Raw genomic sequence first — 110,921 nt, 5'->3', positions numbered from 1 at the left:
CTTCTCGAAGCTCTTCTTCCATTCGCGCATGGCGGCGACGAAGATCGCGCTCATGCCGGTCGTCTTGCGGTCGGCGAGCGTGCGGTAAAGCTCTTCCAGCGACTGCCCCGACCAGAACACCTGTTCGAAGCGGTTGAGCGCCAGCCGCATGCGGGCATAGGCGACGAGCTTGTCGACGATGATCGCCCAGGTCCAGATCGAGGCACCAAGCAGCCCGATCATGACCAGCTTGACCACCCAACCGGCCTGCATGAACAAGGCCCAAATCGATAAATGCGCGCCCGGTTCGGCGAGAGCGATGTTTTCCATGTTACGTCCTTAAAGATTTTCGGGGCGTGGCTGGCGGCTGGCCCATGGGCATCCCTTGTGGTCCGTTCGCGTTAAGCTTGCGGAATAACCCCAAATGCACCGTTGGCGGCCTTTTCGGGGCAAATATTGGTGAAAGGAAGGCGCTTGGATTCTTCCAATCTTAACCAATCCCTTCATGGACCGTTATGGTTAAGGATGGGTTAGGACGTACAGCGCGGCGCATTGCCGCGCCCCGACGACCAGCCCGGCGATCCTCGCCTCGACCGGGAGCTCCGGATCTTCCGCCTCTGAACTCTTATTTGCGCGTTCCGGGCATGAAGGCTGCCACCCAATCCTTGGGAAAGCGCCGCGGCCGGCCGTTCTCGCCGACGATCGCCGCTTCGACCCGCGCCTCGACCAGCACTTCGCTGCCGCGCTTCAATTGCTGCGCCATGACGATGCGCGCGCCGGAAATCTCGTCGGTGCGCGTATCGATGGTCAGGATGTCATCCATGCGGGCCGAACCGCGGAAGTCGATCTCCATGCGCCGCACCACCCAGACTATTTTCTCGCCATGCTTGCCGTCGGCAAGCTCGGTGTGGTGGACGCCAGCCAGCCGCAGATAGTCGGACCGGCCGCGCTCGAAGAATTCGAGATAGCGCGCGTGGTAGACGACGCCGGAAAAATCGGTGTCGGCATAATAGACCCGCGCCATCAGTCGATGGCCGAATTCCGTCAGCGCGCCGGAAAGTCCGGCGGACAATGCCGATTCACCGTGATCGTCCATTGCGCTGTCCTTTTGGCCCGACAGGCCCTGTTTCAAGCAACACCTGTTTTGCGCATAGACCGGCGATGATCAAGACCTGGAGGGCTGGGCCGGGGACTGCCAGCACCGAAGCCATAAGCAGCGGAACCTAGGGTTCTTCCTGGAACAGGCTGATCTGCTGCTGCGCCAGGTCCTTTGGCGCGTCGAGGCCGAGATGCCGCCAGGCATTGGCCGCCAGCACGCGGCCGCGCGGGGTACGCATGATGAAGCCTTGCTGGATCAGAAAGGGTTCGATGATGTCCTCGATGGCATCGCGTGGCTCGGAAAGCCCGGCCGCGATGGTCTCGATGCCGACCGGCCCGCCGCCGAAATTCCGGGCGATCATCGACAGATAACGGCGGTCGAGCGCGTCGAGGCCGAGCCCGTCGACCTCCAGCCGCGTCAGCGCCTCGTCGGCGATCTTGCGGTCGACATGGCCGTCGCCGGCAACGCTGGCGAAGTCGCGCACCCGGCGCAACAGCCGGCCGGCGATGCGCGGCGTGCCGCGCGCCCGCCGGGCGATCTCCAAAGCACCGTCGTCGCCGAGCGGCATGGCAAGGATGCGGGCGCCGCGCCGCACGATCTGCTCGAGTTCCTCGACCGAGTAGAAATTGAGCCGCACCGGAATGCCGAAGCGGTCGCGCAGCGGGTTGGTCAACAGGCCGAGCCGGGTGGTGGCGGCGACAAGCGTGAAGCGGGCAAGGTCGATCTTGACCGAGCGCGCCGCCGGCCCCTCGCCGATGATCAGGTCGAGCTGGAAATCCTCCATCGCCGGATAGAGGATTTCCTCGACCGCCGGGTTGAGCCGGTGGATCTCGTCGATGAACAGCACGTCGCGGTCTTCGAGGTTGGTGAGCAGCGCCGCGAGATCACCGGCCTTGGCGATGACCGGACCCGAGGTCGAGCGGAAATTGACGCCAAGCTCGCGCGCCATGATCTGCGCCAGCGTCGTTTTGCCGAGGCCAGGCGGGCCAACGAACAGCACATGGTCGAGCGCTTCGCTGCGCCCCTTGGCGGCTTCGATGAAGACTTTGAGATTGGCCCGCACCGCCGCCTGGCCGACAAAGTCGCCAAGCGTCTGCGGCCGCAAGGTCTGCTCGGCGTCCTCGCCGCGTCTGTCGGGAGCAATGAGGCGTGGCGAAAGGCTCATGCCGCCTTCCTTGCATATGGCAAGGGACCGGACAAGCAACGTCTCACCGTGCCAGCTCCTTCAGCCCGAAGCGGATCAGCTTCGAGGCGTCCGCCTCCTCGCCTGCCGTCTTCAGCGCTGCCGCCACCGCATTGGCCGCGGTGTCGCGCGAATAGCCGAGATTGACCAGCGCCGAGACGGCGTCGGTGATCGGCGCCGAGGCGACGCCCTCGCCGAGCTCCTGCTTCAGGCCGATGGTGCCGGAGGCAGTGCCCGCATAGGCCGGCGCCTTGTTCTTCAATTCGGTGACGATGCGCTCGGCCACCTTCTTGCCGACGCCGGGAGCACGGCTGACCATGGCGATATCGCGCAGCGCAATCGCATTGGCGAGGTCGGCCGGCGCCAGCGTCGACAGGATGGCCAGCGCCACCTTGGCGCCGACGCCTTGCACATTGTTCATCAACAGCCGGAACCATTCGCGCTCCAGCACCGACTGGAACCCATAGAGCCGCAGCATGTCCTCGCGCACATAGGTCTCGATGAACAGCACCACCGCCTCGCCGGGCGGCGGCAATGCCGCCAGCGTGCGCGCCGAGCAATAGGCAATGTAGCCGACGCCATGTACGTCGACGATGCAGAAATCCTCGTCGATCTCGTCCAGCGTGCCTTTTAGCTTGCCGATCATTTGAGCGTGCCGATCATGCCGGGTGGGTTTCCGGAGAGATGATATCGAGGTCCGGGAAATAGCTGCGATAGCGCGCGGCATCGCGCGTCAGCAGGCGATGCCCGGCGACAACCGCATGGGCTCCAATAAAGAAATCCGGCAGCGTTCGTTCGCTGAGGCCGCCGGCGCGGCGATAGCGCGAGTGCGTTACACCGGCGAGGAAGGCTGCTTCCCACGGCAGGAATTCGCGATCCATCTTGAGCATGTCGACTGCTTGGCGAAGGGCCTGTTCGGTCGCAATCAACGGCGCGAGCTCGGACCAGACGATTGCATTGATTACGAGTGCGCCGTCGCGCCGGCATGCGGCAATCGCGGATGCCGACCATTTCGTCTCCCGTCCGGCAGGACCCCAAACGTCGATCAGGACATTTGTGTCAATCAATGTCGAGATCTTCACGCGGGCCCCTCAGCCATTCCATATATTCGTCCGTCGTCATGCCCCCCAGATCCAGCGTACCGGCCATACGGCCGAGCATCTGGCTGAATCTGCGCGAGGCTTCCTCCTCCGACATGTTTTCGTCGACGGCTATGACACGAGCCCCGTCCTCGGTGGGGACGAACTCCACCTCCGAGCCCGGGCCGATACCCAGATGATCCCGTATTTCCTTCGGGATGGTCACTTGGCCCTTGGTGGTAACGCGCATGGTAATACCTCGTTGGTATTACTTATTGCCAACCGGAGAACAAGTCAAGAACAAACTTATCCGGCAAGCGCCGCCATCCTGTAGGCGATGCTCTGCCGGTGATGCGCGTGACAGATGGCGATGGCCAGCGCATCGGCGGCATCATCGCTGTCGAAAGTCGCCTTCGGCATCAGCACCTTGACCATCATGTGGATCTGCTTCTTGTCGCCATGGCCGACACCGATCACCGCCTTCTTGACGGCGTTTGGCGCATATTCGGCAACGACAAGGCCGGCGCGCGCCGGCACCAGCATCGCGATGCCGCGCGCCTGGCCGAGCTTGAGCGTCGCCGCGGCATCCTTGTTGACGAAGGTTTGCTCGACCGCCGCCTCCTGCGGCATCGCGGCATGCAGGACCTCGGCGAGCCCGTCATGCAACTGGCAAAGACGCACCGCCAGGGCGGCCTTGTCGTCGGACCGCACCGTGCCGGAAGCGACGAAGCGCAGCGAATTGCCGAGGCTCTCGACGATGCCCCAGCCGGTGCGCCTCAGCCCCGGATCGATGCCGATGATGCGAATCGCTTCCCCCATCCGTCAAGTCTACCTTCGGGGGACAGCGATGCCAGCGAAATGTGAACAAACCAGAAACAGCAAGCCGAGTCTGTTTAGAGAATGTTTGAGAGTCGCTCTGGCGAGACAGATGGCTTGGTTTTCGAGAACCGGAGCGGAGCGTACATAAGTACGCGAGCACCGGAAGCGCAGAAAGCGGCGCTAGCCTAGTCGTTTGAATAACTGTTGGCGCGAGCGACAGACGGTCCTCTGATCCTTTGGCGGATGTGACAGCCATCTCGGTTTCAACCGCGCAATGCTGCCGCAACGACGCTCTCCAGTGGCGTTGTCGGTCGACCGATCAGCCGGCTCATGGCGCCGCCGTCATCGAACAACGCTCCGCGTGAGGCTGCAATGTCGGCATCGGCCAGGATAGCGGCGAGATCGGCGGGCAGCCCGGCGCCTGTCAACACGCCCTCATAGGCCACCCCGGCAAGATCGTTGTAGGCGATCGCCTTGCCCGATTGCCGCGAGACCTTCGCCGCAAGCTCGGCGAGCGTGAAGGCTTGGTCCGCCGCGAGCTCGTAAATCCTCCCTGCTTGATCCTCGCTTGTCAGCACCACGGCCGCGGCCTCGGCATAATCCTGCCGCGCCGCGGACGAGAAGCGCCCCTCATTTGCGGCGCCGATGAAGGCGCCGTGCTCCAGAGCCGCCGGGAGCGCCATCAGATGGTTCTCGGTGTACCAGCCGTTGCGCAGGATGACGGCGGGTAGGCCGGAGGCCGCGATGACCTCCTCCGTCTGCCGATGTTCGACCGCGAGCCTCGCGGGAGACGTGTCCGCATGCAGCATGCTTGTGTAAGCGATCAGCGAAACCCCCACCCGTTGGGCGGCCTTGATCACTGACCGATGCTGCGGCAAGCGGCCGCTGACTTCGGTCGAGGAAATCAGCAGCAGTCTATCGACGCCGGCCAGCGCCATCGGGAGCGTGTCGGGACGATCATAGTCCGCCTCCCGCACGACTACGCCGCGTTGGACAAGATCGCTGGCCTTTGCCGGATCACGAACCGCCGCAACGATCCGGCTGGCCGGAACTGTCTTCAGCAGCGCGTCGATCACGAGACGGCCAAGCTGTCCTGTTGCTCCAGTTATTGCGTACATCGTTCTGTCCATTTCGTGGTTGGATGGATTGAGAGCCTCAGATAGCGGCTCTCATTACCATCGGAAACCACGTATCTTGTAGTTACCATCATTTTCCGGTAACCAACTGGAAACTCTCATGGAAGATGCGCCATGGTCCTCAGGATGCGAACGAAGGTGAAGGCGCTTCCCGGCTGCCCCATGTCGAGGTGCATGGCGCTGCTTGGCGGGTGCTGGACACCCGAGGTGCTCTGGTCCTTGAGCGACGGCCCGCGCCGGTTCTCCGAATTGCGCCGCGATATCCCAGCCATTTCGGCGAAGGTGCTGACCGGCAGGTTGCGCGATCTCGAGGAGCGTGGCGTCCTCGCACGCCACGTGATGCCGACATCGCCGCCGACCGTGGAGTATGAGCTGACGTCATTGGGGCAGGAGCTGCTCCCAGCGATCAGGTCTATCGTGGAGGTCGGATCGCGCCTGCTGCTGCGTGATTCTCCCCGCCTGATGATCGCGGGCCCATCCCTTCGCGGTTAGTCTAGATGGCCGCCGGAGTAGAATTATGAAACGGTCTCTCAGCCGCGGGCGAAAGCCGTGTTGAGCAGCGTGATCTGGTCGGAGACCGGATTGAGGCGACGGCTCGACGGCGGCACCTCGGCGAGGCCGCCATAGATCTCCTCGTCCATGCGGCGCACCAGCGCCTGCAGCCGCAGCGAGCGGTTGACGAGGTCGATGAAATCCGTCGGCAGCTCGGCCCAGCCGGGCGCCTCCTCATGCGCGGAGGCGGTATCGAGACGCACCTTGGATTTTTCTGAGGCCACCTGATCGCGGGTCATCTCGCCGGAATTCGCCGCCCGCTGCAAAAGCAGCCACGAGGCGACCTGCATCAGCCTGGTGGTCAGTCGCATCGATTCGGCCGCATAAAGCGTCGCCGCCAGCCTCGACAGCTTCTTGGCCTCGGCGCGGCCCTTGCCGTCGAGATATTCGGCCGCCTGCTCGACCAGGCCCATGCCTTCCTGATAGAGCGGCTTGAAGGATTGGGAGAAAACCCGGCGCTCCGCCAGCTTGATGGTTTTCGCGCTCGCCTTCGAAGGCTCGTTCATCGCTACGCCCCTGCACTTGCCTGACAGCCGGCCGATTCGGCTCTTGGCCGCCATATCCGGCAGCCTAAACGACTGAAGCTTGAAAATGCGCTTCGCTGCCAGCGAAGGCAAGCACATGTTTAACAAACGGTTAACGGCCGCATTTAGCCGGAAGGACGCCCATGCCGGCGGACAAAAAAAGAGCCGCGGATAAGGCGGCTCTCAGGAGTTTAACAGGGAGGCGTCAAACAAAGTGGCTCCAACCACTCGGTAAGAATCCAGATCACTGGATGGACATAGTAAACGCCTGTAAAGCTTAACGAAGCCTTAACGCAGGGCATATTTTTTGATCAAGCGCCCAGCATCTGTGCCGTAACAGCACAGCTGACCGGCCACGGCACCCGTTCACACCACCGGCTGGAAAGTCGGGGCGACGCGCTTGCGCCATGTTTCCTCCAGATCGTGACCGACATACCGAAACAGATCCGCTCGCCGCGCGACATCGTTCCGAAACAGGCGCCGCGGTAAACGCCCGCTCCTCGCAACGAGGCGGAGCAAACCTTGCGCTCCGGCAAATCATCAAATCTCTCAAGGAGCGAATAATGGACTGGTACTCGGCCGTTAAATTTCTGCATATCGTCTCGGCGATCCTCTGGGTCGGCGGCGGCTTCACGCTGATGCTGCTCGCGGTACGCGCCGACCGCGCCGGGAACGTCGAAGGCATGCTGCAGGCGATGCGCGCCACCGGCGAGCTCGGCAACCGGTTCTTCGCGCCGATGTCGATGCTGACATTGCTTTTCGGCCTCATCATGTGCGGCTTCTGGGTCGGCTTTTCCGATCTGTGGGTGCTGATCGGCCTTGCCGGTTATGCGACGACCTTCTGCATCGGCATGTTCATCTTCAAGCCGACTGCCGACCGCATGGCAGGCATGATCGCCAAGGATGGCGTGACGCCGGCAGTGCTTGCCCAGGGCCAGCGCGTCCTCAGCGCCGCGCGCTTCGACTATTCGGTGATGCTGGTGATCATCGCGGACATGGTGCTGAAGCCGACGCTGCACGACATCACCATTCTGGGCTGCATGGCGCTCGTACTCGCAACCGGCATTGCCCTGGCGCTTGGCAGGACGCGGCAGCTGCTGCCGAGTGCCGCCTGAGGTGTAAGGAATCCGGCGGCGGCCGAATGGGGCCGCCGTCTTACAGGAGGCCGGCGATGCCGTCCCACAGAAGCTTGACCGCGACGACCGCCACGGTCGCATAGGTGAAGGGATAGAACAGCTCCGGCCGCATCCGCCGCACCAGCCAGGCGCCGGCGATGGTCGACAGCGGCGCCAGCGGCATCAGCACCGCCGACGCGGTCAAATTGGTGGTGTCGAACTGGCCGAGCGCGAAATAAGGGATGAGCTTCAGCGCGTTGGTGACGGCGAAGAAGATCGCCGCGGTGCCCGACAGCACCTTCGGATCGAGCCTGATCGGCAGCGCATAGACCTGAAAAGGCGGGCCGCCGACATGGGCGACGAAGCTGGTGAACCCGGCAACAGTACCCCAGAAGCCGGCGGCGACGCGGTTGGGCTCCGCCGCGTGGCCGGCACCGTGGCGGAGTTGCAAATAGAGCCAGCGCAGCACGAAGATCAGGGCAACCGCGCCGACGATCAGCCGCACCATCTCTTCGGTTACAAGTGCCGCCGTCAGCCAGCCAAGGGCGATGCCGATCACGGCGCCCGGCATCATGTCGGCCAGCATCTTGCGGTCGAAGATGCCCCACCACGTCCATACCGAGACAATGTCCATCAGGCACAGAATTGGCAGAAGAATTGCGGCAGCCTGAACCGGCGGCATGGTCAGCGCCATCAACGGCACGCCGACAAAGCCGACGGCGCCGCCGAAGCCGCCTTTCGACAGGCCGACGAGGATGACGGCCGGAATGGCCGCGGCATAGAACCAGGGATCGACGAGCAGGCCTGACATGGGGAAGGGACGCTGGAGGGAAAGTTGAGCTCTGGAATAGACCAGAAATGGCCAGACCGCGACCGCAAATATGTGGGCCACGCCACCGAAACCCGTCACATGTTTGGCATGTCGAGCGGCGGCGGGCGTCTCCGGATCGGCTGCGCCTTGATGATGGCGGTGCTGGTTTCGGCCTTGTCGGCAATGCGGTCGAGAATCCCGTCGAGCTCGCCGATCGAGCGGACGAACAGCCGGGCAACGAAGCAGTCATCGCCCGTCACCTTGTCGCATTCGCCGAATTCCGGGATTTCCTCGATCAGCTTCTGGACGATGTGCAGCTTGCCCGGCAATGGCCGGATGCGAACGATCGCCTGCAAGGCGTAGCCGAGCGCCTGCGGATCGATGTCAATGGTGAACGCGCGGATGACGCCGCGATCCTCAAGCCGCCGAAGCCGCTCCGAAACGCTTGGCGACGACAACCCGACCTGCAGCGCCAGTTCCTTCAGCGAGGTCCGTGAATCCTTGACCAGGATATCGAGGAGCTTTCTGTCGAGTTCGTCCAGCATTTTACAATTCCAAGAAAAAGCCGATGTCTACCTAATTAAATGAGGTTCGTCCTGCATATCACCAGCTGCAAGTCATGGAAATACCCGATCCGCCGTGGGATTATAAAATCTCAACGGGTTTCAGGAGCATCCATGGACAACACGGTACGCGGCACGATCGAAATGACGGCGGCGATGGCGATCCTCGGCACGATCGGCTGGTTCGTCGTCCTTTCCGGCCAGCCCATCATGGACGTGGTGTTCTGGCGCTGTGCTTTCGGGGCGGTAACGCTGCTGATCATCTGCGCGGCGCTGGGACTGCTGCGTGGCAGGCTGTCGCTTCGCATCGTCGCGATCGCGGCTCTTGGCGGTGCTGCCATCGTTATCAACTGGCTGTTGCTGTTCAGCGCGTTTTCCCGCGCGTCGATCTCGATCGCCACGGCCGTTTACAACACGCAGCCCTTCATGCTGGTGGGTTTTGGCGCGCTCTTCTTCTCCGAACGGCTGACGGTGACCAAGCTGACCTGGCTCGGCATCGCCTTCGCCGGCATGCTGCTGATCGTGCAAGCCGCGCCCGATGCAGGCGATCATGGTACGGATTACTTTACCGGCATTGCGATGGCGCTGGCCGCGGCTTTCTTCTGGGCCGTTGCGGCTATCGTCACCAAGAAGCTCAAAGGCACGCCGCCGCACCTGATCGCCCTGATCCAGGTCTGCGTCGGCGTTCTCATGCTGGCACCCTTCGCCAATCTCACCCACCTTCCCGCCGATGCGCGAAGCTGGGTCATGCTGGCGACGCTCGGCATCGTCCATACCGGCCTGATGTACATCCTCATGTACGGCGCCATCCAGAAGCTGCCGACGCATCTGCAGGGATCGCTGTCCTTCATCTATCCCGTCGTCGCCATCCTCGTCGATGTCGTCGCCTTCGGCCATCGGCTGCATCCGGCGCAGATCGTCGGCGCCGCCGCCATCCTGGTCGCCGCCGCCGGCATGAATCTCGGCTGGTCGCTGTGGAAATCGAAGGTGCCTGCGTAGGGCCGCAAGCGACCAGGCGAGGAGAATTTCGGCCAACGGCAGTCATGCGCCGAGCCCTATGGAATCGTTGACGGCAATCGTGATCCCCCTGCCGCCTGTTCAATCCCCGCACTTTGCTCTATGCCGCAATGCAACCATCTTCGCCCGGCATAGGCGATAACCGGGATCGAACACCAATGAATGACGCAACGCCGCCCAACCGCTGCCGTATCGTGCTGATCGCGCCGCCGAACGTGCCGGCCGAGCGCATCGCCGCGGCCTTCGACGGCGGTGACGTCGCCTCGCTTATCCTGCCGGAAAACGGTATGGACGAGGCCTCTTTCCAAGCCTTTGCCGAGCAGATCGTGCCGGTGGCGCAAGCGGCCGGCATTGCCGTCATCATTGCCGGCGACACCCGCATCGCCGGCCGCGTCCAGGCCGACGGCATTCATGTCGAGGTCGGCAAGGACGAGCTCGCCGATACGATCGAACATTTCCAGGCCAGGATGATGGTCGGCACCGGCGGCGCCAAGACCCGCGACGATGCGCTGGAACTCGGCGAGGTCAGGCCTGATTACATTTTCTTCGGCCGTTTCGGCTACGACAACAAGCCTGAGCCGCACCCGCGCAACCTGTCGCTCGGGCAATGGTGGGCGGACGTCATCCAGATCCCCTGCATCGTCATGGCCGGATCCGATCTTGCCTCGGTGGAAGCGGTCGCCGCCACCGGCGCTGAATTCGTGGCGCTGTCCAGCGCCGTTTTTGCCGACGGCGTCGATCCGAAGATGGCGGTTGCCGCCGCCAACGCGCTGCTCGACGAAACCGCGCCGCGCTTCGAGGACTGACGTGCTCTCGCGGAAAATCCTTTTCAGCGCCTTTCTCGCAACGGCCGTGACGCAGGCGATAGCGGCGGAACCCGTTCCGCTGCCGCAGCCCAGGCCGGATTCCAGCGAACCTGCCGACAAGCCGATCGCCGCACAATTGCCGCAGCCCGCCACCACCGCCCCGTTGCCGTCGGCCGACACCATCAACCCCGACCGCTTCGGCGCAAAGCCGTCCGATGCTGCCTACGGCGCCTTTCAGCGCGGGCTCTACAAGACGGCCTACAACCTTGCGCTTTCGCGCGCTCAAAACGGCGATCCGGCGGCACAGACGCTGGTGGCCGAGATATTGTCGCGCGGCCTCGGCGTGCCGGTCGACGCGGCAGGGGCGGCGAAGTGGTATGCGCTTGCCGCCGAGCAGGGCGTCCCGGAATCGCAATTCCAGTATGCACTGATGCTGCTCGACGGCCGCTACGTCAAAAAGGACGAGAAGGAGGCCTATGCGCTGATGCAGGCCGCCGCCGAGGCCGGCAACCGCCTGGCGCAGTTCAATTTTGCGCAGCTGATGGTCGAACAGGAGCCCGGCGATGCCGGTATTGCCAAAGCCGTATCCTATTACGAGCGCGCTGCCGCGACCGGGCTTGCCGACGCACAATATGCGATGGCACAGGTCTACGCCAATGGCGCCGGCGGCAAGCCGCGCGACGATGTCCGCGCCCGCAGCCTGCTGGCACAGGCCGCGCGGCAGAACTACGACACGGCACAGATCGATCTCGCAACCTGGATGATCGAGGGGCGCGGCGGCGCCCGCGACCTGAAATCCGGCTTCAACTGGATGAAGCAGGCCGCCGAGGGCGGCAATGTCGCCGCCCAGAACCGTCTCGCCAAGCTCTACATGAACGGCATCGGCACCGACCCGGATCTGATCCTCGCTGGCGCCTGGTATGTTGTCGCCCGCCGCGCCGGGCTCATCGACCAAGAGATGGACGATTTCCTGCAGGGCCTGACCGACGACCAGACGCAGCAGGCGCTGCAACGGGCCAACCGCCTGCCCTGACCGCGGTCTCGAGACTCATCGCACCGGGCTCGTCAGGCGGGCTCATTGCGTATGATCGAGCACGACCTTGCCGAAGGGCGAGCCGTGTTCAAGGTACCGAAAGGCTTCGGCGGCCCGGCTCCATGGCACGACCCGGTCGATCACCGGTCTCAACCGGTTGACGACAATGGCTCGGTTCATCGCCTCGAAGGATTCGCGTGAGCCCACCGGTATGCCTCGCGCCCGGACCTGCCGGCGGAAGATGTCGAGCGGGTTGATGGCGCCGTCACTGCCGCCGAGATAGCCGATGACGTTGATCTGGGCGCCGCGCGCCGTTGCCCTCAGCGATTGTGCAAAACTCTGCGGTCCGCCAACCTCGATGATATGGTCGGCGCCGCGGCCATCCGTCAATCCCAGCACGGCCGATGCCCAATCGGGGACGCTGCGATAGTTCACGCCATCCTGCGCGCCAAGTTGCTTTGCCCGCGCAAGCTTCTCATCGCTGCTCGACGTCACGATGACGCGCGCCCCGGCAGCGGCGGCGAACTGCACCGCAAACAGCGAAACGCCGCCGGTGCCGAGGCAAAGCACGGTGTCGCCGGGTTTGACGCTGCCTTCCGTAAACAGCGCGTGCCATGCCGTCACGCCGGCGCATGGCAGCGTCGCCGCCTCGAGGTCGCTCAGATTGGCCGGCGCCAGCACCGCCGCCTGTTCGTCGAGCCGGGCAAATTCGCTGAGCAGCCCGTCGATCGGGCCGCCACGTTGATAGGAGGGCTCGGCCATCGCGAAACTGCCGCCGACCCAGCGTTGCCAGAACGTGCCGCAGACCCGGTCGCCGATCTTGAACCGGCTGACCTCGGCGCCGATGGCAACGACTTCGCCGACGCCGTCCGACAGCGGCACCAGCGGCAATGCAAACTTCGTGTGATAGCTGCCGCGGACGATCTCGGCATCGCGGTAGTTCAGCGCCGTCGCCTTGACCTTCACAATCATCTCCTGGCGCCCCGGTTCAGGCATCGGCCGCTCGACCATTCTGAGGCTCTTGAGGCCGCCCGGGCTCTGCAATTCGATCGCTTTCATCGTCGTTCCTTTTCAGCTGGGTCCTGCCAGAGGAAAATCGCTTGCCATCCACCGGATTTCAAATTCATAATGTTCAGCATAATTATGCTTCTATGACATGTTCGGGTGTGTCGTGCTTGAAGAACTGAAAACACTGGCCCTCTTTGCCGAGGAGGGTTCGATTCAGAAGGTGGCTCGACGCCTGCCGTTGACGCAGCCGGCCGTCACCCGCCAGATCCAGCGGCTGGAGGAGATGCTCGGCACGGAATTGCTCGACCGCCGGCTAAAGCCGTCGCGACTGACCCCGGCCGGCGTAGAGGTGCTGGCACGCGGCAAGGACATTCTCGCCGCCGTCGACGCGCTGAGATCATTCGCCAAGGGCAACGAGCCGGAGGGCCTGCTGCGGCTCGGCCTCGCGCATGGACTTTGCGACAAAGCCGTGGCCGCCGCCATTGCTGATGCCGTGGCGCGGTTTCCGAAGGTTTCGCTGCGTCTGAAGAGCGGCTGGAGTCTTGAGCTGGCCGACCAGCACAAGCGCGGACAGCTCGACCTCGCCTTCATCCTGGACGGCAGCAATTCCAAAACTGGAGACGGCGTTGTCGGAACCGAGCCCCTCGGCATCATCGCTGCCGAAAACACCAGCCGGCAAGCCGACGTCAAGACCACGCCCTGGGTCCTCAGCCCTGAACCCTGCGACGCGCGCCGGCGGCTGGCGGCTGCCCTGGCCGAGGACGGCCACAGGTTGATGGTTGGCGCCGAGATTCAGGACAGCGCGCTGCAGATCGACTGGGTTCGTCGAGGCCAAGGCCTTGGCCTGCTGCCCAGGCGGCTGCTGCGGGAAAAGCTGCCGCAGGGCATTGCCCTGGTCGACGCTCCCGGCCTCGAGCTGTCGCTGCGAATTGTCGTCCTGCGTTCGCCGCACCTGCATCTTTTGAGAGAGGTCGCCGACGCAGTGACCGAGGCCGTCACCGCGACTGTCAGGACGGACTGAGGCCGCCACGCCGCGCTGCCGGGCCAGCTTCGTTCCCGCTTCATCGGAAGGCGCTCCTTGCCTCTGCTGGCGATTTGTGGTCTTGGAGGCGCCAAATTGCCCTTTGCGGCGATCATCTCATTTCCGGATCACCTCACCATGGCCAAGATCAATGGCAACGAAATCCGTCCCGGCAACGTCATCGAGCACGATGGCGGCCTTTGGGTGGCGGTCAGGACCAACACCGTCAAGCCCGGCAAGGGCGGCGCCTACAACCAGGTCGAACTCAAGAACCTGATCAACGGCACCAAGCTCAACGAGCGCTTCCGTTCGGCCGAGACGGTCGAGCAGATCCGGCTCGATCTGAAGGATTTTTCTTTCCTCTACGAGCAGGGCGACGCGCTGGTGTTCATGGACACCGAAAGCTACGAGCAGCTCGAATTGCAAAAGGAGTTCGTCGGCGATCGCGCCGCCTTCCTGCAGGACGGCATGATGGTGACGGTCCAGCTCTATGACGAAAGGCCGATCGGTATTTCGCTGCCCGACCAGGTGACGCTGACCATCACCGAGGCCGACCCGGTGGTGAGGGGCCAGACGGCAGCCTCGTCCTACAAGCCGGCGATACTCGAAAACGGCATCCGCGTGCTGGTGCCGCCGTTCATCGGCTCGGGCGAGCGCATCATCGTCGATACCAACGAAATCACTTACGTGCGCCGCGCCGACTGAGGCGTGATCCCAAAGAGTTGCAGACTCTTTGGATAAGATCATGCGTCAAGGCAGATAGGCGCAGCGACAGGAAGAACAGCAATGGCGCGTTCCGCGATCCTCAATGTCATGGTCCAGGCCGCAATGAAGGCCGGCCGCTCGCTGTCGCGTGACTTCGGCGAAGTGCAGAACCTGCAGGTCTCGATGAAGGGGCCGGGCGACTATGTCAGCCAGGCCGACCGCAAGGCCGAAGACATCGTCTTTGCCGAACTCTCCAAGGCGCGGCCCGGCTACGCCTTCCTGATGGAGGAACGCGGCGTGATCGAGGGCGACGACGGCCAGCACCGCTGGATCGTCGACCCGCTCGACGGCACCACCAATTTCCTGCACGGCATTCCGCTCTTTGCCGTTTCGATCGCGCTGGAGCGCCAGGGCCAGATCGTCGCCGGCGTTGTCTACAATCCGGCGATGGATGAGCTCTATACCGCCGAGCGCGGCGGCGGCGCTTTCATGAACGACCGCCGGCTGCGCGTCGCCGGCCGCACCAAGCTGGTCGATGCGGTGATCGGCTGCGGCATGCCGCATCTCGGGCGTGGCCAGCACGGCAATTTCCTCATCGAGTTGCGCAATGTCATGGCCGAGGTCTCTGGCGTCCGCCGTCTCGGCTCCGCCTCGCTCGATCTCGCCTACGTCGCCGCTGGCCGCATGGACGGGTTCTGGGAAACCGGCCTGTCGGCCTGGGATGTCGCCGCCGGCATTTTGCTGATCCGCGAGGCGGGCGGGTTCGTCTCCGATTTCGCCGGGGGACAGGATGTGCTGAACGCCGGTTCACTCGTCGCCGGCAACGAACTCATCCAGCGCGCGCTGTTGAAGACTATCAAAAGGCCACTCTCAGCCGGCTGATAGAGGCACACCGCGCTGAACCGCCGCAGTCGCAAAACCGCAACCAAAGCTTGAAATACTGTCCCGCGGCCGCCCAGATAAGGTGGCGCAGGACCATCGATGACGAACAGCCGGCCCCAACCCCAGCGCGAACTCTCCCAGCTCGACATTCCCTTCATGGGGCGCTGGCATTACTCGCGCGCCGAGATCATCGCCGACGGCATTGTCCACGCCGTGGGCATCGTGCTGGCGATCGCTGCCGGCTCGACGCTGCTGGCACTGGCCGCCTATCGAACCGGCCCCGGCGAATACGTCGCCGCCGCCTTCTATGTAGTCTCGCTGCTCACCGTGCTGTCGGTTTCGCTGGCCTACAATGTCTGGCCGGTGTCGTCGCCGGCAAAATGGATATTGCGGCGCTTCGACCATGCCGCGATCTATCTGCTGATCGCTGCCACCTACACGCCTTTCCTGGCGCAGCTCGGCGGCTCGCCGCTGGCCGTTTCCATGATCGTCCTGGTCTGGACCGCCGCGGCGGTCGGCATCGCCATCAAGGTCTTTCTTCCCGGCCGTTTCGACCGGCTGGCGATCGTCTTCTACCTTGCCATCGGCTGGAGCGGCATCGTTCTGGTGGAGCCGCTCGTGCGGACGCTGCCGGCGACATCGATCGCGCTCATCGTTGCCGGCGGCATCGTCTACTCCTGTGGCGTGATCTTCTTCGCCTGGAAGGGCCTGCGTTTCCACAATGCGCTGTGGCATGGCTTTGTCGTCATCGGCGCCGGCCTGCATCTGGCCGCCATGGTCGACTGCCTGGTCATCAACCGGCTTTGACCTCCGGTCGCGGACAGTGGCAATATTGCCAAGCGCCATTCAATTTCGTCACAATTCCGTTTAGAGTCGCAAACACAAATTGATCGGCGGCGACGGCATCGGAAACGGGGCACGGATGACTCTTCTCAGATCCTTCGGCATGGGCAGGCGCTCCGACGTTCTGATCTACGACCCGCACAAATTGTCGAGCCCGCAGGTGTTTCTGCTGACCATGGTGATCTTCCTGTTCATCGTGGCCTTCATAGCCGCCATCCTGACCCGCCAGATCTCGACCGCCTTCGTCACCAATCCCGGCCTCAACGGCCTGATCATCGGCGTGCTGGCGGTCGGCATCCTGCTGGCCTTCGTCCAGGTCGGCCGGCTGTTCCGCGAGGTGCGCTGGGTCAACTCGTTCCGCGCCGGCTCCGAAACCACCGAACCGGTGCTGCTGGCGCCGATGAAGGCGATGATCGGCCGCTCCTCGACGATTGCCTTCTCGACCAGTTCGATGCGCACCATGCTGGATTCGATCGCCACCCGGCTCGACGAAAGCCGCGACACGTCGCGCTATCTTGTCGGACTGCTGGTGTTCCTCGGCCTGCTCGGCACCTTCTGGGGCCTGCTCAACACGATCGGCTCGATCCGCGAAACCATCGAGTCGCTCGATCCCGGCACCGGCGATGCCGCGGCCGTGCTCGAATCCCTGAAGCAGGGGCTTTCCGCTCCGTTGGCCGGCATGGGCACCGCCTTCTCGTCCTCTCTGTTCGGCCTCTCCGGCTCGCTGGTGCTCGGCTTCCTCGACCTGCAGGCCGGCCGCGCCCAGACGCGCTTCTATACCGAACTCGAAAACTGGCTGTCCTCGGTCACCGACCTGTCCTCCGACATCGTCGTTGCCGACACGGCCAAGACCGAACCCTCCGAGGAAATCCGGCTGTTGTCGGAAAAGCTGCGCACTCTGCAGGAGAATGGCGGCGGCTCCAATCCGCGCGTCGCCACCGCCATGGCCAATCTCGCCGACGGCATTTCCGGCCTGGTCAAGAACATGCGCTCGGAACAGCAGATCATGCGCGACTGGGTCGAGGCCCAGTCGGACGAGCAGAAGGCGATGCGCAACACCCTGGAGAAGATCGCCGACGCCTTGAAGAAGCCTGGAGTGCATTGACGTGGCGTTGGCACGAGGCCGGCGCTCCGACCGCCGCATCGATTACTGGCCGGGGTTCGTCGATGCGCTGTCGACGCTGCTGTTGGCGATCATGTTCCTGCTGACTGTTTTCGTGCTGGCGCAGTTCCTGCTCGGCCGCGAGATCTCCGGCAAGGACACGGTGCTCAACCGCCTCAATTCGCAGATCAACGAGTTGACCCAGCTTCTGGCGCTGGAGCGCTCGACGACGCAGGACAAGGAGGACACCCTTGCCAATTTGCAGGCATCGCTGTCTGCATCGGAGGCGGAAAAGAGCCGGCTCGAGCAATTGCTGGCGCAAGGCGCCGGTGCCGGCGATGCCGCCAACCAGCGCGCGACGGCACTTTCCGGCGAGCTCGACAGCCAGCGCCAGATCAGCCAGCAGGCGCTGAGCCAGGTCGAGATCCTCAACCAGCAGATTTCGGCGCTGCGCAGGCAGATCGCAGCGCTCGAACAAGCGCTCGACGTGTCCGAAACGCGCGACCGCGAATCCAACACCAAGATCGCCGATCTCGGCCGCCGCCTCAATGTCGCACTGGCGCAACGCGTGCAGGAGCTAAACCGCTACCGCTCCGATTTCTTCGGCCGCTTGCGTGAAATTCTTGCCGACCGCGAGAACATCCGCATCGTCGGCGACCGCTTCGTCTTCCAGTCGGAAGTGCTTTTCCCGACCGGCTCCGAGGTGATCAACGATGCCGGCAAGCTCGAGATGAAGAAGCTGGCCGATGCCATCATCGAATTGCAAAAGGAAATCCCGCCGGAGATCAACTGGGTGCTGCGCGTCGATGGCCACACCGACAACAAGCCGCTCTCCGGCACCGGCCGCTACCGCGACAATTGGGAATTGTCGACGGCGCGCTCGACATCGGTGGTCAAGTTCCTGATCGAGAACGGTGTGCCGGCCAACCGGCTGGTCGCGGCCGGCTTCGGCGAATTCCAGCCGCTCGACCCCGCCGATACCGAAGAGGCGCGCAACAAGAACCGCCGTATCGAGTTGAAGCTGACCGAGCGGTGATCTGCAAGCCTTTGGCTTGTATCATGCGCCAGGTCGAGCCGGCTCAAGTCGGCGGCATTTAGGGCACTGGTGCGGCAGCGGCAAGAGCTGAAAAAATTACCTTTTTTTAATTACACTATGCCGCCGTGGCCTTTTAGCCTTGGTCATGGGCCGAGAACCGCCGGCGGTGGAACCGCTCATCGCGACGCGACGGAACCTGACGGCCCGCGGCCGGAAGGCAGAACCCTCCCAACCACCGCCTTCCCCAGTAACGGAGACGCAACCATGCGCTTCTTCGCTCCCAGGAATCTCAGGACTGCTACGCTCGCCACACTTCTCCTCGCCGTTCCGTTTGCTGGCGCTTACGCCGGCCCGCGTGAGACGGCCTTGATCAATCAGATCCAGAGTGTGGAGACCGGTATCCAGGGCGCCATCCGGGCGAACAAGCTCGAGCCGGGCGAGGCGCGCGACTTGCGCACGCAGGTCGCTCAACTCGATCGGGCCGCCCAGAGGGCCGCTCGCCGTGGAACGATGCCGAGCACGCAATATCAGCAGTTGCTGGCGCAGCTCGACGATGTCAGCCAAAAGCTGCGCGCTGACACCGGCAGTGCCTTCCTCATCGGCAACGGCGCCGATGGCGGATACTATCCCAACGGCTATGGCCCAACTTATCCAGGCGGCTGAAATCGGTCGCAGCGCCCGGCGCTGTGGCAATGGATTTTGCGCATGATCCTTTTCCAGCTTTCGGTTCGGGGATCATGCGCTAGCCCAACGCCAGCGCAATCAGCGCCAGTACTGCCGGCACTGTCTCGATGAACAGGATTTTGCGGCCCGCCGTTGCCGCGCCGTAAAGGCCGGCGACGGCGACGCAGAGCAGGAAGAAGACTTTGAACGGGAAACCGGCTTCGCCGAGGTAAAGCCCCAGATCAGCCCGGCTGCGAGAAAGCCGTTGTAAAGCCCTTGATTGTCAGCAAGCACTTTCGAGGCCCTGGCGAATTCCGGCGTCAGCCTGAACACCATGTGGCCGCGCGGCGTGTCCCACAGCACCATCTCCAGATAGGCGATGCAGAGGTGGATCACGGCCACCAGCCCGACCAGCACATTGGCGATCACGTTTCGTCTCCCCCATCGCGGTCTGCCGCCGCCGGACGACATTGATCACGCACGCCACCGCTTCCGCGAGGTGCCTTTCGACCGTTGCGGCCGGCAGTCGATGCATCGGTCGCGGACGGTCTTCAGGGGTTGCCAACAGTTTTGCATTGGTATCTTTTCCCGCCGTCAAATCAGCGGAACCCACAATGTCCTTTCAGAAACTCGACGACCTCGGCCACAAGCTCGAAGCGCTGGAACACGCCCTCGCCATCCTCGGCGCCGACGAGGCGACCCATATGGCGGTCGGCGGCGGCGAGAAGCGCGCAGAGGCAATGTCGGCGCTTGCCGGCATGCACCATGCCCGGGCGACTGCGCCGGAGATTGCCGACTGGATCGCGGCGGCCGAGCAGGAAGCGCTGAACGAAGAGCAGCAGGCCGCGGTCAGGGAATTCCGCCGGCAATACACCAACCTGACCTGCCTGCCGGTCGAGTTCGTCGAGCGCCAGACGACCGCGCGCATGCGCTCCGAGCAGCTCTGGCGCGACCTGCGCGCCAAGAACGACTGGGCCGGCTTCCTGCCGGCGCTGGAAGGCGTCGTGGCGCTGGTCCGCGAGGAGGCGGCCCTTCGCGCCGAGGTGCTCGGGCTCGAGCCTTACGACGCGCTGATGGAGCAATATGATCCGGGCAATCGCGCCGCCGACATCACGCCTGTGTTTGTCGAGTTGAAGACCTTCCTGAAAGGCTTCGTGCCGGAGGCACTGGCCGTGCAGGAAGAGCGGCTGGCGAAACATCCGCTGAAGCCGCTTTCCGGCAGCTACCCCTTGGACAAACAGCGCGAGCTCGGCCTCGCCATGATGGCGGCAGTCGGCTTCGACCTCACCCACGGCTCGCTGTCGGTTTCGCACCATCCGTTCTGCGGCGGCGTGCCGAGCGACGTGCGCATCACCACCCGCTACAAGACCTCGGATTTCCTGTCGGCGCTGATGGGCGTGCTGCACGAGACCGGCCATGCGCTGTACGAGCAGAATCTGCCGAAGGCGTGGGCGCACTGGCCGCTCGGCAGAGCGCGCGGCATGGCGGTGCATGAAAGCCAGAGCCTGTTCGTCGAAAAGCAGATCGGCCGCAATCCAGAATTCTGGCGCTGGGCGCTGCCGGTGGTCGAAAGACACCTCGGCGAGCGCTGGAGGATCGACGACATCCTGCCGCATGTGCACCGGGTCGAGCGCGGCCTGATCCGCGTCGATGCCGACGAGGTCACCTATCCGCTGCACGTCATCCTGCGTTACGAGCTGGAGCAGGAGCTTGTCTCGGGACGGCTGGAAGCAGCCGACCTGCCCGAAGCCTGGGATGCCAAGATGCGCGATTATCTCGGCCTGTCGACATCAGACAATCCGGCTGATGGTCCGATGCAGGACGTCCACTGGCCGGGTGCCGCCTTCGGCTATTTCCCCTCCTACACGCTGGGCGCCATGATGGCGGCGCAGCAATGGGCGGCGCTGACCAGGGATCATCCTTCAGCCGACGAAGACCTCGCCAAGGGAGATTTCGCCGCGATCAACGACTGGCGCCGCAAAAGGATCTGGTCGCAAGGCTCGCGCTGGTCGACGCCAGAACTGCTCGAACGCGCTACCGGCGAAAAGCTCAATGCCGTGCATTTCACCGATCACCTGAAGAAGCGGTACGGGAACTGAGCCGCTTCGTCTATTCCAGGTTCTTGCCGCGGTGACTGCAGAAATCCGCGAAACTGGCCTTTACTTTGGTGGGAAAGCCTCTGAAAAAGGAGTTCTTCCAAGTTGGGCGAGCGTAGATGTCTGTCTGTTACAGTTTTCATAGGATGAAGTCTTTCTGGCCCCGCTTGGTATTTTTCATCTTATTGATCGGCCTGAGTTCTCCGGCCATGGCCGACGACATGGTTCTCAAGGGTCCGGCAGAAAGCTGGGTAAAGCAGCTTGATATTCCGGCTGCCGATCCCACCCGATCGGATCAAATCAAGAATGGCGTTTCATGGCTGCTCTCGGACGACCAGATCAAGCATCGCGCCGGCGGCTATGTCGAGTACTCGCGCACCGTCTATAAGATCGTCGACCGTCCCGGCCTAGATCGTGGCGCGAGTATCGATCTGCAGTTCGATCCGTCCCGGCACAAGGTCACGCTCAACCATCTTCACATCATCCGCGATGGTGCCGTTCTGGACCGGCTGGAAGGCGTCGAATTCGACATCTTCCGCAGGGAAAGAGACGCCGAGAAGGGTGTCTTCGACGGCTGGCTGACTGCACATGTCAACATCGATGATGTGCGCACCGGCGACATCGTCGACTACGGGTCGACCTATGAGATAACGCCGCTGGTCGGCAAGGACCTTTTCTTCAAGAATTTCTCCACCGAATGGGAAGAGCCGGTAGCGCTTATCCGCACAAGCATCATTTGGCCTTCGGACCAGCCGCTCCAGATCAAGACACGGGGAACCCGACTCAAGCCCTCAATCTCCCCGACTGGGCCGGACACCACCTATCTATGGGAAGTTCCAAACCCGAAACCGGTCAATGTCGAAGACAACCTGCCCGTGACCTATCCAGGCTGGGGCTCCATCGATGTCGCGTCTACCGCGAATTGGCAAGGTGTGGTCGATGCCGTTGCGCCCTATTACAAGCCAGCGACCGTTTTTCCCCCGGCTTTTGCCGCAAAGCTCGACGACATCGCTCTGCGGCATCCGGTGCCCGAAGACCGCATGGTCGAGGCAATGCGGTTGGTGCAGGACCAGATCCGCTATGTAAGCCTGTCGATGGGTGCCGGTTCCTACGTTCCGCGTGATCCCGCGACGGTCATCCTGAGCGGGTTTGGTGACTGCAAGGACAAGGCCCTGCTGCTGGTTTCATCGCTTGTGCGGCTTGGCATTGCTGCCGAGGTCGCCTTGGCCGATCTCGACGAGGGACGGGCCCTGGACCAGCATCTGCCGGCGCTCCGCGATTTCGACCATGCCATCGTCAAGGCAAGGATCGGAGCAAAGACATATTGGCTGGACGCCACGAACTATCTTCAGGGCGGCAGGGCTCACAATCTCGCACAGCCCGACTACGGCTTCGCGCTGCCGCTTTCCAGCACCGGCGGGTTGGAGAAGATGCCGAGCCCTGTGCTTACCAGCCCATCGATCCAGATCGCCGAGGAATTCGACTTTCCGCGGAAACCGGGCGATCCCCTCGTGCTGACGGTCTTCTCGACATATGAGGACGCCGATGCCGATTGGATGCGCGGCAATTTCGCCAGCCGGTCGCTGAGCGAGGTGTCGGACGCCTACCTGAAATACTACAACAAGCAATATCCGGGCATCCAAACCATCGCCAAGCCGGAAATCGTGGATCGCCGCGACGGCAACATAGTGAGCGTGAAGGAAAGTTATCGCTTGCCGGCGGAAGCGCTGACGGCCAACGATCTGGCAAAGAATTTCCCGATCCGCGCGGCCGATCTCGGCAACAACTCTCTTCCAACCCCGACAATCGTCGACCGAACCGGGCCCGTCTCCCTCGGCCCCCAGTTCTACCGCCGCCACAAGGTGACCGTGCGCAACCTCAAGGCGAGGTTTTCCGGCGAGTCGATGAAAAACGTCGTGACGCCCTATCTGTCTCTCAAGGCATCCTGGTCCAACACGCCCACCGAATTTCAAGTTGAATGGAACTTTCAGACGCTGGCGACTGAAGTACCGGCCAAGGCGATTGCCGATTATCTGAAAACCGTCGATGACCTCGCAGACCAGGTTCGCTGGCAGTACGATTTTACCTATGAAGAGCCGCCTGCCGATGTGCAGCTCAGCGATCCGGCAAAGGAGCAGCGACAGACCGTCGCCAGCATGCTTTTGTTGTCGTTGCTTGTCGGCGTTCCCCTGTTCATCGCCTATCGACGCGGCAAACGCCGAGCTTTCGGTAGCTGAAGAATCTCGGCCGCCGCGGGGCACCATGATCCCGAAAAGTGGATGCCGGTTTTCGGAAAAGATCATGGTCAAACAAGAAGATGGAGCCTTATCCCGATTTCATCGGGATGGAGCGATGCTACTCGGCCGCGCCCCTGAAAGCACTCGCCCCGGTGTCGAACTGCAGCTTGGCCAGCCGCGCATAGATGCCGCCCTTGGCGACCAGGCTCTGATGCGTGCCTTCCTCGACGATGCGGCCGCCATCCATGACCAGGATGCGATCGGCCTTCAGCACGGTTGCCAGCCGATGGGCGATGACGATCGTGGTGCGGCCCTTCATCAGCCGGTCCAGCGCCGTCTGCACCAGCGTCTCGCTTTCGGCATCTAGCGCCGAGGTCGCCTCGTCGAGCAGCAGGATGGGCGCATCGCGCAAAATGGCGCGGGCGATCGCCACGCGCTGGCGCTGGCCGCCCGACAGCGTCACGCCGCGCTCGCCGACCTGGCTGTCATAGCCCTTTTCGAGTTTCAGGATGAACTCGTCGGCAAGCGCGTCCTTCGCCGCCGCCTCGATCTCGGCCTGGCTGGCGCCAGGCCGGCCAAAGCCGATATTGTCGCGCGCGCTTGCGGCAAAGATGGTGACGTCCTGCGGCACGATGGCGATGCGCGCGCGGATCGCCGCCGGATCGGCCTCGCGCAGATCGACCCCGTCGATGATGATCCCGCCGGACTCCGGATCGTAGAAGCGCAGAAGCAGCGAAAACACGGTGCTCTTGCCGGCGCCCGAGGGTCCGACGATCGCGACCGTCTCGCCGGGTTTGACCTGAAAGCTCAGGCCATGGACGGCGGCGCGGTCGGGCCGGGCCGGATAGGAGAAGGAGACATCGTCGAAGCTGATCGCACCTCTCGCCTTTGCCGGCAGCGGCTTCGGATCGGCGGGCGCCTGGATCGCGGGTTTCTCGGCCAGGATCTCGGTCAGCCGTTCGGCAGCGCCCGCTGCCTGGGAAAGTTCGCCCCAGACCTCCGACAGGGCGCCGAGCGCGCCGGCGGCGAACACCGAATAGAGCAGGAATTGACCGAGCGTGCCCGGCGACAGGGTGCCGTCGAGCACGTCGCGCGAACCGAACCACAGCACCGCCACGACTGACGAAAAGATCATGAAGATGGCGAAGAAGGTGAGAAAGGAGCGGGCAAAGATCGAGGCCCGCGCCGCTTCGAACGCTGCTTCCACGGCGGACGAAAAATATCTGGTTACAAGCTTCTCGTTGGTGAAGGCCTGCAGGGTGCGCACCGCGCCGATCTGCTCGCTGGCATAGGCGGTGGCATTGGCAAGCGTATCCTGCGCCAGTCGTGACTTGCGCCGCACCGAGCGGCCGAAGGCGACCAGCGGCAGCACGATTAGCGGAATGGCCGCGATGACCAGGCCGGACAGTTTTGGGCTGGTGAAGACCATCATCGCCACGGCGCCAAGGCCGAGGATGACGTTGCGCAAAGCCACCGAGGCGGTAGCACCGACGGCCGATTTGACCTGTGTCGTGTCGGCGGCGAGCCGCGAGACGATCTCGCCCGACTGGGCTGTATCGAAGAACGAGGGCGACAGCGTGGTGACGTGGGCAAAGACATCGCGGCGGATATCGGCAACGACGCGCTCGCCGAGCGTGATGACGAAATAGTAGCGGCTGGCCGATGCCGCCGCCAGCACGGCGGCCATCACCACCAGCATGGCGAAATATTCGGCAATGAAGCTGGAATCGGAAGCGGAAAAGCCGTGATCTATCATCCGCCGCACGGCCAGCGGCAGCGCCAGCGTCGTCGCCGCCGCGACGGCCAGTGAGACGATCGCGCCGATGACCATTTTGCGGTAATGGGTGATGTAGGGAAACAGGCGCTGCAGCGGCTTCAGCGAGCGCCTGCGCTCGTCTGCATCGCCGCTGATGTTCGCCATGACCGTTTCCTTTGGCCCTTTGAGGTTTGCGCCATCAATATGCGCTTGCCACGGCCTTGTGATTCAATTCCGGCTGATGTATAGGCTCGCCGACCGTTTTAGAAGCCGTGGCTCCTCAATAGCTGCGGCTTCGAGTTTTAAAAAGGGGCGCATCGACGCAGGCTTCAGCCCGTCGGCAGCACCCGGCAAGCCAGGAACAGACCCATGAAGACCGATATCCATCCCGACTACCACACCATCAAGGTCGTCATGACCGACGGCACCGAATACATGACCCGTTCGACCTGGGGCAAGGAAGGCGATACGATGAATCTCGATATCGACCCGACCACCCATCCGGCCTGGACCGGCGGCCAGCAGACCCTGCTCGACCGCGGTGGCCGCCTGTCGAAGTTCAAGAAGCGTTTCGAAGGCTTCGGCCTCTAAGCCGCATTGGCGTTTCGCAGATCGAGAAACCCGCCTTCGTGGCGGGTTTTTTGTTGGGAAAATACGGCCCTACTCGCCGAGCAACTCGCGCAGGGCCATCCGCTTGTAGGCAGCAACCAGCCGGTCGCCTTCTTGCCGCCCGACCGAGATCGCCAGCCGCATTGCGGCCTCGCCCATCTGCCAGATGAGAAACGCCGTCGTTTCGAGCGCTTCCGGATCGGCGGACGGCCGCAGCCGTTTCAGCACGGCTGTAAGGAATTCGGCGTTGGCCCGGCTGTCGGCAAGCTCGAGTTCGCGGAGCGCCTTGTCGGCCTGCGTGCCCGACCAGATGTCGCGCATCACCGGCTCCGCCAGGAACATTCCGTAGTAGATATCCACCAGTTCCGAAAATGCCCGGCGCAGGCCTTCGGCGTCATTGACCTCGGCTAGCGCTGCCGCAATGCAGGCCTGGCTTTCGGCGGTGTAGCGTTCGGCCAGCGCCCAGATGATCGCCCTCTTGTCGGGGAAGAACTGGTAGAGCGAGCCAATCGACACGCCGGCCCTCTCGGCCACCTCGCCCATGCGCATGGCGTCGCTGCCTTGCTCGGCGATCAACGCCGAGGCGGCGGCCAGCATGCGCTCGACCCGCTCGCGGCTGCGCTGCTGGCTCGGCGCCCGGCGCGGCGATGCGATCTGGCCGTTCTGTGAATCCGATACGGCAGAGCCTCCCATCACTGTCTCCAGACGAACAATCAACAAATTGCCTTGACTCGCAAAATACGAGGGTTTATCACGTTTTGCAAACATGAGGATTATTCACATTTGGTGGGCGTGCCAATCAAATTGCTCGAACCCCGAAACCGGAGGAACTGACATGATCATGAAACTGCTTCCCACCCTCACCTTCGTCGCTGCCATTGGCTCAGGCGTTGCCGGCGGCGTTTTCTTCGCCTTCTCCAACTTTATCATGCCGGCGCTCGCCCGCTTGCCTGCCGGAGGCGGCATCGCCGCCATGAATTCGATCAACATCACCGTGATTACGCCGGCATTCATGACCGCGCTTTTCGGCACCGGGCTGGTCTGTCTTGTCCTTGCCGCCGGCGCTCTTATCGGCTGGAGCCAACCGGGTGCATTCTGGCTCCTCGCCGGCGCCCTGATCTACCTCGTCGGCAACCCGATCGTGACGATGATGTTCAACGTGCCGCTTAACAACGCCCTGGCCGCGGTCGATCCGGCAAGCGCCAACGGCGCCGCGGTATGGGCCACCTATCTCAGGGACTGGGTGATGTGGAACCATGTCCGCACCATCACCGCCATCGTGGCGCTGGGCTGCTTCATCTTCGCATGGCGGTGAATGCAGGACGGAAGTCCTAAAAGGCCGTCAGGCAGGGTCTTTTGACTTATGGCCCTTGCGGTCGGCATGGCCCAGATCGCGATCCGGATCGATGACGTCGCGAACCAGTTGCTTGAGCTTTGCGGCGTCGGGAAAACCGCCGTCACGCTTGCGGTCCCAGACCAGCGTGTCATTGCAGGAAATGGTGAAGATGCCGCCGGTGCCGGGCACCAGCGTCACTTCGCCCAGATCGGTGCCGAAGGTGGACAGCAGCTCCTGCGCCATCCAGCCGGCCCTGAGCAGCCACTGGCACTGGATGCAATAGGTGATGCGGACGGTGGGCGCCTGTTCGCTCATGTCTCGGTCTCATCTGCGCGGACTGTGGTTACGGCAAATCGATCGTGTATCGGGTCGTTGCCAAGGGCTATGGATATTGCAATCCAGATCGGCCAGACCATAACCAAGACCAACGCGGCGTATGCACCGACAATCTCCAGCTGGGAGAAGTCCTGCGCGACCCAGGAGCGCTGCCCCAAGCCTGAAAAGCATACCACCCTCCTGTGAGCATTATAGGCAAAGCGCCGAGAAATTTCATTCCCTGCCGCCGAACAGCCTTTCGTACGGGTAGTCCGATTCTGTTTTTGTCATCCTGGTCATGCACTATGAGCGCCGCGAAGCGCTTGCCGATTGGCTGGCCGGAGGTCAACTCCATGACAAGGAGATAAGACGCGAGAACGATCAGCTCGAGGAAACCCAAATCCAACGCTGCCGGTCGGAAATTGCCCTGCGAATCCAAATCAAATGAGATGGAAGGATTTCCTTCAGACTGTGAGACCGAAGCCGTTCCCAGGGCCCATTCGGCGACCGTCAAACCGAACAGCGACGTTCTGCATACCTGCCAATCGTAACGGGCAAGTGATGGATCACTTGCTCCGTTTAACGAAGCCGCCTGACATATTCTCCAGTTCAACCAAAAGCTGCCTTTGACTCCGCCGTCAGTCAGCAGAAACAAACCCGCTACCAGTGCGTAAAGAGGTATCAGGACGATAAGATAGTCGATGATCGAAGCGAACAGCCGGAGCCATATGCCACCCTGGCGAGGCCAGGACATCGCGTCAGCAAAACGAGCCTCATCAGTGTCAGTCATCCGTCCCCCATCAGTAACTGACAGCTCTAGAAGAAAGGTTCGTAATCGGTGCGCGGCGTTCTGAACTTACGCCGCGCTGAGCTTTGCCAAGGTCTCCTCGTCGACCTCGAAATTGGCGTAGACGCTCTGCACGTCGTCGTCGTCCTCGAGCGTCGCGACCAGCTTCATCAGTGATTGTGCCCGCTCCTCGTCGACCGCGATATTGGTCTGCGGCTTCCAGATCGGCTTCACCGATTCAGCCTCGCCAAGCACGCCTTCCAGTGCCTTCGACACTTCGCCGAGATTCTCGAAGGCGCAATAGATCGTGTGGCCTTCCTCGTCCGACTGGACATCGTCGGCGCCGGCCTCGATCGCCGCGTCCATCACCTTCTCGGCGCTGCCGGCCGATGCCGGATAGTAGATCTCGCCGACGCGGTCCCACATGAACGATACCGAGCCGGTCTCGCCCATCGCCCCGCCCGCCTTGGTGAAGGCAGCGCGCACATTCGACGCCGAGCGGTTGCGGTTGTCGGTCAGCGCCTCGACGATCAGCGCGACGCCGCCTGGCCCGTAACCCTCGTAGCGCACGGCTTCGTAGGTCTCGGCATCGCCCATCGACGCCTTGTTGATGGCGCGCTGGATATTGTCCTTCGGCATCGACACCGCCTTGGCGTTCTGCACCGCAAGGCGCAGGCGCGGGTTCATCGATGGATCGGGCGTGCCGCTCTTGGCGGCGACGGTGATTTCGCGCGCCAGCTTGGAAAACATTTTCGACCGCACCGCATCCTGGCGGCCCTTGCGGTGCATGATGTTCTTGAACTGTGAATGGCCAGCCATGGCACCCCTGTCATCTTCTCGGCTAGAGCATCTGCCGCCTGGTGAACCACCCGGCATCTTGCAAAAATGCTCGAATTCAAAATTTCAGAACGTCCTGCTGCGTCCCTGACGGACGGACGGCGCTCGCTGTCGGAATGGCCGGCTTATAGATAAATCGGCTCAATTCGTCCAGCCGCGCCATTGCTGCCGGCACGCAAGGCTTTCAAGATCCGAAAATCGGCAGGCTTCGGCAAACCTTTCATCCCTCAAGATCGGATTTCAGCCGGTCGAGGATGCCTATCGCGTGCGTGGCATATTGACTGATCCAGCGGTCGTGGATGTGCTTGATCGGCAGCGCGTTGAGATGGTTCCAGCGTTCGCGCCCCTCGCGCCGCGCCACGACCAGGTCGGCCTCCTCCAGCACCTTCAGGTGCAGCATGACCGTGCAACGGTCCATGTCGGGGAAGGCATCGCACAACATGCCGGTGGTCTGCGGCGCATCCTTCAGCCGGTCGAGCAACGCACGCCGGCGCGGATGCGCCAGCGCCTTGAAAACATTGTCGTCCCGCGATTGGCTTGACATGTTATATTTCTATAACATATCATTGAGCCATTCAAGGAAGGAGCTGTGGATATGTCTCTTGGATTCAGGGTTTCTGGCCGCATCGGCAAACCCGTCGCCGAAGTCTTCGATGCGGTCGTCAATCCGAAGAAACTTAGCGGCTACTTCACCACGATCGGCGGCGCCAGCGCACTGCTGGTGGCGGGCGCCACCGTCATCTGGTGGGGCAAGGTTCCCGTCGAGGTCGACGAGGTGAAGAAAGACAGCCGCATCGTGCTGCGCTGGGATGCCACCGACGCCGACGGCAAGCCAGCCTACAAGACCCGCATCGAGATGAATTTCGAGCCGCTCGACGATGGCGGCACCTTCGTCACCATCGCCGAAACCGGCTGGCACGAGGACGCGCTCGGCCTGAAGAAATCCTACCTCAATTGCGAGGGCTGGTCGCAGATGCTGGCCTGCATGAAGGCCTATGTCGAATACGGCATCAATCTGCGCGACGGCTATTACCGCAGCGAGATGAAGGGCGAGCCGGCCAACGAGAACAACATCTGAGAGCAAATGGAGTAAGAATGACCGCGAAGATCACCGGCGGCATCAACATCGCGATGAAGGTCCCGCCGCATCAATACCAGGCAACGGTCGCCTTCTATCGCGACGTCATCGGCCTGAAGCCATTCACGGCCAAGCCGCCGGCCGTCGGCTTCGAACTCGGTCCCAATCGGCTGTGGATCGACGAGGCGCCGATGATGAGCCAGGCCGAGATCTGGCTGGAACTGTTCACCGATGATTTTCCGGCCGCTGCGGAGCATCTCGCCGAGGCCGGTGTCGTGCGCTGCGATGCCATCGAGGCACTGGGTGAAGGCTTTCGCGGCGGCTGGATCACCAACCCGACCAACATCATTCACCTGGTGCGCGAACCCGATGCCTGGTGAACAGGGCGGCGCCGTGGAAAGGAGGATGAAATGGAAATCCGCGAAACACCGACCGCCGAAGCCGGCATGCTGATAAGGCGGCCGGTCGCCGACGTATTCGAAGCCTTCGTCGATCCGGCGATCACGACGATGTTCTGGTTCACCCATGGCAGCGACAGGTTGGACAGCGGCAAGGAAATCAGTTGGGAATGGCGCATGTATGGCGCCTCGACGGCGGTCAATGTCAGTGAGATCGTCGATAACAAGAAGATCGTCATGCAATGGAGCGATCCGCCGACCACGGTGGTGTTGACATTTACCGAGATGCCGGGCGCCACGACCTTTGTCGAGGTCCGCAATTTCGGCTTTGCCGGCAGCCCTGACGAGCAGGTCAAGCAGGCGATCGGCTCGACCGGCGGTTTTGCGCTGGTGCTCGCCGGCGCCAAGGCGTGGCTGGAGCAAGGCGTGATGCTCGGCCTGATCGGCGACCGCCACCCGAAGGACGTTCCAGCAAATTAAGTAACGGCGAGCCAAGATCGGCTGGCAACAGACCGCGAATGCTCAGGAACGCCGCTTTTCCTGCTCTAGCACATGACGGCGGAGCACGCGGTTGATCTCCGTTTGATAGCCACCGCCTTCGACATGCTCCTTGAACCAGGACAGCACATCAGCGTCAAGCCGAATGGTCACCGGCTGCTTTAGTGGCCGGTAGAGGTGCCCTCGGCGAGCATGAACCCAATTCTCGGCCGAAGTTTCCGGAATGTCGGACGTGTCAATTTCGCTGTCAGGCAAATCTGGCAAATTGGCGAGCTGGTTGCGCTGATCTTGGCTAAGTTCCTTCCTGCTCATAGCGCCTCCTTTCATGCGGCGTTGCTTTCCGGGCACCGACAATCCGAATTCGTTCTTCATCTTCGAGATCGGGATAAGTGCGAACAACGAGCAGTACCACCAGCCCTTGGATCATCCCGATCGCATGCCAACTTTGCTCGTCATCTTCAAACCGGTCAGGCACAATCAGATGAAGCGGATCCTTGAAGACCTCTTTGGCGAGATCGAACGCAACACCATGCTTGGCACGGTTGCGCTTGGCCTTCTCGGGATCCCATTCAAATCGCAATATGGCGGCACCGTGATTTACAAAATTGTACGCACAATTCTGTAAGAGTCAAGTCAGTGCCCGCCGCCCTTTGCCTTCTTCCGGCGCCGCGCCAGCATGTTGAGCCCTTCGACCAAGGCCGAAAAACCCATGGCGGCGTAGATGTAGCCTTTCGGCACGTGGTAACCCATGCCATCGGCGATCAGCGTCATGCCGATCATCAGCAGGAAGCCGAGCGCCAGCATGACGATGCTGGGGTTCCTGGCGATGAAATCGGCCAGCGGCCCGGCCGCCAGCATCATCACGCTCACCGCCACGATCACCGCGATGTACATGATCGCGATTTCGTCGGTCATGCCGACGGCGGTGATGATCGAGTCGATCGAGAAAACGAGGTCGAGCAGCAATATCTGGAAAATCGCGCCGGCCAGCGAAAGCTGCAGCGTCTCGCCCATCATGGTGTCCTGGTGATCATCGAGATCGACCGTGTGGTGGATCTCCTTGGTCGCCTTCCAGACGAGAAACAGTCCGCCGGCGATCAGGATCAGGTCGCGCCATGAAAAGCCGTGGCCGAAGGCGGTGAATATCGGCGTCGTCAGCTGGACGATGATCGAGATGGTGGCCAGCAGGATCAGCCGCATCACCAGCGCGGCGGATATGCCGAGCCGCCGGGCGCGGGCCCGCTGCGCTACCGGCAATTTGTTGGTCAGGATCGAGATGAAGATCAGATTGTCGATGCCGAGCACGACCTCCAGCACGACCAGCGTCAGCAGCGCGACCCATGCCGTCGGGTCGGAGACAAAGGCGAAATGCGGCGCCAGGAATTCGACTAGCTGCATGGAGGTCGTCCCCTCTACGATCTAGAGCAGTTTCGCCGGCAATTGGGTATTGCAAGCGTCCATATCAATGTCACGACCAGAAGGATGGAGCCGTTTCCTCCAGCCGCGGGCCGCGGCGAAACGGCGCGATCCGTTCGGTCAGGCCGCTACGGTCGGAAATGTCGACGCCGACGCCGCACAATGTCGCCGGTCCGGTCGACGCCTCGAAGCGGCCTTTCGGCACCTTGGACAAGAACCGGTTGAGCGGCTCCTCCTTGTCCATGCCGAGCGAGGAATCGTAATCGCCGCACATGCCGGCATCGGAAATATAACCGGTGCCGCCATTGAGGATCTGGTGATCGCCGGTCGGCTGATGCGTGTGGGTGCCGACAACAAGGCTGGCACGGCCGTCGACGAAGTGGGCGAAACACATTTTTTCCGAGGTCGCCTCGGCATGGAAATCAATGACGATTGCATCGGCCTGCTCACCAAGTGGACAAGCGGCAAGTTCGCGCTCGCCGGCCTGGAACGGATCGTCGAGCTCGGGATGCATGAACACCCGGCCCATGATGTTGGCGACCAGCACGCGCGCGCCGTTCCTGGCGATGTAGACGCCTGAGCCGCGCCCCGGCGTACCCTTGGGGAAATTGGACGGACGCAGGAAGCGCTCTTCGCGCGGCGCGAAAATCAGCGCATCGCGCTGGTCCCAGACATGATTGCCGGTGGTGACGACATCGGCGCCGGCCGAGATCGTCTCGCGAAAAATCTCCTCGGTGATGCCGAAGCCGCCGGCGGCGTTCTCGCCATTGACGATGACGAAGTCGAGCTTGAAATCCGAGATCAGGCCAGGCAGTTGTTCCCACACCGCCGTACGTCCTGTCTTGCCGACCATGTCGCCGAGGAAGAGAAGTCTCATATAAGCGTGATCCCGAACCGAAGGCCAGCGAAGCAAAAAGCTGCATGACTTTCGGAAAAGACCATGCGTCCAGGAACTTATCTACAATTTCGGCGCGAACCGGCGCAACCCGCTCTCGGTGAGTATTTCCGGAATGATCACGTCATGCGGCTCGTCCGGCACCAGGGCCACCTCCTGGCAGTCGAAGGCAATGCCGATCAGCCGCGGCTGCTGTCCCTTGTCGGCCAGCCGCGCGATCGCCCGGTCATAATAGCCGGCGCCGTAACCGATGCGGTGGCCGCGCGCATCGAAGGCGGCAAGCGGCACCAGCATCATTTGGGGATCGAGCACCTCGGCTTCCTCATGCGGCCCGACGGTGCCGAAGCCCATGTCGATCATCGGCGCGCCGCGCACCAGTTCGCGAAAAACGATGGTGGTCTTGTTGAGGATGGCCGGCAGGCAGAGCCTTGCCCCCTTTTCGCGCAAGGCAAACATCAGCGGCCGGACGTCGACTTCCGAGCGCATCGGCCAGAAGCCTGAGACGATCTGGGCCGGCTCGACCGTGATCCGGTCGCGCGCCGTCTCGGCCATTTCGAGTGCTGCCTCCACCCGCCAGAAAGGATCGAGCGCGTCGCGGCGGCCGAGGGCTTGGTTGCGGAGAGTTTTTTTCAGGTCTTTTGAGGATGTCATGCGCCGACGTTAGAAAAGGTCAGATTTGGATGGAGTTTTACGAGCGACGTTTTGGAGGAGCGGGGCGAACTTTCGTTCGTGAGAGCACCGCACAAAGCGGCGCGACGACAAGATCCGCCAGACATTGCCTTTTCGACAGGTGACGATCCACACAACCGGTGGAGAGAGCGATCCCGGGAACCTACAAAGTAGGTGGGCGCCGTATGAGAAAACCCACGGGTCTTCCCAGGGACAGCTCCCTAGGGATCATTAAGGCCCCGGGGAAAATGTTCTCCTGCCGGGAAGCGCAGACCGTCTCCGCCAATATAGGCAGACGGCAGACCAAGCGCCAGAGAGACGACATGTTTCGAGTCTTAAATCGACGCAGAACCGCTCGACGAGGGTCGCGCCGGCAAGATCCCCGCTTTGCCAGCAGCGCCTTGCACAGCGAAGGCCGCCTCCTTAGGGTCGCGCGATGAACCCGGGAGCAAAAATGCGTTTTGAAGGCACGGCAGCCTATGTCGCCGACAAGGATCTGATGGTGGCGGTCAACGCGGCGATCGCGCTCGAGCGGCCGTTGCTGGTCAAGGGCGAGCCCGGTACCGGCAAGACCGAACTTGCCCGCCAGGTGGCGGCGGCGCTCGGCCTCGATCTGATCGAATGGCATGTCAAATCGACCACGCGGGCGCAGCAGGGCCTCTATGAATATGATGCCGTCTCGCGGCTGCGCGACAGCCAGCTCGGCGACGAGCGCTTCAACTACATCCGCAATTACATCAAGCGCGGCAAGCTGTGGGACGCCTTTGCTGCCGGCAAGAAAGTCGTGCTTCTGATCGACGAGATCGACAAGGCCGATATCGAGTTCCCCAACGATCTGTTGCAGGAACTGGATCGGATGGAGTTCTTCGTCTACGAGACCGGCGAGACCATTCGTGCCACCGTCCGGCCGATCGTCATCATCACCTCCAACAACGAAAAAGAGCTGCCGGACGCCTTCCTGCGCCGCTGCTTCTTCCACTACATCCGCTTTCCCGACGTCGAGACGCTGCACAAAATCGTCGACGTGCACTATCCCGGCATCAAGCAGAACCTGGTGCGTGCCGCACTCACGCAATTCTATGAAATCCGTGACGTGCCGGGCCTCAAGAAGAAGCCGTCGACCTCCGAGGCACTCGACTGGATCCGCCTGCTGGTCGCCGACGACATCGCGCCCGAGGACCTGCGCGCCGACCCGAAGAACGCGCTGCCGAAACTGCACGGCGCCTTGCTGAAGAACGAACAGGACGTGCATCTGTTCGAGCGCCTGGCCTTCATGGCGAGACGGCAGGGGTGAGGGGCCGACGAAAGCCGCCGGACAGCGCTTTCCCGTCGCTGGACCGTTGCCGCCGGCGAGGCGTGAAGGCAGCTTCGGGTTGCCGACTTCAGAGGGAAATGAAATGACCGAGATCACCGTCCGCCCGCTTGTGCAATCCGACCACGCCGATTGGCGGCGTCTTTGGACCGCCTATCTCACCTTCTACGAAACCAAGCTGCCGGAAGAGGTTTACGCCGTCACCTGGAAGCGGCTGTTCACGGCGGGCGAGTTCGAGCCGAAAGGCTTCATCGCCACCCTCGACGGCAAGGCCGTCGGCCTGACGCACTATCTCTACCATCGCTCCTGCTGGTCGCAGATAAACAACTGTTACCTGCAGGACCTGTTCGCCGACCCCGATGTACGCGGCAAGGGCGTCGGCGCCGCCCTGATCGAAGCGGTCAAGCAGGAAGCCGGCAAGATCGGCGTCAAGAACGTCTACTGGATGACCCACGAAACCAACACCACGGCACGCAAGCTCTACGACCACGTGGCGCGGCGGACCGGCTTCATCGAGTACGATCTGCTATGATGAAGCCAACGATTGAAATAATCACCTGTGCGCAATATATTGCGCATGATCAGGGGCGACAGTGCCGCTGATCGAGACCAACACGCGCAAGATTGTCACGAGGCTTTTACGTGACGGCTGGGTGAACGTAGGCGGCGGCAAACACGAGAAGTACGAGCATCCGGAAAGGCCGGAGATCATGATTATCGTGCCGCGGCATCGCGAACAATCTCTGGGTGTTGCGCGGTCGATCGCCCGGCTTGCTGGATGGATTTAAGGACGAATCATGACGCACTATGTCGGAATTCTTGACGGCGCAGATGAAGTCTGGGGAGTGCGGGTGCCTGATCTTCCCGGATGTCACGGCGGTGGCGCAAGTCCCGAAGAGGCGATAGCCGATGCGACTTCTGCCGTTCGCGAATGGGCAGAGACACGAATGGCGAAGAACTTGCCCTTGCCCGCGGCGCGCACTGTGGCAGATCTGCTCCGACTGGGCGAAGTCGATAGCGCTGCCGGTGAATCCGCCGTGATGATCCCTGTGCTGATCGATTCCGGACGGCCTGTCCGGGCCAATCTGTCGCTCGACGCAGGTCTTTTGGCGGCAATCGACGAAGAAGCAGGTCGGCGTGGTCTGACGCGTTCCGCCTTTATCGCCAGCGCCGCACGGGAGAAGATCGAGGGACACAGATAAAGTCGGACCATGTTCATCCCCTTCTTCCTCGAACTGAAGGCAGCGCGGGTTCCGGTCTCGCTCCGCGAATATCTGTCGCTGCTGGAGGGGTTGGAAGCCGGGCTGGTCGACTATGATGTCGAGGGCTTTTACTATCTCGCCCGCGCCGCGCTGGTGAAGGACGAGCGACACATCGACCGCTTCGACCAGGTCTTTTCGCACGTCTTCAGAGGTGTCGAGGCGCTGGCTGGCGAAAAGCCGGTCGATGTCGCAAACATCCCGGAGGAATGGCTGCGGAGGCTCGCCGAAAAGCACCTGACCGATGAGGAGAAGAAGCTGGTCGAGGCGCTGGGCGGCTTCGAAAAGCTGATGGAAACGCTGAAGAAGCGGTTGGAAGAGCAAAAGGGCCGGCATCAGGGCGGTTCGAAATGGATCGGCACCGGCGGCACCTCGCCCTTCGGCGCCTACGGCTACAATCCCGAAGGCATGCGCATCGGCCGGCACGAAAGCCGCAACCGCCGCGCGGTAAAAGTCTGGGACAGGCGCGAGTTCAAGAATTTCGACGATGCCGTCGAACTCGGCACCCGCAACATCAAGGTCGCGCTGAAGCGCTTGCGCCGCTGGGTGCGCGAAGGCGCCGAACAGGAATTCGACCTGCCCGGCACCATCCACGCCACCGCCGAGCACGGTTATCTTGACGTTAAGACACAACCCGAACGTCGCAATGCCGTGAAGCTGCTGATGTTCTTCGATGTCGGCGGCTCGATGGACGACCATGTCAGGAGTGTCGAGGAGCTGTTTTCGGCCGCCCGCGCCGAGTTCCGCCAGCTCGAATATTTCTATTTCCACAACTGCCTTTACGAGGGCGTGTGGAAGGACAATCGCCGCCGCCATGCCGAGGTGATTCCGACCTTCGATCTCCTCCATAAATATGGCCCCGACTACAAGGTGATCGTCGTCGGCGACGCCTCGATGAGCCCCTATGAGATCGCTCAACCCGGCGGCTCGGTCGAGCATTGGAACAAGGAGGCCGGCGCCGTCTGGCTCGGCAGGCTGCTGCAGCAATGGCCGAACGCCATTTGGCTCAATCCGGAAGACGCGAAGAACTGGGGTTTTACCCATTCGATTGCCATGATCCGCGATATTTTTGGCGGCCGCATGTTTCCGCTGACGCTCGCCGGCCTCGAAGCCGCGACGAAGCAACTTTCAAGGAAGCACTGAATGGATCCACGCAAAACAGGACGGTCGACCTGTTTCCTTTGCCTGCAATGCGGTGTCCAGTTCGCGGCGACAGCGACGCCGCCGCGACATTGCCCGATCTGCGAGGACGAGCGGCAATATGTGCGCTGGGAGGGCCAGGCCTGGACCACGCCGGAAGAGCTCGCCGCCGGCCATCGGGTCGTGATCAAGGATGATGCCGGCGTGCTCGCCTTCGGCATCGAGCCACGCTTCGCTATCGGCCAGCGCGCATTGCTGGCGCAAACGCCGCACAGCAATGTGCTGTGGGACTGCATCTCGATGGTCAGCGACGAGGCGGTGGCCGAGATCAACCGCCGGGGCGGCCTGGCCGCCATCGCCATTTCGCACTGCCATTATTATTCGGCAATGGTCGAGTGGAGCGAGGCGTTTGGCGGCGTGCCGATTTATCTGCACGCCGATGATCGTCCGTGGATCATGCGGCCGCATCCGGCAATCATCAGTTGGGAAGGCGAGATGCGCGCCATAAACCCGTCGCTGACGCTCATCCGCTGCGGCGGCCACTTTGCCGGTGGCCAGGTACTGCACTGGAAGCGCGACCGCGGCAATGCCATCCTGGCCGGCGACATCCTGCAGGTGGCGCCGACCCGCCGTCATGTCAGCTTCATGTACAGCTATCCGAACTATATCCCGCTCAACGCGACGAAAGTGCTCGGCATCAAGGCCGCGCTGGAGCCTTTCGCGTTCGACCATATCTACGGCGCATGGTGGAACCAGAACGTCATCGGAGATGCAAAGGCAGCATTTTCAGCATCGGTTGCGCGCTATCTCGCCGCCATCGCCTGAGGGATTCTTCGCAGCAGGATAGGAAATACGAGCAAACGCCGTAACAAATGCCTATTTCAGGCGAAGTTGCGAAGGCAACCCAAATAGCGACATAAGCTAAGAGGAAAAAATGGACAGCCGCACCTACCCCGTTACCCGCACCGATGCCGAATGGCGCGCCCGGCTGACGCCCGAGCAATATGCGGTGATGCGCAACCACGGCACCGAGCGGCCGGGAAGCTGCGCCCTGCTGCACGAGAAGCGCGCCGGCACCTTCTCCTGCGTCGGCTGCGACCAGCCCTTGTTTGAATCCAAGCTGAAATTCGAGAGCGGCACCGGCTGGCCGAGCTTCAACGACCCAGTGCGGGGTTCGGTCGAGACCACCGTCGACCGCAGCTACGGCATGGTCCGCACCGAATGCCATTGCGCCCGCTGCGGCAGCCATCTCGGCCATGTCTTCGAGGACGGCCCGCCACCGACCGGTCTGCGCTATTGCATCAACGGCGTGGCGCTCAAATTCGCGCCGGCCGCCTGATCGTCAGGCCACAACCACCAGGATCAGCCACAACGTGGCGCCAAGCGTCATCAGCGAGGCCATGACGCCACTCGATTTTCCGGCAGTTCGCCAAACGGCAAAGGTCAGGAAGATATTGTAGGGCACCGGCGCGAAATGCACCGCCAGGACGAGCGCAAGCGGCAGCTTCAATCCTAGCAGAATGAGCGCCCCCACCGACGACGCGACGTTGATCGCTGTGCCGACAACGACCAGGTCGCGCCAGAACAGCCGATCGAGCGGCACGCCGCCGAACCAGCGTGAGCGGAAGAAAGCGGCAACGCGCGACATGATCGTCATCGATCGACCGGCTCCCTGGCTGCTCACCAGAGCAACCCTTCCACAAGGATTGCGTCTGGAAACCCTGCTTTATTCCTGACCCAGAACTTCGGCAATCGCGCGCTCGAAACGTGAGGCTTCCGTCACCAGCCAGTCGGTCATCGCCGGCCAATTGTCCTCGGCAAAACAATTCACCCGCCACATCGAATTGATGCCGAGGCCGTCGCAACTTTGTTCTGGCCTGAGCTTCAGCCTGTCTTCGATGGCCGGCTGGAACGGCTTCAACCGCGACCAGGCTTGCGTGGCACCGAACTTCTCGTTGCGGCCGAAGAAGACGCCGACATGATTGTGCGCAGGCGCGACGTACATGGAAAGGACCAATGCGAAATCGGGCAGCCCACGCTGCCAGAACCACGGCCCGCGCTTTGCCCGGCGGACCCGTTCCTCCGGATGCCGCTCTGCGAAAAGGGTCCAGAAGCCGCGCTGCCGGAATTCCGTGGCGCGGTGGGCGCCGAAGTCGAATTCACTCATGGCTGGATTCCATGGTCAGAACCGCTTCTCCCGCGATCGTCTCCGGCGCCGAGGCCGGCCTCTACACCATGCCGAGCGCAGCCTTGTACAGATCGAGGATGGATTCCTCTTCCTGCCGCTCGGCCTGGTCCTTCTTGCGCAGCCTGATGATCGACCGCATCGCCTTGGTGTCGAATCCGGTGCCCTTGGCCTCGGCGAACACTTCCTTGATGTCGTCGGCAATCGTCTTCTTCTCTTCCTCGAGCCGCTCGATTCGTTCGATGAAGGCGCGCAGCTGGCCGGCGGCAACAGTCTGGCTGGTCTCGGTGATGTCGTCGGCCATATTCTTCTCTCCGCGTCGTTTCCCGCCGCGACTCGGGGTGACCCGAGCGGCGAATTGCAGCGGTTCGATGCCCGACCGGGCGCGGCGGGTCAAGGTACTATCGATGCGGCATGAAGGGCTGCTGCCAGGCGCCGACAAGGCCTTATCGATGCCGGCCTGTTTCACCCGAACGCGATCAGCAGATCCTTGGCATCGATCTGGTCGCCGGCCTTGACCAGCACCTCGGCTATGGTGCCGTCGCGTTCGGCATGCAACGCCGTTTCCATCTTCATCGCTTCGATCGACAGCAGCACGTCGCCGGCCTTCACCGCCTGGCCGGCAGCGACCGCAAGCGCCGAGACGACGCCAGGCATCGGCGCGCCGACATGCGCCTCATTGCCCGGCTCCGCCTTGCGCCGTGCCTTGGCAGCGGACGCGCCATGCGCCCGGTCCGGCACCTTCACCCGGCGCGGCTGCCCGTTGAGCTCGAAGAACACGGTGACCATGCCCTTTTCGTCGACATCGCCGATGGCAAGGCAGCGCACCACCAGCGTCTTGCCTTTTTCGATGTCGACGAAAATCTCGTCTTCCGGCTTCATGCCGTAGAAATAGGTCGGCGTCGGCAGCACGCTGACCGGCCCGTAGGTCTCCTGCGCGGCGGCAAAATCGGAAAACACCTTCGGATACATCAGCCACGACGCGAACTCGAATTCGCTGAGCTTGCGCTCGAGCTTTTCCTCGACCTCCGCGCGACTGGCCTTGAGGTCCGCCGGTTTGAGCAGCGAACCCGGCCGCACCGTGATCGGCTTTTCGCCCTTCAGCACCTTCTTCTGCAATGGCTTTGGCCAGCCGCCCGGCGACTGGCCGAGATCGCCGCGCAACATCGACACCACCGAATCCGGGAAGGCGATGTCCCTCGCCGGATTCTCGACGTCGGCGACGGTCAGGTCCTGGCTCACCATCATCAGCGCCATGTCGCCGACGACCTTGGACGACGGCGTCACCTTGACGATGTCGCCGAACATCAGATTGACGTCGTGATAGGTCTGCGCCACTTCGTGCCAGCGTGTCTCCAGCCCGAGCGAGCGCGCCTGTTCCTTGAGGTTGGTGAACTGACCGCCCGGCATTTCGTGCAGATAGACCTCCGATGCCGGCCCCTTCAGGTCGCTTTCGAAGGCTGAATACTGGTTGCGCACCGCCTCCCAGTAGAACGAGATGTTCCTGATCCACTGCGGGTCGAGGCCCGGATCGCGCTCGGTGCCCTTCAGCGCCTCCACGATCGAACCGAGGCACGGCTGCGAGGTGTTGCCCGATAGCGAATCCATCGCCGCGTCGATGGCATCGACGTCGCTCTCCACCGCCGCCAGCACGGTTGCCGCCGACAGGCCGGATGTGTCGTGGGTGTGGAAGTGGATCGGCAGGTCCGTCGCCTCGCGCAGTGCGTTGAACAGCGCGCGGGCGGCGCTCGGCTTTAGAAGCCCAGCCATGTCCTTGACGGCGATGATATGGGCGCCTGCCGCCTGCAATTCCCTCGCCAGGCCGACATAGTATTTCAGATCGTATTTCGCCCGCGCCGGATCGAGTATGTCGCCGGTATAACAGATCGCCGCTTCGATCAGTCTGCCCTCGGCGCCGACCGCATCCATGGCCACGCGCATGTTCTCGACCCAGTTCAGGCAGTCGAAGACCCGGAACAGGTCGATGCCGCCGGCAGCGGCATGGCGGACGAAATGCTGGACGACATTGTCGGGATAGTTGGTATAGCCGACGCCGTTGGCACCGCGCAGGAGCATCTGCAGCAGAAGGTTGGGTGCTGCCTCGCGCACCAGCGACAGCCGCTCCCATGGGTCTTCGGTGAGAAAGCGCATGGCGACGTCGAATGTGGCGCCGCCCCAGCATTCGAGCGACAAAAGCTGCGGCAGAGCACGCGCATAGGTGCCGGCAATTCCGGCAATGTCATAGGTGCGCACACGCGTCGCGAGCAAGGATTGATGCCCGTCGCGCATTGTCGTGTCGGTGACCAGCACCTCTTTTTGCTCGCGCATCCACGCGGCGAATTTCTCCGGCCCGAGCACGTGGAGCTTCTGCTTGCTGCCTTGAGGCACATTGCCGTTGAGATATGGCACCACCGGTGGCGCCGCATCGGCCTTTGGCTGCGGCCGGCCGCGCGTCTCGGGATGACCATTGACCGAAACGTCGGCAAGGTAGTTGAGCAGCTTGGTCGCGCGGTCCTGCCGCTTCACACTGGCGAACAGTTCCGGCGTCGTGTCGATGAACTTGGTGGTGTAGGAATTGTCGGCGAAGCTCGGGTGATTGATGATCGCCTCGAGGAACGTGAGGTTGGTCGCCACGCCGCGGATGCGGAATTCGCGCAGCGCCCGGTTCATGCGGGCGATGGTCTCGGCCGGCGTCGGCGCCCACGCCGTTACCTTTTCCAGCAGCGGATCGTAGAAGCGGGTGATGACCGCGCCCGAATAGGCGGTGCCGCCATCAAGGCGGATACCGAAGCCGGTGGCACCACGGTAGGCGGTGATGCGGCCATAGTCGGGGATGAAATTATGCTCGGGATCTTCCGTGGTGATGCGGCACTGCAGCGCGTGGCCGTTGAGCCTGATGTCCTTCTGCGCCGGAACGCCCGATTCCGCCGTGCCGATGGCAAAGCCGTCGAGGATATGGATCTGCGCCTTGACGATGTCGATGCCGGTCACCTGTTCGGTGACCGTGTGCTCGACCTGGATGCGCGGATTGACCTCGATGAAGTAGAATTTTCCGGTATCAGCATCCTGCAGGAACTCGACCGTGCCGGCGCCGATATAGCTGGTTTCGCGCGCGATCCTCAGCGCGTAGCCGCAAAGCTCCTCGCGCTGTGACATTTCGAGGTAGGGCGCCGGCGCCCGCTCGACCACTTTCTGGTTGCGGCGCTGGATCGAACAATCGCGCTCGAACAGGTGCACGGCGTTGCCATGAGTGTCGCCCAGCACCTGCACCTCGACATGGCGTGCGCGCTCGATCAGCTTTTCGAGATAGACCTCGTCCTTGCCGAAAGCCGCCTTCGCCTCACGCTTGCCTTCCATGACCTCGCGCGCGAGATCGGCCTCGGAGCGGATGGCGCGCATGCCGCGGCCGCCGCCGCCCCAGGATGCCTTGAGCATCACCGGGTAGCCGATCGTCTTGGCGAGTTCCTTTACCGCCGCCATGTCGTCCGGCAAGGGATCGGTGGCGGGAATTACCGGCACGCCGACTTCGATCGCGAGGTTGCGAGCGGCGACCTTGTTGCCTAGCCTGCGCATCGTATCCGGCTTTGGCCCGATGAAGATGATGCCGGCCGTGGCGCAGGCCTCGGCGAATTCCGGGCTTTCCGACAGCAGGCCGTAGCCTGGATGGATGGCATCGGCGCCCGAAAGCCTGGCGACACGGATAACCTCCTCGATCGACAGATAGCTTTCGATCGGCCCCATGTCCCTGGCCAAATGCGGCCCGCGCCCGACCTGGTAGCTTTCGTCGGCCTTGAAGCGATGCAGGGAGTATTTGTCCTCCTCTGCCCAGATCGCCACGGTTTTGAGGCCGAGCTCATTGGCCGCGCGGAAGACGCGGATGGCTATTTCGGAGCGGTTGGCGACAAGGATCTTCGAGATTGCCAAGGACAGGGCTCCGGACGCGGAAAAGGGAACTGCCGGACATGATTAGCGCGAAAATGCTGCAGTGCAAACAAAAATGGAGACGTCGGCTAAACCGATTTAAATCCTTGCGCCTATGCGATGAAGCAAAAGACAAATGAAAAATGCCCGGCGCGAGGCGCCGGGCATTTTTGGGCTGCAGGCGTTTGCCGGCTTATTGTTCGAAGTAGGTGTACTTGCCGTCGTCACCCTTCTTCCAAGTGTAGATGACGTAGTCGGGACGGGTGATGTCGCCCTTTGCGTCGTAGCCGATGTCGCCGATAGCGGTCTTCCACGGGCCACTCTTCTTGATCTCTTCCGCAACCTTCTGCGCGTCGTCGGAAGAGCCGACCTTGTTGGCGGCGGCGGCGACGATCTGCAGCGCGGCGTAGGAGTAGAGCGTATAGGCTTCAGGCTCGAAACCGGCGGCGCGGAACTTCTCCACGAGTTCCTTGGCGTTCGGGTTCTTGCGCGGATCGGGAGCGAACGTCATCAGCGTGCCGTCGACGGCATCGCCGGCGATGGAGGCCAATTCGTTCGACACGATGCCGTCGCCGGACATGAACTGGGCCTTGAGACCCTGATCGGCGAGCTGGCGCATAATCAGGCCGGCCTCGGTGTGCAGGCCGCCATAGTAGACGACGTTGACGCCGGCATCCTTCATCTTGGCGATCAACGCCGAGAAGTCCTTGTCGCCGACATTGATGCCCTCATACATGGCTTCGGTCACGCCATCAGCATTGAGTGCCTTCTTGGTTTCGTCGGCGAGACCCTGGCCGTAAGGCGTCTTGTCGTGGACGACGGCGATCTTGCCGTCCTTAAAGTGCGCGGCGAGGTAGTCGCCGGCAACCTTGCCCTGCTGATCGTCGCGTCCGCAGGTACGGAACGTGTTCCACAGGCCCCGCTCGGTCAGCTTCGGGTTGGTCGCGGAAGGCGTGATGACGAGAATGCCGTTCTCGGCATAGACCTCTGACGCCGGAATGGTGACGCCCGAATTGAAGTGGCCGACGACATATTTGACGCCATCGGCGACAAACTTGTTGGCGACCGAGATGCCCTGCTTCGGATCCGACACGTCGTCGCCGACCTCGATCTTGATCTGCTCGCCGTTAATGCCGCCAGCCGCGTTGATATCGGCGGCAGCCTGTTCGGCGCCCTTCTGCAACTGCGCGCCGAATGCTGCGTTCGGGCCAGTGATCGGACCGGCAACGCCGATCAGGATGTCAGCCCACGCGCTGCCGCTGAACGCGACAAGCGCGGTCAGGGCGACGGCGGACAAAAGTGACTTTTTCATTGAAACGCTCCCATTTACCGAGTGGGCGTGGATGTTGCTTTCATGCGATGCCCACTCTTGCTCGCAGAAAGAGTACTTTGCCGATTTTCAGGCACTTGTCACGCCGATTCATCCCTGAAGCGCCGTTAATGATAAATGTCAACCTTTTGGTTTCCAGCTCAAAAGAGAGGCTCTTTCGTAAAGCCAATTATACTGCGTTACCATCTGGTTGGTGCGCGTGTATTGGTAGCCAATGAAGCCCAATATCATCAGCACGATGGTGTCGACCACGTAGTAATGCAGCGAAAACATCGTTCCGCCGAACAGCGCATGATGGATGAATCTTACGCCGATGCCGAGCCCCAGCATGTAGGCGAACAACTGGGCGAAGCTGCGCCACGTCTGCGCACATGCCTTGCCCGTCATCCACGCCGCCCAGCCGCCGAGCAGGCAGGTGACGAAGAAGAACTGCCAGATCGAGGGTTCCTCATAGACGATGCCCTGCATGATTGATGTCTCCTGAAACTCAGTGATGGCCGCCTTCGAGATAGGCGGCGCGCACCTCCGGATTGGCGAGCAACTCCTTGCCGGTGCCGCTCATCGTCACATTGCCGTTGACCATAACATAGCCGCGCGTGGCGAGCTTCAGAGCGCCGAAGGCGTTTTGCTCGACCAGGAACACGGTCAGTCCCTGCGTGCGGTTCAGCTCCCGGATAGCGTCGAATATCTGCTTGACGATCAGCGGCGCCAGGCCAAGCGACGGCTCGTCGAGCAAAAGCAGCTTCGGCCGCGCCATCAGCGCGCGCCCGATCGACAGCATCTGCTGCTCGCCGCCGGACAGCGTGCCACCACGCTGGGCAATGCGTTCCTTCAGGCGTGGAAACAGCGTGAACACCTTCTCGACGTCCTCGTCATAATGCTCGAGGTTGTCGAGGCTGGCGCCCATTTGCAGGTTTTCCATCACCGTCATGCGCGGGAAAATGCGGCGCCCTTCCGGCGACTGGGCGATGCGCATGCGCGCGATCTCGTGGGTCGGCATCTGGGTGATGTCGGTACCGGCGAATGTGATGGTACCCGCGCGGGCGCGGGGAGCACCGAAGATGGTCATCATCAGCGTCGACTTGCCGGCGCCGTTGGCACCGATCAGCGCTACGATCTCACCTTGCTTGACCGTGACATCGACGCCGTTCAGCGCCCTGATGTTGCCGTAGTAGGTCTGGACGCCCTTGATATCGAGCAGCGTTGTGCCGGCCATTATTTCCGCCCTCCACGCCGATTAGAGGTGCCGGGAGTTTTTGACTTCACCGGAGCCTTGGAGGCCGGCTTTGCAGTGGAAGATTTTGCGGCAGAAGATTTCGCGGCCGATTTGGCTTTGGCCGGCGATCCGGACTTTGCCGCGGCACTCGACCTTGCATCGATCTGCCCGGCTTTCGAAGCACCCTTTGACACGGTGACGCGTTCGCCCTCGCTGTGGCCAACCGTGTCGGCAACCGGTCCGGCGAGATACGAAGACGACGTGCCTGGGCCGTGGGCCGCATCCGGACCCGTATCCAATTGCTCGATGACGTCTTCGTCGCCGACTTCGGTCAGCACCGTCTCGACGTCCTCGTCTTCGACGCCGAGGTAGGCAGCGATGACGCGCGGGTCGGTCCGCACCGATTGCGGGTTGCCGTCGGAGATCTTGCGCCCGTATTCGAGCACGACGACATGGTCTGAAATCTGCATAACCACCGCCATATCGTGTTCGATCAAAAGGATCGACGTGCCGGTGTTGTCCTTGATGTCCATCAGCAGTGCATTGAGCGCCGCCGATTCCTTCGGATTAAGGCCGGCGGCCGGCTCGTCGAGGCACAGAAGCTCAGGGCCGGTGCACATGGCGCGAGCAATTTCGAGTCGTCGCTGCGCGCCATAGGGCAGATCGCCGGCAGGATCGTCGGCGCGGTCGACGAGATCGGCCTTCTCCAGCCAGTGCTCGGCCAGTTCAACCGATTCCGCCGAAGCCTGTCTGTATCCGCTATAACCGAACAGGCCGAGAATGGTATAGCCGGACGCCTTCATCAGCTTGTTGTGCTGGGCGACCAGCAGGTTCTCCAGCAGCGTCATGCCCGAGAACAGGCGGATGTTCTGGAAGGTGCGCGCCACCTTGGCCCGCGCCGGGATTTCATGGTTCGGCAAACGTTCGAGCAGGAAGGTCGAGCCGTCGCGCCGATTGAGCGTGATCATGCCTTCCGACGGTTTGTAGAAACCGGTGATGCAATTGAACACGGTGGTCTTGCCGGCGCCGTTGGGACCGATCAGCGCGGTGATCTCGCCGCGTTTGGCCTGGAACGACAGGTCGCCGATGGCGACGAGACCGCCGAACTTCATCGACAAATGATCGACCTGCAGGATGGCATCGTTCACGGAGGGGCTCGCGTTCATCAGCCGTGTCCCTCCTTGGTGAAGGACCCCGACACCGCCCTGCGCACCTTGAGGAAGGCTGTCGGCTCGCGGCTGCCGACGAAGCCGCGCGGCTTCCACAGCATGACGATGACCATGGCCATGCCGAACAACAGCATGCGATAAAGCTCCGGCGTGAAGTCGGGGCCGAACCCGGGTATAACCTTGATGTTGCCCCAACTCAGGCCGGTCTTGAGGAAATCCAGTTCGCGCAGGATTTCGGTGCCGCCGATCATCACCATGGCGGCGACGGCAATGCCGACCAGCGAGCCCATGCCGCCAAGCACGACGATGGCAAGGATGATCGCGGATTCCAGGAAGACGAAGGATTCCGGGCTGACGAAGCCTTGCCGCGCGGCAAAGAACGAGCCGGCGAAGCCGCCAAACATCGCGCCCGTGGCAAAGGCCGTGAGCTTGGTGGTGGTGGTGTTGATACCGAGCGAGCGGCAGGCGATCTCGTCCTCGCGCAGCGCTTCCCAGGCGCGGCCGACCGGCAGACGCCTGAGCCTCACGGTGACGAAGGCCGTCAGCAGACAGAGCCCAAGGATCAAATAGTAGAGGAATATCTTGTAGTAGGCACCCGATTGGGCGATGCCGAGCACCTTCGAGATGTAGTTCGGATCGGAGACGTTGAACGACATCAGGCCGAAGAAAGACACCTTCGGGATGCCGGAAATGCCGGCCGAGCCGTTGGTCACCTCGCGCCAGTTGATGATCACCAGCCTTATGATTTCGCCGAAGGCGAGCGTCACGATCGCCAGATAGTCACCGCGCAGGCGCAGCACCGGGAAGCCGAGCATCACGCCCCAGAACGCAGCCATCAGGCCAGCGGCGGGCAGCAGGATCCAGAATGAGAGGCCGAAATGCGTGCCGAGCAGCGCATAGGCGTAGGCACCGACGGCGTAGAAGGCGACATAGCCGAGATCGAGCAAGCCGGCCAAGCCGATAACGATATTCAGCCCCCAAGCCAGCATCACGTAGATCAGGATCTGGATGCCGTAATTGTCGACATATTTCAGCGAGCCCTGGAAACCGGCGGCCATCGACCCGGCATATAGAGCCAGCACCAACACCACGATAATCGGGTAGAGCGCCAGTGCGGTTATGCCCAATGCCGAGAAATGAGCGTGAATGAAGGCCCGGAACCGATATATCAGCCAAGCCAGCGCATAGATGATTGCGAGCGCCCGCAGGAACCGCACAAAATCGGAAAGTTCCGGCCCTAAGGCCTCGGTCAGAAAGCCGCTGAGCGCGACCAGAATAACGGCGACGGCGAGCGCCACGATGAACGCGGGAAGGCGGAAGAATCGCGAAGCCAGGCTGACCGGCAGCAGGCCGGTGGCGACGTCGACGATCTTCTGGTTCGCCAGGAAGGGCTGGCCATAGGCGACATAGAGGAAGCGTCCTGCCATGGTGGCGATCACGACGCCGGCGAGCAAGCCCCAGCGTTGCACCAGGATCAGTTCGTTGGAGATATTCTGGTCGGTTTTCAGGCCGATGAACAGCACGAACAGGCCAAGCGAGATGGCGCCGGCATAGAGCGCTTCGCGAAAAGCGCGCTGGACCGGGGTGGCGACGACGGTGCTTTCCGGAGACACGGTAACCGCCATGATCTCAGACCTTTTCGACTTCTGGCCGGCCGAGAATGCCGGAAGGCAGGAAGATCAGCACGATCGCCAGGATGGAGAAGGCGGCGACGTCCTTGTAGTCGATCGAGAAATAAGCCGACCACATGCTTTCGATGAAGCCAATCATCAGCCCGCCGAGCACGGCGCCGGGCAGTGAGCCGATGCCGCCGAGCACCGCGGCAGTAAACGCCTTCACACCGGGCGTAAAGCCGTCGGAAAACACCACAACGCCGTAATACATCAGGAACAACGTGCCGGCGACGGCGGCAAGGGCGGCGCCCATGATGAAGGTGATCGAGATGGTGCGATCGACGTCGACGCCGAGCAGTGCGGCCATCTTGCGATCCTGCTCGCAGGCGCGCTGTGCCCGGCCGAGCGAGGTCTTGTTGACCAGGTACCAGAACAGCGCCAGCAGGACTATGGTGACCAGGACGATGATGATCTGCTTCAGCGAGACGCTGATGCCTTCGATGTTGTAGACCTTGGACACCATTGGCGGGACCGGCTTGTTGCGCGGCCCTTGCGTCACCTGGACGAAATTGGACAGCGCAATCGACATGCCAATCGCGGTGATCAGCGGCGCCAGCCGGAATGAACCGCGCAAAGGCCGGTAGGCCACCTTCTCGATCGTCCAGTTATACAGGCTGGTCAGCAGCATCGCGACGATCATCATGATCAGCAGCGCAACGACGATCGGCAGCGAATAGAACAATGCACCGAGGATAAGGAAAACGATGAGCGCGGTGAAAGCGCCGATCATGAAAATGTCGCCATGGGCGAAATTTATCATGCCGATGATGCCGTAGACCATCGTATAGCCGATCGCTATCAGCCCATAGATCGATCCCAGCGTCAGCCCGTTGATAAGCTGCTGGACAAAATACTGCATGCTGTCGTGGCTCCCCTGGAATGTCGCCCATGCAGACGCATTCCTTTTCGTATTTTCCCTAGTCGTAAAGTTTCGAGCCCGGATTGCAACGTGATTTTTCGATCATTACGCGTGTTTTCGCCGCACGTCGTCCGATTGCCCGTTTTGTTCCCGTCCGCCCCCTGGACCATCGCGGACCCTACCATTGGCCTAACGCAATGTCTTTGACGATTCAATCGCAGCATGCGACCCATTTCGAAGAAATCGCCGTCAAAATAAGTTGATGAGCGGGATCGTTGCGCCGTCGAAGGCAATCCGTTTGCGCTCTCTTTCTTTCGCTTGCGTCAGCGTTTTCTCTATTTGACGACGAAGCCGTGCGCGAACGGGTCGCGGTCGTCGATGAAGATCGTGTTCAATCCGGTCATCCGCGCCCACCCGCCGATCGACGGAATGATTGCCGGCTTGCCGGCGACGGTGACCTCTTTCTCCACCCTGCCCTTGAACAGCGACCCGATGATCGATTCGTGGACGAAGTCGTCGCCGACCCCAAGCTTGCCCTTGGCGTGAAGCTGCGCCATGCGCGCCGAGGTGCCGGTGCCGCAGGGCGAGCGGTCGATTGCCTTGTCGCCGTAGAAGACGGCGTTGCGGGCATCGGCTTGCGGGTTGGTCGGCGCGCCGGTCCACAATATGTGCGACAGCTTATCGATGCCGGGATTCTCCGGGTGGACGAAGGTATATTTTTCGTTGAGCCGCTGCCGCACCACCGGGCTCCAGGCGATCAGTTCGCCGGCCGAATGGTCGGCCATGTCGCGATAGGTCTTTTGCGGTTCGACGATGGCGTAGAAATTGCCGCCATAGGCGACATCGACGCTGATCTCGCCGAGCCCGGGGCATTCGACCGTCAGTGCCTCGGCATAGAGGAAGGAAGGCACATTGGTGATGCGCACCTCCTCGACATAGTCGCCGACTTGGCTGTACTCGGCTACGACCACGCCCGCCGGCGTATCCAGCCTGAGCACGCCCGGTGTCTTCGGCTTGATCAGCCCATGCTCGACGGCAAAAGTTACCGTCCCGATGGTGCCGTGGCCGCACATCGGCAAGCAGCCCGAGGTTTCGATGAACAGGATGGCGATGTCGCAATCTTCACGCGTCGGCGGATAGAGGATCGAGCCGGACATCACGTCATGGCCGCGCGGCTCGAACATCAGCCCGGTGCGGATCCAGTCATATTCGGCCAGGAAATGCGCTCGCCGCTCCATCATCGTCGAGCCCTTGAGCAAAGGCCCGCCGCCGGCGACCAGCCGCACCGGATTGCCGCAGGTGTGGCCGTCTATGCAGAAGAAGGAATTCTTGGCCATGCCGGCTCCCAACTGACTGTCTTCGAACTCAAAACCGTTGCGGGCTGAACGGGCCGAGATCGAGCGATGGATTCTGCCCGAGAACGAGCTCGCGGATCAAGCGCCCGGTCACCGCGGCCTGGGTCAGGCCGAGGTGACCGTGGCCGAAACCATACACCACCGACGGCGTTTGTTGCGACCGCCCGATCACCGGCAGCGAATCCGGCAGCGACGGCCGGAACCCCATCCATTCGCGTCCATTGGCCGGATCCAGTCCCGGCAGGAATTTCTGCGCCTTTTCGAGCAGCGCTTTCGAGCGCGCATAATTGGGCGGCCTCTCAAGGCCGCCGAGTTCGACCGCGCCGCCGACGCGCAGGCCCGTCTCGAGCGGCGTGATGACGAAGCCATGCCCGGAGAAGATCAATTGCCGCTTTACGTCGAAGGCAGTCTTCGGCAACGTCGTGTTGTAGCCACGCTCGGTCTCCAGCGGGATTCCGTCGCCGAGATGTCTCGCCAGCAGATGCGACCAGGCCCCGGCAGCGATGACGACGTGCTTCGCCCGTCGCCGCGTGCCGTCGGCCGTGGTCAGGATCGCGCCGTCCTGTCCCGCCTCGACACGCTCGATCCGGGCCCTTTCGAACACGGCGCCCAACCTCTCGGCATAGGCCCACAAGGCCTTTCCAAGCAGCTTGGGATCGGCAACGGTTTTCCACCCCGGCACGAACGTTCCCTTGACGAAGCGCGGCGACAGACCGGGCTGCAGGGCTGTGAGAGCGCTCCCCTCGACATGGCTGAAGCCGATGCCGAAGCGCTGCCTTGCCGCCCAGCCGGGCAGTGAAGCCTTGAACTCGGCCTCGCTGTCGTAGAGTTCGAGCGAGCCGTCCTCATGCAGCATCGGCCGTGTGCCGGAACGGTCGAGCAAGCCCATCCATTCCGCCTCGGCGAGCTTCATCATCCCGGCCTGCGCGGCAAGGCCGCCTTCATAGCGGTCGCTTCGACCGGCGCGCCAGAAGCGGACCAGCCAGGGCAGCAGCTTCGGCAGATACGCGGGTGGGATGCTGAGCGGGCCGAGCGGGTCGGCGAGCCATTTCGGCAACTGCTTGATCATGCCCTTGTGGGCGAGCGGCAGCACATCGGAGAAGGCAAAGGCAGCGGCATTGCCGGAGCTGGTTTCCTCACAGATCCCCGTCCGATCGAAGATCGTCACGTTTCGCCCCGCCTCTGCCAGAAAGGCGGCGGCGCAGATGCCGATGATGCCGCCACCAATGATGGCGACATCGAGCGTAGCATTATCATTCATTGCCGTGCGCCGCGCTGCACATCTGCAAATGCCTTCAAAGCGACTGGATCAGAATGTCGGCAGCTCTGGCCGCACCGCCAGCGCATCCCTGACGATCTTTTCGACTGCCTTGCGCCGCTCGCCCGACAATGGCTGGCGCGGCATGCGCACGCGGTCGTTGGTGTTGATCGCCAGCACTTCGGCAAGCTTGATGTTCTGCACCAGATAGGTCGAAACGTCGAGGTCGAGCAGCGGCCGGAACCAGCGGTAGATCTTCAACGCCTCCTCGCGGCGGCCCTGTCGCATCAGCTGGTAGATGGCGACGGTCTCGCGCGGGAACGCGGTGACCAGGCCCGCCACCCAGCCGATGGCGCCGACCGACAGCGCCTCGAAGGCGAGATTGTCTACGCCGGTGAACAGGTCGTAGCGGTCGCCGAGGCGGTTGATGATCTCGGTCGAGCGGCGGATGTCGTCGGAGGACTCTTTTATGGCGACGAAGCGTTGGTCCTTCGCCAACTCCTCCATCTGGTCGACGGTAACGTCGACGCGGTAGGCAAGCCGGTTGGAGTAGATCATCACCGGCAGGTCGCCGGCCGCGGCGACGGCGCTGAGTGCCGCGACCGTCTCCTCGGCATTGGTATGGTAGATCGGGCTCGGCACCACCATCAAACCGTTGGCGCCTTCCTTGGCGGCGCGGCGCGCGATCGCCGCCGCCTCGCGTGTACCGGCCTCGTTGACCGTCAACAGCACCGGTTTCTTGCCGGCGATCTTCTGCGCGGTCTTCAGCACCGCGATCTTCTCGTCGTGCGACAGCATCGGGCCTTCGCCGAGCGACCCGCAGACGATGATGCCGTCACAGCCGGCCTCCATCTGCAGCGCAAAGCAGCGCTCCATCTCGGCATGGTCGAGGCCGTCGTCCTCGGTGAATTTGGTCGTAACGGCGGGGAAGACTCCGGCCCACATGTCGATCGCTCCATCTGATATATCAGTCGTATATTTCTTAAGAAGCCGGCTGTCACGTTGAATCTGCTATGATATATCAACAATATATCAGGAGATGCCGCATTGGTATATGACAGCCCGGGCTCCGAGCCGGCAACTGCGAAGGCCTACCGCAGGCTCGAGCACATGATCGTAACTCTCGAACTGGCGCCGGCGAGCTTCATCACCGAGGGGGCGCTGATTGACAGGCTCGGCCTCGGCCGCACCCCGGTTCGCGAAGCAATCCAGCGGCTGGCCTGGGAGGGCCTGCTCGAAGTCCGGCCGCGCGCCGGCATCGCCATCGCGCCGCTTCACCCCGGCGACTGGCTGCGTGTCCTCGACGCCCGCCGTGGCGTCGAGGTGGTGCTTGCCCGCTCGGCCGCCCGCTTCGTCACCCGCGAGGCCGCCGACCTGTTCCATGACGCTGCCCTTGCCATGCAAAAGGCGGTGATTTCGGAAAATGTGTTTTACTTCATCCAGGCCGACAAGGCGCTCGACGAGGCGCTGGCGCTGGCTGCCGACAACCCGTTCGCCGCGCGCCTGGCGGCACCCTTGCAAACCCATAGCCGTCGCTTCTGGTTCCGCTACAAGGCCGATACCGGCTTGGCCGAATCCGCCGAGCATCATGTCGCACTGATCCGTTCGATCCTCGCCGGCGACGAAGATGCCGCGGCCAAGGACGCCAAGCGCCTGATGGCGCTTTTGCGCGGCCATGCCGAGGCAGCTGCCACACGCTGAGCCTGCCATTTCGTCATGCGCCCTGGCCGGGCAGGGCCATCACGTTTTCCCAATTGTCGCCGGCCGCGACGATGCAGCTTCTGCCGGCGATATCGGTGACGACGATGGTCCAGGTTCCGGTCTCGGCGACAAAGACTTCCATGACCGCCTCATGACCGATCAGCCCCAAAGCAAACTGCCTTTCCTGGAACTTCTCGCTCAAATGGGCGACGAGCTCGCCATGTTCAACGCAGTGTTGATATTGCGCGCCTGCGGTGTTCGTACCCACCGCCAATGCGCCAGCAAGAACCAGGGTTTTCACCCATCTCAACAGCGATTTGCGTGCCATAGGGCACCTCCTTTGCCATCACGTTCCGGCAAAGGAGGGGTTTGACGGCCTCATTTTGCCGGAGCGATCCAGGCCGGTTCCGACGTCATCATCATCGCGTCGTTCCTTTCTGTGTTCCGGTCTGCCATTGGTGGGAACGATTTAAGATGTTCCCATTATGTTCTCGATATATGGTATCGATAATGGAAAAGCGCAAGCAGGCGCCCAAGCGGGCGCCTGCAGATCCGTTTTACGGCTGTCGCCGAAAGAATGAGCCACAGGCCGCGCGGCCATGCCGAGGCGCGCAGACCCGTGATAAATCGTTCAGGTGCCTGGCAGCGCCGCTTTCGTCATCGCGCTCTCCCAGCCTTCGCCGACTGAAATCACGCAGCTTTGACCTTTTGTGTCGCTGGCGAGGATGGTCCATGTGCCCTTGTCGGAAACGAAGACTTCAAGCACCACATTCGGATTGACGACGCCGACCGCGCTCGGGTTTTCATGAAACTTCTCGCCGAGCGCCTTGACCATATCGGCGCGTGCCGCACATTGCTCCGCAGCCATTGCCGGGACGGCGGAAAGGGCCATCGCAGCGCAAGCTATAGTCGCCATGAGACGTGCCATCTGACACCTCCTTTGCGCCGGACGATATCCCCCGGAGCCGTCACCAGCGCCGTTGGTTGATCTGCCAGCATCTCCTTCGCGGCAGGACTGCAACCTAAGAAGATTGCTGCCTTCTTGGTTCCATCACATTAGTGTTCATGCCGATGAAGACCGCGACAAAAAGGCCCGAGCTTGGTGCCCGGGCCTTTTCTTGCTTTCTGCGATTTGGATCAGTTCATCGTCGGGGTGACGAATTCGGCGCCGTCCTTCACGCCGGCCAGCGCGCCCCAAGCCGAAGGCGAGGACGCGCTGACAGAAACCGTTCGGTCAGTTCATCGTCGGGATGACGAACTCGGCACCGTCCTTCACGCCGGACGGCCAGCGCGACGTTACCGTCTTGGTCTTGGTGTAGAAGCGGAACGCGTCCGGCCCGTGCTGGTTGAGGTCGCCGAAGGAGGACGCCTTCCAGCCGCCAAAGGTGTAGTAGGCGATCGGCACCGGGATCGGCACGTTGATCCCGACCATGCCGACCTGAACCCGCGAGGCGAAGTCGCGCGCCGCGTCGCCGTCGCGGGTGAAGATGGCGACGCCATTGCCCATCTCGTGCTCGTTGGCGAGCTTGATGGCGTTCTCGTAGGTCGGTGCGCGAACGACCGAGAGCACCGGCCCGAAGATCTCTTCCTTGTAGATGCGCATGTCGGCGGTCACATTGTCGAACAGGCAGCCGCCCATATAGTAGCCGTTCTCGTAGCCCTGCATGGAGAAGCCGCGGCCGTCGACGACCAGCTTGGCGCCTTCCTTGACACCGGTGTCGACATAGGACTTGACCCGCTCCAGCGCCTGCGCCGTGACCAGCGGGCCGAAATCGGCGGAAGAATCCGTCGACGGACCGACCTTCAGGCTCTCGACGCGCGGCACCAGTCTTTCCATCAGCCGGTTGGCGGTGTCGTTGCCGACCGGGACGGCCACCGAGATCGCCATGCAGCGCTCGCCGGCCGAGCCGTAGCCGGCGCCGATCAGCGCGTCGACGGTCTGGTCCATGTCGGCATCCGGCATGATGATCATGTGATTCTTGGCACCGCCGAAGCACTGCACGCGCTTGCCGGCCGCGCAGCCGCGCGAATAGATGTACTGGGCGATCGGTGTCGAGCCGACGAAACCGATGGCCTTGATGTCAGCATCGTCGAGGATGGCGTCGACCACTTCCTTGTCGCCATTGACGACATTGAGGATGCCCGCCGGCAGACCGGCCTCGATAAACAGTTCGGCAATGCGCATCGGCACGCCCGGGTCGCGTTCGGACGGCTTGAGAATGAAGGCATTGCCGCAGGCGATGGCCGGCGCGATCTTCCACAGCGGGATCATCGCCGGAAAATTGAACGGCGTGATGCCGGCGACGACGCCGAGCGGCTGGCGCATCGAATAGACGTCGATGCCGGGGCCGGCGCCATCGGTGAACTCGCCCTTCATCATATGCGGCGCACCGATGCAGACCTCGACCACTTCGAGGCCGCGCTGGATGTCACCCTTGGCGTCGGCGATGGTCTTGCCGTGTTCGCGCGCCAATATCTCGGCCAGCGCGTCATACTCCTTGGCGACCAGCTCGAGGAACCGCATCAGGACGCGTACGCGCCGCTGCGGATTGGTCGCCGCCCAGCCGGGCTGTGCGGCCTTGGCGTTTTCGACCGCCGCACGCAATTCCGCCTGCGAAGCCAGCGCCACCGTGCCGCGCACCGTGCCGTCCATCGGCTGCATGACGTCCTGCTTGCGGCCGCTGGTTCCGGCGACGCGCTTGCCGCCGATGAAATGACCGTATTCGATCATGGTCTCTCTCCCTGGTTCGTGATGAGGCATTGTCCGCCTTTGCGGGAGCGATGGCAACGCGAGCGAAAACGCAACCGTTGTGCACAAAATAGATAGCGGTGGGTGTCTGTGCATCAAATAGCGCAAATGATAGAGATGTGCGGTGTACGCCATGGGATTGAGAAATTGAGTTTCTTCGCCGTCGAGCGCTGCCGTAATCGTCATTATCCGGACCACCCTCATGAACTGGGATGATGCCCGTATCTTCCTTGCCGTAGCGCGGGCCGGCCAGATCCTCGGCGCCGCCAGGCGGCTGGAGCTTAATCACGCGACCGTCTCGCGCCGCATTGCCGCCCTCGAGGCAGCGCTCAGGACAAAACTGTTTCGCCGGCTTACCACCGGCAGCGAGCTGACGCCGGCGGGCGAGCGTTTCCTCGAGATTGCCGAACGCATGGAGGGCGACATGATCGCCGCGCGCTCGACCGTTTCAGGCGAAGGCGACGACATCTCGGGCACCGTGCGCATCGGCGCGCCGGACGGCTTTGGCGTCGCGTTCCTGGCCAGGCGCCTCGGCGCGCTGACCGCTCTGCACCGTGAGCTCACCATCCAGCTGGTGCCGGTGCCACGCTCCTTCTCTTTGTCCCGGCGCGAGGCCGACATTGCCATCACCGTCGAACGACCGACGGAAGGCCGCCTGGTGGCGGGAAAGCTGGTCGACTACACGCTCGGCCTGTTCGCGTCGCGTGCCTACGCCGACACCCATGGCCTGCCCGGAACCGCCGCCGAGCTAGGCCAGCATACGCTGATCGGCTACGTGCCGGACCTGATCGTCAGTCCCTCGCTCGACTACGCGGCCGAATTCAGCCCCGACTGGCGGACCAGCTTCGCCATTTCCTCCGCGCTCGGCCAGGCCGAAGCGGTGCGTTCCGGCGCCGGCATCGGCATCCTGCACACCTTCGTTGCCCGCTCGATGCCGGAGCTGGTGCCTCTCGATATCGTCGCACCCATCCGCCGCGCCTACTGGCTGGTCTATCATGAATCGGTCAGGCCGCTGCGCCGCGTCCAGGTCGTCGCGAGCTTCATTACCAAGGCCGTCGAACGAGACAGGGGTTTGTTCGCGTGAGCCTGCCGGCCGCTGGCTGTCTTAGCTGGTGGGCGTCTTACTTGGCGTATCGTCCGGGCCCGAGATCGCCGACGTCGATGTCGGGCACCCGGCTGGAGATGATGTCGGCCAGAACTTTGGCCGAGCCGCAGGCCATGGTCCAGCCGAGTGTGCCATGGCCAGTGTTGAGATAGAGATTGGAGAAATCGGTGCGGCCGATCAGCGGCGGCCCGTCCGGTGTCATCGGCCGCAGCCCGCACCAGAAGGTCGCCGATCGCATATCGCCGCTGCCCGGAAACAGGTCGCCGACCGAATGTTCGAGCGTGCGGCGCCGCGATTCATGCAGCCGCAGGTCGAAGCCGGAAATCTCCGCCGTGCCGCCGACCCGGATACGGTCGCCGAGCCGGGTGATCGCTACTTTGTAGCTCTCGTCCATCACGGTCGAGACCGGTGCAGCGGCGGCGTCCTTGATCGGCAGGGTGATCGAATAGCCCTTGACCGGGTAGACCGGGATGGGCCGCTTCAGCATGCGCATGAACCGTGCCGAATAGCTGCCCATCGCCATCACATAGGCATCGGCGACCATCCAGCCCTTGCTGGTGCTGATGTTGGTGATGCGATCGCGCTTCTTGACGACGCGCCGTATCTCCGTGTCGTATTCGAAGGTGACGCCGCGTGCCGCGCAAAGCTCGGCAAGCCTGTCGGTGAACATCTTGCAGTCGCCGGTTTCGTCGCCGGGCAACCGCAGGCCACCGACGAATTTCTCGCGCACGCCGGCCAGCCCAGGCTCGGCCGCAATGCAGCCGTCGGGGTCGAGGACCTCGTAGGGGACGCCATAGGCCTTCAGCACCTCGACATCGCCGCCGAAGCCGTCGAGCTGCTTTTGCGTTCGGAAGAGCTGCAGCGTGCCCTTGGCGCGCTCGTCATAGGCGATGCCGGTCGCCTCGCGCAGCGCCTTCAGCGTGTCGCGGCTGTACTCGGCCAGCGGCACCATGCGCGCCTTGTTCAGCGCGTAGCGTTCAGCCGTGCAATTGCGCAGCATCTTGACCAGCCATATCCACATATGCGGATCGAGGGCCGGTCGCACCACCAGTGGACCGTGCTTCATCAAAAGCCATTTGATGGCCTTCAGCGGAACGCCGGGCCCGGCCCAGGGCGAGGCATAGCCGGGCGAGATCTCGCCGGCATTGGCAAAGCTGGTTTCCAGCGCCGGGCCTTTCTGGCGATCGATCACCGTCACCTGATGACCGGCCTCGGCAAGAAAATAGGCGGTGGTGACCCCGATCACGCCGCCGCCCAGCACGAAGATCTTCATCGTTTGGTTCTCCGCGGCGGCATCTCGTCGGGATTCGAGACCGGGATCATCGCCGCCTCATGTCTGCCGGATTCTGTGGCGTCAGCCAAGTGCCGATGCTTAGGGAAAAGACATGCGTGAGGACAACAACCTTGCGTCCTAGCCATTCACATAGCGCCGGTGGAAACGGTGGCCGAGGCTGGTCAAGACCTCATAGCCGATGGTGCCGGCCTGGCCGGCTACCTGGTCCACCGTCTGCGACGACGGTCCGATGAGTTCGACGAGGTCGCCGGCCTTCAGCCTGCCGGGCGGCAATGCGGAAATGTCGAGGATGATCGAATCCATCGAAACCCGGCCGACGAAGGGCAGCCGCACATTTTCGAGCCAGGCGGAGGAAGCGGCGCGTCGATGCCAGCCATCGCCATAGCCGAGCGAAATCGTCGCCGCGGCAAGCGGAGCCTTGGTGTGGAAAGTGTGGCCGTAGCCGACACCGGTGCCGGCCTCCAGCATCCGCGTCTGGATGACCTTGGCTTGCAATCGCACCACCGGCAGCATCGGATTGTCTTTCGCCGGCGTCGGATTGACACCATAGAGAGCGGCACCCGGACGAACGAGGTCGTAGTGATAGCGCTGCCCGAGAAAAATGCCTGATGAATTGGCAAGGGAAGCCGGCGCTTCCGGCAGCATCCGGCGCAGCCGTTCGAATTCCAGCCGCTGCCGCTCGTTGGCCGGCTGCTCGGGTTCGTCGGCGCAGGCGAGATGGCTCATCACGAAGGTCAGTTCGACACCGTCGAAAGCCTGCGGATCCTGCGCGACTGCCTTCACCTCGGATGGCGTCATGCCGAGCCGCGACATGCCGCTGTCGACCTGGAGGGCGGCCGGCAACTTACGGCCCACCCGCCCGGCCATCTCGCGCCATGCCGCGAGTTGGCTGGCGCTGTTGAGTACGGTGCAAAGCCCTGCCGCAACCGCGTCCCTTTCCGCACCCGGCGGAATGCCGTTCAGCACGTAGATGGCCGGGTCTGAGCCGAGCGCCTTGCGCAGCAAGATGCCGCCGGCCAAATGCGCAACAAAGAAAGTATTACAGCCCTCACCCATCAGCGCCGCCGCCACCGGCGCCGCGCCAATCCCATAGCCGTCGGCCTTGACCACTCCAGCACAGCCGACGCCGCCCAGCCGCGCCTTCAGCCGCCGGTAGTTCTCACGGACGGCGCCGAGATCGATGGTCAGGATCGCCCCTGCCGCGGCTTCGCTGATCGGTTCGCCCAGGGTGACGGTCGGCGGAAGAGATTTGCTGGAGATGTCGTTCATGCCGACCTGTTTTAACGGAAGGCCGGCGGCTACGCCACCAGGTGCCGGAACGCCGCCACCACGTCTTCGTAGACCTTGCGCTTGAACGGCACGATTAGGCCCGGCAATTCCAGCATCGGCCGCCACGCCCACCGGTCGAACTCGGCCTTGTGGCCACCCGGCGGCGGATTGATCGCGATCTCGGTTTCGTCGCCGTGGAAACGGAAGGCAAACCATTTCTGCGTCTGGCCGCGATATCGTCCCTTGAAGGCGACGCCGACCAGATGCGCCGGCAGGTCGTATTTGATCCAGTGCGGCGCCTCGGCCAGCAGCGACACCGAGCGCATGCCGGTCTCTTCGTAAAGTTCACGCGCCGCCGCGGGCAGCGGCTCCTCGCCATCATCGATGCCGCCCTGCGGCATCTGCCAGAGCTGCGTCGTTCCAGCGAATTCGCTGTCCGGCTCGGCAATGCGACGGCCGACCCAGACCAGGCCGGCCTCATTGAGGACCATCACCCCTACGCAGGGCCGGTAGGGCAGCGTCTCGGGGTCAACGAGCTTGTTCTTTGCCATCTCAGCCTTTTTCCGGATCTATGGCCACCGCCGAAACCGGCACGATCTCGATGCCACGCTTCTTGGCCTCGGTCACCCAGGAAGACACGGTATCCACCGTCAGGTCGAAAGCCGAGCCGATGCCGACGGCAAACCCTTTCGCCCGTGCCGTCGCTTCCAGCCCATCCAGTTTCTTCAATATGGCGCCGCGGTCCTGCACCGCATCGATCGCCGTATCGCCGCCGACGAACGGCACGCCGTCCTTCAGCGCCAGTTCGGGTGCCAGGCTGCGCGCCGACGAACCGTCGTCGACATAGGCCAGACCACGCTTGCCAAGCTCGGCCATCAACGGCCCCATCGCCGTCGCGTCGGCCGAAAAGCGGGCGCCCATATAGTTCATGACGCCGGTGTAGTTGGTCGTTCGCGACAGCGCCCAGCGTAAATTCTTCAAATTCTCGTCCGGCGTTGCAGCCACGGTCAGCGTGTTACGGCCGGGATTGACGTTCGGATAGTCGAACGGCTCAAGCGGTACCTGCATGATGACCTCATGGCCGCTCTGCCGCGCCACCTGCATCCAGCGGCCGATGCTGTTGCCTTGCGGCGCGAAGGCCAGCGTCACTTCCGCCGGCAGCTTGGCGATGGCTGCCTGCGTGCCGGTCTGCGACACGGCAAGCCCGCCGATGACGAGCGCGACGCGTGCACCGCGAGCCCCGGACCACGGCCGCGCATAGACATCGAACGGGCGCCTGCCGTCGGCGGCGCGGATCGGCAACGGACCGGTTTCGCTGGCCTCGACCAGCGCCTTGTCGGGAATGTGCGCGATCCTGAGGTTCTGGCCGATCGTCGAAGGGTCGCGGATGACGATGGCCTCATTGGGTGGACCGTCGCCCTCTTCGGTCTGGACATGGATGATCTGCGGACCGCCCGTCTTCGGCCCGCTTATGTTGGCCCCCCTTGCGTTGCTTGGCGCAGCCATTTCGGGCGTCGCCTTGGCGGGCGCGGCGACGGTATCCGCCGCCGGCGTCTTCGGCGTCGAAACGGCTACTTCTTGCAGCTTCCGGAACGGCTTGTCTCGCAAGGCGATCGCGCTGGAGACGCCGACCACGGACAGCACGACAAGCGCGGCCGCGACCGCACCGGCGCTGATCCCGCTGCCTGAGCGCGGCAGCCGGATCGCCTGTCCGAGAGGTCGTTCTATGTCCTTGCCGATATCAGCCAAGCCCGCACCCCCCGGCGTGCATCCCCGAAGTAAACCTTCTCCGGAGGCGCAAAATCCAAAATGTCGGCGCGTCCCCTTGCTCCACTGGACGCGCAGCATGCCGGCCGCAGCCCCGAATCAAACTGCCGGAGCCTCGCGGCCCCGGCAGCATCGCATCGCTTCGCTCAGGCAGCCAGACCTGTTTGGCCCGGCTTGCCCGCCCTTACTGGTTCAACACGGCCTTTTGCGGATTCGGCGGGAACGCCGGATCGGTCTTCTGGCCGCGCAGCAGTTGCTCGGCATAGATGAGCTGCAAATCGTCCTTGGGTTCCGGCGGCACATAGGCGGCCGAGCCCGAACCGGTCGTGCTTTCGTCGGCGCCCTTGATATGGCCCTTGAGGTCCGATTCGCCGCGCGTCAGGTCCCTGCCCTGCAGTTCCGCCGGCAGCGGCTGGTCGACCTTGATGTCGGGCGTGATGCCCTTGCCCTGGATCGACTTGCCGGACGGCGTGTAATAGAGCGCCGTCGTCAACCGCAGTGCCCCGTTCTCGCCGAGCGGAATGATGGTCTGCACCGAACCCTTGCCGAAGGACTGCGTGCCGACCACGGTGGCGCGGCGCAGATCCTGCAGCGCGCCGGCAACGATTTCCGATGCGCTGGCCGAGCCGCCATTGACGAGCACGATCAGCGGCTTGCCGCCGATGTCGTCGCCGGCCCGCGCGTCGAAGCGGGTGACGTCCTTCGGATCGCGGCCGCGCGTCGAGACGATCTCGCCACGGTCGAGGAAGGCATCCGACACGCTCACCGCCTGGTCGAGCAAACCGCCCGGATTGAGGCGCAGGTCGAGCACGTAGCCCTTGAGCTTGTCGTTCGGCACCTGCTTCTTGATGGTGTCGATGGCATTCTCGAGGTCGTCATAGGTCTTTTCGGTAAAGGAGGTGATCTTCATGTAGCCGATGTCGTTTTCGACCCGGAACTTGACCGCCTTGACCTTGATGATATCGCGCACGACGGTCAGTTCGATCGGCTTGTCGGCGCCCTGGCGCAGGATGGTGAGCTTGATCGGCGTATTGACCAGCCCGCGCATCTTCTCGACGGCGTCGTTGAGGGTCAGGCCGCGGACCTCCTCGCCGTCGATCTTGGCGATATAGTCGCCGGCGAGCACGCCTGCCTTGGCGGCCGGCGTATCGTCGATCGGCGTGATCACCTTGACCAGGTCGTTCTCCATGGTGACCTCGATGCCGAGGCCGCCGAATTCGCCCTTGGTCTGCACGCGCATGTCCTGCGCTTCTTCGGCATTCATGTAGGAGGAGTGTGGGTCGAGCGACGACAGCATGCCGTTGATGGCATTTTCAACCAGCGACTTGTCGTCGGGCGGCGTCACATAATTCGCCCTTACCCGTTCGAAGATATCGCCGAAGATCGCCAGTTGCTTATAGGTCTCGGAGCCCGCAGCCTTCGCTGTCGAGCCGGGCGCGCCATAGACCAGGCTCATCGCCGATGCACCCATCAGCGCACCGGCAAACAGAAGCGACAGTTTCCGCATCATTCACGTCCTTCCAGAAAAACGGTCCGCCCACCATGGGGCCGGATCGACGGGTTTTCCATCCTTGCGGAACTCGACATAGAGCTCCGGTGTGGCATTTCCATTCTTCGATGCCGAGGTGCTCGCCACCCGGGCCTCTCCCATCGCGCCGACCGGCTCACCTGCGAGCACCGACTGGCCAGACGCGACGCTGATTCTGCTCATCCCCGCCAGGACGACATGATAGCCGTCACCCGCATTCAGGATCAAGAGTTGACCGTAAGAGCGGAAAGGCCCCGCATAAAGCACATTTCCATCCGCCGGCGCTGTGACGATGGCTCCCGATTGTGTCGCAACCATGTCACCGAGCATCACCGCGCCGTTACCGTCGTCGGCCCCGAAGCGCCGCTTGATCCTGCCGGTGACCGGCAGCGCGATCTGCCCTTGAAGCGCGGAAAACGGCGCGGCAGCGGTGAGCCTGTTGCTCTCCGGCACCGGCAGCGAGGCCAATTCCGTCGGCGCCGCAGCCGATGCCGGGCCCTTGTCGGCGTCGGCCGTCTTTTGCTCGGCTGCCTTGGCCGCATCCGCCGCCTTGCGGGCTCTGTCGGCCTCGAGCGAGGCGATCAGTTCTTTCAGGCTGCCGGCCTTGGCCGCCAGCGTCGCGGACCGCTGCTTTTCGGCGGCCAGCGCGGTTTGCGTATCGGCGGCGAGCTTCTGCTTGGCTTCGAGCAGCATGCCGAGCCGCTTTTTTTCCGCCGCCTGCTCGCCGACAGCTGCCGTCAGCCGCGCCCGCTCGGCCTCGATCGAGGCCGTCACCCGCGACTGCTCCTTGAGGTCGGCCAGCAACATGTCGGTCTGGTGGCGCAGTTCCGGCACCACGGCACCGAGCAGGATGGCGCTGCGCACCGACGACAATGCGTCCTCCGGCTTGACCAGGATCGCCGGCGGCGGATTGAGCCCCATGCGCTGCAGCGCGCCGAGCACTTCGGCCAGAACGTCGCGTCTGGCGGCCAGTGAGGCGCGGATCTTCTGCCCCTGCGCCTTCAGCCCTTCCAGCTTGCCGCCAATGTCCTCGATGTCCTGGCCGAGCTTCTGCTCGGTCATCGCCGACTGGATCAGCGCCGCGGTGATCGAGGCGTGGTCCTTCTTGACAGCCGCTATGTCAGCGGCGAGCTTGGCCAGCCGCTCGGACGACAGCGTGATCTCTTTCGATACTTTTTCGTATTCGGCGCGGCTCTGGTCCGGGTCGGGCGCCAGGTCGAGCGTGTTCTCGGCCCGCGCGACGCCGAGCGAAAGCGCGATCGTCGCCACGGCGATGCCGTAGCGCACGCGCCAGGAGCCCGTTCGTGATTTCCAGTCTTCAGACATTGAAGCCCAACTCTATGCGCGGCTTCGTTAACGAACCATCAACCATGTTCGAGCCCCGGCCGTCATCGACAAACCCCATGAGCCCAAACTGTCGATGAGCATTGGGGCAAAAATCCGGGCGGCTGGCATCAATTCGCCGACGGAGCCGACTTCATGAACGATGGTAGGGGTGACCGGAAAGGATCGTGGCCGCCCGGTAAAGCTGCTCGCCCAGCATCACGCGGACCAGCTGATGCGGCCAGGTCAGCGCGCCGAGCGACACCGTCAGATCAGCCAGGTCGCGCAGTGACTGGTCATGGCCGTCGGCGCCGCCAATGGCGATCACCAGCGCCTTGCGCCCGCCATCGCGCAGCGAACCTATGCGACCGGCGAAATCCTCGGAGGAAAGGTTCTTGCCGCGCTCATCCAGCAGCATCAGCGCCGTGCCCGGTTGCAAGTGCGTCTGCAGTTTCTGGCCTTCCTCGCGCCGGCGCTCATTGGCCGTCTGCGCGCGACCTTCGGCAATCTCGACGATCCCGGCGAATTCGAGGCCCACGGCAGGACCGCTCCTGGCAAAACGCTCGAAATAGCGGTCGGCCAACTGCTTCTCGGGGCCGGCTTTCATTCGGCCCACGGCATGAACCGTAATCTTCATCCCTGCCTCGAAGAGCCGCTGATGCATGTCGGACGACGACATGCATCAAGACGAATACGGCTCAGTGGAGGGTCTCCTCCTCGAGATCGGGCGCCTGCCACATCTTTTCGAGATTGTAGAAGTCGCGGACCTCGGGACGGAAGACATGGACGATGATGTCGCCCGAATCGATCAGGACCCAGTCGGCGCCAGCCAGCCCCTCGACGCGTGCAGTGCCGAGCCCGGCATCCTTCAGCGCCTTGAGGAGATGATCGGCAACAGCCGAGACATGACGGTGCGATCGGCCCGACGCGACGACCATGTAGTCGCCGAGGCTCGATTTCCCCTGAATGTCGATTGAGACGATGTTTTCGGCCTTGGAGTCTTCCAGACTGGCAAGGACTGTCTTGATGGCGCGGGACACGGCGTCGTTTACGCTGATCCCGGCCGGCGAAGGCACGATGTCGGCCTTCTTCCGCAGTGCTGTTCTCAGTGTATTTCCTTTCGCAGCAAGAACAACCAAATCACCTCTGAAATCAGGTGACACTGCTTAGATAGGCAGAGTTAGGTTGCAGTTTCAAGACACCGCTCGCAAGCAGGCACCCGGCAGCGGCCGAATATCCGGCTTTTCGGGCCAGAAAATCGGAACCGCCTCGCCCCGCAGCGGTTATCGGCTCATCCACGAACCGGAATCCCGACATGCCGATCGATCCCCAGAACGCTCTCCTCACCGTGCAATCCGGCCTGGCGCAACTCAGCACGCTGATCGTCTCCTACTCGCTTTCGGCGGTCGGCGCCGTCATCCTGCTGGTCATCGGCTACATCGTCGCCGGCCTCGCCGAGCGTTCGATCTATGCCGGCCTCGGCCATATCAGCGGCTTCGACGAAACGCTCCGCCATTTCTTCTCGCAGGTCGTCCGCTACGCCATCCTGGGACTGGTCGTAATCATGGTTCTCGGCCAGTTCGGCGTGCAGACGGCTTCGATCATTGCCGCTATCGGTGCCGCCGGCCTGGCCATCGGCCTGGCGCTGCAAGGCACGCTGCAGAACATTGCCGCCGGCATCATGCTCCTGGCGCTGCGGCCGTTCCGCATCGGCGAATATGTCGAAGTCGGCGCGATATCCGGCACCGTCGAGGAGATCGGGCTGTTTGCCACAACGCTGAGGACGGTCGAAGGCGTCTACGTGCTTGCACCCAACTCGACCCTGTGGAACCAGCCGGTCCGCAATTTCACCCGCAACGGTGTGCGCCGCGGCGACATCACGCTCAGCATCGGCTCCTGGAACGACATCGATTTTGCGCAGAAGACCATGCTCGGTGTCGCCGCCGCCGACCGACGCGTCAGGCGGCAGCCGGCGCCGATCGCCTTTGTCGCGACTGTCGGCGACAGCACCGTCGCCATCACCTTGCGCTACTGGACGGCGGCTGCCGATTTCTTCGCCGCCCAGATCGACCTCACCAAGAGCGTCAAGCAGGCGTTCGATGCCGAAGGCCTTTCAATCCCGGCGCCGGCGCCGCAAGTGCCGCAGCCGGAGGCCTCAGCCACGCAGCAATAGAGCATTTGAACCCGGCCGGCAGATGGCCCTCAAAGCTCTCCGCGCCCGCGCTGATCTTCGGGCGTGAAGGCGAGATCGACAGGCAACGGCGCCTGCGCCGTCATTGGCGCGAAACTGCCGGTCTCGGTGGCGGGCACCGGCCGAACCATGACGACGCGCCAGAGAACGAACAGGCAGTAGGCTGTGGCAATGACGATTGCCACATAGATGAAGGCCTGCGTGCCGTAGACGGCGGAAAGTCCGGTCACAATGCCGGGTACGACGAAGCCGGACAGCGACCAGGCAAACAAAAGCGAGCTCGACAACGCCACCATGTCGTCCTTGCCGGCGCGGTCGCCGGCATGGGCGCTGGCAAGCGAATAGATCGATTCCGAGGCGCCGTCCCAGACCACATAGATGACGAGCAGCGCCGCCAGCGCGCCGCCGTCGAAACCGAGGGCAAACAGGCCCGCCGCGGCGGCAAGCGCCGACGCCGCGATCAGCACAAAGCGCCGGTCGGTGCGGTCGGAAATCCAGCCGAGCGGAATCTGCAGGATCAGCGTGCCGACCGGCATTGCCGAAAGCAGCAAGGCGACGTCGGCCTGGCTGTAGCCCTTGGCCGTGGCATGGATCGGCGCAAAACCCGAGATCGTCATCGACAGGCCGCCGACGGCAAGCATACCGGCAACGCCGACCGGGGAGATCCGCCAGGCGCGGCCGAGCGCCACGGACGCCGCTTGCGGCGCCGGCGGCTGCGCAAGCCGCGTCAGCCCGACGGGAAGGATCGACAGCGCGGTGAAGGCAATGCCGATCAGCGGCGCGTCGGCCGCGCGGATATCGATCAACGCCAGCGTCGAGTAGCCGACGCCGAGCCCGGCGACGTAGGCAACGTAGAAGATAGCCATGACCCGGCCGCGGATGGCGTTGGCGACGACATCGTTCAGCCAGCTCTGCGCGACAATGAACAGGCCGCATATGGCAAAGCCGTAGAGCGCCCGTGCAGCGATCCATGGCAAGGGGTGCGGCCCGGCGCCGACCGCGGCGTTGGACAGCACGATCAGTGCCGACAGCACCATGAACACGCGGGCATGGCCGACACGCCGCACCAGCGGCCCGGTCAGGATGCAGCCGGCGAGGCCGCCAGCCGAAAGGCCGGTGACGATCAGCCCCGCCCATGTCGGATCGAAGCCCTCGGCGCCGAGCCGGACTGGGATATAGGCGAACAACAGCCCATTGCCGACGGCGATCAGCGCCATCGACAAAAGGATGCTGGCAATGGCGATCGACGGCGCCGGCTGCCCTAGACCGTTCTTGTCCTGGTCGCGCTCGAGAATCGTCATGACCGAGGATCGCCCATCAAGCAGGTCAAGGCAGCGGCAAAAGCGACATCACCGGACTTGCCTTCTCCCCTTGTGGGAGAAGGTGGATCGGCGCGCAGCGCCGAGACGGATGAGGGGTGCTGGAAGAAATGCAGCGTAAAAAGACCGAGGGATTTTAAGTGCTTAGTTCTTCAAGATAGCGATCATTCCAGCACCCCTCATCCGACCGAGCTTCGCTCGGCCACCTTCTCCCACAAGGGGAGAAGGAGACTCCTATCCCTTCGCCACCTTGCGGATCGCGCTCGACGACAGCGACGAACGCGGGCCGTGGATGAAGGTCCAGGCCGGCGCCGTCATGCGGGCGAGCCGCGGTGCGTCGCCTTCGTCGACGCGGGCATAGTCGAAGGTCTTGGCGACCACCGACGACAGGAACGACAGCGTCGCGCCTGGCCGGTCGACCACCGCGATCGGAAACGTCATCACGATGCGGCGCCAGCGCTGCCAGCGGTGGAAGTCGCGAAGCGAGTCGGCGCCCATGATCCAGACGAAATCGACACCGGGGTTACGCGCCTTGACCAGCGCCAGCGTGTCGGCGGTGAAGCGGACGCGGTGGGCCGCCTCGAATGCGGTGACCTTGATCTTCGGGTTCTTCGCGATCTTTTCGGATAGCTGCAGCCGCTCGGCCAGCGGCGCCAGGTCTCCGGCATTCTTGAGCGGATTGCCGGGCGTCACCATCCACCACAGCTGATCGAGCGCAAGGCGTCTGAGTGCGATCTCGGCGACCAGCGCGTGGCCGGCATGCGGCGGGTTGAACGAACCGCCGAACAGCCCGACCGCCACGCCTTTCCCGGCATGCGGCATGTGCAGATAGTGGGAGGGAACGGGATGCTCAGACGAGGAAAGCATGCGTCAGGCACCCCCCTCTGTCCTGCCGGACATCTCCCCCTCAGGGGGGGAGATTGGCGGCTTCATCGCAGGCGCAAATCTTGCAACGCCGGCGATTGGCGAAATCGGAAATGGCAGCCAATCTCCCCCCTTGAGGGGGAGATGTCCGGCAGGACAGAGGGGGGTGGCTGGGCACAAAGCTTCAGGCTCGAACGGCGAACAGCTTCAAGGCCTCACCTGTCCCGACCCGCGTACGCGGTATTTGAACGAGGTCAGTTGCTCGACGCCGACCGGCCCGCGTGCATGCATCTTGCCGGTGGCGATGCCGATCTCGGCGCCCATGCCGAACTCGCCGCCATCGGCAAACTGGGTCGAGGCGTTGTGCAGAAGGATCGCCGAATCGATCTCGTTGAAGAACCGTTCGACGGCCTTTGCATCCTCGGCGATGATAGCCTCGGTGTGATGCGAGGAAAACGTCTCGATATGCTCGATGGCGCCGCCAATGCCGTCGACCAGCTTCACCGCAATGATGGCATCGAGATACTCGGTCACCCAGTCTGCATCGGTCGCGGGCTGGGCATCGGCATAAAGCCTCAGCGCCTCGGCATCGGCATGGATCTCGCAGCCCGCCGCCCGCAGGGCCTCGAGGATCGGCACCAGGTGCGTGCCGGCGGCGGCACGGTCGACCAGCAGCGTCTCGGCAGCACCGCACACCCCGGTGCGCCGCATCTTGGCATTGACCGCGATCTTGACCGCCATGTCGAGATCGGCCGATCGGTCGATATAGAGATGGCAGATGCCCTCGAGATGCGCGAAGACCGGCACCCGTGCCTCGTTCTGCACACGCTCGACCAGGCTGCGGCCGCCGCGCGGAATGATGACCTCGAGATTGCCGGAAAGTCCTTTCAGCATTTCGCCGACGGCGGCGCGATCGGTGGTCGGCACCAATTGTATGGCATCCTCCGGCAGCCCGGCTGCCTTCAGCCCCTCGACCAGGCAGGCATGGATAGCGGCGGAAGAATTCGCCGAATCCGAGCCGCCGCGCAGGATCACCGGATTGCCCGCCTTGAGGCAGAGCGCGCCGGCATCGGCGGTCACGTTAGGCCGGCTCTCATAGATGACGCCGACGACGCCGAGCGGCGTGCGCACCCGTTCGATATGCAAACCGTTCGGCCGGTCCCATGCGGCAATGACATCGCCGACCGGATCGCGTAACCCGGCGATCTCGCTGATACCGTCTGCCATGGCGCGGATGCGGGCGGGATCGAGCTTCAGCCGATCCATCGACGCTGCCGATAGGCCAGCCTCCCTGCCATTTCTGATGTCGATGGCATTGGCGTCGAGGATGTCCTGCTCATGCCGAAGGATCGCCTGAGCCATGCCGAACAGCGCCGCGTGCTTGCGCTCGGCCGCGGCTATGGCCAGCGGGCGGGCCGCGGCACGCGCGCGGCGGCCGATATCGGCCATCAGCGCCACGGTATCATCCCGGGATTTTTCATGCAGCGTCAGCATGGCTCATCCTCCGCTATGTAACCTTGGTCACCGACTACTTGCTCGCCACCGGCATGGCTCACCACAAGGTCGTCGCGGTGGATCATCGCCGAACGCGCCTCGTAGCCGAGCACGGTTTCGATCTCTGTCGTCCTCAGCCCAGCGATCCTTACGGCATCGGCGGCATCATAGGCAACCAGCCCGCGCGCGATCTCGCGGCCCTCGGGCGACAGGATCGCCACCGTGTCGCCACGCGCAAAATTGCCGCTGACCAGTTTGACCCCGGCCGGCAGCAGCGACTTGCCGGAGAGCAGCGCGCCGATGGCGCCGGCATCGACGGTCAGCCGGCCGGCCGGTTCGAGCTGCCCGGCGATCCAGGTCTTGTAGCCCTTGACCGGATTGGCGCTCGGCCGGAAGAAGGTGGCACGCTCGCCGCGCTCGATTGCCAGCAGCGGCGACAGCCGCGTGCCCGATGTGATGATCATGGCGGTGCCGGCGGCGGTCGCGATCTTGCCGGCGTCGAGCTTGGTGCGCATGCCGCCGCGCGACAATTCCGAAGCAGCGGCACCCGCCATCGCTTCGATGTCGGGGGTGATGCGGTCGACGACCTGAATGAATCGAGCTTGCGGGTCACGCGCCGGCGGTGCCGTGTAGAGCCCGTCAACGTCGGAGAGCAGCACCAAAAGGTCGGCGCCCATCATAGTGGCGACGCGCGCCGCCAGCCGGTCGTTGTCGCCATAGCGGATTTCGGAGGTGGCCACCGTATCGTTCTCGTTGATGACCGGCACCGCCTTCATCTTGAGCAGTGTCGAAATCGTCGCCCGCGCGTTGAGATAGCGGCGGCGCTCTTCGGTGTCGCCGAGCGTCAGCAGGATCTGGCCCGATTTCAAGCCATTCTTGCCGAGCGCATCCGACCAGGCGCCGGCCAGCGCGATTTGCCCGACGGCGGCCGCCGCCTGACTCTCCTCGAGCTTCAGCGCCTGCTTGCCGAGGCCGAGAATGGTGCGGCCGAGTGCAATCGCCCCGGAAGACACGACGAGAATTTCGGCGCCGCCATTGGCCAGCACGGCGATGTCGTCCGCAAGCGAGGCCAGCCAGTCGCGCTTCAGGCCCGTCGTGCGGTCGACAAGCAGCGCCGAGCCGATCTTGACGGCAATGCGCCGATAATTTTTCAGCGATTGCGCGGCCATGGCTATGCGTTCCAGCGCGTCTCGACCGGCGCAGCGACAGCTTCGCGCGCATCGGCCACCACAGCCATCAGCGCGCGCAACACCGCCTCGACGCCTTCGCCGGTGACCGCCGAAAGCAGCATCGGCGCGCGGCCGGCGGCACGTTTCAGCGAGGCGGTCTTTTTCTTGCGTGCGTCGGCATCGAGTATGTCGACCTGGGAAAGCGCGACGATTTCGACCTTGTCGGTCAGCCCATTGCCGTAGGCTTCGAGCTCGGCACGCACGGTCTTGTAGGCATTGGCCGGATTTTCTTCCTGCGCCGAGACGAGGTGCAGAAGGACGCGCGTGCGCTCGACATGGCCAAGGAAGCGGTCGCCGATGCCGACACCTTCATGCGCGCCTTCGATCAGGCCCGGAATATCGGCAATGACGAATTCGCGACCATCGATGCGGGCCACGCCAAGGCCCGGATGCAGCGTGGTGAAGGGATAGTCGGCGATCTTCGGCTTGGCCGCGGTGACCGCCGCCAGGAAGGTCGACTTGCCGGCGTTGGGCAGCCCGACAAGGCCGGCATCGGCGATCAGCTTCAGCCTGAGCCAGATGTTGAGCTCTTCGCCCGGCAGTCCGGGATTGGCGCGGCGCGGCGCCTGGTTGGTCGAGGTCTTGAAGTGCTGGTTGCCGAAACCGCCATTGCCGCCCTTGGCCAACAGAAAGCGCTGGCCGACGACCGTCAGATCGCAGATCAGCGTGTCATTGTCCTCGGCAAAGACCTGTGTTCCGGCCGGCACTTTCAGCGTTACGTCGGCACCCTTGGCGCCGGTCATGTTGCGGCCCATGCCGTGCGTCCCGGTCTTGGCCTTGAAATGCTGCTGGTAGCGATAGTCGATCAGCGTATTCAGCCCATCGACCGCCTCGACCCAGACATCGCCGCCGCGACCGCCGTCGCCGCCGTCCGGACCGCCGAACTCGATGAACTTTTCGCGCCGGAACGACACCGAACCGGCGCCGCCGTCGCCGGAGCGGATGTAGACCTTGGCTTGATCGAGAAATTTCATTGGATTGTATGGTTTCTGTTATTGGCTTTGCGGGATTGCTCTAAACCAAGGCGGGTCGAAGGGCGAGGGCCGTTTTTGCTACTGTAACGTCGCGCGTAGCTCTGGACGCGTACCATTTGGTTGACCCTTGCCGAAAATCGATCCTCGGCTTTCCAAGCGCGAGATGTCGGAATGAAGCTGGTAACTTACAACATCCACTACGGCGTCGGCCTCGACGCCCGCTATAATGTCGGCCGTATCGCCGATGCCGTGCGCGGCGCCGACGTGATCGCGCTGCAGGAGGTCACCCGCGCTAACCCGAAGAATGGCGGCCGCGACATGGTGGCCGACCTCGGCGAGGCGCTGCCCGACTATTTTGCCGTCTACGGCAGCAATTTCGAAGCCGACGCCGGCTCGCGCCTGGAGAACGGCCGCGCCATCACGACCACCTTCCAGCTCGGCAACATGGTGCTGTCGAGGACGCCGATCCATCTGTCGCGCAATCTCCTTTTGCCGCGCAGCCGCAGTGTCGAGGCGATGAACTTCCAGCGCGGCGCGCTGGAGGCGCTGATCGAAACGCCGCTTGGTCCGATCCGCTTCTATTCCACCCATCTCGACCACCGTAGCCCGGTTGAACGGCTGAGCCAGATCCGCTTTCTGCGCCAGCGTCTGTTGAAATACCCGCTCGAGGGCGGCGGGCTCTCCGGCGTCGCCGAGATCGGCTTGCCGGACCTGCCTTGTCCCGAAGCCTTCGTCGTCATGGGCGACTTCAACATGCTGGCCGGATCGCCGGAACATGTCGAACTTGTCGGCCGCCCGGACCACGAGTTCGGCATGCCGCTCACCGCCGACCTCGCCATCGATGCTGCCACACGCCTCGGCGCTGGCGGCGCCGATCTCGTCACCTGGGTCGACCCCAAGCGGCCGGGCGATACCAGCCGCTACAAGCGCATCGACTACATCTTCACCAGCGCCTCGCTTGCCAAATCGCTGAGTCGCCTGTGGGTCGACCGGCAAGCGGCCGGTTCGGATCACTTGCCGGTCTGGCTCGAGATGACGTGAGCCGCATCCATCAAAAATGCACCCAGTTCCGCAGGCTGGTCCAGGTCTTGCGATCGAGGCGGTAGCGCTCGACCGGCACCTGGCCTGCAACGATCGAGTTCAGCATGCCCTGGCCGGCATACTGGAAGCCGCATTTGTGGATGACCCGGCGCGAGGCCGGATTGATAACCCGCGTCGAGGCGTGCAGCACCTGGATCGTGGTTCTCTGGAAGGCAAGGTCGACCAGTGCGTGCGCTGCCTCCGTCGCGTAGCCGCGTTTCCAGTACGGCTCGCCGATCCAGTAGCTGAGCTCCAGCCCGCGATCCGTAGTGTTGAGCCCGGCACAGCCGACGAAGGTCTCGGTGCCGACCAGCGTCAACGCATAGGCGATTCCGGCCCGGCGCGATGCCGTCATGGCCAGGAAAGCGCGTGCCTCGGCCTCGCCATAGGGATGCGGCATGCGGGCCAGCATTTCCGCGACATGGCGGTTATCCGCGAGCGCCACCAATTGCTCGATGTCGCTCTCACGCGGGGGCCGCATGACCAGCCGCTCGGTGATCAGGACCGGGCAATCTATCGCGTAACTTTCGTCGTCTGTCGCTTCCGCTTCGGCAACCATGTCAGTCCTCCAGGCAAGAAAAAAGGGAGATGGAAACCCATCTCCCCTGATCCATTTCCTGGCTTGGCCAGACACCGGTCCCGAGATGGGTGCCGGTGTTCTCTTGCGGAACCGGCTACTCCGCTGCCTTCGTCATCGGGTTCACCGATACGTAGGTTCGGCCATTGGCTTTTTTGTTGAAGGTGACTGCGCCAGCTTCCAGCGCAAACAGCGTGTGGTCCGTGCCAATGCCGACATTGGTGCCGGGATGCCACGTCGTGCCACGCTGACGAATGATGATGTTGCCCGGAATCACGGCTTCGCCGCCGAACTTCTTCACGCCGAGCCGCTTGGAATGGGAGTCGCGACCATTGCGCGACGATCCGCCAGCTTTCTTGTGTGCCATCTAACTACTCCGATGCGCCGCGAGGCGCCTAAACGATCTTATGAACGCGTTCGCGTTCCGTTTCAAGTCCGATCCGGCGACGATTGCGCCGGTTCGCTCTACTTCTTCGCCAATTCCTTGGCCTGCTCGCGCCAGTCCTTGATCTGGTCGGCGCTGAACGGCATGTGCTCGTCGATCTTGGCGACGTCCTTGTCGGACAGCTTGGCGATCTGGGCGAAGGTGGTGATGCCCTGTTCGTTGAGCTGGCCGGCGGCGACCGGGCCGATGCCCTTGATCACGGTCAGGTCGTCCGGCTCGCCCTTCGGCGCCTTGAACAACGGCGCGGCGGCTTCGGCAGCCTTGTCCTCGGTCGTCTCGGCCTTGGCTTCCTTCTTCGGCGCAGCCTCTGCCTTCGCTGCTGCCTTCGGCGCGGCTTCAGCCTTCGCCTCGGTCTTGGCTGCAACTTCGGCCTTCGCTTCGGTCTTGGCGGCGGCCTTCTTCGCCGGCTTGGCGCCACCCAGCAGGATTTCGGCAATCCTGACGGTGGTCAAAAGCTGGCGATGGCCGATCTTGCGGCGCGAATTCTGCCGGCGGCGCTTCTTGAAGGCGATGACGGTGCGGTTCTTACCTTGCTCGACGACTTCGGCGGTGACCATCGCACCATCCACGAACGGCGCGCCGAACGTGACGTTTTCGCCTTCGCCATGCGCGAGCACGTTACCTATTTCGACGATGTCGCCGACATTGGCTTCGAGTTTTTCGATCTTCAGGAGATCGTTGGCGGCAACGCGATACTGCTTGCCGCCCGTTTTGATGACTGCGAACATTTTTTGCCTTTCGCTGTTCGGTCGGCCTTGATGAACCGCCTCAGGCGGTTCGGCCGTCTTTTTGTCAGTCTGCGGGTTCAAAAAACAAGCGGCGCGGAAGATCCCTCCACGCCGATTGCGCGCTGTCCCTAGCCGAAGGTTCGGCTTGAGTCAAGGCAAGCGCCGCGGGCAAGCTGCAAACGGGTTGAGCCCAGTCCTTGCAAATATCGAGCAGCGGCTGCCGGAGGCTCGAAGGAAGCAGGGACAGAAGCTGCGGCGACGGGGCAGATTGGCCCTTGTAACCTGCCTGTCCAGCCGTTATCTAGTGCGCCGCGCCGGCAACGGCGGACCATGACCGCGGAGAGGTGGCAGAGTGGTCGAATGCACCGCACTCGAAATGCGGCATGGGTGCAAGCCCATCGGGGGTTCGAATCCCTCCCTCTCCGCCACTTCGGAATGGTCCATTCCGGACCCATAGGTAACAGCATCTCTCATCGCGCCGGTAATGGCTTAAGATCGCGGGCCTATGCAGCCTTCCGCCGCAATTGGCTCACGCTCAGCCACACCGCCGAAACCAGGAAGTAGAGGGCGCCTACTGCGGCATAGCCGGCCACGTTGGAGATCGATGGCGGCATCGGCATCCGCGCCTGCGCGATGAAAAACGTGCCTGCCAGTGCTGATTGCCCTCCGCTCAGGACCATCGCCCACTGCGCACCAGAGCTCTTCCAACGGCGGACAGCGGTGCCGAGTTGAAGCAGGCCGGACAGGATCGCCCATAGGCCGAACACGCCGAGCACCCAATTCATGCTCATCTTCAGCGCAAAAACGACCGCGAGCGTTGTCGCCACACTGACCACGACGTTGATGGTCTGGGTGCGATTCTGTCCCAATCCTCCGCTGCGCGATGCGTCGACAAAATTGGCGAGAGCATCCCATGCAGGATAAGCCACGAGCAAAACCGCCGCGACCACCCCGGAATTCTGTCCCACCGTAAAGGCAGCCGCCACCCACACAGCCGAGAACGCCGTCCGAGCGAAGTAATAAAGCTTGAGCCATTGTTCCTGGCTGGCGCGGGAAAGATCGCCACTGTAAACCGTCATTGGATTGTCCTTTCGACTAGTAGGTAGGGACTCTCGACGAACGTCGCAGAGTGATTGCTAGTATGGTTAGTTGAGATCTAGGCCCGCATCCGGGGGGAAGCGCGGAGCCGCTCCAGGAGCGGGCCCGTCACGACGGCGAATATCTTCGGATCGCCATAGGCCCGTGCTGAAAGCATCGCGCCGTGAACGGTCGCCATGAACGCTTCAGCCTCGGCACGAGGGGTGCTCATCAGTCGAAATTGGCCGTGCCGCGCACCGCGCTCCATCACCGATGTAAGCCACCCTGACAGCGAGCGGAAATGCGCCCGGACCTCAAGGCTAACTTCCTCGGGCAGCACGGGGAGCTCGCTTGCCAACAGCGCGCAGATACAAAACGGGGCGCTGGCGTTCGCGATGCAGGCTTCCCAATACCCGGCATAGATCCGCAACTGTTCGAGCGGATCGGATTCGTGAAGTTCGACATTTGCCATCCCCGCTTCAGTTTCTTCGCGATACCGCGCAACCAGCGTCCGAACCAGATCGACCTTGCTTGGGAAATGGTGATGAATGCTCGCCTTACGGATCCCGACCACTTCAGCAATGTCGGCATAACTGAAACCGTTGTAGCCGCCAGCCACGATCAGTGAACGTGCACAAGCCAGGATGTCGTCAGAGGTGGTAGACAAGTTGCTCATGCTTTTACCTACCTTCTGGTAGGATGGCAGTCAAGCCTCCTTGCACCGCGAGTAGCGTGAATTGCGTGGCTATGGCGTAGACCTCATTCGATCTTCATTGTTTTCGGCCCGCCATCAATTTAAAAAGCTCCGGGTGTTTGTCGATCGAGGTAGCCATCCCACTTCGAGGACGAGGCAACACCCTCCGGCCGACCGGACCACCGCTAATAGCCGTGCGGCACTAGGCGTCTGCACCGACTGCGCTATCTCCCCATCGTTAGCTTGTTCTATCGCTGGTTGAAGACTGGGAGGTTTCCATGGATCGGCGACTATTTTTGACAGGAATGTTTGGCATTGCCGGGGCCGCGGCCCTTGCAAGCACGGTTCGGCCAATCAACGCAGTGGCCGGCGTTCCAACTGCCAGAAGCGGCATTCTCGATGAGCTCGAGGCGCCGGATGTCGAGACCTTCGACGACGATGAAACTCAAGCAGAGTTGCAACCAGTCTATCATCGCCGGTGGCACATGCCGCGCCGGCGCCGCCGGCGCGCTTGGAGAAGGGTCTGTCGCGTTTACTGGCGAAACGGCTATCGGCGCAGGCGGTGCTTCCGCAGGCGCGTCTGGGTCTGGTTTCGATTTTAGCAACTGGCCGGCTTGAACCCTGGCCATCGCGGCCGGGGTTTTCGCCTCAGGCGGCCGTTAGCGCCCTTAGGCAGCTTTCCTAAGGGCGCGGAGGAAGCTGACGGTGTTTGCAGGTTTCAGAGCCACCAGCCTACGACTGGACGATACGACGATTTTCGCAAGGGTCGGAGGCACCGGTCCGCCGCTGCTGCTTCTTCACGGTTTTCCAGAAACGCATCTGATGTGGAGGGATATCGCCGCAGCCTTGGCGCTCCGCTTCACGGTGGTCGCCGCCGACCTTCGAGGCTATGGGCAAAGCGGATGTCCGGTTTCCTCTGCCGATCATAGCCCATACGCCAAACGCGCCATGGCCGGCGACATGGTTCAGGCCATGAAGCAAATGGGGTTTGAGCGGTTCATGGTTGCCGGGCATGATCGTGGCGGGCGGGTTGCCTATCGCCTGGCGCTGGACCATCCCGACAACGTGCTCAAAATCGCCGTCCTCGACATCATCCCCACCGCCGCAACATGGGATCGGGCGGATGCCAGACTGGCGCTCGGCTTCTGGCCCTGGAGCCTTCTTGCCCAGCCGGAGCCCCTGCCGGAGCGTCTGATCGGCGCGGCTCCCGATGCCGTCGTCGACGATGCAATAACGCAGTGGGGATCGTCGGCGAAAATGGTCTCCAAAGAGGTCAGGAACGCCTATGTTGATGCGCTTCGCGATCCCGCGCATATTCATGCCATCTGCGAAGAGTATCGCGCCGCTGCGACGATCGATCGTGAACATGACGCGTTGGACCGCGCAAACGGTCGTCGCATCGACAGTCCGCTACTGGCGCTATGGAGTGGCGAAGGCGCCCTGGAGAACTGGTATGCGCAAGAAGGCGGGCCGCTGGCCATCTGGAGGAAATGGGCCGACAGAGTGGCAGGACGCGCTGTCCAAGGCGGGCACTTTTTCCCGGAAGAGCACCCCGACAAGACGGCAGCGGCTCTCTCGGAATTCTTTGACGACAAACAGGTCGGTCAGCACAGAGTATTGTAGAGGTCACATGCTTCAGTTACGCGGAACCTCGGGAGCGCTTCGCGGCCTGAGATCGAGAACCCTCCGAAAATCCGCCCGTCCGGCATCAACGTGCTTGATAAGGGAATGAAGGCGATCTCCACGGCCGCGCCTCTGATATGCAGCCTCATGTTTGTCGGAAGTTGCGCATCGCCTTTGCCGGCATCCTTTGATGCTGCGAAATACGACAAGATGAGTTGCGTCGAGCTCAACGTGGCGATAGGCGCGGTCGCCGACGAAATGTCGGCGACAGCCATCGCTCGTGGCAAAGTCGTCCACACCAACATTCCGGGCTGGCTGTTGGGAGGGCAGCGTGTCGCCTCGACCGTGGCTGCCCGCCAGAGTGCGAAGATCGAGCGCTTGCGGCAGCAGGAGGCTGCGATTGCCGCGGCGAGACGAAGCCGGTGCTGATTGCGTCACTGAAGTGGGTCTTCAGCCCGCCACCCCGGATTGATGCGCAGCGATCGCGCCGAGGAATATCTCGCCGAAATCCTTGAGCTTGGCGGCGCCGACGCCGTTGACCGCGGCGAAGGCGTCCAGATCACGCGGGCAGCGTTCGGCCATATCGATCAGTGTACGATCCGAAAAGATCACGAAGGCCGGCACCTGGCGTTCCCGGGCAAGACGCAGCCGTACAGCCTTGAGCGCCGCCAGCAGCGCCGAATCCAGACCTTCCGTGCCTGCTGCGGTATCCTCAGGACGTATCTTGCCTCGCGATGACTGGCGCGCGTCCAAGCGATACCGGAATGAAGCCTCGCCCCGAGCCAGCGCACGGCCCTTCTCGGCAATGGCGAGGCCGCCACGGCCGGCTGAGTCCAATGTCAGGAACCCTCCCGCGACGAGTTGGCGGAGCAGCGACAGCAAGAGATTCTTCTTATGCGCCACACCGGTGCCGAAGCTGGCAAGCCTGTGGTGGTTCCTGTCCAGGACCTTCTCGGTCTCATGGCCGAGCAGGACATCGACGACATGGGCGGCGCCGAAGCGCTCGCCGGTCTGTGCGATCGCCGCCAGGATGAGCCGTGCCTCCGCCTCACCATCCGCATGCGGCGCCTGGTCGAGGCAGTTGTCGCAATTGCCGCAAGGCGAAGCACTTTCGCCGAAATAGCCAAGCAGGATCTGACGGCGGCACTGCGTCGTCTCGCAATAACCGATCAGCGTTTCGAGCCGGCCGTGCGCGCGCCTTTTGTGCTCAGCCGGCGCATCCTCGTCTTCGATGAAAAGCCGGCGCATGCGGATATCGCCGAGACCGAACAGCATATGTGCCTCGGCCGCCCGCCCGTCGCGGCCCGCGCGCCCGATTTCCTGGTAATAAGCCTCCAAGCTGCCCGGCAGGTCGGTGTGGAAGACATAGGCGACGTCCGGCTTGTCGATCCCCATGCCGAAGGCGATGGTCGCCACCATCACCACGCCGGACAAGGTCATGAAAGCGTTTTGATTCGCTTCACGCGCGTCCTTGCTCATGCCGGCATGATAGGCGAGCGCGCGTACGCCGCTGCGCTCGAGGAACGCCGCCATCTCTTGGGTCTTTTTGCGCGACAGGCAATAGACGATCCCGCTGCGGCCCACATGGCGCTGCACGAAGTTTAGCAATTGGCGCTTGCTGTCCTGCTTGGGCTCAATGCCTAGCTTGATGTTCGGCCGGTCGAAGCCGAGCACCACGGTATCGACGCGCCCGTCGAACAGCTGCGCGGCAATGTCGGTGCGCGTGGTCTCGTCCGCCGTAGCCGTCAGCGCAATAATCGGCACTTTCGGGAAGATATCACGTAGTCTCGACAATTCTTCGTATTCGCGCCGGAACGCCGGTCCCCATTGCGAGATGCAATGCGCCTCGTCGATGGCGATCAGCCGGACATCGAGCTTGGTCAACGCCTCGAGCATTCGCACGGTCATTAGCCGCTCCGGTGCAAGATAGAGCAGGCGCGTCTGGCCTGCCGCGACACGGCGCCATCCAGCGACATTGGCATCACGGTCGAGCGAGGAATTGATCGTATCGGCCGCCACGCCGGCAAGGCGCAATGCGGCGACCTGATCCTGCATCAGGGCCACCAGCGGCGAAACGACAATGGTGAGCCCGCCCAGCACCAGCGCCGGGACCTGGTAGCAGAGCGATTTGCCGGCGCCGGTCGGCATGACGGCCAGCACATGGCGCCTGGCCAGCAGCGCCTCCATAACAGGCGCCTGGCCGGGACGAAAATCATCGAAACCGAATACATCCCTGAGGACGCGCCGCTTGGAATCCTCTGCCGGGATGCTCGCTGCTACCTGCATTACAGAACTTTCGGGGATACGACCTGCCGAAATTCCCCGGCGAATCGCCAGGTGATTGCCTGGACAGCAGATTCGAACATTTATCGACCCCTCTGGTCCTGTCCGCGGCACCGTCTGAGGCGAACTTCTCTCTCATTGGCCGATATCAGACCGTCGTTCCAGCCCCTATTCGCTTTGGCTGTGAATATTGCACCGCCTCGGAGCGGTTAATCCTATCTTCACCATCATTCGGCAGGTTCAGGTTCTGCGGTGATGTTTTGAGTACCGCGGCGCCACAAGCGCCCAGGCAACACGCCCGCGTCTCTCCGGAGGCGCGGGTTTTTTTCTGAGAACCGGCTGCCTGATCTTCGGGCCCGCAGCTCAGTCGAGGAAATCGGCGCGGTGCGGCGTGAAGCTGTCGACCAGCCGTCCCGCCTGCAGCGCCTTGACGCCATGGACAAGGTTGGAAGGAACGATGAAGCTGCTGCCGGTTTCCAGGATCTCGGTCCTGCCGTCGATGGTGACTTCGAAGCGGCCTTCGGCGACGTAGCTCGCCTGGACATGCGGGTGCGAGTGCAATGCACCGACGCCGCCCTTGTCGAAGGCAAACTCGACCATCATCAGTTCATCGGTGTGCAGGAGAACGCGCCTGCGGTTGCCATCCGGCGTCGGCGTCCACGCACCCTCGCCGGCATGCGAGAAGATTTTGGTTCCGGTCATCGTCAGACTCTCATCGTCGCTGTTCATCGCGCCAGCCAGCCGCCGTCCACCGGCATCACCGCGCCATGCATATAGTTCGACGCCGGCGCCAGCAGGAAGACGGCTGCGTCGCCGATGTCTTCCGGCGCGCCCCAGCGCCCCGCCGGAATGCGCGCCAGGATCGAGGCGCTGCGGTCGGGATCGGCGCGCAGCGCCTCGGTGTTGTTGGTCTCGATATAGCCTGGCGCAATGCCATTGACGTTGATGCCCTTTGCCGCCCACTCGCATGCCAGCAGCCGGGTAATGCCGAGCACGCCGTGTTTGGAGGCGGTGTAGGAGGCGACGCGAATGCCGCCCTGAAAGCTCAGCACCGAAGCGATGTTGACGATCTTGCCGCGCCGTCCCGGCTCGGCAAGCACGCGCCTGGCAAAACTCTGGCTGAGGAAGAACACCGTCTTCAGATTGACGCCCATGACGTCGTCCCAGTCGGCTTCGGTGAGGTCGACCGCGTCGGCACGCCGGATGATGCCGGCATTGTTGACCAGGCCATCGAGCGGCCCCGTATCCGCCCAGACGCGGTCAAGCATCGCCTGGGCGGCGGCATCGTCGCCAAGGTCGCAGAGGACCGCCTCGAAGCGGCCGCCGACAGCCGCAATCTTCTCCGCCGTCTCGTCCATCGCCGACCGGCCGACGCCGACGACCGCGCCGCCTGCGCGCGCGATCGACACGGCGATGCCTTGGCCGATGCCGGTATTGGCGCCGGTGACGAGGATGCGCTTGCCGGCAAGGCTGAAGGCCGAGAGATCGCTCACTTGAGCTCCTCCATCGCCACCAGGTCGACATCGGTATAGTCGACATTATCGCCGGCCATCGCCCAGATGAAGGCGTAGTTGGAGGTGCCGGCGCCCGAATGGATCGACCATCCCGGCGACAGCACCGCCTCCTCGTTGCGCATGACGAGATGGCGCGTTTCGTCCGGCTCGCCCATGAAATGAAACACCCGCGCCGCCTCCGGCAGATCGAAATAAAGATAGGCTTCCATGCGCCGGTCATGCACATGGCATGGCATGGTGTTCCAGACCGAACCGGAGGCAAGCTGCGTTATGCCGACGACAAGCTGACAGGTCTTTACCCCATCGGCATGGATGAACTGGAAGATCGAGCGCTCGTTGGAGGTTGCCTGGCTGCCGAGATCGAGCCGCTTGGCATCGCCGATGCGGATCAGCCGGTTGGGATGGCTCTGATGCGCCGGCGCGCTGAGCAGGTAGAACTTAACCGGCTCAGCCAGATTGGTCGCAGCGAACGACACCTCATCGGTGCCCATGCCGAGATAGAGCATGTCGCGCGCCTGCAGCTCGTAGGATTGGCCGCCGGCTTTGACGACGCCCGCGCTGCCGATGTTGACGATGATCATCTCACGGCGGTCGAGAAAATTCTTGGTCCCGGTCGGCTTGATCGCCTGCAGCGGCAGGGGTGCGCCGGCGGGCATGGCGCCGCCGACGATCATGCGGTCGTAATAGGTGTAGGTCAGGCTGATGCTGCCGGGCCGGAACAGGCCTTCGATGAGAAAATTGTATCGCAGCTCGTCCGTCCCCATCGCCGCGGCAGAAACAGGGTCGATGGCGAAGCGGGAGGTGAAATCGGTATGATTGTCGGTGTGATTCATTGCTGTCCCATGGGGCTGCCTCAATTGCTTATTCGGTTCCCGCGGCCTTGACCGAGTCGGCATAAAAAACCTGGCGCGCGTGCAGGCGCTCGCGATAGCGCTGCTGGCTGGCACCGAGATGCGCGCGCATCGCCTCCCGGGCCGCCTCGGCATCGCCTGACGAGATCGCATTGAGGATCACCAGATGCTCACGCTGCAGGCCGCGCTGATAGGCGTCCGATTGGGCGATCTCGGTCGACCAGGGCGAGGTCACGTCGCAAGGGATGGCGCGGCGGCCGAGCACGTCGAGCATCTCGACATAGAATGGATTGTTGGTGGCGCTGGCGATTGCGCGGTGGAAGGCAAGGTCGGCCGGTCCTGTCGGCTCGCTGTTGAGGAGCAGCCGTTCGAATTCGAAGAAGGCTTCCTGGATCGCCGCTTCCTGCGCGGCGTTGCGCCGGATGGCGGCGAGCCCGGCGGATTCGATCTCGATCGCCAACCTGACTTCGAGCACGTTGAGGGCAATCGAATCCTTGCTGCCCATCTCCGCTGCCAGAGCACCGAACGCTGTCGAGATATGTTCGGTGACGAAAACGCCGGCGCCTTGGCGCGGCTCGACCAGGCCGTCCGCGGCAAGCTTGGCCAGCGCCTCGCGTATCACGGTGCGGCTGACCCCGAAGGTTTCCGTCAGCTGGCCCTCGGTCGGCAGCTTTTGCCCAGGCTGGATCTCGCCCGCCTGCAGCTGCTTGCGGATCGCCGCGACGACGGTTTCCGAAAGCTTCGGTCTTCGTTCGACGCGGAGCCCGACGGCAGTGTCCGATGCCATGTCGCACCCCCTATTTGAAGACGCTCGGCAGCCATAGCGAAATGGCCGGAATGTAAGTGACGAGCGCCAGCACCACGAGGCCTGCGCCATAGAACGGCCAGATCGAGCGCATCGATTCCCAGACGGATATCTTGCCCACTGCGCATGCCACGAACTGAACTGCGCCCACCGGCGGCGTGTTCAGCCCAATGCCGAAATTGAGGATCATGATGACGCCGAAATGCACCGGATCGACGCCGTAGGCCTGCGCCACGGGCAGGAAGATAGGCGTGCAAATGATGATCGTTGGCCCCATGTCCATGAACGTGCCGAGGAACAGCATCAGGAGGTTGAGCAGGAGAAGCACGACCAGCGGATCGTCCGAGATCGCGTTCATGGAGGCGATGAGCGCTGCCGGCACTTTCAGGAAGGCCATCAGCCACGAGAACGCCGCCGCCATGCCGATGATGAGCAGCACCATGGCCGTGGTGCGCACGGCGCCATGGGTGGCATGAACGAACCCTTCCCAGGTCATCTGCCGGTAAACGAAGACGGTCACGAGCAGGGCATAGATGACGGCGATACAGGAACTCTCGGTGGCGGTGAAGACGCCCGATCGCACGCCGCCGAAGATGATCGCGATCAACAGCAGGCCGGGCACGGCGACGGCGAAAAGATGCGCGACTGCGGTGAAGCCCGGAAACGCCTCGGTCGGATAGCCGCGGGAGCGCGCGACGATATAGGCGGTGACCATCAGCGACAGGGCCAGCAGCAGGCCCGGGATGATACCGGCCGTGAACAGATCGGCGATGGAGATCTTTCCGCCTGCCGAGATCGAGTAGATGATCATGTTGTGCGACGGCGGCAGCAGCAGCGCGATCAGTGCCGCCATCGACGTGACGTTGACGGCGTAGTCCGCTCCATAGCCACGCGCCTTCATTTGCGGGATCATCAGGCCGCCTACCGCCGCTGCCTCCGCCACCGCGGAGCCGGAAATGCCGCCGAACAGTGTAGCGGTTGCAATGTTGACCTGCCCGAGGCCGCCGCGCAAATGGCCGACGAGCGAGCCGGCGAAGGCAACGATCTTGCTGGCGATGCCGCCGCGCACCATCAAGTCCCCGGCGTAGATGAAAAACGGAATGGCCAGCAGCGAAAAGACGCTCATGCCGGAATTCAGGCGCTGGAACACGATCAGCGGCGGCAGGCCCATATAGAGGACGGTGGCGAGGCTTGCGACGCCCAGGCAGAAAGCGATCGGCGTGCCGATAAGCATCAGCAGGGTGAAGACGCCGAAGAGAATCCACAGTTCCATGGCGTCAGACCTTCATGTTGGCGGTGTCGAGTTCGGCCGCGACTTCGGCCGGCGGCAGTTCATCGAGGGCATCGTCGATCGGCGCGCCGGAGAGGCGAAGCACGATGCGCTCCAGCGTGAAGAGCACGATGAGCGCGCCTCCCGCGACAAGCGGGACATAGTCCCAGCCCCCCGATATGCCGAGTGACGGCAAGACGGAGCCCCAGGTCAATGCGACCAGCTGGCTGCCATACCAGATCATGCCGATGCCGAAGGCGAGCGCGACAAGATCCGAAATCATCCGCAGCCAGCGCTTGCCGCCTTTCGGCAGCACGTAGAGCAGTACGTCGAAGCCAAGATGGTAGTTCTCGCGCACACCGACGGCAGCGCCGAGGAAAATGAACCAGCTCATCAGCATCACCGAGCCCGGCTCGGTCCAGCTCGGCGAGCGGTTCAGAACATAGCGGCCGAACACCTGCCAGGCGACGAAGGCGGTCATCAGCACCAGCCCGATGCCGGCGATCGACAGCGCCGCCGTGCTGACGCGCGACATCACTTGCGCGACGCCGGACAGGAGCGGTGTTGGTCTTGGGCTGGAAGTCACCGGTTTTCTCCCCAGGAGGATGGCGGCACGGAATGTCCGCGCCGCCGCTTGATCACTGCACGGCCTTGATGGCTTCGACCATGGCCTTCAGCTTGTCATCCTTGACGTGCTTCTCGTAGACCGGCCCCATCGCGTCGATGAAGGGCTGCTTGTCCGGCGTCGTGATCTGCGAACCGGCCGCCTCGACCTTGGCGCGCGATTCCTTGACCTTGGCGGTCCACAGCTCGCGCTGCTTGGCGACGCTTTCCTTGGCGGCCGCCTTGAAGATCGCCTGGTCTTCCGGCGTCAGCTTGTCCCAGCTCGACTTCGCCATGACGAAGGCTTCCGGCACCATCGTGTGCTCGTCGAGCGAATAGTACTTGGCGACTTCCGCATGCTTGGCGGTGTCGTAGCTCGGAAAATTGTTCTCCGCGCCGTCGATGACTCCGGTCTCGATCGCCGAATACACCTCGCCATACGGCATCGGCGTCGCGTTGGCGCCGAGTGCCGCCACCATGTCGACGAAGATGTCGGACTGGATGACGCGGAACTTCATGCCGGCCATATCGGCTACAGTGTTGATCGGCTTCTTCGAATTATAGAAGGAGCGCGAGCCGCCGTCGTAAAAGGCGAGCAGCACCAGCCCGACCTGGTCGAACGCCGCCGCGATCTGGTCGCCGATCACCCCGTCCATGACCTTGTGCATATGCTCTTCCGAACGGAAGATGTAGGGCAGCGAGGGCACGGTGGTCTCCGGGATGAGCCCGTTGAACGGCGCCATCGAGACGCGGTTGAGATCGATCACGCCGGTGCGCACCTGCTCGATCGTGTCCTTTTCCTCGCCAAGTTGCGCGGAAGGATAGATCTCGACCACATAGCGGCCGGCCGTGCGCTCCTTCACCAGCTCGCCGAAATATTTGACCGCCTCGACCGTCGGATAGCCGTCCGGGTGGGTGTCGGACGAGCGCAGAACCGTCTGAGCGCTTGCCGTTCCGGCCAGCAGTGCGGCGGCAACTAGCGTAGCCCCCGCCAGTCTCGAAAAATGCAGCATTGGTTTCCTCCCGTTTGAACGATGGCGGCAAGCGCCGTTAGAGCCGGTACGCCTTTTTCGCGAGCGTATAGGCAAGTTCCTGCGCCAGCTCGTGCGCCTCGTCCTCGCCGAGCCGATGCTCGGCGACGAGACGCGCCAGAAAAGCGCAATCGACCCGGCGCGCCACATCATGGCGGGCCGGTATGGATGGAAAGGCGCGGGTATCGTCGTTGAAACCGACGGTGTTGTAGAAACCGGCGGTTTCGGTGGTCATCTCACGGAACCTGCGCATGCCTTCGGGGCTGTCGTGGAACCACCAGGCCGGCCCGAGCTTCAATGCCGGGTAGACGCCGGCGAGCGGCGCCAGCTCGCGCGCATAGCTGGTCTCGTCGAGGGTGAAGAGGATGATGGTGAGGTCGCGCTCCAGCCCGACGCAGTCGAGCAGCGGCTTCAGCGCCGTCACATAGTCGGTTCGGGTCGGAATATCGAAGCCTTTGTCCCTGCCGAACTTGTGAAAGATAGAAGGCGAATGATTGCGCCAGGAGCCGGGATGGATCTGCAGGACCAGCCCGTCGTCGCGGCTCATCTTGGCCATCTCGGTCAGCATCTGGGCGCGGAACAGCTTTCGCTCGCGCTCGTCGTCCGAGCCCCGGCGGATGCGGTTGAACAGCTCCTGCGCGGCGGCATCCGAGAGATTGGCGGTTTCGGCCGTCGGATGGCCGTGATCGGAGGAAGTCGCGCCAAAGCTCTTGAAGAAGGCGCGCCGCTGGCGATGCGCATCGAGATAGCCGGCCCAATTGCCGGTGTCGCAGCCGGTGATCTCGCCAAGCCGGTCGAGATTGGCCGAAAAGCCTTCGAAGTCGGGATCGACGATCGCATCCGGCCGATAGGCGGTGACGACGCGGCCTTCCCAGCCGCTGTCGCGGATCATCTGGTGCCATCGGAGATCGTCGAGCGCGCCTTCGGTCGTCGCGATGACTTCAATATTGAAGCGCTCGAACAGCGCTCGCGGGCGAAAATTCTCCCACTGCAGCAAGGTCGAGATCATATCGTAATGGCGGTCGGCGGTTGCGGCCGTCAGCGGCTCGTCGATGCCGAACAGATGGGCAAGCACATGGTCGAACCACAGCCGGGTCGGCGTGCCGCGGAACAGGTAATAATGCTCGGCGAAGCACCGCCAGATCGTTCTGCCGTCGGTTTCAACCAGCGAGCCGTCAAGCGTCGGCACACCAAGCTCCTCAAGCCGAACGCCCTGGCTGAACAGCATGCGGAAAATGTAGTGGTCCGGCACGATCAGCAACTGCGTCGGATCGGGAAACGCCTCGTTGAGCGCATACCAGCGCGGATCGGTGTGGCCGTGCGGGCTGACGATCGGCAGGTCTTTGACCGCGGCATAGAGATCGCGGGCCAGCGAACGCGGGCGCGCCTCGGCGGCAAACAGCAAGTCCGGATCCGTCAATGCGGCCACGTGAATCCTCCCAATCCGGACATCGGTAGGGTTGGAAAGAAATAATGTCAACATACAAAAACTGGGTTGTTGTATGATGACTTTTCGTCGGCCATTGCCCATTGTGCGTGACGGTATCGGGTGTTACGCCGCCTGCCAGCAGTGACCCAACAATCTCGATCAGACACGTGGCGCAATGACCAATAGACGCCTTTCCAACAGCACGCTGAAGGCACTGCCGGCTTCGGTCGCGGTCCCGCGCTACGCCCGCGGCGCTATTGCACCGGGCATCGTCCATCTCGGCGTCGGTGCCTTCCATCGCGCCCACCAGGCGGCCTATGTCGACGACTGCCTGGCGGCGGGCGAGGCGGACTGGGGCATTGTCGGCGTGTCCTTGCGCAGTCCTGACACGCGCGACGCACTGGCGCCGCAGGATGGCCACTACACGCTGGCGATCAGGAGCAGCGTCGGCGAAGAGCTGCGCGTCGTCGGCTCGATCCTGTCGCTGCTGGTGGCGCCGGAAGATCCGGCTGCGGTGCTCGCCGCCCTGACCGATCCGCGCACCCGCATCGTCACGCTGACGATCACCGAAAAGGCCTATTTGAGGGCAGCCGGCGGCGGCCTCGACAATACCCACCCCGACATCGTCCATGATCTGGCCAACCCGCAAATGCCACGGACGGCGCATGGTTTCCTGACCGAGGCGCTGTCGCGCCGCCGTGCCGCCGGCATCCAGCCTTTCACCGTGCTCTGCTGCGACAACCTTCCGGCCAATGGTGCCACGCTGCACCGCCTGCTGGTCGAATTCGCCGCACTGCGCGATGCCAGGCTCGCCACTTCGGGCGATGCCAGGCTCGCCGCACACATCGCCGACGGCGTCGCCTTCCCGTCGAGCATGGTCGACCGCATCGTGCCGGCGACCACCGATGCCGACCGGGCGCGTATCGCCGTCGAGCTCGGCGTCGAGGATGCCTGGCCGGTGATGACCGAGCCGTTCTGCCAATGGGTGGTCGAGGATGATTTCCCGGCAGGCAGGCCGGCCTGGGAAAAGTTCGGCGTCACCATGGTCGGCGACGTCGGGCCCTTCGAGGACATGAAGCTGCGGCTGCTCAACGGTTCGCATTCGGCAATCGCCTATCTCGGCCTGCTCAGCGGCTACGACACGGTCGACCGCGCCTTTGCCGACCCGGCGATCCGGCAATTCGTCGACGGACTATGGGCCGAGGCCATCCCGACGCTGCCGCAGGACGCCGGGCTCGATACGGCCGGCTACACGGCCCAGCTCGCCGAACGCTATTCGAACACCGCGCTCGCCCATCGCACGGCGCAGATCGCCAATGACGGCAGCCAGAAGCTGCCGCAGCGCATCGTCGCCTCTGCCCTCGATCGGCTGGGTGCTGGTGACCCGCCCGCGCATCTCATGCTGGTGGTGGCGGCCTGGATCGCCGCTTGCGAGGCGCGCGGCAAAACCTTGCCGGAAGCTCATTTCACCGACCCGATCGACATTCGGCTTACGGCGCTCGGCAGCCGACCGGCTGGTGAAACGGTGACAGCGATATTCGATCTCGCCGGCTTCGCCAAGGACCATGCCCACCGCATGACACTGATCGATCTGACGGCAGCCCATCTCGAGCGCCTGCGGCGGGGCGGACCTGCCGCTGCCTTCGCAGCGCTTGGCATAGGCAGTGAGAAGCCATGAGACAAACCTGGCGCTGGTTCGGGCCGGACGATCCGGTGACGCTTGCCCATGTCCGTCAAGCCGGCGCCGTCGGCATCGTCAGCGCGCTGCATCACCTCAATGACGGCCGCGCCTGGCCGGCGGACGAGATCGCCAGGCGCAAGGCCGAGATCGAGGCAGCAGGCTTGACCTGGGATGTGGTCGAGAGCATCGTCGTGCACGAGGACATCAAGACCCGCAGCGGCAACTGGCGCACCCTGATCGACAATTACAAGGCGTCGGTCCGCTCCGTCGCCGCCGCCCGTATCAACACCGTCTGCTATAATTTCATGGCGATCACCGACTGGACGCGCACCGACCTCGATTATCCGATGCCGCATGGCGGCACGGCGCTGCGCTTCGATGTCGTCGAGCTCTGCGCCTATGACGTCTTCATCCTTGAGCGAGAAGGGGCGGAGGCCGATCACCCACCGGCCCGTATCGAGGCCGCGCGTGCGCGGCTGGAAGGGATGAGCGACAGCGACAAGGCAAGGCTGGAGCGCAACCTGATCGGCTGGGTCCCGGCGCGCGAATTCATCTTCGATCGGGCAAGCTTCCGCCGCGCTCTCGACCTCTACAAGGACGTCTCCACCGAAGGCCTGCGCGAAAACCTGTTTGCCTTCCTGCGCGAGATCGTGCCGGTGGCCGAAGAGGCCGGCGTCAGATTGGCGATCCACCCCGACGATCCGCCCTTTTCGCTGTTCGGCCTGCCGCGCATCGTTTCCAACGCCAATGATGCCCGCGCGCTGCTCGACGCGGTCGCTTCGCCGGCTAACGGGCTGACCCTGTGCACCGGCTCCTACGGCGCGGGCGCGCAGAACGATCTGCCGACGATGGCCGAGGCCTTCGCCGAAAACATCCATTTCGCCCATCTGCGCAATGTCACCAAGGAGCCAGACGGCTCCTTCCACGAAGCCGAGCACCTCGACGGCGACACCGACATGGTGGCGGTCGTGTCGGCGCTGATTGGCGAAGAGCGGCGGCGCAAGGCGGCAGGCAGGGCGGACTGGCAGGTGCCGATGCGTCCGGACCATGGCCACGCGATCGTCGACGACATCGGCAAAAAGGTGAACCCCGGCTATTCCTGCATCGGCCGCCTGAAGGGCCTCGCCGAACTGCGCGGCGTCATGCGCGCGGTGGAGACGCTGACGGTGTGACCAGCCCCCCTTCTCCCCTTGTGGGAGAAGGTGGCCGAGCGGAGCTCGGTCGGATGAGGGGTGCTCCAGGGATCGCCGCCGTCTCAGTTCTTCCAACACCCCTCAACCGTCTCGGCGCTGCGCGCCGATCCACCTTCTCCCACAAGGGGAGAAGGCAAGGGGCGCCTGTTAAGCCGGCAACAGCGCACCTTCAAGCGTCGTAAGCTGGTTGAGGAACTGCTCGGCCTTGCTGCGGGTCTGGTCGTCCTTGGCGTCGGCGGCGTCTTCCCTGGCCTCCTGGATGCGGCGGGCAAGGTCGGCGCGGTCGATGTCGCCGACGGCCACAGCCGATTCCGCCAGCAGCGTGCAGCCGGCCGGAACGATGTCGGCAAAGCCGCCGAACACCACGTAGCGCTCTTCCTTGCCTTGCGCGGTCTTTAGCGTGACGACGCCCGGCTTGATCGTCGTCATGACCGGCGCGTGATGCGCCATGACAGTCATTTCGCCCTCGGCGCCCGGAATGACGACGGATTCGACCTGCTCGGAAACCAAGAGGCGCTCCGGCGAGACCAGTTCGAATTTGAAAGCTTCAGGCATGATCAATTTAGCGACTGGTGAATGGTGAATGGTGAATGGTCAGAAAGAATGACCTTCACTCAGCCCCCGATTTCCTATCCGCTACTCCCCACTCACAATTCACTATTGACCATTCACCATCAGGCCGCTTCAGCGGCCAGGCGCTGTGCCTTCTCGACCGCTTCCTCGATGCCGCCGACCATGTAGAAGGCGGCCTCCGGCAGATGGTCGTAATCGCCGTTGCAAAGGCCCTTGAAGCCCTTGATGGTGTCGGCGAGGTCGACCAGCTTGCCCGGTGCGCCGGTGAACACTTCGGCGACGAAGAAGGGCTGCGACAGGAAGCGCTCGATCTTGCGGGCGCGGGCCACGGTCTGCTTATCCTCTTCCGACAGCTCGTCCATGCCCAGGATGGCGATGATGTCCTGCAGCGACTTGTAGCGCTGAAGGATCGACTGCACCTGGCGGGCGACCTGGTAATGCTCTTCGCCGACAACCATCGGGTCGAGCATGCGCGAGGTCGAATCGAGCGGATCGACCGCCGGATAGATGCCCTTTTCCGAAATCGCGCGGTTGAGCACGGTCGTCGCGTCGAGGTGGGCGAACGAGGTCGCCGGTGCAGGGTCGGTCAGGTCGTCGGCCGGCACATAGATCGCCTGCACCGAGGTGATCGAACCCTTGGTCGTCGTGGTGATACGCTCCTGCAGCGCACCCATGTCGGTGGCCAGCGTCGGCTGGTAGCCCACGGCCGAAGGAATGCGGCCGAGCAGCGCCGACACTTCCGAGCCCGCCTGCGTGAAACGGAAGATGTTGTCTACGAAGAACAGCACGTCCTGGCCCTGATCGCGGAAATATTCGGCAACCGTCAGCCCGGTCAGGCCGACGCGCGCGCGGGCGCCCGGCGGCTCGTTCATCTGGCCATAGACGAGCGCGGCCTTGGAGCCTTCGCCGCCGCCCTTCTTGTTGACGCCAGACTCGATGAACTCGTGATAGAGGTCGTTGCCTTCGCGGGTGCGCTCGCCGACGCCGGCGAACACCGAGAAGCCGCCATGCGCCTTGGCGACGTTGTTGATCAGTTCCTGGATCAGCACCGTCTTGCCGACGCCGGCGCCGCCGAACAGGCCGATCTTGCCGCCGCGGGCATAGGGGGCCAGCAGGTCGAGCACCTTGATGCCGGTGACCAGGATCTGCGCTTCCGTCGACTGCTCGACATAGGTCGGCGCCGGCTGGTGAATCGAGCGCATCTCGATGCCGTCGACCGGGCCTGCCTCGTCGACCGGCTCGCCGATGACGTTGATGATGCGGCCGAGCATGCCCGGGCCAACCGGCACGGTGATCGGAGCGCCGGTATCATAGACGTCCTGGCCGCGGACCAGACCTTCGGTCGAGTCCATGGCGATGCAGCGCACGGTGTTTTCGCCCAGATGCTGGGCCACCTCTAGCACCAGGCGATTGCCGACGTTGATCGTCTCAAGCGCGTTCAGGATCGCCGGCAGATGTTCGCCGAACTGGACGTCGACAACAGCGCCGATGACCTGGCGAACCTTGCCTGCCAGGCCGGTCTTCTTGATGGTGGCGGCCGGCGCATTCACAGGGGCGACCTTGGTTGCTGCCGCTTTCTTGGCCGGAGCGGCCTTTGCTGCTGCCGGAGCCTTCGCTGGTGCCGCGGCCTTCGGGGCTGCCGTCTTCGGGGTCGCTGCTTTCGCCATCGTCCTTACCCTTTTCGTCTCTTTGTTTCTCACACGCTTGAGGTCGATGACCTCCTTGTGAGCGTGCCTAGAGCGCCTCGGCGCCCGAAATGATTTCGATCAATTCCTTGGTGATCTGCGCCTGCCGCTGGCGGTTGTAGGTGATCGACAATTTGTTAATCATGTCGCCGGCGTTGCGCGTCGCATTGTCCATGGCGCTCATCTTGGCGCCCATCTCGCCGGCAGCATTCTCGAGCAGCGCGCGAAAAACCTGCACGGAAATGTTGCGCGGGATGAGATCGGAGAGGATCTCGCCCGGCTCCGGCTCGTATTCGTAGACGGCGCTGCCGCCATCCCTCACTTCCGCGCCAGCCGCAGGCGTGCCCGCCGGGATAATTTGCTGCGCCGTCGGGATCTGGCTGATCACCGACTTGAACTGCGAATAGAACAGCGTGCAGATATCGAAGCCGCCTTCGTTGAACAGGTGGATCACCTTCTTGGCGATGGCATCGGCATTGACAAAGCCCAGCGTCTTGACCTCGCGCAGGTCGACACGCTCGATGATCAGCGCGCCGTAGTCGCGGCGCAATATGTCGAACCCCTTCTTGCCGACGCAGATGATCTTGACCTGCTTGCCGTCTGCCAGAAGCTTGCGGATGTGGTCGCGGGCAAAACGGGCGATCTGCGAATTGAAGCCGCCGCACAGACCGCGTTCGGCCGTGCAGACGACAAGCAGATGCACGTCGTCCTTGCCGGTGCCGGTCATCAGTGCCGGGGCATCGCCGCCGCCGCCGATCGCCTGGGTGATATTGGCCAGCACCGCGCCCATACGCTCCGAATAGGGACGCGCCGCTTCCGCCGCTTCCTGCGCGCGACGCAGCTTCGCCGCGGCGACCATCTGCATCGCCTTGGTGATCTTCTGCGTCGCCTTGACCGAGGCGATACGGTTACGAAGGTCTTTTAACGAAGGCATGCTTCAAACCTGATCCCGTCCGTCCTGCTCAAGCAAAGGTCTTGGCGAAGGCGTCGATTTCTGCCTTCAGCCTGGCGCGCAGATCGTCGGACAGCGCCTTCTCCTTGCGGATGCCGTCGAGCACGTCCTTGCCGGCCGAGCGCATATGCGACAACAGGCCATGCTCGAACTTGCCGACCTGGTTGATCGTCAGCTTGTCGAGATAGCCGTTGACGCCGGCGAAGATCACCGCGACCTGCTCCTCGACCTTGAGCGGCGAGAATTGCGGCTGCTTCAACAGCTCGGTCAGGCGCGAGCCGCGGTTGAGCAGGCGTTGCGTGGCGGCATCGAGGTCGGAGCCGAACTGCGCGAAAGCAGCCATTTCGCGGTACTGCGCGAGCTCGCCCTTGATCGATCCGGCAACCTGCTTCATCGCCTTGATCTGCGCCGAGGAGCCGACGCGCGACACCGAAAGGCCGACATTGACCGCCGGGCGCACGCCCTGGAAGAACAGATTGGTTTCCAGGAAGATCTGGCCGTCGGTGATCGAGATGACGTTGGTCGGGATATAGGCCGAAACGTCGTTGGCCTGCGTTTCGATGATCGGCAGCGCCGTCAGAGACCCGCCGCCATTTTCGTCGTTGAGCTTGGCAGCGCGCTCGAGCAGGCGCGAGTGCAGGTAGAAGACGTCGCCGGGATAGGCCTCGCGGCCCGGAGGACGGCGCAGCAGCAGCGACATCTGGCGATAGGCGACGGCCTGCTTCGACAGATCGTCGTAGCTGATCAGCGCGTGCATGCCGTTGTCGCGGAAATATTCGCCCATGGTGCAGGCGGTGAACGGCGCCAGGAACTGCATCGGCGCCGGATCGGAGGCGGTCGCGGCGATGATGATCGAATAGTCGAGCGCGCCGCGCTCTTCCAGGACCTTGACGAACTGCGCCACCGTCGAGCGCTTCTGGCCGACGGCGACATAGACGCAGTACAGCTTTTCCTTCTCAGGGCCGTTGTCGTGCACCGATTTCTGGTTGAGCATGGTGTCGAGGATGATCGCGGTCTTGCCGGTCTGGCGGTCGCCGATGACCAGCTCGCGCTGGCCGCGGCCGACCGGGATCAGCGCGTCGATGGCCTTGAGGCCGGTCGACATCGGCTCGTTCACCGATTTGCGCGGGATGATGCCGGGCGCCTTGACGTCGACGCGCTTGCGTTCGGTGGCCTGGATCGGGCCTTTGCCGTCAATCGGGTTGCCGAGCGCGTCGACGACGCGGCCGAGCAAGCCCATGCCGACGGGCGCATCGACGATGGCGCCGGTGCGCTTGACGGTGTCGCCTTCCTTGATGTCGCGGTCGGCGCCGAAGATGACAACGCCGACATTGTCGGCTTCGAGGTTGAGCGCCATGCCGCGGATGCCGCCGGGGAACTCGACCATCTCGCCGGCCTGGACATTGTCGAGGCCGTAGACGCGGGCGATACCGTCACCGACGGACAGCACCTGGCCGACTTCGGAGACCTCGGCCTCCTTGCCGAAATTCTTGATCTGGTCTTTCAGAATTGCGGAAATTTCCGCGGCGCGGATGTCCATCAGCCGACCTCTTTCAGTGCAAGCTTGAGCGAATTGAGTTTGGTTTTGAGCGACGTATCGATCTGGCGCGAGCCGATCTTGACCACCAGTCCGCCGAGCAGCGACGGATCAACGGTGACCGTGATCGCCACGTCCTTGCCGGCGACGCTTTTCAGCGCTGCTTTCAGCTCGGTTTGCTGGGCAGGCGTCAGCGCATGCGCCGAGGTGACCTCGGCGGCGGTCTCGCCGCGGTGTTCGGCGGCGATCTGGCGGAACGCCTTGATCATGCCGGGCACGGCAAACAGCCGGCGATTCTGGGCAACGACGCGCAGGAAATTGCCGGTGAGGCCGGTGATCCCCGCTTTGTCGGCGATCGCGGCGATCGCCTTGGCCTGGTCCTCGCTGGAGAAGACAGGGCTCCTGATCAGCCGCGAAAGGTCAGCGCTGCCTTCGAGCATCGCTTCGAAACTGTTGAGGTCGGCCTCGACGCTGGCGACCGAATTGGTCTGCAGCGCGAGTTCGAACAGCGAACCCGCATAGCGTTCTGCGACACCTGAGATTGGCGATGACGATTGGGCCACGGACCGTCTTTTCTCTTGTCTGACAGGCCGCAGATTGTTGGCGCGAGCAAAAACTCTGGCTAAATCTTTGACCTTACTGCATTTTTCCAAGCACGGAGGCGCGGCTTCCGCTATCCCCGGTCGAAAGTCGATTGCCGTCTAGCACAGGCATTTTCAGACCGCAATGCGTCGTCCGGCATGGTTTTCAGGCACTATTGTCGCATCCGGTGGCCGAGTTCAGCAACCAACCCCGGATTGATCCCTGATTCAGGGCAAAAAGCCGAAGGCGAAGGCCAGAGGCAGCGCCGCCAGCACCAGCTCGACGACGATGGATGCCCAGTTGAACGGCGTGTTGGCGCCGTCCGACATCATCGACAGCAGCCGGCCGAAGGCGGTGAACAGCCAGGAGAAGCCGAGCGCCATATAGAGCAGCGGCTGCGCCAGGAGGATGCAGCACAGGCTGAGGCCGAGATAGAAGCCCGACATCCGGCCGCGCCCCTCGGCGATCGCCGCTGCCTTCTCCGGTCTGACCTGCAGCCGCAGGATCCGGAAGGCCAACCCTGGCGCCAGGAACAGCAGCAGGCCGAACAGCAAGGTCACCACGGCGCTCGACCATGCCAGCCACTCGCCCTGGCTCATCGGCCACGGAAACGCAAATTCCATGTTTCCCCTCGTAAATGGATATTCAAAATTTCGGGCATTCTAACGAAGCAAGAGACATACGCCAGATGGGCATCGGCAATTTACGGAAGCCTATCCTCTGAGCCCCTTCACAAGAAGCTCTGCGGGTCGATGTCGACCTGGACGCGTACCGAACCCCGTATCTTCGGTCCCTCAGCCAGCATGGTGCGGATGAATCCTTGCATGTCGGCGCGCCGTTCGCCCTGGATCAGCAGGCGAAAGCGATGGCGCCCGCCGATCAATGATAGCGGCGCCTCGGCCGGGCCGAGCACGAACAGGTCGCTGGCCTGCGGCGCGGCTCGGCGCAGGCCGCGGGCGTGCCCTTCGGCTTCCGCCCGTGTCGCCGCGCTGACGATGACGCCGGCCAGCCGGCCGAAGGGCGGCAGCCCCGCCCGCTCGCGTTCGGCGATCTCACGTTCGTAGAAGGCCTCGGCATCGCCGGAGACGATCGCCCGCATTACGGGATGGTCGGGCTGGAAAGTCTGCAGCAGGCCAAGGCTCTTCTTGCCGGTGCGGCCGGCGCGGCCGGTCACCTGGCTGAGCAGTTGGAAAGTGCGCTCGGCGGCGCGCGGATCGCCATTGGCAAGGCCGAGATCGGCATCGACCACACCGACCAGCGTCATGTTGGGGAAATTATGGCCCTTGGCGACGAGTTGCGTGCCGATGACGATGTCGGCCTCGCCATTGGCGATGGCTTCAAGCTCGAGCCGCAGCCGGCGCACGCCGCCCATCAGGTCGGACGACAGTACGATAGTGCGGGCATCGGGGAAATGCGCGACGACCTCCTCGGCGATGCGCTCGACGCCCGGCCCGCAGGCGACCAGATGATCGAGCGTACCGCATTCCGGACAGGCTTCGGGCCGGCGTTCATTGTGCCCGCAGTGGTGGCAGACGAGCTGGCCGCGAAAGCGGTGCTCGACCAGCCAGGCCGAGCAGACCGGACAGCCGAAGCGGTGGCCGCAGACCCGGCAGAGCGTCAGCGGCGCATAGCCGCGCCGGTTGAGGAACAGCAGCGACTGTTCCTTTCTTTCCAGCGTCTGCCGCATATGGCCGAGCAGCACCGGCGACAGGAAGCCGCCGCGTGCCGGCGGCGCGCGGCGCATGTCGATCGTCTTGAGATCGGGAAGTGCCGCCTCGGCAAAGCGCGCCGAAAGCACCGCCCTGCTGTAGCGGCCCTGGCTGGCATTGACCCGGCTTTCGACCGACGGTGTCGCCGAGGCGAGCACGACCGGAAAGCCGCCGATATGGCCGCGCACCACGGCCATGTCGCGCGCGTTGTAAAAGACGCGATCCTCCTGCTTGTAGGCGGGATCGTGCTCTTCGTCGACGACGATCAGTCCAAGCTCCCTGAACGGCAGGAACAGCGCCGAGCGCGCGCCGGCGACGACCCGCACGCCGCCTTCCGCCACCTGTCGCCAGACCTTTTCGCGCATTCTTGGCGGCAGGTCCGAGTGCCACTCCGCCGGCTTGGCACCGAACCGCTCCTGGAAGCGTTCGAGGAAAGCGTGGGTCAGCGCAATTTCCGGCAGCAGGATCAGCACCTGCTTGCCACGATCGAGCGCGGCCGCGACCGCCTCGAAATAGACCTCCGTCTTGCCGGATCCGGTTACACCGTCGAGCAGGGTGACCCCGAATGTACCGGTCGCGACATTGGCGCGCAGCGTCTCGGCGGCATCGCTCTGGTCGGGCATCAGTGAAGGCACGGCGTAGCCAGGATCGGGTGCTGCGACCACCGGCCGCGGCGGGATCATCACCGTCTGGAATACGCCCTGCGCCCGCAGCCCGTCCACCACCGACGACGACACGCCTGCCGCATGCGCCAGGCCGGATCGCGTCCAGGCAAGTCCGCCTTCGGCCGTCTCCAGCACGCGCGTCCTCGCCTCCGTCATCCGGTCGGGCTTGGCGAAGGTGCGCTGCAGCCCTTCGATCCACGGCTCCGGGTCGAACGCCTCCGGCGCCCTGAGCAGCATGCGCGCCACCATGCCGGGCGGCGACAGTGTGTACTGCGCCACCCAATCGACAAAACGCCGCATCGCGCGGTCGATCGGCGGGCAGTCGAAAACCTGCTCGATCGGCCGCAATTTCTTCGCGTCAACCTTTTCGACGGCGCCGTCCCAGACGATGCCGGCGACCTGGCGGGGCCCAAGCGGAACGCGCACGATCGAGCCCGGCACGACGCGCATGCCAGCCGGCACGGCATAGGTGTAGGGGCGCTCGGCGGGCATCGGCACCAGCACCGGTGCGGCCGCGACAAAGGGCGAATCTTCGATCATGAGGCGTGACCTTGCCCCGACTTTGGTCTAGATCAAAGTCCGACCCCAAATGTGCATGACGTGCACATGAAAAATCTTCAGGAGACCGCCATGAAATTTTTTGTCGACACCGCCGATGTCAAGGAAATCCGCGAGCTGAACGATTTGGGGCTGCTCGACGGCGTAACCACCAATCCGTCGCTGATCCTGAAATCCGGTGGCAAGATCGCCGACGTCACAAGAGAGATCTGCGAGATCGTCAAGGGCCCAGTCTCGGCCGAAGTCGTCGCCACCGAATACAAGGACATGATGGCGGAGGCCAAGATCCTGGCCAGGATCGCCGACAATGTCTGCATCAAGGTGCCGCTGACGCTCGACGGCCTGAGAGCCTGCAAGGACATCCGGTCGGACGGCCGCATGGTCAACGTCACGCTGTGCTTCTCGGCCACCCAGGCGCTGCTCGCCGCCAAGGCCGGCGCCTCCTTCATCTCGCCCTTCGTCGGCCGCATCGACGACAGCGGCTGGGACGGCATGGAGCTGATTGCCGATATCCGCACCATCTACGACAATTATGACTTCCAGACTGAAATCCTGACCGCTTCGGTGCGTACCGTGAACCATGTCAAGCAGGCGGCGCTGATCGGTGCCGATGTCATCACCGCGCCGCCGGCGACGCTCAAGGCGCTGGTCAAGCACCCGCTGACCGACAAGGGCCTGGAACTGTTCCTCGCCGACTGGGCAAAGACCGGGCAGAAGATCGGCTGAAGCGACTGTCCTACGAACAAAAAAGGCCGAGCAATCGGCCTTTTTTTGCAGATTGCGCACTCTGGAAAGACCTAGCTTGCCGCCGGCCTGCCGTGCTTGATCAGATCCTGGGCAATCGACAGCCGCAGCACATCTGCCAGCTCGCGCGCCGCACGGTTCTCGGCGTCGATCTGGGCCCGGTATGACGCGAATTCCTGGCGCGGCCTGTCGTATGACGACGGAATCGAGCGCTTGCCCCTCGCTATGACCGTGCCCGTCTTGGCATCGCTGAGCACATAGTTGGCAGTCAGCGTCACAGTGCCGGCGGTCGGCTCGTCCTCGTCGGTCGTGACCTGCTCGATTGCCGCCGATTCGACGAGTTCGGAGACGCCGAGATCAAGCGAATAGACCGGCGAAGCCGGCTCGCCGGCGCCCTGGCCGAGCGCGAAGATCAAATTGTTGCGGACCTGCTGGGCGTAGCGGGTCTTGACCGGCTTGACCGAGATCGATGCCAGCTCGGCAGCGGCGCCGACCTGCGAGCCGGCGATCAGCGGCGCGCTCGAATAGAGCGGCCGCACCGTGCAGGCGGAAACCAGCGCCACCGAGGCGAGCAGCCCGTAAAGCACGACACGGCGCAGCGTCAGCTCCGCTTTTTTCGGATCAGGCAACGACATTGACGATCCTCTGCGGCACGATGATCACCTTGCGCGGCGCCTTACCTTCGAGCGCTTTCTGCACGAACTCGAGAGCCAGAACCGCTTTTTCGACCGCACCTTGGTCCGCGTCGCGGGCAATTGTCAAATCACCGCGCTTCTTGCCGTTGACCTGGACCGGCAGCACGATCTCGGCGTCGACGACAAGCGAGGCATCGTAGTCCGGCCAGGGCCGTTCGGCGACAAGGTCGGTGCCGCCGAGCGTCTGCCAGCACTCCTCGGCCAGATGCGGCATGACCGGCGCGATCAGGTGCACCAGGATCTCGACGGCCTCACGGCAGGCCGCTTGCAGGGCCGGACCGGCCTTGCCCTCTGCCGCCTCGTTGAGCGGTACGGTCAAGGCATTGGCGAGCTCATAGATGCGGGCGATGGCGCGGTTGAAGGCGAGCTTTTCGATATCCTCGCCGACCAACTTCAGGATCTTGTGCGCGGCCTTGGACACTGTCCCGGCCTCGCCGTCCTTCGCCGCCTCTGGCCGGACTCCGGCGAGCGATTCGGTAGCCGTCGACACCAGGCGCCAGATGCGCTGGATGAAGCGATGCGCGCCGGCCGCACCCTCGTCGGTCCATTCGACATCGCGCTCGGGCGGCGAGTCCGACAGCATGAACCAGCGCGCCGTATCGGCGCCGTAGCCGTCGGTGATCTCTTCCGGACTCACCGTATTCTTCTTCGACTTCGACATTTTTTCGAGCGGACCGATCACCGCCTCTTCGCCGGTGGCGATTTCGAAGGCGCGGCGCTTGCCGTCGGCGTCTTCCAGCCTGACCTCGCTTGGCGCAAGCCAGCGGCCGTTCGAGGCGCCGCCAACCCGATAGGTCTCGTGTACCACCATGCCTTGCGTGAACAGGCCCCTGAACGGCTCGGCGAGATCGACATGGCCGGTCTCGCGCATGGCGCGGGTGAAAAAGCGCGAATAGAGCAAATGCAGGATCGCATGCTCAATACCGCCAATATACTGGTCGACCGGCAGCCATTCAGTCGCGGCCTCGGGATCGGTCGGATCGTTTGCCCACGGCGCGGTGAAGCGCGCGAAATACCACGAAGAATCGACAAATGTGTCCATCGTGTCGGTTTCGCGCCGCGCATCCTTGCCGCAACGCGGGCATTTGACGTGCCGCCATGTCGGATGGCGATCGAGCGGATTGCCCGGCCGGTCGAACTCGATGTCGTCCGGCAGCTTGACCGGCAGGTCGGCTTTCGGCACCGGCACCACGCCGCAATCCTCGCAATGGATCATCGGGATCGGGCAGCCCCAATAGCGCTGGCGCGAAATGCCCCAGTCGCGCAGGCGGAAATTCACCTTGCGCTCGGCCATCGGCCGGTTGCCGATGGTCCTTTGTTCCAGCAGCTTCGCCACCTCGTCGAATGCCTGATCCGGCTTCATGCCGTCGAGGAAGCGCGAATTGATCATCGCGCCATCATCGACGTAAGCCTCGTCGATGACCTGGAAGCTTCCTTGATTCTCGCCTTCCGGCATCACCACCGGAATGACCGGAAGGCCGTATCTGTTGGCGAAGTCGAGGTCGCGCTGGTCATGTGCCGGGCAGCCGAAGATGGCGCCGGTGCCATAGTCCATCAGCACGAAATTGGCGACGTAGACGGGTAGCGTCCACCTCTCGTCGAACGGATGGACGACGCGAGTGCCGGTATCGAAACCCTTCTTCTCGGCCGTCTCCAAGGCCGCCGCCGAAGTGCCCATATGGCGGACTTCGTCGATGAACTTTGCCAGTGCCGGATTGTCTTCGGCGGCCTTTTTGGCCAGCGGATGGTCGGCCGCAATCGCCATGAAGGACGCGCCGAAGATCGTGTCGGGCCTTGTCGTATAGACTTCGAGCTCATGCTCGCCGGCGATTGGCTTGACCAGCGGCCAGCGGATCAGCAGCCCTTCTGAACGGCCGATCCAGTTCGCCTGCATCAGCTTCACTTTTTCCGGCCAGTCGTCGAGCTGATCGAGTGAATCCAGCAGATCCTGCGCATAATCGGTGATCTTGAAGAACCACTGCGTCAGCTCGCGCTGTTCCACCAGCGCGCCTGAGCGCCAGCCGCGTCCGTCGATGACCTGCTCGTTGGCAAGCACCGTCATGTCCTCCGGATCCCAGTTGACCTTGGAGGATTTGCGCGTCACCAGCCCCTTCTCGACGAAATCGAGGAACAGCATCTGCTGGCGGTGATAGTAGTCGACATCGCAGGTGGCGAACTCGCGCGCCCAATCGAGCGACAGGCCCATGACCTTGAGCTGCTCGCGCATGGCGGCGATGTTCTGATAGGTCCAGTCCTTGGGATGGACCTTGTTCTGCATCGCCGCGTTTTCGGCTGGCATGCCAAAGGCGTCCCAGCCCATCGGGTGCAGCACATTGAAACCCTTGGCCCGCTTGTAGCGCGCCACCACATCGCCCATCGTATAGTTGCGGGTATGGCCGATATGGATGCGCCCCGACGGATAGGGGAACATCTCCAGCACGTAGTATTTCGGGCGCGGGTCGTCATTGTCGGCTTCGAACAGCTTCTTGGCGTCCCAGGCCTTCTGCCATTTGGGCTCTGACGCGCGCGGATTGTATCGTTCGGTTGCCATCGGGTGTTTTTCACTTAAAAGCATGCGCGAGCCGCCGGACAATGCCCGGGCGGCTCAGGAAATGTCGTCGCGGTGTTCACCATGGATTGCCGGACCCGTCAACTGCGGCGATCCGGCGAAAAGCCAAACACAGGCAGGATATAGGCATGGCGAGCGCCGCCGAACAGCTTTTCACGGTCAAGGCAAGGATCGCTGCCGCCGAGCACGAGGCAGGCCGTGAGGCCGGAGCGGTGACGCTGGTCGCGGTCTCGAAAACCTTCGACGCCGCCGATATCCGCCCCGTCATCGAGGCCGGCCAGCGCGTCTTCGGCGAAAACCGCGTCCAGGAAGCACAAGCCAAATGGCCGGCACTGCGGACGGCGTTTCCCGACGTCGAGCTGCATCTGATCGGTCCGCTGCAATCGAACAAGGCCAAGGAAGCGGTGGCATTGTTCGACGTCATCGAAACCATCGACCGTGAAAAGATCGCCGCAGAGCTGGCCAAGGAAATCGCCAGGCAGGGCAGGACGCCAAGGCTCTATGTCCAGGTCAACACCGGCTCCGAGCCGCAAAAGGCCGGCATCGAGCCACGCGAGGCTGTCGCCTTCGTCGCCCGCTGCCGCTCGGTTCACGCCCTCGCCATCGAAGGGCTGATGTGCATTCCGCCGGCCGACGAGAACCCCGGTCCGCATTTCGCGCTGCTGGAAAAGCTTGGGCTCGAGGCCTGCGTCGACAAGCTCTCCATGGGCATGTCCGGCGACTACGAAACCGCGATCGCCTTCGGCGCGACCAGTGTCAGGGTTGGATCGGCGATTTTCGGCGCCAGATGAGGCGCAGCCGACCTTAGGCCACAGGCTGACATTGACTAAGCCAGCGTATAGAAACGGAACGTTTCGTTCCTATATGGGTCGAGTTATTCTCAACCCGTCTGGAGCCACCATGCGTTACAATCAACTTGGAAATACGGGGATGTTCGTCTCCGAACTTTGCCTCGGCACGATGACGTTCGGCGCGGCCGGCGAGAATGCCCAATGGGGCCTGATCGCCAGCCTCGACCAGAAGGGCGTCGACGAGATCGTTGCCCGCTCCCTCGCCGCCGGCGTCAATTTCTTCGACACGGCGGATGTCTATTCCTTCGGCGCCTCGGAACGGCTTCTCGGCCAGTCGCTCAGGAACCTTGGCGTCAACCGTCAGGACGTGATCATCGCCACCAAGGTTCATGGCGCCATGGGCGGCGGCCCGAACCAGCGCGGTTCCTCGCGCGGCCACATCATGGATTCGGTCGAGAGCAGCCTCGAGCGGCTACAGCTCGATCACATCGATCTCTACCAGCTGCACGGCACCGACACGGTGACGCCGATCGACGAAACGCTGCGGGCGCTCGACGACCTGGTTGCCGCCGGCAAGGTCCGCTATGTCGGCGTCTCGAACTGGCAGGCCTGGCGCATCGCCAAGGCGCTGGGTATTGCGGAGCGCAAAGGCTTTGCCCGCTTCGAGACCGTGCAGTCGTATTATTCGATCGCCGGCCGCGATCTCGAGCGCGAAATCGTGCCGCTGCTCAACGAGGAGAAACTCGGGCTGATGGTCTGGTCGCCGATGGCTGGCGGCCTGCTCTCCGGCAAATACGGACCGGGCGCCCCCGGCAATGGCGAGGGCCGTCGCGCCAGCTTCAATTTCCCGCCGGTCAATGAGGACCGTGCCTGGGCAGCGGTCGCTGTCATGCGCGAGATCGCTGTCAAGCACGGCGTCAGCGTCGCCACGGTGGCGCTCGGCTATGTCCTGGCCAAGCCATTCGTGATGAGCGTCATCATCGGCGCCAGCCGCATGGAGCAGCTGGAACAGAACCTTGCAGCCACCGAGTTGCAGCTCGATGCCGATGATCTTGTTCGCCTCGACGAAGTCAGTGCCCTGCCCGCCGAATACCCGGGCTGGATGCTGGAGCGTCAGGCGGCCGGCCGGCGGCCGGCGCCCTTTGTGCCGAAAAAGTAGTTCAATTTACCTTCGATTTGATGCTTCGGGAGCCGGCAGGCTCCCTATCTTTTTTTGGGCTCAAGTCAGCCGAACAGTCTCGACCAAAAAGTCCAAAAACGCCCGCACCCGCGCCGGCAGATACTTGCCTTGGCCGACATAGACGGCGTGGGTGAGTTCCTCGTCGCCGGGATTGAAATCTTCCAGCAGCGGCAGAAGCCGGCCGGCGGCAATGTCGGCCTCCACATGCCAGCGTGCCAGCCGGGCGATGCCCGCCCCCGAGAGCGCCATCAGCCGCATCGCCTCGCCGTCGCTGACCAGCGTATTTCCGATGATCGACAGGGTGATCGGTTTGCCGGCCGCGTCGATAAAAGGCCAGCCCTCGAGGTGACGAACGAAACGGAATCCCATCCGGTTGTGACGATCGAGGTCGGCGGGCGTCTTGGGCGTGCCACGCGCTTCGAGATACGATGGCGCCGCAACGACGACCACCCGGCTCTGCCCGAGCTTGCGCGCCACCAGCCGTGATTCGCCAAGCGGCCCGGCGCGGATGGCGACGTCAGCGCGCTCCTCCATCAGGTCGATGACATCGTCGGTCAACACCAGATCGACCGAGATTTCGGGGTAGCGCTCTAGGAAACGCGGCAAAAGCGGGATCAGCCGATGCTGCCCGAAAGGCACGTAGCTGTTGATCCGCAGCCGGCCACGCGGCGCGGCACCCGCCGCTGCCTCGCGCTCGGCCGCCGCCATGTCGGCAAGGACGCGCACGCCGCTGTCGAAGAACGCCGCCCCCTCCGGCGTCAGTTGCAGCTTGCGCGTCGAACGGCTGACCAGCCGCGCACCAAGCCGCGCCTCCAGCCGCGCGATCAGCTTGCTCACCGCCGACGGCGTCATCCGCAACGCGCGGGCAGCGGCTGAAAAGCTGCCCGCCTCGACGACGCGGACGAACACTTCGATCTCGCCGGAGCGATTGATGTCGGGCCTGGCCATTGGTGAATCTATTTCACAGACGATGTGCCCGATGCAAGGCTGGTTCACAGCACATCGCGGCACGATCTTCCGGATCGGGGCGTGGGAGGACACGGCGCCCGTCGTCAAAACTGGTCGTCATCGAAGTGGGAACCGCCATGCCCCTTGCTCTTTACGCTCTTGCCGCCGGTGCCTTTGGCATCGGCGTCACCGAATTCGTCATCATGGGCCTGCTGCTCGACGTCAGCACCGATCTCGGCGTCTCGATCTCAGCTTCCGGCCAGCTGATTTCTGGCTATGCGCTGGGCGTCGTCATCGGCGCGCCGCTGCTGACGATCGCGACCGGCCGTTGGCCGCGCAAGACCGTGCTTCTGGCGCTGATGGCGATCTTCACGCTGGGCAACCTCGCTTGTGCGCTTGCCCCAGACTACTGGACGCTGATGGGTGCGCGCGTACTGACCGCCTTCGCCCACGGTACCTTCTTCGGCGTCGGCTCGGTCGTGGCGACCGGACTGGTGGCGCCCAACAAGAAAGCCTCGGCGATCGCCCTGATGTTCACCGGCCTGACCATCGCCAACATCCTCGGCGTGCCCTTCGGCACATGGCTCGGCCAAGCCTTCGGCTGGCGCGCGACCTTCTGGGCGGTGACCCTGGTCGGCATCGCCGCCTTTACCATCATTCTGCTGCTGGTGCCGCGCAGCCGAACAGAGCCTGAGAAGAGCAATTTGCGCGCCGATCTCGCCTTGCTCGGCCGCGCGCCGGTCCTGCTTGGCTTTGCCACCACCGTGCTTGGCTATGCCGGCGTCTTCGCCGTCTTCACCTACATCGCCCCGTTGCTGACCGAGATCACCGGTTTTGACGAGACAGCGGTGTCGCCGATCCTGCTGGTCTTCGGCGGCGGCCTCATCGCCGGCAACCTCGCCGGCGGCAAGTTCGCCGATCGCTGGCTGGTACCGTCCGTTCTCGGCAGTCTCGTCGTGCTGGCGCTGGTGCTCGGCACCATGACCTTCGCCCTGCACAGCCAGGTCATGGCCGTTATCTATGTCGGCCTGCTCGGCGCCGCCGCCTTCGCCACCGTCGCGCCGCTACAGTTATGGGTGTTGCAGAAGGCGCAAGGCGCCGGCCAGAGCCTAGCTTCATCCTTCAACATCGCCGCCTTCAACCTCGGCAATGCGGCCGGCGCCTGGCTCGGCGGCGTGGTCATCGCCCATGGTCCCGGCCTCGGTGCCGTCACCTGGGTCGCGGCGCTGTTGCCACTTTCAGCGCTTGCCGTAGCGGCGTTTGCGCTGCGTCTCGACCGAGATCCTGTCCTCGCTACACCGGAAATCGCGCGGTCATAGAACGCAAACCTCAGCCAATCTTTGAAACAGCCATCCTTCCACAAGGAGCAAACCCATGGATTATCGAAATCTTGGCGCATCAGGCCTGAAGGTCCCGGTGCTCTCGTTCGGCGCTGGAACCTTCGGCGGTTCAGGCCCGCTGTTCGGTGCCTGGGGCAACAGCGATGCGGCGGAAGCACGGCGGCTGGTCGACATCTGCCTTGAGGCCGGCGTCAACCTGTTCGACACCGCCGATGTCTATTCGAATGGCGCTTCCGAACAAGTGCTCGGCGCTGCCATCAAGGGCCGCCGCGACGCCGTGCTGATCTCGACCAAGACCTCGCTGCCGATGGGCGACGGTCCCAACGATGCCGGCTCGTCACGTTCACGCCTGATCAAGGCCGTCGAAGACGCGCTGAAGCGTCTTGGCACCGATTACATCGACCTGCTGCAACTGCACGCCTTCGACGCCGCAACACCGATCGAGGAGGTGCTGTCGACGCTGGACAGTCTCGTGCGCGCCGGCAAGCTGCGTTATGTCGGCGTCTCCAATTTTTCCGGCTGGCAAGTGATGAAGTCGCTCGGCCTGGCGGATAGACATGGCTATCCCCGATACGTCGCCCATCAGGTCTATTACTCGCTGGTCGGACGCGATTATGAATGGGAGTTGATACCGCTCGGCCTCGACCAGGGCGTCGGTGCGCTGGTGTGGAGCCCACTCGGCTGGGGCCGCCTGACCGGCAAGATCCGCCGTGGCCAGAAGCTGCCTGAGAAAAGCCGGCTGCACGACACGGCAAGCTTCGGACCGCCCGTCGAGGATGAGCATCTCTATCGGGTCGTCGACGCGCTTGATGTTGTCGCCGAGGAAACCGGCAAGACCATACCGCAGATCGCCATCAATTGGCTGCTGCAGCGGCCGACCGTCGCCTCCGTCATCATTGGCGCGCGCAACGAGGAGCAGTTGCGCCAGAATCTCGGCGCCGTCGGCTGGTCCTTGACAGCCGAGCAGATGAAGAAGCTCGACACGGCAAGTGAGGTCACCGCACCCTATCCGTATTTTCCCTATCGCCGGCAGGAGGGTTTTGCCCGGCTGAACCCGCCCGCAGTCTGACGCTCCAAAAGCTGGGCGGCGGCTCCCAGACTGCCGCCCGCCCGGCTAATGCAGAACGAACTCGCCGTCGACCTTGCGCCATTCGTTCGGCGCGATCAGCTTCTGGTGCGTGTAGCTGACCGAATGCAGCGGGCCTTCGAGCTTGGCCTTCCAGAACTCGATGAAGCGGATCAGCACGGGAAATTTCGGGGCGATGTCGTAATCCTGCCAGATGAAGCTCTGCAGCAGATGCGGATGATCTGGGAAGTGATAAAGAATCTTGGCCGTGGTCAAGCCATAGCCCTTGAGCATCAGGTCCATTTCTGAATGGTCGCGCATTGCCGGTCCCCTGGTTGATTCTCCTTCCTCCCAGCCTGAAATTGTGCACCCCATTTGCTTATTCGTCTATTGATATTTCTGCGATCAAACCAGATTCCTCCCGCAAAAACATGCGCTTAGCAGCCGCCTCACGAGAGTGCTGACACCGCCCGGCAAGGCACCTGCGGCATCCCGCCGCGCGAATCCAACGTCTAATGTTGCCGTCACCGCCGAACTGTTAATAATGCGCGCGAATTCGCGGCCGCATCGCCGCGATCCTGCCGGCGGTCAAGCCGGCGGTTTGGTTTTGGGGAGGAAGGCGAAGAAATGTCCGATGTTCATGTCCATCGCGTCCAGCCGGCGTGGAAGAAGAACGCGCTGATTGACAATGACACCTACCTGAAATGGTACGCCGACAGCGTCAAGAACCCGGACAAGTTCTGGGGCAAGCACGGCAAGCGCATCGACTGGTTCAAGCCCTACAGCAAGGTCAAGAACACGTCCTTCGACGGCAAGGTTTCGATCAAATGGTTCGAGGATGGCCAGACAAACGTTTCGTGGAACTGCATCGACCGGCATCTGAAGAAGCGCGGCGAACAGACCGCCATCATCTGGGAAGGCGACAATCCCTACGACGACAGGAAGATCACCTATAACGAACTTCACGCACGTGTCTGCCGCCTCGCCAATGTGATGAAGAAGCACGGCGTCAAGAAGGGCGACCGCGTCACCATCTACATGCCGATGATCCCGGAG

116 protein-coding genes, 1 tRNA gene, 1 other RNA gene and 2 pseudogenes (2 of these 120 running past the window's edge) are annotated in these 110,921 nt (G+C 63.1%); 41 read left to right on the top strand and 79 right to left on the bottom strand.

Annotation, left to right across the window (positions count from 1 at the left end; all coding sequences use genetic code 11):
* From tolQ to NKJ15_RS08905, 8 genes are all read right to left on the bottom strand, one after another.
* Positions 1–309: the 5' portion of a protein TolQ gene (gene tolQ / locus NKJ15_RS08940; RefSeq protein WP_023677997.1), read on the bottom strand. Its footprint begins 402 nt before the window's first position; only the first 309 of its 711 coding nucleotides appear in the window; its start codon is at positions 307–309; its stop codon lies beyond the left edge, outside the window.
* Between the two features lie 295 nt (positions 310–604).
* Complete coding sequence (ybgC, locus tag NKJ15_RS08935) at positions 605–1,075, bottom strand: tol-pal system-associated acyl-CoA thioesterase (RefSeq protein ID WP_352540302.1); 471 nt, start codon at positions 1,073–1,075, stop codon at positions 605–607.
* A gap of 127 nt (positions 1,076–1,202) precedes the next feature.
* Positions 1,203–2,243: a Holliday junction branch migration DNA helicase RuvB gene (ruvB, locus tag NKJ15_RS08930; RefSeq protein WP_352454896.1), complete on the bottom strand. Its 1,041-nt coding sequence runs from the start codon at positions 2,241–2,243 to the stop codon at positions 1,203–1,205.
* Positions 2,244–2,286: 43 nt separating this feature from the next.
* On the bottom strand, positions 2,287–2,907 hold the full coding sequence (gene ruvA, locus NKJ15_RS08925) for a Holliday junction branch migration protein RuvA (RefSeq protein ID WP_352814904.1): 621 nt from the start codon (positions 2,905–2,907) through the stop codon (positions 2,287–2,289).
* A 13-nt stretch (positions 2,908–2,920) separates the two neighbouring features.
* On the bottom strand, positions 2,921–3,343 hold the full coding sequence (locus tag NKJ15_RS08920; RefSeq protein WP_352814902.1) for a type II toxin-antitoxin system VapC family toxin: 423 nt from the start codon (positions 3,341–3,343) through the stop codon (positions 2,921–2,923).
* Positions 3,321–3,590, bottom strand: coding sequence for an AbrB/MazE/SpoVT family DNA-binding domain-containing protein (locus NKJ15_RS08915; RefSeq protein WP_352767617.1), 270 nt, complete (start codon positions 3,588–3,590; stop codon positions 3,321–3,323). The genes NKJ15_RS08920 and NKJ15_RS08915 overlap by 23 nt, the downstream gene beginning before the upstream one ends.
* A 56-nt stretch (positions 3,591–3,646) precedes the next feature.
* On the bottom strand, positions 3,647–4,159 hold the full coding sequence (gene ruvC, locus NKJ15_RS08910) for a crossover junction endodeoxyribonuclease RuvC (RefSeq protein WP_352767615.1): 513 nt from the start codon (positions 4,157–4,159) through the stop codon (positions 3,647–3,649).
* Positions 4,160–4,422: 263 nt separating this feature from the next.
* Positions 4,423–5,277 (bottom strand): SDR family oxidoreductase, encoded by an 855-nt coding sequence (locus NKJ15_RS08905; RefSeq protein WP_352814899.1) that lies wholly within the window; start codon positions 5,275–5,277, stop codon positions 4,423–4,425.
* Positions 5,278–5,469: 192 nt separating this feature from the next.
* On the opposite strand from NKJ15_RS08905, the gene NKJ15_RS08900 reads away from it, so the two are divergent.
* Positions 5,470–5,787, top strand: coding sequence for a winged helix-turn-helix transcriptional regulator (locus tag NKJ15_RS08900; protein WP_352540307.1), 318 nt, complete (start codon positions 5,470–5,472; stop codon positions 5,785–5,787).
* A gap of 38 nt (positions 5,788–5,825) precedes the next feature.
* Here the strand turns inward: NKJ15_RS08900 and rcdA are convergent, their stop codons facing one another.
* The gene (gene rcdA / locus NKJ15_RS08895; protein ID WP_023678007.1) at positions 5,826–6,353 is read right to left on the bottom strand and encodes a protease adaptor protein RcdA; all 528 of its coding nucleotides are present in this window, start codon (positions 6,351–6,353) and stop codon (positions 5,826–5,828) included.
* A 581-nt stretch (positions 6,354–6,934) separates the two neighbouring features.
* Between rcdA and NKJ15_RS08890 the strand changes: the two genes are divergently transcribed.
* Positions 6,935–7,486, top strand: coding sequence for a DUF2269 family protein (locus NKJ15_RS08890; RefSeq protein WP_352454903.1), 552 nt, complete (start codon positions 6,935–6,937; stop codon positions 7,484–7,486).
* A gap of 40 nt (positions 7,487–7,526) precedes the next feature.
* Here the strand turns inward: NKJ15_RS08890 and NKJ15_RS08885 are convergent, their stop codons facing one another.
* Positions 7,527–8,297, bottom strand: coding sequence for a sulfite exporter TauE/SafE family protein (locus NKJ15_RS08885; protein WP_352450835.1), 771 nt, complete (start codon positions 8,295–8,297; stop codon positions 7,527–7,529).
* 95 nt (positions 8,298–8,392) lie between these two features.
* Positions 8,393–8,842, bottom strand: coding sequence for an Lrp/AsnC family transcriptional regulator (locus NKJ15_RS08880; protein WP_023678010.1), 450 nt, complete (start codon positions 8,840–8,842; stop codon positions 8,393–8,395).
* A gap of 132 nt (positions 8,843–8,974) precedes the next feature.
* Between NKJ15_RS08880 and NKJ15_RS08875 the strand changes: the two genes are divergently transcribed.
* From NKJ15_RS08875 to NKJ15_RS08865, 3 genes are all read left to right on the top strand, one after another.
* The gene (locus NKJ15_RS08875; protein WP_352540309.1) at positions 8,975–9,859 is read left to right on the top strand and encodes a DMT family transporter; all 885 of its coding nucleotides are present in this window, start codon (positions 8,975–8,977) and stop codon (positions 9,857–9,859) included.
* A 176-nt stretch (positions 9,860–10,035) separates the two neighbouring features.
* On the top strand, positions 10,036–10,683 hold the full coding sequence (locus NKJ15_RS08870) for a thiamine phosphate synthase (protein ID WP_352814897.1): 648 nt from the start codon (positions 10,036–10,038) through the stop codon (positions 10,681–10,683).
* A gap of 1 nt (position 10,684) precedes the next feature.
* On the top strand, positions 10,685–11,716 hold the full coding sequence (locus NKJ15_RS08865) for a tetratricopeptide repeat protein (RefSeq protein WP_352814895.1): 1,032 nt from the start codon (positions 10,685–10,687) through the stop codon (positions 11,714–11,716).
* Positions 11,717–11,758: 42 nt separating this feature from the next.
* On the opposite strand, the gene NKJ15_RS08860 is transcribed toward NKJ15_RS08865, so the two are convergent.
* On the bottom strand, positions 11,759–12,775 hold the full coding sequence (locus NKJ15_RS08860) for a zinc-dependent alcohol dehydrogenase family protein (RefSeq protein ID WP_352768359.1): 1,017 nt from the start codon (positions 12,773–12,775) through the stop codon (positions 11,759–11,761).
* Between the two features lie 112 nt (positions 12,776–12,887).
* Here NKJ15_RS08860 and NKJ15_RS08855 point away from each other — a divergent pair, with 112 nt between their 5' ends.
* From NKJ15_RS08855 to NKJ15_RS08825, 7 genes are all read left to right on the top strand, one after another.
* Positions 12,888–13,745 carry a LysR family transcriptional regulator gene (locus NKJ15_RS08855; RefSeq protein WP_352814893.1) on the top strand — a complete coding sequence of 286 codons (858 nt, stop codon included), beginning with the start codon at positions 12,888–12,890 and terminating at the stop codon, positions 13,743–13,745.
* Positions 13,746–13,883: 138 nt separating this feature from the next.
* Positions 13,884–14,450 (top strand): elongation factor P, encoded by a 567-nt coding sequence (gene efp, locus NKJ15_RS08850; protein ID WP_023678016.1) that lies wholly within the window; start codon positions 13,884–13,886, stop codon positions 14,448–14,450.
* Positions 14,451–14,531: 81 nt separating this feature from the next.
* Positions 14,532–15,332, top strand: coding sequence for an inositol monophosphatase family protein (locus tag NKJ15_RS08845; RefSeq protein WP_023678017.1), 801 nt, complete (start codon positions 14,532–14,534; stop codon positions 15,330–15,332).
* A 99-nt stretch (positions 15,333–15,431) separates the two neighbouring features.
* Positions 15,432–16,139 carry a PAQR family membrane homeostasis protein TrhA gene (gene trhA, locus NKJ15_RS08840; protein WP_352814891.1) on the top strand — a complete coding sequence of 236 codons (708 nt, stop codon included), beginning with the start codon at positions 15,432–15,434 and terminating at the stop codon, positions 16,137–16,139.
* Positions 16,140–16,254: 115 nt separating this feature from the next.
* The gene (locus tag NKJ15_RS08835; protein WP_352471212.1) at positions 16,255–17,280 is read left to right on the top strand and encodes a MotA/TolQ/ExbB proton channel family protein; all 1,026 of its coding nucleotides are present in this window, start codon (positions 16,255–16,257) and stop codon (positions 17,278–17,280) included.
* Position 17,281: 1 nt separating this feature from the next.
* Complete coding sequence (locus tag NKJ15_RS08830) at positions 17,282–18,313, top strand: peptidoglycan -binding protein (protein WP_352683348.1); 1,032 nt, start codon at positions 17,282–17,284, stop codon at positions 18,311–18,313.
* A 264-nt stretch (positions 18,314–18,577) separates the two neighbouring features.
* On the top strand, positions 18,578–18,976 hold the full coding sequence (locus tag NKJ15_RS08825) for a hypothetical protein (RefSeq protein ID WP_352814889.1): 399 nt from the start codon (positions 18,578–18,580) through the stop codon (positions 18,974–18,976).
* A gap of 79 nt (positions 18,977–19,055) precedes the next feature.
* On the opposite strand, the pseudogene NKJ15_RS08820 reads toward NKJ15_RS08825, so the two are convergent.
* Positions 19,056–19,405 (bottom strand): annotated as a pseudogene (locus tag NKJ15_RS08820) (DUF1304 domain-containing protein).
* A gap of 185 nt (positions 19,406–19,590) precedes the next feature.
* Between NKJ15_RS08820 and NKJ15_RS08815 the strand changes: the two are divergent.
* Both NKJ15_RS08815 and NKJ15_RS08810 read left to right on the top strand, forming a co-directional pair.
* Entirely contained in the window at positions 19,591–21,075 is a 1,485-nt protein-coding gene (locus tag NKJ15_RS08815) for a carboxypeptidase M32 (RefSeq protein ID WP_352814887.1), read from the top strand.
* A gap of 206 nt (positions 21,076–21,281) precedes the next feature.
* On the top strand, positions 21,282–23,309 hold the full coding sequence (locus tag NKJ15_RS08810) for a DUF3857 domain-containing protein (protein ID WP_352814885.1): 2,028 nt from the start codon (positions 21,282–21,284) through the stop codon (positions 23,307–23,309).
* Positions 23,310–23,427: 118 nt separating this feature from the next.
* Here NKJ15_RS08810 and NKJ15_RS08805 read toward each other — a convergent pair whose 3' ends face one another.
* A complete protein-coding gene (locus NKJ15_RS08805; protein ID WP_352814883.1) occupies positions 23,428–25,230 on the bottom strand; it encodes an ABC transporter transmembrane domain-containing protein in 1,803 nt (600 codons plus the stop codon).
* Positions 25,231–25,434: 204 nt separating this feature from the next.
* On the opposite strand from NKJ15_RS08805, the gene rpmE reads away from it, so the two are divergent.
* Positions 25,435–25,656, top strand: coding sequence for a 50S ribosomal protein L31 (gene rpmE, locus NKJ15_RS08800; protein WP_006327661.1), 222 nt, complete (start codon positions 25,435–25,437; stop codon positions 25,654–25,656).
* A 69-nt stretch (positions 25,657–25,725) separates the two neighbouring features.
* On the opposite strand, the gene NKJ15_RS08795 is transcribed toward rpmE, so the two are convergent.
* Positions 25,726–26,367, bottom strand: coding sequence for a TetR/AcrR family transcriptional regulator (locus tag NKJ15_RS08795; protein ID WP_352540318.1), 642 nt, complete (start codon positions 26,365–26,367; stop codon positions 25,726–25,728).
* A gap of 142 nt (positions 26,368–26,509) precedes the next feature.
* Here NKJ15_RS08795 and NKJ15_RS08790 point away from each other — a divergent pair, with 142 nt between their 5' ends.
* Positions 26,510–26,989: an anthrone oxygenase family protein gene (locus NKJ15_RS08790; RefSeq protein WP_352814881.1), complete on the top strand. Its 480-nt coding sequence runs from the start codon at positions 26,510–26,512 to the stop codon at positions 26,987–26,989.
* Positions 26,990–27,016: 27 nt separating this feature from the next.
* Here the strand turns inward: NKJ15_RS08790 and NKJ15_RS08785 are convergent, their stop codons facing one another.
* From NKJ15_RS08785 to NKJ15_RS08770, 4 genes are all read right to left on the bottom strand, one after another.
* On the bottom strand, positions 27,017–27,325 hold the full coding sequence (locus NKJ15_RS08785; RefSeq protein ID WP_352471220.1) for an Rdx family protein: 309 nt from the start codon (positions 27,323–27,325) through the stop codon (positions 27,017–27,019).
* Between the two features lie 67 nt (positions 27,326–27,392).
* Positions 27,393–28,115: an RDD family protein gene (locus NKJ15_RS08780; RefSeq protein ID WP_352814878.1), complete on the bottom strand. Its 723-nt coding sequence runs from the start codon at positions 28,113–28,115 to the stop codon at positions 27,393–27,395.
* Positions 28,116–28,181: 66 nt separating this feature from the next.
* Positions 28,182–28,931: a YebC/PmpR family DNA-binding transcriptional regulator gene (locus tag NKJ15_RS08775; protein ID WP_352814876.1), complete on the bottom strand. Its 750-nt coding sequence runs from the start codon at positions 28,929–28,931 to the stop codon at positions 28,182–28,184.
* A 238-nt stretch (positions 28,932–29,169) separates the two neighbouring features.
* The gene (locus tag NKJ15_RS08770; protein ID WP_352471223.1) at positions 29,170–29,493 is read right to left on the bottom strand and encodes an ArsR/SmtB family transcription factor; all 324 of its coding nucleotides are present in this window, start codon (positions 29,491–29,493) and stop codon (positions 29,170–29,172) included.
* A 51-nt stretch (positions 29,494–29,544) separates the two neighbouring features.
* On the opposite strand from NKJ15_RS08770, the gene NKJ15_RS08765 reads away from it, so the two are divergent.
* From NKJ15_RS08765 to NKJ15_RS08755, 3 genes are read left to right on the top strand one after another with little or no spacing between them, the layout of a single operon-like run.
* Positions 29,545–30,027 carry an SRPBCC domain-containing protein gene (locus tag NKJ15_RS08765; RefSeq protein WP_352814874.1) on the top strand — a complete coding sequence of 161 codons (483 nt, stop codon included), beginning with the start codon at positions 29,545–29,547 and terminating at the stop codon, positions 30,025–30,027.
* Positions 30,028–30,044: 17 nt separating this feature from the next.
* Complete coding sequence (locus NKJ15_RS08760) at positions 30,045–30,407, top strand: VOC family protein (RefSeq protein ID WP_352613344.1); 363 nt, start codon at positions 30,045–30,047, stop codon at positions 30,405–30,407.
* A gap of 30 nt (positions 30,408–30,437) precedes the next feature.
* The gene (locus tag NKJ15_RS08755; protein WP_352814871.1) at positions 30,438–30,905 is read left to right on the top strand and encodes an SRPBCC family protein; all 468 of its coding nucleotides are present in this window, start codon (positions 30,438–30,440) and stop codon (positions 30,903–30,905) included.
* A gap of 42 nt (positions 30,906–30,947) precedes the next feature.
* Here the strand turns inward: NKJ15_RS08755 and NKJ15_RS08750 are convergent, their stop codons facing one another.
* The 6 genes from NKJ15_RS08750 to ssrS all read right to left on the bottom strand — a co-directional run bounded on the left by NKJ15_RS08750 (position 30,948) and on the right by ssrS (position 34,181).
* The gene (locus tag NKJ15_RS08750; protein ID WP_352613340.1) at positions 30,948–31,235 is read right to left on the bottom strand and encodes a BrnA antitoxin family protein; all 288 of its coding nucleotides are present in this window, start codon (positions 31,233–31,235) and stop codon (positions 30,948–30,950) included.
* Positions 31,216–31,503, bottom strand: a complete 288-nt coding sequence (locus NKJ15_RS08745; RefSeq protein ID WP_352814869.1) for a BrnT family toxin — start codon at positions 31,501–31,503, stop codon at positions 31,216–31,218. Before NKJ15_RS08745 ends, NKJ15_RS08750 begins: the two co-directional genes overlap by 20 nt.
* A 53-nt stretch (positions 31,504–31,556) precedes the next feature.
* Positions 31,557–32,321, bottom strand: a complete 765-nt coding sequence (locus NKJ15_RS08740) for a TerC family protein (protein ID WP_352814867.1) — start codon at positions 32,319–32,321, stop codon at positions 31,557–31,559.
* Positions 32,322–32,391: 70 nt separating this feature from the next.
* The gene (locus tag NKJ15_RS08735) at positions 32,392–33,216 is read right to left on the bottom strand and encodes a TIGR00282 family metallophosphoesterase (protein WP_023678036.1); all 825 of its coding nucleotides are present in this window, start codon (positions 33,214–33,216) and stop codon (positions 32,392–32,394) included.
* 81 nt (positions 33,217–33,297) lie between these two features.
* Positions 33,298–33,885: a 5-formyltetrahydrofolate cyclo-ligase gene (locus NKJ15_RS08730; protein WP_352814865.1), complete on the bottom strand. Its 588-nt coding sequence runs from the start codon at positions 33,883–33,885 to the stop codon at positions 33,298–33,300.
* Positions 33,886–34,025: 140 nt separating this feature from the next.
* A non-coding RNA gene (gene ssrS, locus NKJ15_RS08725) (6S RNA) lies at positions 34,026–34,181 on the bottom strand.
* Positions 34,182–34,357: 176 nt separating this feature from the next.
* On the opposite strand from ssrS, the gene NKJ15_RS08720 reads away from it, so the two are divergent.
* From NKJ15_RS08720 to msrB, 7 genes are all read left to right on the top strand, one after another.
* Positions 34,358–35,197 (top strand): AAA family ATPase, encoded by an 840-nt coding sequence (locus tag NKJ15_RS08720; RefSeq protein WP_352687162.1) that lies wholly within the window; start codon positions 34,358–34,360, stop codon positions 35,195–35,197.
* Between the two features lie 103 nt (positions 35,198–35,300).
* Positions 35,301–35,747, top strand: a complete 447-nt coding sequence (locus NKJ15_RS08715) for a GNAT family N-acetyltransferase (RefSeq protein WP_352814863.1) — start codon at positions 35,301–35,303, stop codon at positions 35,745–35,747.
* A gap of 61 nt (positions 35,748–35,808) precedes the next feature.
* Positions 35,809–36,003: a type II toxin-antitoxin system HicA family toxin gene (locus NKJ15_RS08710; protein ID WP_126104508.1), complete on the top strand. Its 195-nt coding sequence runs from the start codon at positions 35,809–35,811 to the stop codon at positions 36,001–36,003.
* Positions 36,004–36,012: 9 nt separating this feature from the next.
* Positions 36,013–36,417 (top strand): type II toxin-antitoxin system HicB family antitoxin, encoded by a 405-nt coding sequence (locus tag NKJ15_RS08705; RefSeq protein WP_254816428.1) that lies wholly within the window; start codon positions 36,013–36,015, stop codon positions 36,415–36,417.
* Between the two features lie 9 nt (positions 36,418–36,426).
* A complete protein-coding gene (locus tag NKJ15_RS08700; RefSeq protein ID WP_352814861.1) occupies positions 36,427–37,617 on the top strand; it encodes a vWA domain-containing protein in 1,191 nt (396 codons plus the stop codon).
* A complete protein-coding gene (locus tag NKJ15_RS08695; protein ID WP_352814859.1) occupies positions 37,618–38,439 on the top strand; it encodes an MBL fold metallo-hydrolase in 822 nt (273 codons plus the stop codon). It abuts the gene before it with no gap.
* Between the two features lie 109 nt (positions 38,440–38,548).
* Positions 38,549–38,953, top strand: coding sequence for a peptide-methionine (R)-S-oxide reductase MsrB (msrB, locus tag NKJ15_RS08690; RefSeq protein WP_352745881.1), 405 nt, complete (start codon positions 38,549–38,551; stop codon positions 38,951–38,953).
* A gap of 3 nt (positions 38,954–38,956) precedes the next feature.
* On the opposite strand, the gene NKJ15_RS08685 is transcribed toward msrB, so the two are convergent.
* The 13 genes from NKJ15_RS08685 to NKJ15_RS08625 form a co-directional block, all read right to left on the bottom strand.
* Entirely contained in the window at positions 38,957–39,271 is a 315-nt protein-coding gene (locus NKJ15_RS08685) for a hypothetical protein (protein WP_352471234.1), read from the bottom strand.
* 69 nt (positions 39,272–39,340) lie between these two features.
* Positions 39,341–39,781, bottom strand: a complete 441-nt coding sequence (locus NKJ15_RS08680; protein ID WP_352540328.1) for a hypothetical protein — start codon at positions 39,779–39,781, stop codon at positions 39,341–39,343.
* A 61-nt stretch (positions 39,782–39,842) separates the two neighbouring features.
* Complete coding sequence (locus NKJ15_RS08675; protein ID WP_023719653.1) at positions 39,843–40,103, bottom strand: DUF2312 domain-containing protein; 261 nt, start codon at positions 40,101–40,103, stop codon at positions 39,843–39,845.
* A 161-nt stretch (positions 40,104–40,264) separates the two neighbouring features.
* Positions 40,265–43,723 carry a pyruvate carboxylase gene (pyc, locus tag NKJ15_RS08670; RefSeq protein ID WP_352814856.1) on the bottom strand — a complete coding sequence of 1,153 codons (3,459 nt, stop codon included), beginning with the start codon at positions 43,721–43,723 and terminating at the stop codon, positions 40,265–40,267.
* A gap of 190 nt (positions 43,724–43,913) precedes the next feature.
* A complete protein-coding gene (locus NKJ15_RS08665) occupies positions 43,914–45,032 on the bottom strand; it encodes a branched-chain amino acid ABC transporter substrate-binding protein (protein ID WP_352471237.1) in 1,119 nt (372 codons plus the stop codon).
* A 138-nt stretch (positions 45,033–45,170) separates the two neighbouring features.
* Positions 45,171–45,518, bottom strand: coding sequence for a DUF6867 family protein (locus tag NKJ15_RS08660; protein WP_352471238.1), 348 nt, complete (start codon positions 45,516–45,518; stop codon positions 45,171–45,173).
* 19 nt (positions 45,519–45,537) lie between these two features.
* The gene (locus NKJ15_RS08655; RefSeq protein ID WP_352471239.1) at positions 45,538–46,266 is read right to left on the bottom strand and encodes an ABC transporter ATP-binding protein; all 729 of its coding nucleotides are present in this window, start codon (positions 46,264–46,266) and stop codon (positions 45,538–45,540) included.
* The gene (locus tag NKJ15_RS08650) at positions 46,266–47,432 is read right to left on the bottom strand and encodes an ABC transporter ATP-binding protein (RefSeq protein ID WP_352540330.1); all 1,167 of its coding nucleotides are present in this window, start codon (positions 47,430–47,432) and stop codon (positions 46,266–46,268) included. The genes NKJ15_RS08655 and NKJ15_RS08650 overlap by 1 nt, the downstream gene beginning before the upstream one ends.
* Entirely contained in the window at positions 47,432–49,060 is a 1,629-nt protein-coding gene (gene livM, locus NKJ15_RS08645; RefSeq protein ID WP_352613328.1) for a high-affinity branched-chain amino acid ABC transporter permease LivM, read from the bottom strand. The genes NKJ15_RS08650 and livM overlap by 1 nt, the downstream gene beginning before the upstream one ends.
* Before the next feature lie 4 nt (positions 49,061–49,064).
* Positions 49,065–49,967: a branched-chain amino acid ABC transporter permease gene (locus NKJ15_RS08640; protein WP_352454929.1), complete on the bottom strand. Its 903-nt coding sequence runs from the start codon at positions 49,965–49,967 to the stop codon at positions 49,065–49,067.
* Positions 49,968–50,302: 335 nt separating this feature from the next.
* Positions 50,303–51,304, bottom strand: a complete 1,002-nt coding sequence (locus NKJ15_RS08635) for a 4-hydroxyproline epimerase (RefSeq protein WP_352814852.1) — start codon at positions 51,302–51,304, stop codon at positions 50,303–50,305.
* A 28-nt stretch (positions 51,305–51,332) separates the two neighbouring features.
* On the bottom strand, positions 51,333–52,583 hold the full coding sequence (locus NKJ15_RS08630; RefSeq protein WP_352768416.1) for an NAD(P)/FAD-dependent oxidoreductase: 1,251 nt from the start codon (positions 52,581–52,583) through the stop codon (positions 51,333–51,335).
* A 48-nt stretch (positions 52,584–52,631) separates the two neighbouring features.
* Positions 52,632–53,525 carry a dihydrodipicolinate synthase family protein gene (locus NKJ15_RS08625; RefSeq protein ID WP_352471244.1) on the bottom strand — a complete coding sequence of 298 codons (894 nt, stop codon included), beginning with the start codon at positions 53,523–53,525 and terminating at the stop codon, positions 52,632–52,634.
* A gap of 165 nt (positions 53,526–53,690) precedes the next feature.
* Here NKJ15_RS08625 and NKJ15_RS08620 point away from each other — a divergent pair, with 165 nt between their 5' ends.
* Positions 53,691–54,281, top strand: a complete 591-nt coding sequence (locus tag NKJ15_RS08620) for a GntR family transcriptional regulator (RefSeq protein ID WP_502893709.1) — start codon at positions 53,691–53,693, stop codon at positions 54,279–54,281.
* Positions 54,282–54,294: 13 nt separating this feature from the next.
* Here NKJ15_RS08620 and NKJ15_RS08615 read toward each other — a convergent pair whose 3' ends face one another.
* The 3 genes from NKJ15_RS08615 to NKJ15_RS08605 all read right to left on the bottom strand — a co-directional run bounded on the left by NKJ15_RS08615 (position 54,295) and on the right by NKJ15_RS08605 (position 57,012).
* Positions 54,295–54,609 (bottom strand): hypothetical protein, encoded by a 315-nt coding sequence (locus NKJ15_RS08615; protein ID WP_352471246.1) that lies wholly within the window; start codon positions 54,607–54,609, stop codon positions 54,295–54,297.
* A 303-nt stretch (positions 54,610–54,912) separates the two neighbouring features.
* Positions 54,913–55,209, bottom strand: coding sequence for a hypothetical protein (locus NKJ15_RS08610; protein WP_352471247.1), 297 nt, complete (start codon positions 55,207–55,209; stop codon positions 54,913–54,915).
* Positions 55,210–55,515: 306 nt separating this feature from the next.
* Positions 55,516–57,012 (bottom strand): CoA-acylating methylmalonate-semialdehyde dehydrogenase, encoded by a 1,497-nt coding sequence (locus NKJ15_RS08605; RefSeq protein WP_352613323.1) that lies wholly within the window; start codon positions 57,010–57,012, stop codon positions 55,516–55,518.
* Positions 57,013–57,232: 220 nt separating this feature from the next.
* On the opposite strand from NKJ15_RS08605, the gene NKJ15_RS08600 reads away from it, so the two are divergent.
* Positions 57,233–58,114 carry a LysR family transcriptional regulator gene (locus NKJ15_RS08600; protein ID WP_352613322.1) on the top strand — a complete coding sequence of 294 codons (882 nt, stop codon included), beginning with the start codon at positions 57,233–57,235 and terminating at the stop codon, positions 58,112–58,114.
* Positions 58,115–58,151: 37 nt separating this feature from the next.
* On the opposite strand, the pseudogene NKJ15_RS08595 reads toward NKJ15_RS08600, so the two are convergent.
* The 8 genes and pseudogenes from NKJ15_RS08595 to rsfS form a co-directional block, all read right to left on the bottom strand.
* A pseudogene (locus tag NKJ15_RS08595) lies at positions 58,152–59,429 on the bottom strand (D-amino acid dehydrogenase); the annotation flags it as partial.
* A 117-nt stretch (positions 59,430–59,546) separates the two neighbouring features.
* Positions 59,547–60,698 (bottom strand): alanine racemase, encoded by a 1,152-nt coding sequence (gene alr, locus NKJ15_RS08590; protein ID WP_352814848.1) that lies wholly within the window; start codon positions 60,696–60,698, stop codon positions 59,547–59,549.
* Between the two features lie 29 nt (positions 60,699–60,727).
* Positions 60,728–61,249, bottom strand: coding sequence for an RNA pyrophosphohydrolase (locus tag NKJ15_RS08585; protein WP_352574652.1), 522 nt, complete (start codon positions 61,247–61,249; stop codon positions 60,728–60,730).
* 1 nt (position 61,250) lies between these two features.
* Positions 61,251–62,447 (bottom strand): divergent polysaccharide deacetylase family protein, encoded by a 1,197-nt coding sequence (locus NKJ15_RS08580; protein ID WP_352814846.1) that lies wholly within the window; start codon positions 62,445–62,447, stop codon positions 61,251–61,253.
* Positions 62,448–62,649: 202 nt separating this feature from the next.
* Positions 62,650–63,975 carry a S41 family peptidase gene (locus NKJ15_RS08575; RefSeq protein WP_023678065.1) on the bottom strand — a complete coding sequence of 442 codons (1,326 nt, stop codon included), beginning with the start codon at positions 63,973–63,975 and terminating at the stop codon, positions 62,650–62,652.
* The gene (locus tag NKJ15_RS08570; protein WP_023678066.1) at positions 63,976–65,319 is read right to left on the bottom strand and encodes a murein hydrolase activator EnvC family protein; all 1,344 of its coding nucleotides are present in this window, start codon (positions 65,317–65,319) and stop codon (positions 63,976–63,978) included.
* Positions 65,320–65,470: 151 nt separating this feature from the next.
* Positions 65,471–65,953, bottom strand: a complete 483-nt coding sequence (gene rlmH / locus NKJ15_RS08565) for a 23S rRNA (pseudouridine(1915)-N(3))-methyltransferase RlmH (RefSeq protein WP_023678067.1) — start codon at positions 65,951–65,953, stop codon at positions 65,471–65,473.
* Between the two features lie 61 nt (positions 65,954–66,014).
* Positions 66,015–66,392, bottom strand: coding sequence for a ribosome silencing factor (rsfS, locus tag NKJ15_RS08560; RefSeq protein ID WP_023678068.1), 378 nt, complete (start codon positions 66,390–66,392; stop codon positions 66,015–66,017).
* Between the two features lie 239 nt (positions 66,393–66,631).
* On the opposite strand from rsfS, the gene NKJ15_RS08555 reads away from it, so the two are divergent.
* Positions 66,632–67,489: a mechanosensitive ion channel family protein gene (locus NKJ15_RS08555; RefSeq protein WP_023678069.1), complete on the top strand. Its 858-nt coding sequence runs from the start codon at positions 66,632–66,634 to the stop codon at positions 67,487–67,489.
* 29 nt (positions 67,490–67,518) lie between these two features.
* Here the strand turns inward: NKJ15_RS08555 and NKJ15_RS08550 are convergent, their stop codons facing one another.
* From NKJ15_RS08550 to obgE, 5 genes are all read right to left on the bottom strand, one after another.
* Positions 67,519–68,808, bottom strand: a complete 1,290-nt coding sequence (locus tag NKJ15_RS08550) for an MFS transporter (RefSeq protein ID WP_352814844.1) — start codon at positions 68,806–68,808, stop codon at positions 67,519–67,521.
* A gap of 252 nt (positions 68,809–69,060) precedes the next feature.
* Positions 69,061–69,648, bottom strand: coding sequence for a nicotinate-nucleotide adenylyltransferase (locus NKJ15_RS08545; protein ID WP_031212055.1), 588 nt, complete (start codon positions 69,646–69,648; stop codon positions 69,061–69,063).
* Between the two features lie 249 nt (positions 69,649–69,897).
* Positions 69,898–71,184, bottom strand: coding sequence for a glutamate-5-semialdehyde dehydrogenase (locus NKJ15_RS08540; RefSeq protein WP_352814842.1), 1,287 nt, complete (start codon positions 71,182–71,184; stop codon positions 69,898–69,900).
* Complete coding sequence (gene proB, locus NKJ15_RS08535; RefSeq protein ID WP_352814840.1) at positions 71,178–72,353, bottom strand: glutamate 5-kinase; 1,176 nt, start codon at positions 72,351–72,353, stop codon at positions 71,178–71,180. The genes NKJ15_RS08540 and proB overlap by 7 nt, the downstream gene beginning before the upstream one ends.
* Positions 72,354–72,355: 2 nt before the next feature.
* The gene (gene obgE, locus NKJ15_RS08530) at positions 72,356–73,387 is read right to left on the bottom strand and encodes a GTPase ObgE (protein ID WP_352814838.1); all 1,032 of its coding nucleotides are present in this window, start codon (positions 73,385–73,387) and stop codon (positions 72,356–72,358) included.
* Positions 73,388–73,558: 171 nt separating this feature from the next.
* On the opposite strand from obgE, the gene NKJ15_RS08525 reads away from it, so the two are divergent.
* Positions 73,559–74,428 carry an endonuclease/exonuclease/phosphatase family protein gene (locus NKJ15_RS08525; RefSeq protein ID WP_352814836.1) on the top strand — a complete coding sequence of 290 codons (870 nt, stop codon included), beginning with the start codon at positions 73,559–73,561 and terminating at the stop codon, positions 74,426–74,428.
* Positions 74,429–74,438: 10 nt separating this feature from the next.
* Here NKJ15_RS08525 and NKJ15_RS08520 read toward each other — a convergent pair whose 3' ends face one another.
* From NKJ15_RS08520 to NKJ15_RS08510, 3 genes are all read right to left on the bottom strand, one after another.
* Positions 74,439–75,026 carry a GNAT family N-acetyltransferase gene (locus NKJ15_RS08520; RefSeq protein ID WP_352814834.1) on the bottom strand — a complete coding sequence of 196 codons (588 nt, stop codon included), beginning with the start codon at positions 75,024–75,026 and terminating at the stop codon, positions 74,439–74,441.
* Positions 75,027–75,141: 115 nt separating this feature from the next.
* Positions 75,142–75,411: a 50S ribosomal protein L27 gene (gene rpmA, locus NKJ15_RS08515; protein ID WP_023678077.1), complete on the bottom strand. Its 270-nt coding sequence runs from the start codon at positions 75,409–75,411 to the stop codon at positions 75,142–75,144.
* 98 nt (positions 75,412–75,509) lie between these two features.
* On the bottom strand, positions 75,510–76,217 hold the full coding sequence (locus NKJ15_RS08510) for a 50S ribosomal protein L21 (protein ID WP_352450883.1): 708 nt from the start codon (positions 76,215–76,217) through the stop codon (positions 75,510–75,512).
* A gap of 338 nt (positions 76,218–76,555) precedes the next feature.
* On the opposite strand from NKJ15_RS08510, the gene NKJ15_RS08505 reads away from it, so the two are divergent.
* Positions 76,556–76,645 (top strand) — tRNA-Ser (locus NKJ15_RS08505).
* Positions 76,646–76,720: 75 nt separating this feature from the next.
* Here the strand turns inward: NKJ15_RS08505 and NKJ15_RS08500 are convergent.
* Together NKJ15_RS08500 and NKJ15_RS08495 are read right to left on the bottom strand one after the other, a co-directional pair.
* Positions 76,721–77,296 carry a DUF308 domain-containing protein gene (locus NKJ15_RS08500; RefSeq protein ID WP_352814832.1) on the bottom strand — a complete coding sequence of 192 codons (576 nt, stop codon included), beginning with the start codon at positions 77,294–77,296 and terminating at the stop codon, positions 76,721–76,723.
* Positions 77,297–77,373: 77 nt separating this feature from the next.
* The gene (locus NKJ15_RS08495; protein WP_352814830.1) at positions 77,374–77,970 is read right to left on the bottom strand and encodes a TetR/AcrR family transcriptional regulator; all 597 of its coding nucleotides are present in this window, start codon (positions 77,968–77,970) and stop codon (positions 77,374–77,376) included.
* Between the two features lie 723 nt (positions 77,971–78,693).
* On the opposite strand from NKJ15_RS08495, the gene NKJ15_RS08490 reads away from it, so the two are divergent.
* A complete protein-coding gene (locus NKJ15_RS08490) occupies positions 78,694–79,611 on the top strand; it encodes an alpha/beta fold hydrolase (protein ID WP_352814828.1) in 918 nt (305 codons plus the stop codon).
* A gap of 174 nt (positions 79,612–79,785) precedes the next feature.
* Positions 79,786–80,040: a hypothetical protein gene (locus NKJ15_RS08485; protein ID WP_352594357.1), complete on the top strand. Its 255-nt coding sequence runs from the start codon at positions 79,786–79,788 to the stop codon at positions 80,038–80,040.
* 21 nt (positions 80,041–80,061) lie between these two features.
* Here the strand turns inward: NKJ15_RS08485 and recQ are convergent, their stop codons facing one another.
* From recQ to uxaC, 9 genes are all read right to left on the bottom strand, one after another.
* A complete protein-coding gene (gene recQ, locus NKJ15_RS08480; RefSeq protein WP_352814826.1) occupies positions 80,062–81,897 on the bottom strand; it encodes a DNA helicase RecQ in 1,836 nt (611 codons plus the stop codon).
* 360 nt (positions 81,898–82,257) lie between these two features.
* Positions 82,258–82,596 (bottom strand): cupin domain-containing protein, encoded by a 339-nt coding sequence (locus NKJ15_RS08475; RefSeq protein WP_352814824.1) that lies wholly within the window; start codon positions 82,594–82,596, stop codon positions 82,258–82,260.
* A 23-nt stretch (positions 82,597–82,619) separates the two neighbouring features.
* Entirely contained in the window at positions 82,620–83,387 is a 768-nt protein-coding gene (gene kduD, locus NKJ15_RS08470; protein WP_352814822.1) for a 2-dehydro-3-deoxy-D-gluconate 5-dehydrogenase KduD, read from the bottom strand.
* On the bottom strand, positions 83,384–84,241 hold the full coding sequence (gene kduI, locus NKJ15_RS08465) for a 5-dehydro-4-deoxy-D-glucuronate isomerase (RefSeq protein ID WP_352814820.1): 858 nt from the start codon (positions 84,239–84,241) through the stop codon (positions 83,384–83,386). The genes kduD and kduI overlap by 4 nt, the downstream gene beginning before the upstream one ends.
* Positions 84,242–84,269: 28 nt before the next feature.
* Complete coding sequence (locus NKJ15_RS08460) at positions 84,270–85,046, bottom strand: FadR/GntR family transcriptional regulator (RefSeq protein WP_352540929.1); 777 nt, start codon at positions 85,044–85,046, stop codon at positions 84,270–84,272.
* Between the two features lie 10 nt (positions 85,047–85,056).
* Positions 85,057–86,337, bottom strand: a complete 1,281-nt coding sequence (locus NKJ15_RS08455) for a TRAP transporter large permease (protein ID WP_023678089.1) — start codon at positions 86,335–86,337, stop codon at positions 85,057–85,059.
* Between the two features lie 4 nt (positions 86,338–86,341).
* A complete protein-coding gene (locus NKJ15_RS08450) occupies positions 86,342–86,869 on the bottom strand; it encodes a TRAP transporter small permease (RefSeq protein WP_352815008.1) in 528 nt (175 codons plus the stop codon).
* A 103-nt stretch (positions 86,870–86,972) separates the two neighbouring features.
* Positions 86,973–87,950, bottom strand: coding sequence for a TRAP transporter substrate-binding protein (locus tag NKJ15_RS08445; protein ID WP_352814818.1), 978 nt, complete (start codon positions 87,948–87,950; stop codon positions 86,973–86,975).
* 37 nt (positions 87,951–87,987) lie between these two features.
* Positions 87,988–89,397, bottom strand: a complete 1,410-nt coding sequence (uxaC, locus tag NKJ15_RS08440; RefSeq protein WP_352814817.1) for a glucuronate isomerase — start codon at positions 89,395–89,397, stop codon at positions 87,988–87,990.
* Between the two features lie 175 nt (positions 89,398–89,572).
* Here uxaC and NKJ15_RS08435 point away from each other — a divergent pair, with 175 nt between their 5' ends.
* Both NKJ15_RS08435 and uxuA read left to right on the top strand, forming a co-directional pair.
* Entirely contained in the window at positions 89,573–91,075 is a 1,503-nt protein-coding gene (locus NKJ15_RS08435; protein ID WP_352814815.1) for a mannitol dehydrogenase family protein, read from the top strand.
* Positions 91,072–92,250 carry a mannonate dehydratase gene (uxuA, locus tag NKJ15_RS08430; RefSeq protein ID WP_352814813.1) on the top strand — a complete coding sequence of 393 codons (1,179 nt, stop codon included), beginning with the start codon at positions 91,072–91,074 and terminating at the stop codon, positions 92,248–92,250. The genes NKJ15_RS08435 and uxuA overlap by 4 nt, the downstream gene beginning before the upstream one ends.
* A 168-nt stretch (positions 92,251–92,418) precedes the next feature.
* On the opposite strand, the gene NKJ15_RS08425 is transcribed toward uxuA, so the two are convergent.
* From NKJ15_RS08425 to NKJ15_RS08395, 7 genes are all read right to left on the bottom strand, one after another.
* Entirely contained in the window at positions 92,419–92,826 is a 408-nt protein-coding gene (locus NKJ15_RS08425; protein WP_023678096.1) for a F0F1 ATP synthase subunit epsilon, read from the bottom strand.
* A 119-nt stretch (positions 92,827–92,945) separates the two neighbouring features.
* The gene (gene atpD / locus NKJ15_RS08420; RefSeq protein WP_352814811.1) at positions 92,946–94,511 is read right to left on the bottom strand and encodes a F0F1 ATP synthase subunit beta; all 1,566 of its coding nucleotides are present in this window, start codon (positions 94,509–94,511) and stop codon (positions 92,946–92,948) included.
* A gap of 67 nt (positions 94,512–94,578) precedes the next feature.
* Positions 94,579–95,463, bottom strand: coding sequence for a F0F1 ATP synthase subunit gamma (locus NKJ15_RS08415; RefSeq protein WP_352814809.1), 885 nt, complete (start codon positions 95,461–95,463; stop codon positions 94,579–94,581).
* A 28-nt stretch (positions 95,464–95,491) separates the two neighbouring features.
* On the bottom strand, positions 95,492–97,021 hold the full coding sequence (gene atpA / locus NKJ15_RS08410) for a F0F1 ATP synthase subunit alpha (RefSeq protein WP_352471281.1): 1,530 nt from the start codon (positions 97,019–97,021) through the stop codon (positions 95,492–95,494).
* On the bottom strand, positions 97,021–97,581 hold the full coding sequence (locus NKJ15_RS08405) for a F0F1 ATP synthase subunit delta (RefSeq protein WP_352814807.1): 561 nt from the start codon (positions 97,579–97,581) through the stop codon (positions 97,021–97,023). Before NKJ15_RS08405 ends, atpA begins: the two co-directional genes overlap by 1 nt.
* 246 nt (positions 97,582–97,827) lie before the next feature.
* Positions 97,828–98,223: an AGROH133_08824 family phage infection protein gene (locus tag NKJ15_RS08400; RefSeq protein ID WP_023678101.1), complete on the bottom strand. Its 396-nt coding sequence runs from the start codon at positions 98,221–98,223 to the stop codon at positions 97,828–97,830.
* Between the two features lie 107 nt (positions 98,224–98,330).
* The gene (locus NKJ15_RS08395; RefSeq protein WP_352704840.1) at positions 98,331–100,514 is read right to left on the bottom strand and encodes a primosomal protein N'; all 2,184 of its coding nucleotides are present in this window, start codon (positions 100,512–100,514) and stop codon (positions 98,331–98,333) included.
* A gap of 90 nt (positions 100,515–100,604) precedes the next feature.
* Between NKJ15_RS08395 and fsa the strand changes: the two genes are divergently transcribed.
* A complete protein-coding gene (gene fsa / locus NKJ15_RS08390) occupies positions 100,605–101,258 on the top strand; it encodes a fructose-6-phosphate aldolase (RefSeq protein WP_023678103.1) in 654 nt (217 codons plus the stop codon).
* Between the two features lie 71 nt (positions 101,259–101,329).
* Here the strand turns inward: fsa and NKJ15_RS08385 are convergent, their stop codons facing one another.
* Both NKJ15_RS08385 and leuS read right to left on the bottom strand, forming a co-directional pair.
* Positions 101,330–101,911, bottom strand: coding sequence for an LPS assembly lipoprotein LptE (locus NKJ15_RS08385; protein WP_352613270.1), 582 nt, complete (start codon positions 101,909–101,911; stop codon positions 101,330–101,332).
* Complete coding sequence (gene leuS, locus NKJ15_RS08380; protein ID WP_352814804.1) at positions 101,898–104,522, bottom strand: leucine--tRNA ligase; 2,625 nt, start codon at positions 104,520–104,522, stop codon at positions 101,898–101,900. The genes NKJ15_RS08385 and leuS overlap by 14 nt, the downstream gene beginning before the upstream one ends.
* A 146-nt stretch (positions 104,523–104,668) precedes the next feature.
* Between leuS and NKJ15_RS08375 the strand changes: the two genes are divergently transcribed.
* Complete coding sequence (locus tag NKJ15_RS08375) at positions 104,669–105,331, top strand: YggS family pyridoxal phosphate-dependent enzyme (RefSeq protein ID WP_352814802.1); 663 nt, start codon at positions 104,669–104,671, stop codon at positions 105,329–105,331.
* 109 nt (positions 105,332–105,440) lie between these two features.
* On the top strand, positions 105,441–106,490 hold the full coding sequence (locus NKJ15_RS08370; protein ID WP_352471289.1) for an aldo/keto reductase: 1,050 nt from the start codon (positions 105,441–105,443) through the stop codon (positions 106,488–106,490).
* Between the two features lie 60 nt (positions 106,491–106,550).
* On the opposite strand, the gene NKJ15_RS08365 is transcribed toward NKJ15_RS08370, so the two are convergent.
* Entirely contained in the window at positions 106,551–107,459 is a 909-nt protein-coding gene (locus tag NKJ15_RS08365; RefSeq protein WP_352500794.1) for a LysR family transcriptional regulator, read from the bottom strand.
* 137 nt (positions 107,460–107,596) lie between these two features.
* Here NKJ15_RS08365 and NKJ15_RS08360 point away from each other — a divergent pair, with 137 nt between their 5' ends.
* Both NKJ15_RS08360 and NKJ15_RS08355 read left to right on the top strand, forming a co-directional pair.
* The gene (locus tag NKJ15_RS08360; protein WP_352471291.1) at positions 107,597–108,778 is read left to right on the top strand and encodes an MFS transporter; all 1,182 of its coding nucleotides are present in this window, start codon (positions 107,597–107,599) and stop codon (positions 108,776–108,778) included.
* 55 nt (positions 108,779–108,833) lie between these two features.
* Complete coding sequence (locus NKJ15_RS08355; protein WP_352814800.1) at positions 108,834–109,868, top strand: aldo/keto reductase; 1,035 nt, start codon at positions 108,834–108,836, stop codon at positions 109,866–109,868.
* 45 nt (positions 109,869–109,913) lie between these two features.
* Here NKJ15_RS08355 and NKJ15_RS08350 read toward each other — a convergent pair whose 3' ends face one another.
* Positions 109,914–110,186, bottom strand: a complete 273-nt coding sequence (locus NKJ15_RS08350; RefSeq protein WP_023678111.1) for an usg protein — start codon at positions 110,184–110,186, stop codon at positions 109,914–109,916.
* A 306-nt stretch (positions 110,187–110,492) separates the two neighbouring features.
* Between NKJ15_RS08350 and acs the strand changes: the two genes are divergently transcribed.
* Positions 110,493–110,921, top strand: partial view of an acetate--CoA ligase gene (acs, locus tag NKJ15_RS08345; RefSeq protein WP_352814798.1) — the 5' end (the start) only. The gene runs 1,527 nt beyond the window's last position; only the first 429 of its 1,956 coding nucleotides appear in the window; the start codon lies at positions 110,493–110,495; its stop codon lies off the right edge, out of view.

Origin of the sequence: Mesorhizobium sp. M0207 (assembly GCF_040321995.1) — a bacterium.
Classification (GTDB): domain Bacteria; phylum Pseudomonadota; class Alphaproteobacteria; order Rhizobiales; family Rhizobiaceae; genus Mesorhizobium.
The sequence above is the reverse complement of the archived record's forward strand: the minus strand, read 5'-3'. Positions and strand labels throughout refer to the sequence as shown.

Bases quoted from the DNA above. Each gene is read 5' to 3' on its own strand.
- ybgC (WP_352540302.1), bottom strand. From the start codon at position 1,075: ATGGACGATCACGGTGAATCGGCATTGTCCGCCGGACTTTCCGGCGCG.
- ruvB (WP_352454896.1), bottom strand. From the start codon at position 2,243: ATGAGCCTTTCGCCACGCCTCATTGCTCCCGACAGACGCGGCGAGGAC.
- ruvA (WP_352814904.1), bottom strand. From the start codon at position 2,907: ATGATCGGCAAGCTAAAAGGCACGCTGGACGAGATCGACGAGGATTTC.
- NKJ15_RS08915 (WP_352767617.1), bottom strand. From the start codon at position 3,590: ATGCGCGTTACCACCAAGGGCCAAGTGACCATCCCGAAGGAAATACGG.
- ruvC (WP_352767615.1), bottom strand. From the start codon at position 4,159: ATGGGGGAAGCGATTCGCATCATCGGCATCGATCCGGGGCTGAGGCGC.
- NKJ15_RS08905 (WP_352814899.1), bottom strand. From the start codon at position 5,277: ATGTACGCAATAACTGGAGCAACAGGACAGCTTGGCCGTCTCGTGATC.
- NKJ15_RS08900 (WP_352540307.1), top strand. From the start codon at position 5,470: ATGGCGCTGCTTGGCGGGTGCTGGACACCCGAGGTGCTCTGGTCCTTG.
- rcdA (WP_023678007.1), bottom strand. From the start codon at position 6,353: ATGAACGAGCCTTCGAAGGCGAGCGCGAAAACCATCAAGCTGGCGGAG.
- NKJ15_RS08890 (WP_352454903.1), top strand. From the start codon at position 6,935: ATGGACTGGTACTCGGCCGTTAAATTTCTGCATATCGTCTCGGCGATC.
- NKJ15_RS08885 (WP_352450835.1), bottom strand. From the start codon at position 8,297: ATGTCAGGCCTGCTCGTCGATCCCTGGTTCTATGCCGCGGCCATTCCG.
- NKJ15_RS08880 (WP_023678010.1), bottom strand. From the start codon at position 8,842: ATGCTGGACGAACTCGACAGAAAGCTCCTCGATATCCTGGTCAAGGAT.
- NKJ15_RS08875 (WP_352540309.1), top strand. From the start codon at position 8,975: ATGGACAACACGGTACGCGGCACGATCGAAATGACGGCGGCGATGGCG.
- NKJ15_RS08870 (WP_352814897.1), top strand. From the start codon at position 10,036: ATGAATGACGCAACGCCGCCCAACCGCTGCCGTATCGTGCTGATCGCG.
- NKJ15_RS08860 (WP_352768359.1), bottom strand. From the start codon at position 12,775: ATGAAAGCGATCGAATTGCAGAGCCCGGGCGGCCTCAAGAGCCTCAGA.
- efp (WP_023678016.1), top strand. From the start codon at position 13,884: ATGGCCAAGATCAATGGCAACGAAATCCGTCCCGGCAACGTCATCGAG.
- NKJ15_RS08845 (WP_023678017.1), top strand. From the start codon at position 14,532: ATGGCGCGTTCCGCGATCCTCAATGTCATGGTCCAGGCCGCAATGAAG.
- trhA (WP_352814891.1), top strand. From the start codon at position 15,432: ATGACGAACAGCCGGCCCCAACCCCAGCGCGAACTCTCCCAGCTCGAC.
- NKJ15_RS08835 (WP_352471212.1), top strand. From the start codon at position 16,255: ATGACTCTTCTCAGATCCTTCGGCATGGGCAGGCGCTCCGACGTTCTG.
- NKJ15_RS08825 (WP_352814889.1), top strand. From the start codon at position 18,578: ATGCGCTTCTTCGCTCCCAGGAATCTCAGGACTGCTACGCTCGCCACA.
- NKJ15_RS08815 (WP_352814887.1), top strand. From the start codon at position 19,591: ATGTCCTTTCAGAAACTCGACGACCTCGGCCACAAGCTCGAAGCGCTG.
- NKJ15_RS08810 (WP_352814885.1), top strand. From the start codon at position 21,282: ATGGCCGACGACATGGTTCTCAAGGGTCCGGCAGAAAGCTGGGTAAAG.
- NKJ15_RS08805 (WP_352814883.1), bottom strand. From the start codon at position 25,230: ATGGCGAACATCAGCGGCGATGCAGACGAGCGCAGGCGCTCGCTGAAG.
- rpmE (WP_006327661.1), top strand. From the start codon at position 25,435: ATGAAGACCGATATCCATCCCGACTACCACACCATCAAGGTCGTCATG.
- NKJ15_RS08795 (WP_352540318.1), bottom strand. From the start codon at position 26,367: ATGGGAGGCTCTGCCGTATCGGATTCACAGAACGGCCAGATCGCATCG.
- NKJ15_RS08790 (WP_352814881.1), top strand. From the start codon at position 26,510: ATGATCATGAAACTGCTTCCCACCCTCACCTTCGTCGCTGCCATTGGC.
- NKJ15_RS08785 (WP_352471220.1), bottom strand. From the start codon at position 27,325: ATGAGCGAACAGGCGCCCACCGTCCGCATCACCTATTGCATCCAGTGC.
- NKJ15_RS08780 (WP_352814878.1), bottom strand. From the start codon at position 28,115: ATGACTGACACTGATGAGGCTCGTTTTGCTGACGCGATGTCCTGGCCT.
- NKJ15_RS08775 (WP_352814876.1), bottom strand. From the start codon at position 28,931: ATGGCTGGCCATTCACAGTTCAAGAACATCATGCACCGCAAGGGCCGC.
- NKJ15_RS08770 (WP_352471223.1), bottom strand. From the start codon at position 29,493: ATGTCAAGCCAATCGCGGGACGACAATGTTTTCAAGGCGCTGGCGCAT.
- NKJ15_RS08765 (WP_352814874.1), top strand. From the start codon at position 29,545: ATGTCTCTTGGATTCAGGGTTTCTGGCCGCATCGGCAAACCCGTCGCC.
- NKJ15_RS08760 (WP_352613344.1), top strand. From the start codon at position 30,045: ATGACCGCGAAGATCACCGGCGGCATCAACATCGCGATGAAGGTCCCG.
- NKJ15_RS08755 (WP_352814871.1), top strand. From the start codon at position 30,438: ATGGAAATCCGCGAAACACCGACCGCCGAAGCCGGCATGCTGATAAGG.
- NKJ15_RS08750 (WP_352613340.1), bottom strand. From the start codon at position 31,235: ATGAGCAGGAAGGAACTTAGCCAAGATCAGCGCAACCAGCTCGCCAAT.
- NKJ15_RS08740 (WP_352814867.1), bottom strand. From the start codon at position 32,321: ATGCAGCTAGTCGAATTCCTGGCGCCGCATTTCGCCTTTGTCTCCGAC.
- NKJ15_RS08735 (WP_023678036.1), bottom strand. From the start codon at position 33,216: ATGAGACTTCTCTTCCTCGGCGACATGGTCGGCAAGACAGGACGTACG.
- NKJ15_RS08730 (WP_352814865.1), bottom strand. From the start codon at position 33,885: ATGACATCCTCAAAAGACCTGAAAAAAACTCTCCGCAACCAAGCCCTC.
- NKJ15_RS08720 (WP_352687162.1), top strand. From the start codon at position 34,358: ATGCGTTTTGAAGGCACGGCAGCCTATGTCGCCGACAAGGATCTGATG.
- NKJ15_RS08715 (WP_352814863.1), top strand. From the start codon at position 35,301: ATGACCGAGATCACCGTCCGCCCGCTTGTGCAATCCGACCACGCCGAT.
- NKJ15_RS08705 (WP_254816428.1), top strand. From the start codon at position 36,013: ATGACGCACTATGTCGGAATTCTTGACGGCGCAGATGAAGTCTGGGGA.
- NKJ15_RS08700 (WP_352814861.1), top strand. From the start codon at position 36,427: ATGTTCATCCCCTTCTTCCTCGAACTGAAGGCAGCGCGGGTTCCGGTC.
- NKJ15_RS08695 (WP_352814859.1), top strand. From the start codon at position 37,618: ATGGATCCACGCAAAACAGGACGGTCGACCTGTTTCCTTTGCCTGCAA.
- msrB (WP_352745881.1), top strand. From the start codon at position 38,549: ATGGACAGCCGCACCTACCCCGTTACCCGCACCGATGCCGAATGGCGC.
- NKJ15_RS08685 (WP_352471234.1), bottom strand. From the start codon at position 39,271: ATGACGATCATGTCGCGCGTTGCCGCTTTCTTCCGCTCACGCTGGTTC.
- NKJ15_RS08680 (WP_352540328.1), bottom strand. From the start codon at position 39,781: ATGAGTGAATTCGACTTCGGCGCCCACCGCGCCACGGAATTCCGGCAG.
- NKJ15_RS08675 (WP_023719653.1), bottom strand. From the start codon at position 40,103: ATGGCCGACGACATCACCGAGACCAGCCAGACTGTTGCCGCCGGCCAG.
- NKJ15_RS08665 (WP_352471237.1), bottom strand. From the start codon at position 45,032: ATGAAAAAGTCACTTTTGTCCGCCGTCGCCCTGACCGCGCTTGTCGCG.
- NKJ15_RS08660 (WP_352471238.1), bottom strand. From the start codon at position 45,518: ATGCAGGGCATCGTCTATGAGGAACCCTCGATCTGGCAGTTCTTCTTC.
- NKJ15_RS08655 (WP_352471239.1), bottom strand. From the start codon at position 46,266: ATGGCCGGCACAACGCTGCTCGATATCAAGGGCGTCCAGACCTACTAC.
- NKJ15_RS08650 (WP_352540330.1), bottom strand. From the start codon at position 47,432: ATGAACGCGAGCCCCTCCGTGAACGATGCCATCCTGCAGGTCGATCAT.
- livM (WP_352613328.1), bottom strand. From the start codon at position 49,060: ATGGCGGTTACCGTGTCTCCGGAAAGCACCGTCGTCGCCACCCCGGTC.
- NKJ15_RS08640 (WP_352454929.1), bottom strand. From the start codon at position 49,967: ATGCAGTATTTTGTCCAGCAGCTTATCAACGGGCTGACGCTGGGATCG.
- NKJ15_RS08635 (WP_352814852.1), bottom strand. From the start codon at position 51,304: ATGGCCAAGAATTCCTTCTTCTGCATAGACGGCCACACCTGCGGCAAT.
- NKJ15_RS08630 (WP_352768416.1), bottom strand. From the start codon at position 52,583: ATGAATGATAATGCTACGCTCGATGTCGCCATCATTGGTGGCGGCATC.
- NKJ15_RS08625 (WP_352471244.1), bottom strand. From the start codon at position 53,525: ATGTGGGCCGGAGTCTTCCCCGCCGTTACGACCAAATTCACCGAGGAC.
- NKJ15_RS08620 (WP_502893709.1), top strand. From the start codon at position 53,691: ATGATCGTAACTCTCGAACTGGCGCCGGCGAGCTTCATCACCGAGGGG.
- NKJ15_RS08615 (WP_352471246.1), bottom strand. From the start codon at position 54,609: ATGGCACGCAAATCGCTGTTGAGATGGGTGAAAACCCTGGTTCTTGCT.
- NKJ15_RS08610 (WP_352471247.1), bottom strand. From the start codon at position 55,209: ATGGCACGTCTCATGGCGACTATAGCTTGCGCTGCGATGGCCCTTTCC.
- NKJ15_RS08605 (WP_352613323.1), bottom strand. From the start codon at position 57,012: ATGATCGAATACGGTCATTTCATCGGCGGCAAGCGCGTCGCCGGAACC.
- NKJ15_RS08600 (WP_352613322.1), top strand. From the start codon at position 57,233: ATGAACTGGGATGATGCCCGTATCTTCCTTGCCGTAGCGCGGGCCGGC.
- alr (WP_352814848.1), bottom strand. From the start codon at position 60,698: ATGAACGACATCTCCAGCAAATCTCTTCCGCCGACCGTCACCCTGGGC.
- NKJ15_RS08585 (WP_352574652.1), bottom strand. From the start codon at position 61,249: ATGGCAAAGAACAAGCTCGTTGACCCCGAGACGCTGCCCTACCGGCCC.
- NKJ15_RS08575 (WP_023678065.1), bottom strand. From the start codon at position 63,975: ATGATGCGGAAACTGTCGCTTCTGTTTGCCGGTGCGCTGATGGGTGCA.
- NKJ15_RS08570 (WP_023678066.1), bottom strand. From the start codon at position 65,319: ATGTCTGAAGACTGGAAATCACGAACGGGCTCCTGGCGCGTGCGCTAC.
- rlmH (WP_023678067.1), bottom strand. From the start codon at position 65,953: ATGAAGATTACGGTTCATGCCGTGGGCCGAATGAAAGCCGGCCCCGAG.
- NKJ15_RS08555 (WP_023678069.1), top strand. From the start codon at position 66,632: ATGCCGATCGATCCCCAGAACGCTCTCCTCACCGTGCAATCCGGCCTG.
- NKJ15_RS08550 (WP_352814844.1), bottom strand. From the start codon at position 68,808: ATGACGATTCTCGAGCGCGACCAGGACAAGAACGGTCTAGGGCAGCCG.
- NKJ15_RS08545 (WP_031212055.1), bottom strand. From the start codon at position 69,648: ATGCCGCATGCCGGGAAAGGCGTGGCGGTCGGGCTGTTCGGCGGTTCG.
- NKJ15_RS08540 (WP_352814842.1), bottom strand. From the start codon at position 71,184: ATGCTGACGCTGCATGAAAAATCCCGGGATGATACCGTGGCGCTGATG.
- proB (WP_352814840.1), bottom strand. From the start codon at position 72,353: ATGGCCGCGCAATCGCTGAAAAATTATCGGCGCATTGCCGTCAAGATC.
- obgE (WP_352814838.1), bottom strand. From the start codon at position 73,387: ATGAAATTTCTCGATCAAGCCAAGGTCTACATCCGCTCCGGCGACGGC.
- NKJ15_RS08525 (WP_352814836.1), top strand. From the start codon at position 73,559: ATGAAGCTGGTAACTTACAACATCCACTACGGCGTCGGCCTCGACGCC.
- NKJ15_RS08520 (WP_352814834.1), bottom strand. From the start codon at position 75,026: ATGGTTGCCGAAGCGGAAGCGACAGACGACGAAAGTTACGCGATAGAT.
- rpmA (WP_023678077.1), bottom strand. From the start codon at position 75,411: ATGGCACACAAGAAAGCTGGCGGATCGTCGCGCAATGGTCGCGACTCC.
- NKJ15_RS08510 (WP_352450883.1), bottom strand. From the start codon at position 76,217: ATGTTCGCAGTCATCAAAACGGGCGGCAAGCAGTATCGCGTTGCCGCC.
- NKJ15_RS08500 (WP_352814832.1), bottom strand. From the start codon at position 77,296: ATGACGGTTTACAGTGGCGATCTTTCCCGCGCCAGCCAGGAACAATGG.
- NKJ15_RS08495 (WP_352814830.1), bottom strand. From the start codon at position 77,970: ATGAGCAACTTGTCTACCACCTCTGACGACATCCTGGCTTGTGCACGT.
- recQ (WP_352814826.1), bottom strand. From the start codon at position 81,897: ATGCAGGTAGCAGCGAGCATCCCGGCAGAGGATTCCAAGCGGCGCGTC.
- NKJ15_RS08475 (WP_352814824.1), bottom strand. From the start codon at position 82,596: ATGACCGGAACCAAAATCTTCTCGCATGCCGGCGAGGGTGCGTGGACG.
- kduI (WP_352814820.1), bottom strand. From the start codon at position 84,241: ATGAATCACACCGACAATCATACCGATTTCACCTCCCGCTTCGCCATC.
- NKJ15_RS08460 (WP_352540929.1), bottom strand. From the start codon at position 85,046: ATGGCATCGGACACTGCCGTCGGGCTCCGCGTCGAACGAAGACCGAAG.
- NKJ15_RS08455 (WP_023678089.1), bottom strand. From the start codon at position 86,337: ATGGAACTGTGGATTCTCTTCGGCGTCTTCACCCTGCTGATGCTTATC.
- NKJ15_RS08450 (WP_352815008.1), bottom strand. From the start codon at position 86,869: ATGTCGCGCGTCAGCACGGCGGCGCTGTCGATCGCCGGCATCGGGCTG.
- NKJ15_RS08445 (WP_352814818.1), bottom strand. From the start codon at position 87,950: ATGCTGCATTTTTCGAGACTGGCGGGGGCTACGCTAGTTGCCGCCGCA.
- NKJ15_RS08435 (WP_352814815.1), top strand. From the start codon at position 89,573: ATGACCAATAGACGCCTTTCCAACAGCACGCTGAAGGCACTGCCGGCT.
- uxuA (WP_352814813.1), top strand. From the start codon at position 91,072: ATGAGACAAACCTGGCGCTGGTTCGGGCCGGACGATCCGGTGACGCTT.
- NKJ15_RS08425 (WP_023678096.1), bottom strand. From the start codon at position 92,826: ATGCCTGAAGCTTTCAAATTCGAACTGGTCTCGCCGGAGCGCCTCTTG.
- atpD (WP_352814811.1), bottom strand. From the start codon at position 94,511: ATGGCGAAAGCAGCGACCCCGAAGACGGCAGCCCCGAAGGCCGCGGCA.
- NKJ15_RS08415 (WP_352814809.1), bottom strand. From the start codon at position 95,463: ATGCCTTCGTTAAAAGACCTTCGTAACCGTATCGCCTCGGTCAAGGCG.
- atpA (WP_352471281.1), bottom strand. From the start codon at position 97,021: ATGGACATCCGCGCCGCGGAAATTTCCGCAATTCTGAAAGACCAGATC.
- NKJ15_RS08400 (WP_023678101.1), bottom strand. From the start codon at position 98,223: ATGGAATTTGCGTTTCCGTGGCCGATGAGCCAGGGCGAGTGGCTGGCA.
- NKJ15_RS08395 (WP_352704840.1), bottom strand. From the start codon at position 100,514: ATGATCGAAGATTCGCCCTTTGTCGCGGCCGCACCGGTGCTGGTGCCG.
- fsa (WP_023678103.1), top strand. From the start codon at position 100,605: ATGAAATTTTTTGTCGACACCGCCGATGTCAAGGAAATCCGCGAGCTG.
- NKJ15_RS08385 (WP_352613270.1), bottom strand. From the start codon at position 101,911: ATGTCGTTGCCTGATCCGAAAAAAGCGGAGCTGACGCTGCGCCGTGTC.
- leuS (WP_352814804.1), bottom strand. From the start codon at position 104,522: ATGGCAACCGAACGATACAATCCGCGCGCGTCAGAGCCCAAATGGCAG.
- NKJ15_RS08375 (WP_352814802.1), top strand. From the start codon at position 104,669: ATGGCGAGCGCCGCCGAACAGCTTTTCACGGTCAAGGCAAGGATCGCT.
- NKJ15_RS08370 (WP_352471289.1), top strand. From the start codon at position 105,441: ATGCGTTACAATCAACTTGGAAATACGGGGATGTTCGTCTCCGAACTT.
- NKJ15_RS08365 (WP_352500794.1), bottom strand. From the start codon at position 107,459: ATGGCCAGGCCCGACATCAATCGCTCCGGCGAGATCGAAGTGTTCGTC.
- NKJ15_RS08360 (WP_352471291.1), top strand. From the start codon at position 107,597: ATGCCCCTTGCTCTTTACGCTCTTGCCGCCGGTGCCTTTGGCATCGGC.
- NKJ15_RS08355 (WP_352814800.1), top strand. From the start codon at position 108,834: ATGGATTATCGAAATCTTGGCGCATCAGGCCTGAAGGTCCCGGTGCTC.
- NKJ15_RS08350 (WP_023678111.1), bottom strand. From the start codon at position 110,186: ATGCGCGACCATTCAGAAATGGACCTGATGCTCAAGGGCTATGGCTTG.